The 115,343-nt window shown below is 38.6% G+C and carries 86 protein-coding genes, 3 tRNA genes and 7 pseudogenes (1 of these 96 running past the window's edge); 54 read left to right on the top strand and 42 right to left on the bottom strand.

The genetic code is table 11. The annotated features are described in order from the left end of the window. From ACFIMM_RS01520 to nth, 9 genes and pseudogenes are all read right to left on the bottom strand, one after another. Positions 1-547, bottom strand: the 5' portion of a protein-coding gene (locus tag ACFIMM_RS01520; RefSeq protein WP_273790250.1) for a metal ABC transporter permease. Its footprint begins 359 nt before the window's first position; the window shows 547 of its 906 coding nt (coding positions 1-547); its start codon is at positions 545-547; its stop codon lies beyond the left edge, outside the window. Next, positions 544-1,411, bottom strand: a pseudogene (locus tag ACFIMM_RS01515) (metal ABC transporter permease). The gene ACFIMM_RS01520 and the pseudogene ACFIMM_RS01515 overlap by 4 nt, the downstream one beginning before the upstream one ends. Then, positions 1,408-2,237 (bottom strand): annotated as a pseudogene (locus ACFIMM_RS01510) (manganese/iron ABC transporter ATP-binding protein). Before ACFIMM_RS01510 ends, ACFIMM_RS01515 begins: the two co-directional pseudogenes overlap by 4 nt. Beyond that, entirely contained in the window at positions 2,234-3,142 is a 909-nt protein-coding gene (locus tag ACFIMM_RS01505; RefSeq protein WP_375692585.1) for a metal ABC transporter substrate-binding protein, read from the bottom strand. Before ACFIMM_RS01505 ends, ACFIMM_RS01510 begins: the two are co-directional and overlap by 4 nt. A 290-nt stretch (positions 3,143-3,432) precedes the next feature. After that, the gene (gene pheT, locus ACFIMM_RS01500; RefSeq protein ID WP_375649122.1) at positions 3,433-5,847 is read right to left on the bottom strand and encodes a phenylalanine--tRNA ligase subunit beta; all 2,415 of its coding nucleotides are present in this window, start codon (positions 5,845-5,847) and stop codon (positions 3,433-3,435) included. 32 nt (positions 5,848-5,879) lie between these two features. Further along, positions 5,880-6,962: a phenylalanine--tRNA ligase subunit alpha gene (gene pheS / locus ACFIMM_RS01495; protein ID WP_375612817.1), complete on the bottom strand. Its 1,083-nt coding sequence runs from the start codon at positions 6,960-6,962 to the stop codon at positions 5,880-5,882. A 94-nt stretch (positions 6,963-7,056) separates the two neighbouring features. Then, positions 7,057-7,458, bottom strand: a complete 402-nt coding sequence (gene rplT / locus ACFIMM_RS01490) for a 50S ribosomal protein L20 (RefSeq protein ID WP_012754515.1) — start codon at positions 7,456-7,458, stop codon at positions 7,057-7,059. Positions 7,459-7,491: 33 nt separating this feature from the next. Then, positions 7,492-7,695 carry a 50S ribosomal protein L35 gene (gene rpmI / locus ACFIMM_RS01485; protein ID WP_183193590.1) on the bottom strand — a complete coding sequence of 68 codons (204 nt, stop codon included), beginning with the start codon at positions 7,693-7,695 and terminating at the stop codon, positions 7,492-7,494. 155 nt (positions 7,696-7,850) lie between these two features. Then, the gene (nth, locus tag ACFIMM_RS01480; RefSeq protein WP_375611411.1) at positions 7,851-8,591 is read right to left on the bottom strand and encodes an endonuclease III; all 741 of its coding nucleotides are present in this window, start codon (positions 8,589-8,591) and stop codon (positions 7,851-7,853) included. Between the two features lie 120 nt (positions 8,592-8,711). Between nth and ACFIMM_RS01475 the strand changes: the two genes are divergently transcribed. The 4 genes from ACFIMM_RS01475 (at position 8,712) to ilvD (ending at position 12,231) form a co-directional block, all read left to right on the top strand. Further along, on the top strand, positions 8,712-9,143 hold the full coding sequence (locus ACFIMM_RS01475; protein WP_375612819.1) for an Hsp20 family protein: 432 nt from the start codon (positions 8,712-8,714) through the stop codon (positions 9,141-9,143). Positions 9,144-9,169: 26 nt separating this feature from the next. Beyond that, positions 9,170-9,421, top strand: coding sequence for a DUF1150 domain-containing protein (locus tag ACFIMM_RS01470; RefSeq protein WP_012754519.1), 252 nt, complete (start codon positions 9,170-9,172; stop codon positions 9,419-9,421). A gap of 620 nt (positions 9,422-10,041) precedes the next feature. Next, positions 10,042-10,221 (top strand): hypothetical protein, encoded by a 180-nt coding sequence (locus ACFIMM_RS01465; protein WP_375681106.1) that lies wholly within the window; start codon positions 10,042-10,044, stop codon positions 10,219-10,221. A 171-nt stretch (positions 10,222-10,392) separates the two neighbouring features. Continuing rightward, positions 10,393-12,231: a dihydroxy-acid dehydratase gene (ilvD, locus tag ACFIMM_RS01460; RefSeq protein ID WP_375611414.1), complete on the top strand. Its 1,839-nt coding sequence runs from the start codon at positions 10,393-10,395 to the stop codon at positions 12,229-12,231. Positions 12,232-13,262: 1,031 nt separating this feature from the next. Here ilvD and mutS read toward each other — a convergent pair. Then, a complete protein-coding gene (gene mutS, locus ACFIMM_RS01455; protein ID WP_375680929.1) occupies positions 13,263-16,007 on the bottom strand; it encodes a DNA mismatch repair protein MutS in 2,745 nt (914 codons plus the stop codon). Positions 16,008-16,202: 195 nt separating this feature from the next. Between mutS and ACFIMM_RS01450 the strand changes: the two genes are divergently transcribed. After that, positions 16,203-18,503 (top strand): NADP-dependent malic enzyme, encoded by a 2,301-nt coding sequence (locus ACFIMM_RS01450; RefSeq protein WP_375682586.1) that lies wholly within the window; start codon positions 16,203-16,205, stop codon positions 18,501-18,503. A 67-nt stretch (positions 18,504-18,570) separates the two neighbouring features. Here the strand turns inward: ACFIMM_RS01450 and secB are convergent, their stop codons facing one another. Together secB and ACFIMM_RS01440 are read right to left on the bottom strand one after the other, a co-directional pair. After that, positions 18,571-19,047, bottom strand: coding sequence for a protein-export chaperone SecB (gene secB / locus ACFIMM_RS01445; protein WP_375611417.1), 477 nt, complete (start codon positions 19,045-19,047; stop codon positions 18,571-18,573). A 142-nt stretch (positions 19,048-19,189) separates the two neighbouring features. Then, on the bottom strand, positions 19,190-19,684 hold the full coding sequence (locus tag ACFIMM_RS01440) for an FxsA family protein (RefSeq protein ID WP_375612822.1): 495 nt from the start codon (positions 19,682-19,684) through the stop codon (positions 19,190-19,192). Between the two features lie 174 nt (positions 19,685-19,858). Here ACFIMM_RS01440 and ACFIMM_RS01435 point away from each other — a divergent pair, with 174 nt between their 5' ends. Both ACFIMM_RS01435 and ACFIMM_RS01430 read left to right on the top strand, forming a co-directional pair. Then, positions 19,859-20,551: a Tim44/TimA family putative adaptor protein gene (locus ACFIMM_RS01435; protein ID WP_375612823.1), complete on the top strand. Its 693-nt coding sequence runs from the start codon at positions 19,859-19,861 to the stop codon at positions 20,549-20,551. Between the two features lie 52 nt (positions 20,552-20,603). Continuing rightward, a complete protein-coding gene (locus tag ACFIMM_RS01430; protein ID WP_375611420.1) occupies positions 20,604-21,194 on the top strand; it encodes a Smr/MutS family protein in 591 nt (196 codons plus the stop codon). A 135-nt stretch (positions 21,195-21,329) separates the two neighbouring features. Here the strand turns inward: ACFIMM_RS01430 and ACFIMM_RS01425 are convergent. Further along, a pseudogene (locus tag ACFIMM_RS01425) lies at positions 21,330-21,578 on the bottom strand (Arm DNA-binding domain-containing protein); the annotation flags it as partial. Between the two features lie 528 nt (positions 21,579-22,106). Then, on the bottom strand, positions 22,107-22,646 hold the full coding sequence (locus ACFIMM_RS01420; protein ID WP_375612825.1) for a GcrA family cell cycle regulator: 540 nt from the start codon (positions 22,644-22,646) through the stop codon (positions 22,107-22,109). A gap of 490 nt (positions 22,647-23,136) precedes the next feature. On the opposite strand from ACFIMM_RS01420, the gene ACFIMM_RS01415 reads away from it, so the two are divergent. From ACFIMM_RS01415 to ACFIMM_RS01405, 3 genes are read left to right on the top strand one after another with little or no spacing between them, the layout of a single operon-like run. Further along, positions 23,137-24,351, top strand: coding sequence for an aspartate aminotransferase family protein (locus ACFIMM_RS01415; protein ID WP_375682605.1), 1,215 nt, complete (start codon positions 23,137-23,139; stop codon positions 24,349-24,351). Further along, entirely contained in the window at positions 24,348-25,283 is a 936-nt protein-coding gene (gene argF / locus ACFIMM_RS01410) for an ornithine carbamoyltransferase (protein ID WP_375611422.1), read from the top strand. The genes ACFIMM_RS01415 and argF overlap by 4 nt, the downstream gene beginning before the upstream one ends. 36 nt (positions 25,284-25,319) lie before the next feature. Continuing rightward, positions 25,320-26,321 (top strand): Hsp33 family molecular chaperone, encoded by a 1,002-nt coding sequence (locus ACFIMM_RS01405; RefSeq protein ID WP_375611423.1) that lies wholly within the window; start codon positions 25,320-25,322, stop codon positions 26,319-26,321. Between the two features lie 841 nt (positions 26,322-27,162). Here the strand turns inward: ACFIMM_RS01405 and ACFIMM_RS01400 are convergent. The 5 genes and pseudogenes from ACFIMM_RS01400 to ccmA form a co-directional block, all read right to left on the bottom strand. Then, positions 27,163-27,755: pseudogene (locus ACFIMM_RS01400) on the bottom strand (DsbE family thiol:disulfide interchange protein). Next, a pseudogene (locus ACFIMM_RS01395) lies at positions 27,730-27,980 on the bottom strand (hypothetical protein). Before ACFIMM_RS01395 ends, ACFIMM_RS01400 begins: the two co-directional pseudogenes overlap by 26 nt. Further along, entirely contained in the window at positions 27,968-28,747 is a 780-nt protein-coding gene (locus ACFIMM_RS01390) for a heme ABC transporter permease (protein ID WP_375611426.1), read from the bottom strand. Before ACFIMM_RS01390 ends, ACFIMM_RS01395 begins: the two are co-directional and overlap by 13 nt. Positions 28,748-28,793: 46 nt before the next feature. Next, a complete protein-coding gene (gene ccmB, locus ACFIMM_RS01385) occupies positions 28,794-29,459 on the bottom strand; it encodes a heme exporter protein CcmB (RefSeq protein WP_375611427.1) in 666 nt (221 codons plus the stop codon). A gap of 11 nt (positions 29,460-29,470) precedes the next feature. Continuing rightward, a complete protein-coding gene (gene ccmA, locus ACFIMM_RS01380) occupies positions 29,471-30,082 on the bottom strand; it encodes a heme ABC exporter ATP-binding protein CcmA (RefSeq protein ID WP_375611428.1) in 612 nt (203 codons plus the stop codon). 295 nt (positions 30,083-30,377) lie between these two features. Here ccmA and acnA point away from each other — a divergent pair, with 295 nt between their 5' ends. The 11 genes from acnA (at position 30,378) to gpsA (ending at position 44,927) form a co-directional block, all read left to right on the top strand. After that, on the top strand, positions 30,378-33,065 hold the full coding sequence (acnA, locus tag ACFIMM_RS01375; RefSeq protein ID WP_375682585.1) for an aconitate hydratase AcnA: 2,688 nt from the start codon (positions 30,378-30,380) through the stop codon (positions 33,063-33,065). A 237-nt stretch (positions 33,066-33,302) separates the two neighbouring features. Then, on the top strand, positions 33,303-33,569 hold the full coding sequence (gene rpsT / locus ACFIMM_RS01370; protein ID WP_375612830.1) for a 30S ribosomal protein S20: 267 nt from the start codon (positions 33,303-33,305) through the stop codon (positions 33,567-33,569). Positions 33,570-34,270: 701 nt separating this feature from the next. After that, complete coding sequence (gene dnaA / locus ACFIMM_RS01365) at positions 34,271-35,842, top strand: chromosomal replication initiator protein DnaA (protein WP_375611430.1); 1,572 nt, start codon at positions 34,271-34,273, stop codon at positions 35,840-35,842. A 186-nt stretch (positions 35,843-36,028) separates the two neighbouring features. Next, the gene (gene dnaN / locus ACFIMM_RS01360; RefSeq protein WP_375612831.1) at positions 36,029-37,150 is read left to right on the top strand and encodes a DNA polymerase III subunit beta; all 1,122 of its coding nucleotides are present in this window, start codon (positions 36,029-36,031) and stop codon (positions 37,148-37,150) included. A gap of 20 nt (positions 37,151-37,170) precedes the next feature. Further along, positions 37,171-38,304, top strand: a complete 1,134-nt coding sequence (gene recF, locus ACFIMM_RS01355) for a DNA replication/repair protein RecF (protein ID WP_375611469.1) — start codon at positions 37,171-37,173, stop codon at positions 38,302-38,304. Positions 38,305-38,357: 53 nt separating this feature from the next. Continuing rightward, complete coding sequence (aroQ, locus tag ACFIMM_RS01350) at positions 38,358-38,810, top strand: type II 3-dehydroquinate dehydratase (RefSeq protein ID WP_375692584.1); 453 nt, start codon at positions 38,358-38,360, stop codon at positions 38,808-38,810. A 130-nt stretch (positions 38,811-38,940) separates the two neighbouring features. Continuing rightward, a complete protein-coding gene (cyoA, locus tag ACFIMM_RS01345; RefSeq protein WP_375611432.1) occupies positions 38,941-39,912 on the top strand; it encodes a ubiquinol oxidase subunit II in 972 nt (323 codons plus the stop codon). Between the two features lie 76 nt (positions 39,913-39,988). Beyond that, a complete protein-coding gene (cyoB, locus tag ACFIMM_RS01340) occupies positions 39,989-42,007 on the top strand; it encodes a cytochrome o ubiquinol oxidase subunit I (protein ID WP_375611433.1) in 2,019 nt (672 codons plus the stop codon). After that, positions 42,004-42,672: a cytochrome (ubi)quinol oxidase subunit III gene (locus tag ACFIMM_RS01335; RefSeq protein ID WP_375628427.1), complete on the top strand. Its 669-nt coding sequence runs from the start codon at positions 42,004-42,006 to the stop codon at positions 42,670-42,672. The genes cyoB and ACFIMM_RS01335 overlap by 4 nt, the downstream gene beginning before the upstream one ends. Then, positions 42,672-43,520 carry a cytochrome o ubiquinol oxidase subunit IV gene (cyoD, locus tag ACFIMM_RS01330; RefSeq protein ID WP_375692583.1) on the top strand — a complete coding sequence of 283 codons (849 nt, stop codon included), beginning with the start codon at positions 42,672-42,674 and terminating at the stop codon, positions 43,518-43,520. Before ACFIMM_RS01335 ends, cyoD begins: the two co-directional genes overlap by 1 nt. Positions 43,521-43,919: 399 nt before the next feature. Next, positions 43,920-44,927, top strand: coding sequence for an NAD(P)H-dependent glycerol-3-phosphate dehydrogenase (gene gpsA, locus ACFIMM_RS01325; RefSeq protein WP_375612834.1), 1,008 nt, complete (start codon positions 43,920-43,922; stop codon positions 44,925-44,927). 1,846 nt (positions 44,928-46,773) lie between these two features. Here gpsA and fabI read toward each other — a convergent pair. From fabI to fabA, 3 genes are read right to left on the bottom strand one after another with little or no spacing between them, the layout of a single operon-like run. Further along, positions 46,774-47,592, bottom strand: coding sequence for an enoyl-ACP reductase FabI (gene fabI / locus ACFIMM_RS01320; protein WP_375610038.1), 819 nt, complete (start codon positions 47,590-47,592; stop codon positions 46,774-46,776). Positions 47,593-47,640: 48 nt separating this feature from the next. Continuing rightward, a complete protein-coding gene (fabB, locus tag ACFIMM_RS01315; protein ID WP_375628420.1) occupies positions 47,641-48,861 on the bottom strand; it encodes a beta-ketoacyl-ACP synthase I in 1,221 nt (406 codons plus the stop codon). Positions 48,862-48,918: 57 nt separating this feature from the next. After that, positions 48,919-49,428, bottom strand: coding sequence for a 3-hydroxyacyl-[acyl-carrier-protein] dehydratase FabA (gene fabA / locus ACFIMM_RS01310; RefSeq protein WP_273722474.1), 510 nt, complete (start codon positions 49,426-49,428; stop codon positions 48,919-48,921). Positions 49,429-49,660: 232 nt separating this feature from the next. Here fabA and irrA point away from each other — a divergent pair, with 232 nt between their 5' ends. Continuing rightward, the gene (irrA, locus tag ACFIMM_RS01305) at positions 49,661-50,173 is read left to right on the top strand and encodes an iron response transcriptional regulator IrrA (RefSeq protein WP_375612837.1); all 513 of its coding nucleotides are present in this window, start codon (positions 49,661-49,663) and stop codon (positions 50,171-50,173) included. A 46-nt stretch (positions 50,174-50,219) separates the two neighbouring features. Here irrA and ACFIMM_RS01300 read toward each other — a convergent pair whose 3' ends face one another. From ACFIMM_RS01300 to ACFIMM_RS01285, 4 genes are all read right to left on the bottom strand, one after another. After that, positions 50,220-50,780 (bottom strand): SH3 domain-containing protein, encoded by a 561-nt coding sequence (locus ACFIMM_RS01300; protein WP_375612838.1) that lies wholly within the window; start codon positions 50,778-50,780, stop codon positions 50,220-50,222. Between the two features lie 1,619 nt (positions 50,781-52,399). Further along, complete coding sequence (rpsU, locus tag ACFIMM_RS01295) at positions 52,400-52,633, bottom strand: 30S ribosomal protein S21 (protein ID WP_375692582.1); 234 nt, start codon at positions 52,631-52,633, stop codon at positions 52,400-52,402. 188 nt (positions 52,634-52,821) lie between these two features. Continuing rightward, a complete protein-coding gene (locus ACFIMM_RS01290; protein ID WP_375638168.1) occupies positions 52,822-54,495 on the bottom strand; it encodes a formate--tetrahydrofolate ligase in 1,674 nt (557 codons plus the stop codon). A 756-nt stretch (positions 54,496-55,251) separates the two neighbouring features. Then, a tRNA-Arg gene (locus tag ACFIMM_RS01285) sits at positions 55,252-55,328 on the bottom strand. Between the two features lie 369 nt (positions 55,329-55,697). Between ACFIMM_RS01285 and ACFIMM_RS01280 the strand changes: the two genes are divergently transcribed. The 3 genes from ACFIMM_RS01280 (at position 55,698) to pgi (ending at position 61,822) form a co-directional block, all read left to right on the top strand. Then, positions 55,698-56,837, top strand: a complete 1,140-nt coding sequence (locus ACFIMM_RS01280) for an efflux RND transporter periplasmic adaptor subunit (RefSeq protein ID WP_375628415.1) — start codon at positions 55,698-55,700, stop codon at positions 56,835-56,837. Next, positions 56,834-59,968 carry an efflux RND transporter permease subunit gene (locus ACFIMM_RS01275; protein WP_375628413.1) on the top strand — a complete coding sequence of 1,045 codons (3,135 nt, stop codon included), beginning with the start codon at positions 56,834-56,836 and terminating at the stop codon, positions 59,966-59,968. Before ACFIMM_RS01280 ends, ACFIMM_RS01275 begins: the two co-directional genes overlap by 4 nt. A 189-nt stretch (positions 59,969-60,157) precedes the next feature. Further along, on the top strand, positions 60,158-61,822 hold the full coding sequence (gene pgi, locus ACFIMM_RS01270; protein WP_375628411.1) for a glucose-6-phosphate isomerase: 1,665 nt from the start codon (positions 60,158-60,160) through the stop codon (positions 61,820-61,822). A 317-nt stretch (positions 61,823-62,139) separates the two neighbouring features. Here pgi and ACFIMM_RS01265 read toward each other — a convergent pair. Beyond that, a tRNA-Ser gene (locus ACFIMM_RS01265) sits at positions 62,140-62,229 on the bottom strand. Between the two features lie 285 nt (positions 62,230-62,514). Between ACFIMM_RS01265 and rplU the strand changes: the two genes are divergently transcribed. The 4 genes from rplU to ACFIMM_RS01245 all read left to right on the top strand — a co-directional run bounded on the left by rplU (position 62,515) and on the right by ACFIMM_RS01245 (position 68,424). Continuing rightward, positions 62,515-62,994, top strand: a complete 480-nt coding sequence (rplU, locus tag ACFIMM_RS01260; protein ID WP_375672089.1) for a 50S ribosomal protein L21 — start codon at positions 62,515-62,517, stop codon at positions 62,992-62,994. A gap of 12 nt (positions 62,995-63,006) precedes the next feature. Beyond that, positions 63,007-63,276, top strand: a complete 270-nt coding sequence (rpmA, locus tag ACFIMM_RS01255) for a 50S ribosomal protein L27 (protein ID WP_100130483.1) — start codon at positions 63,007-63,009, stop codon at positions 63,274-63,276. Positions 63,277-64,685: 1,409 nt separating this feature from the next. Then, a complete protein-coding gene (ptsP, locus tag ACFIMM_RS01250) occupies positions 64,686-67,217 on the top strand; it encodes a phosphoenolpyruvate--protein phosphotransferase (protein WP_375629525.1) in 2,532 nt (843 codons plus the stop codon). A gap of 1,117 nt (positions 67,218-68,334) precedes the next feature. After that, a tRNA-Ser gene (locus ACFIMM_RS01245) sits at positions 68,335-68,424 on the top strand. A gap of 249 nt (positions 68,425-68,673) precedes the next feature. Here the strand turns inward: ACFIMM_RS01245 and ACFIMM_RS01240 are convergent. From ACFIMM_RS01240 to lexA, 3 genes are read right to left on the bottom strand one after another with little or no spacing between them, the layout of a single operon-like run. Beyond that, on the bottom strand, positions 68,674-69,732 hold the full coding sequence (locus tag ACFIMM_RS01240; RefSeq protein WP_375629527.1) for a hypothetical protein: 1,059 nt from the start codon (positions 69,730-69,732) through the stop codon (positions 68,674-68,676). After that, positions 69,701-70,927, bottom strand: coding sequence for a hypothetical protein (locus tag ACFIMM_RS01235; RefSeq protein ID WP_375692581.1), 1,227 nt, complete (start codon positions 70,925-70,927; stop codon positions 69,701-69,703). The genes ACFIMM_RS01240 and ACFIMM_RS01235 overlap by 32 nt, the downstream gene beginning before the upstream one ends. 4 nt (positions 70,928-70,931) lie before the next feature. Beyond that, the gene (gene lexA / locus ACFIMM_RS01230) at positions 70,932-72,395 is read right to left on the bottom strand and encodes a transcriptional repressor LexA (RefSeq protein ID WP_375629533.1); all 1,464 of its coding nucleotides are present in this window, start codon (positions 72,393-72,395) and stop codon (positions 70,932-70,934) included. 335 nt (positions 72,396-72,730) lie between these two features. Between lexA and ACFIMM_RS01225 the strand changes: the two genes are divergently transcribed. From ACFIMM_RS01225 to ACFIMM_RS01175, 11 genes and pseudogenes are all read left to right on the top strand, one after another. Continuing rightward, a complete protein-coding gene (locus tag ACFIMM_RS01225; protein ID WP_375646230.1) occupies positions 72,731-72,934 on the top strand; it encodes a hypothetical protein in 204 nt (67 codons plus the stop codon). 10 nt (positions 72,935-72,944) lie between these two features. Continuing rightward, positions 72,945-73,393 (top strand): annotated as a pseudogene (locus ACFIMM_RS01220) (DUF2924 domain-containing protein). Further along, positions 73,390-73,602, top strand: a complete 213-nt coding sequence (locus ACFIMM_RS01215; RefSeq protein WP_375629539.1) for a hypothetical protein — start codon at positions 73,390-73,392, stop codon at positions 73,600-73,602. The pseudogene ACFIMM_RS01220 and the gene ACFIMM_RS01215 overlap by 4 nt, the downstream one beginning before the upstream one ends. Continuing rightward, positions 73,584-73,934 carry a recombinase family protein gene (locus tag ACFIMM_RS01210; protein WP_375682581.1) on the top strand — a complete coding sequence of 117 codons (351 nt, stop codon included), beginning with the start codon at positions 73,584-73,586 and terminating at the stop codon, positions 73,932-73,934. Before ACFIMM_RS01215 ends, ACFIMM_RS01210 begins: the two co-directional genes overlap by 19 nt. Before the next feature lie 77 nt (positions 73,935-74,011). Further along, positions 74,012-74,620: a recombinase zinc beta ribbon domain-containing protein gene (locus ACFIMM_RS01205; protein ID WP_375629545.1), complete on the top strand. Its 609-nt coding sequence runs from the start codon at positions 74,012-74,014 to the stop codon at positions 74,618-74,620. Beyond that, positions 74,620-74,775: a hypothetical protein gene (locus ACFIMM_RS01200; protein WP_375612851.1), complete on the top strand. Its 156-nt coding sequence runs from the start codon at positions 74,620-74,622 to the stop codon at positions 74,773-74,775. The genes ACFIMM_RS01205 and ACFIMM_RS01200 overlap by 1 nt, the downstream gene beginning before the upstream one ends. Then, a complete protein-coding gene (locus ACFIMM_RS01195; protein ID WP_375629547.1) occupies positions 74,760-75,170 on the top strand; it encodes a hypothetical protein in 411 nt (136 codons plus the stop codon). Before ACFIMM_RS01200 ends, ACFIMM_RS01195 begins: the two co-directional genes overlap by 16 nt. A 197-nt stretch (positions 75,171-75,367) precedes the next feature. Beyond that, positions 75,368-75,916 carry an RNA polymerase sigma factor gene (locus tag ACFIMM_RS01190; protein WP_375629550.1) on the top strand — a complete coding sequence of 183 codons (549 nt, stop codon included), beginning with the start codon at positions 75,368-75,370 and terminating at the stop codon, positions 75,914-75,916. A 194-nt stretch (positions 75,917-76,110) separates the two neighbouring features. After that, positions 76,111-76,668: a hypothetical protein gene (locus ACFIMM_RS01185; RefSeq protein WP_375612854.1), complete on the top strand. Its 558-nt coding sequence runs from the start codon at positions 76,111-76,113 to the stop codon at positions 76,666-76,668. An 87-nt stretch (positions 76,669-76,755) separates the two neighbouring features. After that, on the top strand, positions 76,756-76,893 hold the full coding sequence (locus ACFIMM_RS01180) for a hypothetical protein (protein ID WP_375612855.1): 138 nt from the start codon (positions 76,756-76,758) through the stop codon (positions 76,891-76,893). 152 nt (positions 76,894-77,045) lie between these two features. After that, positions 77,046-77,483, top strand: coding sequence for a lysozyme (locus ACFIMM_RS01175; RefSeq protein ID WP_375629552.1), 438 nt, complete (start codon positions 77,046-77,048; stop codon positions 77,481-77,483). Here the strand turns inward: ACFIMM_RS01175 and ACFIMM_RS01170 are convergent. From ACFIMM_RS01170 to ACFIMM_RS01155, 4 genes are read right to left on the bottom strand one after another with little or no spacing between them, the layout of a single operon-like run. Next, positions 77,480-78,853 (bottom strand): DNA methyltransferase, encoded by a 1,374-nt coding sequence (locus tag ACFIMM_RS01170; RefSeq protein ID WP_375612857.1) that lies wholly within the window; start codon positions 78,851-78,853, stop codon positions 77,480-77,482. The two genes, ACFIMM_RS01175 and ACFIMM_RS01170, sit on opposite strands and share 4 nt — an antisense overlap. Continuing rightward, complete coding sequence (locus ACFIMM_RS01165) at positions 78,837-80,744, bottom strand: DNA methyltransferase (RefSeq protein ID WP_375612858.1); 1,908 nt, start codon at positions 80,742-80,744, stop codon at positions 78,837-78,839. The genes ACFIMM_RS01170 and ACFIMM_RS01165 overlap by 17 nt, the downstream gene beginning before the upstream one ends. After that, a complete protein-coding gene (locus tag ACFIMM_RS01160) occupies positions 80,732-83,515 on the bottom strand; it encodes a DEAD/DEAH box helicase family protein (RefSeq protein ID WP_375629556.1) in 2,784 nt (927 codons plus the stop codon). The genes ACFIMM_RS01165 and ACFIMM_RS01160 overlap by 13 nt, the downstream gene beginning before the upstream one ends. After that, positions 83,508-83,720, bottom strand: a complete 213-nt coding sequence (locus ACFIMM_RS01155) for a helix-turn-helix domain-containing protein (RefSeq protein WP_375612860.1) — start codon at positions 83,718-83,720, stop codon at positions 83,508-83,510. The genes ACFIMM_RS01160 and ACFIMM_RS01155 overlap by 8 nt, the downstream gene beginning before the upstream one ends. A 92-nt stretch (positions 83,721-83,812) precedes the next feature. Here ACFIMM_RS01155 and ACFIMM_RS01150 point away from each other — a divergent pair, with 92 nt between their 5' ends. From ACFIMM_RS01150 to ACFIMM_RS01130, 5 genes are read left to right on the top strand one after another with little or no spacing between them, the layout of a single operon-like run. Continuing rightward, positions 83,813-85,180 carry a TM0106 family RecB-like putative nuclease gene (locus ACFIMM_RS01150; protein ID WP_375629559.1) on the top strand — a complete coding sequence of 456 codons (1,368 nt, stop codon included), beginning with the start codon at positions 83,813-83,815 and terminating at the stop codon, positions 85,178-85,180. Then, positions 85,155-86,324, top strand: a complete 1,170-nt coding sequence (locus tag ACFIMM_RS01145) for a ribonuclease H-like domain-containing protein (protein WP_375692580.1) — start codon at positions 85,155-85,157, stop codon at positions 86,322-86,324. The genes ACFIMM_RS01150 and ACFIMM_RS01145 overlap by 26 nt, the downstream gene beginning before the upstream one ends. A gap of 57 nt (positions 86,325-86,381) precedes the next feature. Then, the gene (locus ACFIMM_RS01140) at positions 86,382-86,837 is read left to right on the top strand and encodes a hypothetical protein (RefSeq protein WP_375629564.1); all 456 of its coding nucleotides are present in this window, start codon (positions 86,382-86,384) and stop codon (positions 86,835-86,837) included. Then, a complete protein-coding gene (locus tag ACFIMM_RS01135; protein WP_375612864.1) occupies positions 86,821-87,180 on the top strand; it encodes an AAA domain-containing protein in 360 nt (119 codons plus the stop codon). The genes ACFIMM_RS01140 and ACFIMM_RS01135 overlap by 17 nt, the downstream gene beginning before the upstream one ends. Beyond that, positions 87,173-87,496 carry an HNH endonuclease gene (locus ACFIMM_RS01130; protein ID WP_375612865.1) on the top strand — a complete coding sequence of 108 codons (324 nt, stop codon included), beginning with the start codon at positions 87,173-87,175 and terminating at the stop codon, positions 87,494-87,496. Before ACFIMM_RS01135 ends, ACFIMM_RS01130 begins: the two co-directional genes overlap by 8 nt. A 694-nt stretch (positions 87,497-88,190) precedes the next feature. Here the strand turns inward: ACFIMM_RS01130 and ACFIMM_RS01125 are convergent. The 5 genes from ACFIMM_RS01125 to ACFIMM_RS01105 form a co-directional block, all read right to left on the bottom strand. Then, a complete protein-coding gene (locus tag ACFIMM_RS01125; RefSeq protein WP_375638170.1) occupies positions 88,191-89,417 on the bottom strand; it encodes an MFS transporter in 1,227 nt (408 codons plus the stop codon). 1,446 nt (positions 89,418-90,863) lie between these two features. After that, entirely contained in the window at positions 90,864-91,181 is a 318-nt protein-coding gene (locus ACFIMM_RS01120; RefSeq protein WP_375682604.1) for a YqcI/YcgG family protein, read from the bottom strand. Between the two features lie 167 nt (positions 91,182-91,348). Then, the gene (locus ACFIMM_RS01115; RefSeq protein ID WP_375682580.1) at positions 91,349-92,554 is read right to left on the bottom strand and encodes an ATP-grasp domain-containing protein; all 1,206 of its coding nucleotides are present in this window, start codon (positions 92,552-92,554) and stop codon (positions 91,349-91,351) included. Further along, positions 92,551-92,937, bottom strand: a complete 387-nt coding sequence (locus tag ACFIMM_RS01110) for a hypothetical protein (RefSeq protein ID WP_375682579.1) — start codon at positions 92,935-92,937, stop codon at positions 92,551-92,553. Before ACFIMM_RS01110 ends, ACFIMM_RS01115 begins: the two co-directional genes overlap by 4 nt. Further along, on the bottom strand, positions 92,906-93,625 hold the full coding sequence (locus tag ACFIMM_RS01105; protein WP_375682578.1) for a hypothetical protein: 720 nt from the start codon (positions 93,623-93,625) through the stop codon (positions 92,906-92,908). The genes ACFIMM_RS01110 and ACFIMM_RS01105 overlap by 32 nt, the downstream gene beginning before the upstream one ends. 1,213 nt (positions 93,626-94,838) lie before the next feature. Here ACFIMM_RS01105 and tmk point away from each other — a divergent pair. Then, the gene (tmk, locus tag ACFIMM_RS01100) at positions 94,839-95,486 is read left to right on the top strand and encodes a dTMP kinase (RefSeq protein ID WP_375638173.1); all 648 of its coding nucleotides are present in this window, start codon (positions 94,839-94,841) and stop codon (positions 95,484-95,486) included. Positions 95,487-96,086: 600 nt separating this feature from the next. Next, on the top strand, positions 96,087-97,298 hold the full coding sequence (locus ACFIMM_RS01095) for an MFS transporter (protein WP_375682577.1): 1,212 nt from the start codon (positions 96,087-96,089) through the stop codon (positions 97,296-97,298). Positions 97,299-97,617: 319 nt separating this feature from the next. Here ACFIMM_RS01095 and ACFIMM_RS01090 read toward each other — a convergent pair whose 3' ends face one another. The 3 genes from ACFIMM_RS01090 to ACFIMM_RS01080 form a co-directional block, all read right to left on the bottom strand. Continuing rightward, complete coding sequence (locus ACFIMM_RS01090; RefSeq protein WP_012754562.1) at positions 97,618-97,887, bottom strand: hypothetical protein; 270 nt, start codon at positions 97,885-97,887, stop codon at positions 97,618-97,620. 2 nt (positions 97,888-97,889) lie between these two features. After that, positions 97,890-98,336, bottom strand: a complete 447-nt coding sequence (locus ACFIMM_RS01085; RefSeq protein ID WP_375612874.1) for a hypothetical protein — start codon at positions 98,334-98,336, stop codon at positions 97,890-97,892. 104 nt (positions 98,337-98,440) lie between these two features. Beyond that, a complete protein-coding gene (locus ACFIMM_RS01080; protein ID WP_375612875.1) occupies positions 98,441-98,680 on the bottom strand; it encodes a hypothetical protein in 240 nt (79 codons plus the stop codon). A 148-nt stretch (positions 98,681-98,828) separates the two neighbouring features. Between ACFIMM_RS01080 and ACFIMM_RS01075 the strand changes: the two genes are divergently transcribed. From ACFIMM_RS01075 to ACFIMM_RS01045, 7 genes and pseudogenes are all read left to right on the top strand, one after another. After that, complete coding sequence (locus ACFIMM_RS01075) at positions 98,829-99,335, top strand: helix-turn-helix domain-containing protein (protein WP_375682576.1); 507 nt, start codon at positions 98,829-98,831, stop codon at positions 99,333-99,335. A 1,052-nt stretch (positions 99,336-100,387) separates the two neighbouring features. Continuing rightward, a complete protein-coding gene (locus ACFIMM_RS01070; RefSeq protein ID WP_375692579.1) occupies positions 100,388-106,705 on the top strand; it encodes a Vomp family autotransporter in 6,318 nt (2,105 codons plus the stop codon). 631 nt (positions 106,706-107,336) lie between these two features. Beyond that, positions 107,337-112,061: a YadA-like family protein gene (locus ACFIMM_RS01065; protein ID WP_375682574.1), complete on the top strand. Its 4,725-nt coding sequence runs from the start codon at positions 107,337-107,339 to the stop codon at positions 112,059-112,061. Between the two features lie 612 nt (positions 112,062-112,673). Further along, positions 112,674-112,868, top strand: a complete 195-nt coding sequence (locus ACFIMM_RS01060; protein ID WP_375681851.1) for a hypothetical protein — start codon at positions 112,674-112,676, stop codon at positions 112,866-112,868. 180 nt (positions 112,869-113,048) lie between these two features. Continuing rightward, positions 113,049-113,351: a hypothetical protein gene (locus ACFIMM_RS01055; protein ID WP_375611461.1), complete on the top strand. Its 303-nt coding sequence runs from the start codon at positions 113,049-113,051 to the stop codon at positions 113,349-113,351. Positions 113,352-113,777: 426 nt separating this feature from the next. Then, positions 113,778-114,737 (top strand): hypothetical protein, encoded by a 960-nt coding sequence (locus tag ACFIMM_RS01050; protein ID WP_375692578.1) that lies wholly within the window; start codon positions 113,778-113,780, stop codon positions 114,735-114,737. Next, a pseudogene (locus tag ACFIMM_RS01045) lies at positions 114,688-115,343 on the top strand (hypothetical protein); the annotation flags it as partial. The gene ACFIMM_RS01050 and the pseudogene ACFIMM_RS01045, both read left to right, overlap by 50 nt.

Below are 115,343 nucleotides of genomic sequence, written 5' to 3'. Positions count from 1 at the left end.
GCATAAAGTCGCGCCATTTTGCTGCTAAAATAAAAGTGACAACAGCAGAAATGATTGCCGTCTGCGTTATATCAAGCCAGTTAACACCCAAGAGATTACCAAATAGAATATGATTCAAATCTAAGCTACTATAAATAGACGTGGCTAAAACAAGCCCCAAACCAAACATTGAAGAAAAGACCACACCCATCACCGTGTCCTGTTTGATACGGCTATTGCTCCCTAAAAAACCCGTTAATAGTGCACACACCATTCCTGCAACAAAAGCACCGCAAGTAATCAAAGTCATTGTAATATTCTCTGGACGCATATGCTGAAACCAAGCAAATGGCAAAGAAGTTAAAAATGCGATTACCCATGGTGTTGTCATATAACCAACAACAACACCTGGAAAAACTGCATGAGAAATGGCATCGCCTAACAGCGCCCATCCTTTCAAAATAAGAAAACAGGAAAGCATCGCCATGGGAATAGAAAGAATCATGACAATAAGCATACCCTTAAGCATAAAAGAAAACTGAAACGGAAGCAGTAATTGATCAATCATGATAATATTACACCCTTTTTTGCCGCATTTATGCGTAAGCGCGCAGCAATAAACCCATGTTTAGGAGCAAAAATAAAAGCCAAAACAAATAAAGATGCTTGAAAAAGCACTACAACCCCACCCGTTTGTGCATTCAAAAAATAACTCACATAAACACCCAAGACACTTGTGAAGGTTCCAATTACAACTGCAATAACCAAGATGTTTACGAAACGATCACTTAAAAGATAGGCCGTTGCCCCAGGTGTCACAACAAGACAAATGACTAAGAACGCTCCAACGGTTTGCATCGCAGCAACGGTACAAGCGGCAAGCAATGTGAAAAAGAGAATCTTTAAAAATTTTACGTTTAATCCAATGGCATGCGCATGCGTTTCATCAAATAACGAAACAAGAAGATCTTTCCATTTCAAAAGCAATATAAGCAACGAAACAAAGCCGATAAAAGCCAATTGTAGAATATCTGTTGAACTCACTGCTAAAATATTTCCCAAAACAATCGTATCAATATTAACGGCCATTGGTTTTAATGATTTGAGAAACAACCCAAAGGCAAAAAAGGAAGAAAAAATGAGCCCAATAATGGTATCTTCTTTAAGCTTTGTCCGATGGTTAAAAAAGAGCATTGCTGCTGCTGCAAGACCACCAGAAAAAAAAAGCGCCGAGTGAAAAAGGTAACCCTAAAAGGTAAGCTCCTGCTACACCAGGAACAATCGAATGGGAAAGTGCATCACCAATCAATGACCAACCTTTTAACATCAAAAAAGCCGAAAGAAAGGCACAAACACACCCAACTAACCCAGAAACCCACATTGCATTCACCATATATTGATAGCTCAGTGGCTCAAGCAACCAAGAAATCATGCAACGTGCTCCACTCTTTCAATATCTTCACAAGCTGCAGACTGCTTTCTTCCCATGAAAACATCATTTTTTTTTGCGCTTTGAAGGTCAAAAATATGGTGGTGCAAAGATCCTCCAAAAGTTTTTTCCAGATTTTGCTTTGTAAAGATTTTTTCAGTTAATCCGGAAGCTAACACTGTTCCTTTTATTAAAACCGTATGATCACAAAATTCACGAACAGAACCCAAATTGTGAGTTGAAACCAAGATCACAGCTCCTTCTTTACGAAGATCTTGTAACAAAGCAATGATTTTATCTTCTGTTGTAACGTCAACCCCTGTAAACGGCTCATCTAATAAAATAGCTTTTGCTTTCTGTGCAAGAGCGCGTGCTAGAAAAACACGCTTTTTCTGTCCACCAGAAAGTTCTCCAATTTGGCGCTTGGCAAAAGCCAGCATATCAACACGTTCTAAGGCAATACGAACGGCTTCATAATCTTGTGTACGGGCATAGCGAAAGAAATTCATATGACCGTACCGCCCCATCAATACAACATCTTCAACCAAGACAGGAAAATTCCAATCAACATCTTCACTTTGAGGAACATAAGCAATAAGATTTTTTTCAAAGCTACATCAACGGGCAAATCAAACATGCGAATTTTTCCCTTTGAGGGGCGTACAAACCCCATAATCGCTTTAAATAACGTTGACTTACCGGATCCATTAACACCAACCAATGCCGTAATAGAACCCTTTGGACTTTCAAAATTCACTTCGCGTAAAGCTGTATGTCCATTACGATATGTTACCGTTACTCCTTGGGCAAAAATTCCACATTCCGTCATTGGTTTTTTACTCCCTCTACTAAAGCATTGCTAATACGCCCACTCGTGACACGTAATAAATCAATATAAGTGGGTACCTCACCATTTTTCTCACTTAAAGAATCAACATAAAGAACACCACCGTATTTAGCTCCTGTTTCTCTGGCAACCTGCTTAGCAGGCGCAGGGGAAATAGTGCTTTCAGAAAAAACTGCATGAATATTGTATTTGCGAACCATATCAATAACATGCTTGACCTGCTGTGGTGTTCCTTGTTGGTCAGCATTGATGGGCCATAAATAAAGTTCTTTTAGATCAAAATCACGCGCCAAATAGCTAAAAGCCCCCTCACTGGTCACAAGCCAACGTTTATCTTGCGGTACAGCTTCTAATTCAGCCCTAATTGGATCAATTGTTGCACGAATTTTCTGTTTATAAATTTCAGCATTCTGTTTATAAATTTCAGCATGTTCAGGATCATATTTTACAAAAGCATCGCGAATATTATCAACGTAAATCAAAGCAGAGGTCGGTGACATCCACGCATGAGGATTGGGTTTACCGCTAAAGGGGCCCTCACCAATTTTAATGGGTACAATACCTTTTGAAACAACAACACTTGGAACATCCTTGATATTTTGAAAAAACTTTTCAAACCAAAGCTCTAACTCTAAACCATTCCACAATACAAGGTTAGCTCCCTGAGCACGCATAAGATCGCGTGGGGTGGGTTGGTATTCATGAATTTCCGCACCTGGTTTTGTAATGGATTCAACATCAGCGGCATCACCTGCTACATTGCGTGCCATATCAGCAATGATAGTGAATGTCGTAACAGCTTTAAATTTACCAGCACACAAAGCAAAATTGGGTGTACAAAAAATAACACTTCCAAAAACTATGGTGAAAAACGTTCTTACGTTCATTGATTCTCTCTTTCCTTTATATGCCTTCTTTTTATTGCAAATAATTTGCATTATCATTTAGCAATAGCAGTTATCTTTTACATTTGCAATGAAGGATTAAGAGAAAAAATAACTTTTCAAGATGTTTAAAAACAGTTTTTTCATATTGAAAAAACTGATGATTTAAGCAGCTTGTTTTGGTAATAAAATCCCCTTTCAAGAAGCTCTATAGCTCTTGAGTGCTAAACAAAAAGGGAGTACTCAAACAAGCTCCCACTTCATGTAAAATATCTCATAAAAAATGAGAATACTCAGTAGCGTAAATATGCACCTGTCATTTTGGTAACATTATCCACGATCTTTGAGGCAAGCTTTTCTAAATCTTCATCTGTTAAAGTCCGTTCTATGGGCTGAATAGTTACTTCAATTGCAACAGATTTTTTATCTTCACCAAAGCTTAAATCTTCAAAAATATCAAAAACCTGCACTGAATGAATAAGTTTTTTATCGGCTCCACTTGCCGCCCGAATAATAAGAGAAGAGGCAACAGTTTTATCCGCTATAAAGGCAAAATCACGCCGCACCATTTGAAAAGGTGAGAGTTTCAAAGGAGGACGGCTTTTGGTCGTTTTTTTCTTTGATTCTGGAATTCGATCTAGAAAAATTTCAAAGCCGCATAAAGGGCCACTGACATCTAACTTTTCTAATGTAGCAGGATGAAAAACACCAAAAAAACCAAGAATAATCTTTGATCCAAGTTTTATGACACCTGAACGACCAGGATGATACCAATCCGGTGCTCCAACTTCAATCTGCACTTTCCCAACATCCATATCGCATGCTTCTAAAATAGCTAAAGCATCTGCTTTGGCATCAAAAACATCAACGACGGTTGCATTTCCATTCCAAAAACGCCCAGCCCCTTTAAATTGCTCTGTTCCGCGACGAATTCCACTAACAACACGGTGTTGTTTATCAGGGGTGTCGCCCTCATAAATACTTGAAACTTCAAACAAAGCAAGATCGGAAAAACCACGATCAGCATTTCTTTGTGCCGCCATAATCAAGCCAGGTAAAAGGGAAGGACGCATCATTGACATATCAGCAGCAATAGGATTAACTAATTTAAGCTCTTCTTGACCTCCTCCAAAAGCAAGAGCTTGATTTTCAGAAATAAAAGACCATGTCACCGCTTCTTTCATACCACGTTGCACTAGAGCCAAACGTGTAGCACGTGAACGAATTTGTGCGCATGTTAAAATTTGATCTTTTCCTTCTGCAAAGTTTTCCAAAGGAATAGGTTTAATTTTATCTAACCCATAAATTCTCATAACCTCTTCCACCAAATCGGCTTTACCCATAATATCAGGGCGCCATGATGGTACTTTTACCGTAACGACTTCTCCTTTTCCTTCAACAAAAAATCCAAGTTTTGTTAAAATAGAGATGACTTTTTCAGGTTCTATTTCCAAATTTGTTAAACGTTTAATTTCAGAAAAAGGAAAAGCGATCTGTTTGATTTCTTGTTGCTGATAGCCAACGATCTTCTTTTTAGATACTTCACCACCACAAAGACGTAAGACCAATTCTGTTGCAATCTCAAGTCCTGTTTCTATAAAAGCCGGGTCAACACCTCGTTCAAATCGATAACGTGCATCACTAATAAGACCTAATGCTCTTCCTGTTTGTGCAATGCTTCGCGCATCCCAAAGCGCCGATTCAATAATAATGCGATGTGTTGTTTCATCACAACTCGTTCTTTCACCGCCCATGATACCGGCAATCGAAACAACCCCCTCGTCATCTGCAATGACACAATTCTTAGGGCCCAGATGATAGATTTTTCCGTTCAGTGCTTGAAGCTGCTCTCCTTCACGCGCGCAACGTACACACAAATTACCTTTAATTTTATCTGCATCAAAAACATGGAGCGGACGACCAAGGTCAAAACTGATGTAATTGGTCATATCAACAAGCGCATTAATCGGTCTCAGACCAATTGCATTCAAACGCTGTTGCATCCACTGTGGTGATGCACCATTTTGAACATTGCGCACTTCACGCCAAGCAAAACCTAAACATAATGATGAATCTTGCGAAAAATCTAATGAAACATCGAGAGGTGTTTCAAAGGAAGGATCAAATTTTGACAAGGATAATTCTTTTAATTTTCCCATTCCAGCGGCAGCAAGATCACGTGCAATACCACGAACACCTGTGCAATCGGAACGATTAGGGGTCAAACCAATATCAATAACCGGATCATCTAAACCAGCATAAGCTGCAAATGAACCTCCAATAGGTGCATCTTCTGGAAGTTCAATAATCCCATCATGCTCATTTGATAATTCAAGCTCCGCTTGTGAACACATCATCCCAAAACTTTCAACACCTCGGATTTTTCCTACAGATAATGTTACATCAAGTCCTAGAATATAAGTGCCTGGTAGTGCCAGAACACCAACAAGACCTGCGCGTGCATTTGGTGCTCCACAGACAACTTGAACAGGTGTGGAAGTCCCTGTATCGACTGATAAAATTTGAAGTTTATCTGCATCAGGATGCTTTATTGCTGTTAAAACTTTTGCAATCACAAAACCTTTTAAAGAAGACCGATCATCAACGTAATCAACCTCAAGACCTATAGCGGTTAATTTTTCACAAATTTCATTCAAAGATGCATTTGTTTCTAAGTGATCTTTTAACCAGGACAATGTAAACTTCATTTTAAAACCTCACATGAAAGCGATGACTAAGATCACACATTTCTATTAGGAAAAAAAGCAGGCATATCAAAGCAACGAAAGCCATAATGGTCTAACCAACGCAGGTCAGCATCAAAAAAAGCCCGCAAATCAGGCATACCGTATTTCAACATGGCAATACGATCAATGCCCATGCCCCATGCAAAACCTTGATATTCATCTGGATCTAAACCAACATTTTTCAACACCTGGGGATGCACCATTCCGCATCCTAAAATTTCCAACCAATCCTGCCCTTCTCCGAACTTTACTTCTGAACCAGAACGATCACATTGAATATCTACCTCCATAGATGGTTCGGTAAAAGGGAAAAAAGAGGGACGAAAACGCATTTTTACAGAGGGAACTTCAAAAAATGCTTTACAAAAAGTTTCATGCAGCCACATCATATGTGCAATGGTGGAGGTTTTATCAATGACAAGACCCTCGACCTGATGGAACATGGGAGAATGTGTTGCATCCGAATCCATGCGGTAAGTTTTTCCAGGAATAATGATTCGTATCGGTGCTTTTTGTTTTTCTAGTGTGCGAATTTGTACGGGTGATGTATGGGTTCGCAATAATTTTCGTTCTCCCATTTTATCAACATCAAAAAAGAAGGTATCATGCATTTCACGCGCTGGATGCCCTTCAGGAAAATTCAATGCTGTAAAATTATAATAATCTGTTTCAATATCAGGTCCCTCTGCAAGAGAAAAACCCAACTTTGTATAAATGGCAATAATTTCCTCAATCACTTGTGAAATAGGATGAATGCGTCCCCGTTCTATAGGTGAAGAGCGAACAGGCAAGGTAACATCAACTGTTTCACGAGAAAGACGGGCATCCATTGCCTGTCTTTTCAGAAGATCACGCTTTTGTGCCCATAATTCTAAAATGCGATTTTTTAATCCATTAAGAACTGGTCCAACTTTATGGCGCTCGCCAGCATCCATTTTTCCTAATTCTTTTAATTTTTCAGAGATACTACCTTTTTTACCCAATGCTGCAATACGCACTTCTTCAAGTGCTTGTTCATCACCTGCTGCCTCTAAGGCTAAACAAATTTCTTGTTCCAGACGCTCAATATCATTCATATTTTTGCCTATTTTTTAATAAAGAAAAACCCGCACTCGCAATAGCCAGCACGGGACCTCGAATAAATGAATGCTTTAAGAGAACACGACTGGCTTATTTGACAGCGCCTTCGAAAGCATTAGGTGTCGTATCTTTTAAATATTCTAAAGCTTTTTTTGCCGAAGCAACTAAAGCAGAAAATGCTTCTGCCTCATGGATTGCTATATCTGAAAGAACCTTACGATCAACCTCAATACCGGCTTTTGATAAGCCATCAATAAAACGTCCATAAGTTAAACCTTCTGCGCGAACAGCCGCATTAATTCTCTGAATCCACAAAGCACGGAAAGTACGTTTCCTATTTTTGCGGTCACGATAAGCGTATTGCTTTGAACGATCAACCGCTGCTTTAGCTGCACGAATGGTATTTTTACGACGACCGTAAAAACCTTCAGCCTGTTTAAGAACTTTTTTGTGCTTAGCGTGTGCTGTCACACCTCTTTTCACACGAGCCATATTATAATCTCCTCAAAATCAAAAGCGTAAGGTTTAAATACCATTCGGCAAATAATGCTGAATGACTTTTTTAGCATCTTGTTCACACAAAACCATTGTTCCACGTGCATCGCGAATAAATTTATTCGAACGCTTAATCATGCCGTGGCGCTTACCGGCAGCTGCTACTTTAATTTTGCCTGACGCAGTGATTTTAAACCGCTTTTTAGCGGATGATTTGGTCTTCATCTTGGGCATTTTGCTACTCCGTACATTAATTTATTCAATCAAACATTTTATTCACTCAAGCGGACCAACGCTTGAACAAGCATTTAAACAGCCACGGCATGCCCTGCCGGGCGGCTCTTAAAGACGTTTTCATAAGCTAGTATACACAAAATAGCAAGACCGTATTACAAAAAAATCGGCGCTCCATTGCCGTGAAGCTCAACCAAAGGTGCTGGAATTGCATTTGTTTTGATGGCTGCTTTACATAAATCGGCAATAATGCATTGCGTACATTGTGGTTTACGGGCTTGACAAATATAGCGACCATGTAAAATCAGCCAATGATGCGCATGGCGAATATAATGAACCGGTATAATCTTTAATAATTTTTTCTCAACAATTTCTGGTGTTTTTCCAGGCGCCAAACCAAGACGATTGCTTAAGCGAAAAATATGTGTATCTACTGCCAATGTAGGCTGACCAAAAGCAACATTCAAGACCACATTAGCCGTTTTGCGCCCCACTCCAGGAAGGGCCATGAGTGCTTCACGCGTATCGGGTACTTGACCGCCATAATAATCAATTAAACAGTTGCAAAGCGCATAAACATTACGTGCTTTTGCACGCCAAAGGCCAATTGAACGGATATGATTTGCTATTTCTTCTTCCCCTAATGCAACCATTTTTTCCGGTTGATCAGCAAGGCAAAATAATTCTTTTGTCGCTTTATTAACGCTTACATCTGTCGCTTGAGCCGAAAGCACAACGGCAACTAAAAGTGTAAAAGTATTTATGTAGTTAAGATCACTCTTAGGTGTTGGGCGTTGCACAGAAAAACGGCGAAATATTTCCGCAATTTCATCTTTATTATACAATATACTAGATAAATTTCGCACCTTTGATAATTTTATGTTACTTTGAGGCATTGAACTCTCTTAAATCTTCTCTCTTGAAGTTATCATTCACGCTCGCCATATGAGAGGAGTGCAGCGAACACTTTTATAGAGTTTGGTCAAGTAAAGCCGTTTTAAAGAGGATACTCATGAATGACACATGTGACGCCTTTCTCCAATCCTTTTCTTTTAGGGTTTGAAACCGTAGAAAAAATATTGCAACGTATCGGTAAAGCTGATGAGGCTTACCCAGCCTATAATATTGAACGTTTGCATAAAAGTGATGATGCAAATCATATCCGGATAACTTTGGCTGTTGCTGGATTTAAGATTAACCATCTTAATATTTTACTCGATGATAATCAATTGGTTATTCATGGTAAACAAACAGACAACCAAAATCATCAATATTTATATCGCGGTATAGCTGCGCGACAATTCCAGCGAACCTTTGTTCTCGCGGAAGGGATGCATGTTACAAATGCAGAGTTGAAAAATGGTCTTTTATCAATTAATCTGTATCAACCAAAATTAAAAAAAGAAATAAAACAGATTCCAATTAAAGTCAGTAGTGGTGAGTCATAAAAGTTAAGGCGTAAAGGAACAGTGAAATGGGAGAACACAAACAAAACTTGTCGTTTCAGAACACATCCTACTCTGATGCGGGACAGATTGCCTATTTAAAAAAAGTTTGTACAGATGATCTGGCTAAAAACTTTCCAGATCTTCCACCAATGACCCCAGGCATTACGATATGGGCTCTCTTTGGTGAAACAGGTTATCCTATCATTTTATCCGATGAGCGTTCTATCGCCCTTGCTGGAGCCAATGAGCATGAACTACAAATTGTAACTCTGCACTAGATTACCTTACGAGAAAAAGCTGTACTCTTTATAAATTCTATCTGTTTTTTCGTAAAGGGTGTAATGTGAGTTATAATTAGATTAAGTATTGATTTATATTCATAATTAATTTTTTACAACTGGAATGAGAGTCCCGAATATCATAAGGTTCTCTCATTTGAGATCTTCTTATATTGAAACAATTAAAGTCACTTGCTTGATGTCATAAGCAGGGAGAGCCATGTGGATAAAAACACTTGAAGAAAGGAATAAAAATATCTCTTTTTAATTGTCTCAATTACCAAGGACGTTCACGATATGGGGATAAAAAAATGTATGATGGTGTCATTTTTCTTCTTCATAAGTGTGAAGATGTCCCTTATAGATTTATATTATTCACGGGGGCTGTTATACCATTCATAGGCGCTATCGTGAAATGGGCTCGAGTGCATTGAAAGATGTCTCTTTAAAATGAGTATAAAGGCTATACAAGTGTATTTTGTTTGGTGTGTTTTGTTCTTCCTGAGGGGAGTAGCTCTATTGAAGAGTGTAAAAACAAAAGCATGAGATAATGCGTCATCATTATTTAAAAGATATTTTTATGAATGCGTTTGAAAGGTGTAAAGCTGAATTATAAGGAGATGATAGATTTTTATCACGATTTCTTTATATTCTTTCCAATTCCAGAAATTACGCAAACAGATAGATGCAATATGCTAACCAAATCTGGCATACAAAAATCTGGAACAGTTCGTGTTATACTGAAGCGTTTTGATATTTATCTCAAACGTGGACTTGCACAGGGATTAGATGTTGACTAACAGGTAATAAAAAACAAAGGCTTTATGAAAAAGTTTATGCAGAGCTTTTAATTTTGTGCTTCAAATGCCGCAGTACAAGGTATTTTTCTCTTTTGAATATTAAAGCTCTTGTTTTTATAATGAAGTTACAGCACAACAAGCAAAATGGAATTATTTGAGGGGAAAAAAATAATGCCTTCTTACCGTTCAAGAATATCAACCCACGGGCGTAATATGGCAGGAGCCCGCGGACTTTGGCGTGCAACAGGGATGAAAGATACTGATTTTGGTAAACCCATTATTGCGATTGCGAATTCTTTTACACAATTTGTACCAGGGCATGTTCATTTAAAAGATCTTGGGCAATTAGTCGCACAACAGATAGCAGTTGCCGGTGGTGTTGCGAAAGAATTTAATACCATTGCTGTAGATGATGGAATTGCGATGGGGCACGATGGAATGCTCTATTCGTTGCCCTCACGTGAAATCATTGCTGATTCTGTAGAGTATATGGTTAATGCACACTGTGCAGATGCACTTGTTTGTATTTCTAATTGTGACAAAATTACACCTGGTATGTTAATGGCTGCTTTACGGTTGAATATTCCGACAATCTTTGTTTCAGGCGGTCCTATGGAAGCAGGTAAGATTAAATGGAAGGATCAAGATCTAACGGTTGATTTGGTCGATGCCATGGTTGCAGCAGCTTCAGAACAAAATTCAGAAGAAGAAGTTGCTGAAATGGAGCGTGCTGCTTGTCCTACATGTGGTTCTTGTTCAGGAATGTTTACGGCCAATTCTATGAATTGCTTAACGGAAGCATTGGGGCTTTCTCTTCCCGGAAATGGATCAATGTTAGCAACACATGCAGATCGACGAATGCTTTTTGAAGAAGCTGGAAAACAGATTGTTGCATTGGTTAAACGTTATTATGAAGAAGATGATGAAACAGTTTTGCCGCGCTCTATTGCTTCACGCAAGGCTTTTGAAAATGCAATGACCGTTGATATTGCCATGGGGGGATCAACCAATACAGTACTGCATCTTTTAGCTGCAGCGCAAGAAGGTGAGGTGGATTTTACCATGACGGATATTGATCATCTTTCACGTTGTGTTCCTGTTTTATGTAAGGTTGCTCCTGCTGTTGCAAATGTACATATGGAAGATGTTCATCGCGCTGGTGGTATTATGGGGCTTTTAGGTGAACTGGATGCGGCAGGACTCATTGATACATCAACTTATACGGTTCACGCAAAAACAATGAAAGAAGCTCTTTACCGCTGGGATGTAAAGCAAACTAATGAGCCAACAGTTCATGCATTTTATCGTGCCGCTCCAGGTGGTATTCCAACACAGACAGCTTTTAGTCAATCTTGTCGCTATGAGACCCTTGACCTTGATCGTGAAAAAGGTGTGATTCGCGATAGGGAACACGCATATTCACAAGATGGAGGATTGGCAGTTCTTTATGGGAATCTTGCAAAAGATGGCTGCATTGTAAAAACAGCAGGCGTTGATCAATCAATTTTAACTTTTAAAGGTCCGGCAAGAATTTTTGAAAGCCAAGATTCAGCTGTTTCAGCTATATTAACTGATAAGATTAAAACAGGTGAAATTGTTTTAATCCGTTATGAAGGCCCACGTGGTGGACCTGGAATGCAAGAAATGCTTTATCCAACGAGTTATCTCAAATCTAAAGGATTAGGCAAGGTTTGTGCACTTGTTACAGATGGACGTTTTTCAGGGGGAAGTTCAGGGCTCTCAATAGGACATATTTCACCAGAAGCTGCTGAAGGAGGAGAAATTGCGTTGGTGGAAGAGGGGGATATCATAGAAATTGATATTCCAAATCGTAGAATTCATATGTTGGTGGATGACGTTGAGATGAAGCAGCGCCGTTCTAAGATGGAAGCAAAAGGAAAAGGCGCTTGGCAACCGATTGAGAAGCGTCAGCGTAAAGTTTCAAAGGCTCTCAAAGCCTATGCAGCGATGACCACATCTGCTGCAAAGGGTGCAGTACGTAATATTTGATGAGTTGAATAGAGATAGTGCTCTGATTTTTTGCATCTTTTGCACGATATTCTAAGCTAATTATTTTATGAGTTTATGAACTTATCAGAATATTTCGAGTCATGATGAGTATGATTAAAAAGCTATCAATACAACTAAAAACTGCGGTAGATTGCTTATTTTAGCAGCTATGTAAGACAGATACAGTATAATTACTTTTCATATCATATTCCAATCTTATATGAGATTATGATTTCTTATTACTCATAATTTATGAAAGATATTTATTGTACTGGTGGCATTATCTTGTTGTACCGTAAAAACACTGTCATTTAGAGCTGTGATATACGGCATCTTCCTTAAATATTAAGTGTGTTTTTAGTGTGTGGTGAATATTCTTAGACTTGTTTGTAAAGCTTTGAGTTTAAGAGAAGCACATGATTAGGAAGTCAAGGAAAATCCGTTAGAAGCTGGACTATTTGCAGACTTTATTCGAATGAAAATCCTTATCCATTAAGGTGTGGGAAGGAGTTGAAGGATGTTTATGAAAATAAAGTACAGCTGTGATATATCTGATTATATGTTTCATATGAAAACAGTAAAAGAGCTCTTTATAACTTAAAATGTGAAGAAAATACGAGACCCATTATCTATGAATTTATTATGCAAAATGGGATGGCATTCCAACACCAACAGCTTTAAACTAGAAATGTTGCTATGATAACAATAATATCGATCGTGAAAAAGCATAATTCACTAAATATGGCGTATTTGCAAGGTGGAGGAGATTTCATGACAATCTTTACAAAAAACGACTATCTTGTAAAAATAGTCGATCTTGACCAATTTTTTGTATAAGAGCCAATATTAATCTAAGGGAATATGAAATATAATGCATAGGGTTTTGCCTATAGGCAATTACACTTATCAAAATATATTATGTAGAAAAGCGATGGGAATACGATAAATAACTGTTTATGCTGTGGTATATCAAAAATGGTTACGTTATCTCCTATTAAGAAGGTTTTTTAATAAAAAATAACATCTGTTTTCTATAAAGGGTTACTCTTTTCAAGCTGTTTGAGGTGGTAAATTGCTTCTAAAGCTTGTTTAGGAGAGAGTTCATCGGGATGAATATTTTTTAAAGCTTCGTGAAGTATACAATGTTTGTTTTTTGCTTCATTGACGGGAGATGTTGCTTTAAGAGAAAAGAGTGGTAAATCATCAATGAGTTTATGTCCTTTTCCAGCCATTTCGCCTTGTTCTAATTGATGGAGTACATCTGTTGCTCGTGTAATAACGGCTGGGGGAAGTCCAGCAAGCTTTGCGACTTGTACACCATAGGAACGGTCAGCGGCTCCTGGTGTGACCTCATGAAGAAAAACTACATCACCATCCCAATTTTTGACTTTCATGGTTACATTATGCAGTCTGTCAAGTTTTTCGGTAAGTGCAGTCATTTCATGAAAATGGGTAGCAAGAATAGCACGACAATGGTTAACTTCATGGAGATATTCAACAGCAGCCCAAGCAATAGAAAGTCCATCAAAGGTTGATGTTCCACGTCCTATTTCATCAAGAATAACAAGGGAATGGTGGCTAGCATGATTGAGAATCGTTGCTGTTTCAACCATTTCCATCATAAAGGTTGAGCGCCCTCGTGCAAGATCATCGGAAGCCCCAACGCGACTAAATAGGCGATCAACGACACCAATATGTGCTGAAGTTGCTGGAACGAAGGACCCCATTTGCGCCATAATAGCAATAAGAGCATTTTGCCGCAAAAAAGTTGATTTTCCTCCCATATTAGGCCCTGTCAACAGCCAGATTGCTGCATATTGCTGATTTTCTTGCACAGAGAGATCACAATTATTGGCAATAAAAGGTTCTGCTGCTTGTTTGCGGAGTGCTTGCTCGACGACAGGATGGCGTCCTGCTGTAATGCGAAAGGTAAGTGAAAGATCAATTTTAGGGCGGCAATATCCTTGTTCTTCAGCAAGATATGCTAAAGCGACAGAGACATCTAAAATAGCAAGTGCTTCAGAGGCTTTACGAATAAAATCAACTTGTTTGGTAATTTCATGAACGAGAATATCAAAAATCTCTAGTTCAAGTGTCAATGCGTGATTGGCAGCATGGGCAATACGGCTTTCAAGGTCAGCGAGCTCTGTTGTCGTAAAACGCATAGCGTTTGCCATTGTTTGCCGATGAATAAAACGTGCTTTAGCTTGTGGATTATTTGTAAGGGAAGATGCTTGTGTGCTGGTTACTTCAATGAAATAACCTAGAATATTATTATGCTTTATTTTAAGCGTCTTAATATCTGTTTCTTGGGCATATTGCGCTTGAAGTTCAGCAATGACACGGCGAGATTCATCACGTAAAGCACGCATTTCATCGAGCTCTTTATGATAATTAGAACGAATAAAACCACCATCACGTTTAAGGAGTGGGAGATCATCAGCTAATGCCTGTTCTAAATGAAAGTATAACGCTGTGGGTAATTTTGAGAACACCTGTTGTACATCACTTATTTCTTGAGGCAGAAGCTCATTATCAAGAAGTTGATGCAATTCACGAATGATTTCAAAGCCACGCTGGATTGTCGCCATATCACGGGGACCTCCTCGTCCAAGAGCCAAACGTGAAACGGCGCGGGGCATATCTGGTCCCCCCTTTAAAATAAGCTTTATCGCTTCTGCAAGAGAAGGATTACGTAGAAAAAAATCGATAGAATCCAAACGCGTATCAATAGCTGAAGGAGTTGTGAGGGGAGCAATAAGGCGGTCAATAAGAAGGCGTGATCCTCCTCCTGTTACAGTGCGATCAATAGCTTTTAATAAACTTCCATCCCGTTGACCTGATGTCGTACGAATAAGTTCAAGGCTTAGTCTGGTTGCAGCATCAATAAAAAGAGTTGCACTTTCATTTTGGCGCTCAGGCTGCATGAGGGGAGGGCGATGCGTGATTTGTGTTTTTTCGATATAACGAATAGCAGCTACAATTGCAGAGAGTTCACAGCGTGAATAATCGGCAACGCCTTCAAGAGTTGAGAGTTTAAAATAATTGCAAATATCGCGTTCAGCGGTGAGTGCGTCAAAGAGACAAGCAGGTTGAGGTGAAACGATACGATCAAGAACACTAAAAAGTGACTTGTGAGATTTATCATGAAAAAATGAATCAGAAACAATGATTTCTTGTGGATCCACACGCATAATATCTGCTAAAAGTTTTTCTTGGCGGCTCTCTGTTACACGAAATATGCCTGTTGAGATATCAATCCAAGAAAGAGCAAATTCCTCTCCATCGCTAGTTTTTATACGGGAAAGTGTCATCAAATAATTTGCGCGTGTTGGATCAAGGAGTTTTTCTTCTGTTATTGTTCCAGGTGTTACAAGACGAACAACATCACGCCGAACAACAGATTTTGAGCCACGTTTTTTTGCTTCAGCAGGATCTTCTATTTGTTCACAAACAGCAACTCGGTAACCACAAGCAATCAGTTTTTGTAAATAATCATCTGCAGCATGAACGGGAACACCACACATAGGAATATCTTGTCCTAAATGTTTTCCGCGTGCTGTGAGTGTGATTCCTAAAGCCTGAGCAGCTTCAATCGCATCATTAAAAAATAATTCATAAAAATCCCCCATTCGGTAAAAGAGAAGGGAATCATGATGGACGGCTTTGATTTCTATGTACTGCTCCATCATAGGTGTAAGACGTTCTTGAGAGGAAGCAGATGGGGAGGCAGGCTGTGGAATTAAATTATTTTTATGATTGTTTTTTTTATCCATTTGTACGAGGCCTGTTTCCTTTAAGTGAAGTTTTTACTCTTTTTTGTTTACTTCAATATCTATTTATCTCTAAATTGCAACGCATCATCAGATTTGCTAAGGCAAGAATAGCGATTTCTAATATATGAATCAAATTTAATGACTATACGCATTATCAAGCAAAATTTACACTGTTTTTGGAGAAAATAAAGTGAGATGAAAAAGAGCGAGCAAGATCAGAAAATGTCTCAAACTGTTTACAGTGCGAGCGAAAGAGAAGCTCTAGATTTTCATAGTCGTGGTCGACCAGGAAAGCTTGAGATTGTTGCAACAAAGTCTATGGCAACACAGCATGATTTAGCACTTGCTTATTCACCAGGTGTTGCCGTTCCAGTTAAGGCAATTGCTCAAAATCCAGCGCTAGCTTATGATTATACAGCAAAAGGCAATCTTGTTGCTGTTATTTCAAATGGTACAGCTATTTTAGGGTTAGGCAATTTAGGTGCACTTGCCTCTAAGCCGGTCATGGAAGGCAAAGCAGTGCTGTTTAAGCGTTTTGCGGATATTGATTCCATTGATTTAGAAATTGATATAAATGATACGGAAAGTTTTATCAATTTGGTGCGTCATTTAGAACCTTCTTTTGGTGGAATCAATCTTGAAGACATTAAGGCGCCAGAGTGCTTTATGATTGAAAGCCGCCTACGCGAGGTGATGAATATACCTGTTTTTCACGATGATCAACATGGTACAGCGATTATTGTTGCTGCGGGTGTTCTCAATGCTTTGACTTTAACAGGGCGCGATATGCAAAATACGCGGTTAGTCTGTAATGGTGCTGGTTCTGCTGGGATTGCTTGTATTGAACTGATTAAAGCAATGGGCTTTCGTTCTGAAAATATCATATTATGTGATACAAAGGGTGTGGTCTATGAAGGTCGTAAAGAGGGAATGAATCAGTGGAAATCTGCGCATGCTATTCAAACGGATAAACGTACGCTTATGGAAGCAATGGAAGGAGCAGATATATTTTTCGGGGTTTCTGCTAAAGGTGCTCTTACCCCTGAAATGGTAAAATCCATGGCGCCGCAGCCGATCATTTTTGCTATGGCCAATCCCGATCCAGAAATTACACCGGAAGAGGTTATGCAAGTGCGTCATGATGCTATTGTTGCAACAGGGCGTTCCGATTATCCAAATCAGATTAATAATGTTCTCTGTTTTCCTTATATATTTCGTGGTGCGCTTGATGTGCGTGCAACAGTTATTAATGAAGACATGAAGATTGCTGCGGCAAGGGCTCTTGCTAATTTAGCGCATGAGGAAGTACCTGACAGCGTTGCAGAAGCTTATCGTGGAAAGCGATTAAAATTTGGTCCTAATTATATCATTCCCGTTCCTTTTGATCCGCGTTTGTTCACAGTTGTTTCAATAGCGGTAGCAAAAGCAGCAATGGAAAGCGGTGTTGCACAAAAGAACATAGATGATTTAGAGGCCTATGAGCGTGATTTAAATGCGAGGCGTGATCCTACTTCTTCGATAATGCGTGGGGTTTATAACCATGTTCGTCAAGCGCCAAAACAAATTGTTTTTGCAGAAGGTGAAGAAGAACAAGTTATGCGGGCAGCCGTTTCTTATGTTCATCAAAAATTAGGACAAGCAATTTTGGTTGGTCGGGAAGAGCAAATAAGAGAAGCAGCTGTTATCGCTGGAATTGATTTGGAGCGTGAAGGTATTTCTATTATAAATGCCAAGCTTTCTTGCCGTACAGATGCTTATGCGAATTATCTTTATAAAAAGATGCAGCGTCAAGGCTGGCTGTTGCGTGACTGTCATCGTCGTATCAATAATGATCGCAATTATTTTGCTGCGTGTATGGTGGCACTAGGAGATGCTGATGCAATGGTTACAGGGGTGACACGCAATTATGAAACAGCGTTGATCGATATACGTCGGGCAATTGATGAAAAACCAAAAGAACGATTGATTGGTATTTCAATGGCCATTTGCCGTGGCCGAACTGTGTTTATTGCCGATACAGCTGTTTATGAAAATCCTAATGCTGAAGAATTTGCTGATATAGCGGAACAAACAGCTTCGTTTGTACGTGGATTTGGGTATCAACCACGGGTAGCATTTTTAGCATTTTCTACGTTTGGCTACATGAAAGGGCAGACGACGCAGCAAATTCAGGATGCAATTAATATTTTGCACGAACGCAAGGTTGATTTTGAGTTTGATGGAGAAATAAGCGCTGATGTGGCGCTCAATTCCAAATTGATGCAGCAATATCCATTTATGGGATTAACGGAGCCTGCTAACATTTTGGTTATGCCTGGATATCACGCATCTTCCATTGCAAGCAAAATGTTACAAGAACTCGGTGAAGCAACTATCATTGGTCCTATTTTAATTGGATTGGAAAAATCTGTCCAAATTGTACCGTTTAGTGGGAGCGATACAGATGTTGTCAATATTGCAATGCTTGCGGCTTATCATGCCGCAAAAGTCGTCTAAAGGAAAAAAGCCCCTAATATACCAATAATATATCAAGGGGCTTTTTGATAGCAAAAAAATAAATTTTTTAAGAGGGCTGTATTTGATTGTCTTTTTGCTCTTCAGAAAGACGCTTTTGGAAGAGTGCTGCAAAATCAATAGGATCAATCCACAAAGGTGGAAAACCACCACTTTGAGTAGCATCAGATATAATTTGGCGAGCAAATGGAAATAAAAGACGGGGACATTCAATAAAGACCAGTGGCATAACATGTTCTTGTGGAATGTTTTTAAGGTGGAAAACACCACCGTAAATAAGTTCTACATGAAATAAGGTTTCAGTTTCATCATTGGCTTTGACGGAGAGAGACAAAACGACATCATAATTGTCATCACCAATTGGGTTAGCATTGACGTTAATATTGATATCAATTTGTGGTGATTTTTCACGTGCACGTAATGAACGAGGAGCACCAGGGTTTTCGAATGATAAATCTTTTAAATATTGAGTTAATACAGCAAAAACCGGCTCTCCACCACTGTTATTCATTTCATCTTCGGCCATACGACAAACCTCTTCCATTATAATATGTATATTTATTTTAGATCTAAAGACCAGATTGGTTATCACGCCTTGCAAAAGGTTGCAAGAAATGCGCTCTTTATCTTGAATATTTTTTTAGTTTGTTACAGATTTTTTAGGTATTTCAATGGTTATCATCATTTTTGCGCCATGGAGATTCTGTCGTATCATGAATTGTGTAATCTTCTGCTTTTAGATCAATTATTTTTTCAGAGTCATTTTTTCTTTTAGTATTGGGATTCATTTTGTTTTTTAATGATGCAAAGAAATGCCAAGCAACAGAGCGAATTGGTTTAATAAGAAGTAATATTCCCAAGAGGTCAGTTACAAAGCCGGGAAGAATAAGTAAAATTGCACTAAACATGATGAAAGCATCATTAATAATATTATTCTCTAATGTGCGTCCTTGGATAAGTTCATTTTGTATATTTTTTAAGAGGCTAATCCCTTGAATTCGCAATAAAACAACCCCAACTATGGTTGTGAGAATAACCAAGCTCAAGGTTGCCAAAATACCAATTTCTTGACCAACAAAGATAAAACCAGCAATCTCGATTAAAAGAATGCAAAGAAAGATAACAACAAAAAAACGAGGATTTATAGAATAAAGTTTTATCACATGAAAGTTTCCTTCTAGATGAGTAGGGGGAGAAATTCTTAAGAGAACTCCGTTTAAATACAAAATCTATAAAAATATTTGAATGATAAGATTCCTTATTTTACATATTTATTGATAAATGGTATTGACTGCAATGTTTATTAGAGACTTAAGCTTTGGAGATTGATAGCGCCTATGGAATTTGACGTTATACTTGTCATAGCTCTTGTTGTTATGGTTGTTATTTTTGTGCAACTCCGTAATGTATTAGGGAAACGAATTGGGTTTGAAAAGCCACCCTTTGATCCTTATTCACGACGTTCTAAAAAACAAGTTGAAGCAGAAACGGCTGATAATATTGTTTCGTTCCCTCATCAGAAAAATTCACAAAAAGACGACTTTAGTGAAATTGATAAAATTTCACCGGAGGGGAGTGTTTTGAATAAAAATTTGCGGGAATTTCATAGAATTGATCCTCATTTTTCTCCTCAACTTTTTATAAAAGGTGCACAAATTGCGTATGAAATGATTGTAACAGCTTTTGCCAAAGGTGATCGCAATCAACTTAAAAGCTTGCTTTGTCAGGATGTTTTTGAGAGCTTTTGTATGGCTATTGAGCAACGAGAAAAAAATAAAGAAAGAATAGAATTCACTTTTGTTGGAATTAATAAGGCCGAATTTGTTGCGGCGGCAATACAAGAAAAAGATGAACTTTTAACGATACGTATTGTCAGTGAGATGATTTCTGTTACTTATAATGAACAGGGCGAGCGTATAGACGGTGATCCTGATGCTATTGTAGAAATCAGGGATATTTGGACTTTTGTTCGCAATAGTTTATCGTCAGATCCCAACTGGAAGCTTTTTGCTACAGAAAATGAAAATTAAAATACTTTTTGTTTTTCTTCCATAAGCATTCAATGATTTATGAGAAATTAAAATGTCCTCAAGTAAATGGAGACAAAAAAGAGATTTATTGGCTTCACAAGATCGTCTTTTATGGGAGATGGTTTGTCGTACGATAACACCGCTTCACGGTAAGATGCTCTCTTCTGCTTCAGAAACTATTGCAAATATTAATGATAAAAAACAGCCTGTAACTCAAATCTCCTCATTGTCTCAGGAAAATCAACAACCCTCGACAATTATTAAAAGAGAAAAGAGGTCAGTTACACAAGCACAAAAGATTCATTTCTTTGATCATGTTGCATATCGTAAAATTTCCCAAGGTCGTTGTCCTCTTGAGGCGCGTCTTGATCTCCATGGTTATATGCAGGAAGAAGCTTATTTTTTCTTAAAAAAATTTCTACAGTCCTCTCAGCAGAGAGGATTGCGTTATGTCCTTGTGATTACAGGAAAAGGACGATCCGTTGGGAGCGATGGAGCTTTGTATAGATTTGTTCCGTATTGGTTATCAACACCAGCTTTTCGATATTATGTCCACGCGTTTGAGCAAGCAGCGCGTCAGCATGGCGGAGAAGGTGCGCTTTATGTTTGGTTGCGCCGTTTTGTGTCGGGAGAAGGAAAGTGATGTTATTGTGGTCGCTCTAGATTTTATATTTATTTATACTTATAATTTATTGTTTTTGTATATTTCGTAAGAGCCTTGAATACAATATTCCCTTCTTTATAATTTTTTATAAAAAATTATAAAGATATTATTTTACATTCTACGTATTGCTTCACGCTTTTGTTTATCGCATTCTTTAACGGGGCACATCCCTCACGCAAAACAGAATGACATTGAATTGCATGTATTCACAGGCTTGTTTTAAAGAAACATCTCTCAACGCTCCCAAGCCTATTTTGCGACGGCATCCGTGAAGAGTATAATGATAAATCCATGAAGCACCCCCTATCTTTATACTTAATAAAAGGGCAATCTGGCATCATCGTACACTTTGCCATCTCCCAATGTTGCAACAACCCTTTAAGTCCTTGGCACTTGAAAGCATTTATAAGAGGCATGCCTTTCTTTAAGTGTTTTTAACTCTCCACAGTTCTCATCTCGCTCGTGACGCCCAAACAAAAGATTTTGATTGATTCAATATAAGAGGACTTAAAATGAGAGAGATATAAATGGATCTCATTCAGGTTGCAAAGCGATAAATTATTTTTATAAACCACAGCATTACTCTATTAAATACACGAAGCATAAAAACATGAGAAATTGAGAAACTAGCTTATTCAAAAGATGTCGCTATGGATAGTGTTAAAAGCAGTACAACTAAATTAAAGAAAATTGTGAAAATAAACAGGAATATAACTTTACAACACACAGCTGCGCAATAGCACCAAAAGATACAGTTTCGTTGAATAGTTTCATGAAGAAATTTTTTCATTCATTAAAAGCTCCATTAAATTTCTTTCTCATAATAATTCGATAATTAAAATTTAATAGCGAAGCGCAGAAGGCGTAGAATACGAGATTCAATTGAGGATATTACACTCTTATCCGACGTCTTTCAGATATTGGTTGAAATGCTAGCTTAGCATGAAAGGCACAATAGGGGCTATTTTCATCAGAATCTGCACCACAAAAATGAAAATCTGCTGATAATGGATCGCCAACCGGCCATCTACATGTATTTTCACTCAATTGTAGAAGATTAAGTTGACGTGATATAGGCACAACTACATTGGATTTTGTGGACATATCAACTTCTTTTACATCTTCCACTACAAATTCTGTCTTTAAAGCGGTTTCTTCAATACTTACAGATGATGTGTTTATTGGCGATACCGTGGATGTGTTGCGACGCACACGTGGAGATGATGGGCTGCTACTTCCCACGGGAGTTTTTTGCGCACGCGTGGTGCTTCCTTGTGCTGTCTTACCACGTCCTGGTAACTTTAATCGATGTACTTTGCCGATGACTGCATTTCTGCTGACCCCACCCAATTGAGCAGCAATTTGACTTGCACTTAACCCTTCACTCCAAAGCTTTTTAAGAAGCTCAACGCGTTCACATGTCCAACCCATACCAGCACTCCATTCCGATTACGTCACTAAGATGCTCTCCCCCGTTGCATCTTCAAATGTTTAAATAATGTTTTCATTACGCTGAATGAAAGAACTTTACACTCTACGTGAGCATAAAAAAATCATCCAACCTGTGGATTTACAAATCAAAACACATCATCTTGCTTATTATATTGTAAATTACAATATGCACTCACTCTATGACAAGAGTCTTTACCTCTTAAAGAGTTTATTTAGAATGTTTTCCCCAACTTGCAAATCAATCATAGGTTAAACTTTCACTTTTGTTTAAGGCTTTTTCCCAAAATGCTTATTTGTAGAACCTTCATTGACTTTTTTTCAATTGGTGTAATGATCTATTCTATAGGTGTAATCACTAATCGTAATGAAATGTTGAAAGCACCGTAACGAAATATACCATGCTGTTTTATTTGTAGTGTTGCTTTGTATATATATATATTGAAAAGACTAAAATATAAAGGGAATTATGATGGATGCCGTCTCTATACAACCACTTTATGAATGCTTCGCAAGACGAAATTTGCATTTTGAACAGGGGCATGGTGTATGGCTTATTTCCGATAAAGGAGACCATTATCTTGATTTCACATCTGGCATTGCTGTTAATGCATTAGGATATTCACATCCAAAATTGGTTGATACGCTCAAGATACAAGCTGAAAAACTTTGGCATGTTTCTAATATTTTTCAATCTCCTGAACAAGCATCTTTTGCCACGCGGCTTTGTGCAAATAGTTTTGCGGATAAGGTTTTTTTCTGCAATTCAGGCACTGAAGCATTGGAGTGCGCATTCAAAACGGCACGTCATTATTACTATGCTACTGGTCATTCAGCACGCATTGAAATAATTACTTTTGAAGGGGCATTTCATGGACGTACACTTGCTGCACTTGCTGCGACTGGGCATGAAAAGTATCTTGAAGGCTTTGGACCTAAAGCTGGTGGATTTATTCAAGTACCTTTTTGTGATGAAATCGCTTTGCGTAACGCTATTAATAAAAATACCGCCGCTATTCTTATTGAACCTATTCAAGGAGAAGGAGGAATACGAACGGTTTCTCATGAATATTTAAGGTTTTTGCGTAAAATATGCGATGATAATGGTCTGTTGTTGATTTTGGATGAAGTGCAAACGGGCATGGGACGAACAGGAAAGCTTTTTGCTTATGAATGGAGTGATGTCACGCCTGATATTCTTACCCTCGCAAAAGGACTAGGAGGTGGATTTCCATTGGGCGCTTGCCTTGCAACGGATAAAGTTGCAAAAAGCATGACACTTGGGACACATGGCTCAACCTTTGGAGGAAATCTTCTTGGAATGGCTGTAGGAAATAGTGTTCTTGATGTTTTGTTAGAGCCAAGTTTTCTTAACCATGTTCAGCGTATGGGGGATAAACTAAAAAGTGGACTTTTGCACATTCTCAATATCTATCCTGATATTATCTGCGCAGTTCAGGGGATGGGGCTTATGTTGGGTATTCAGTGTATTGTACCTTCAAATCTTTTCGTTAATGCTTTGGAAAATGAATATCTCTTAAGCGTTGCAGCCAACAACAACGTTGTGCGCTTATTGCCTCCTCTTATCATTAGGGAAGAAGAAATAGATGAAAGTTTACATCGTATTGAAAAAGCAATAGCGTATCTTTCACAAGTAAACAAAGAAAGACAAATATCACACACATGACAAATGCTCTTCGTCATTTCACGGACTTATCCATTTTAACGCCAGCAATAGCACGTGCACTGATCGATTATGCAAAGATCCTTAAAGCATCTTTTAAAGCAGGAAAAGGTTCAAAACCTTTTATAGGTAAAACACTTGCGATGATTTTTGAAAAACCATCCACACGAACCCGTATTTCATTCGATATCAGTATGCGCCAGCTTGGCGGAGATACAATCATGCTCACGGGTTCAGAGATGCAACTTGGTCATAGTGAAACCATAGCTGATACGGCGCGCGTTTTATCCCGTTTTGTGGATATCGTGATATTGCGAACAACGAAACACCAACGTATGCTCGAATTGGCACAATATGCACAAATTCCTGTCATTAATGCCCTTACAGATGATACACATCCTTGCCAAATTCTAGCAGATATCTTAACCTATGAGGAGCATCGGGGGCCAATTGCTAGCAAAATATTTGCGTGGATGGGGGATGGTAATAATGTGCTTCATTCCTTAATTGAAGCTGCAGCTCTTTTTGGTTTTCATTTGCGTATTGCCACACCAAAGGGCAGTGAACCACAGGAACAATTTGTACATTGGGCACGTGAGCGGGGAGCACATCTTATGCTAACCCATGATCCTCAAAAAGCGGCTCAAGATGCTGATTGTATTATGACCGATACATGGGTCTCCATGGGACAAGAATTTCGTGCTCGCAGTCATTCTATTTTTCAGCCTTATCAAGTCAATGAATCTCTCATGAAATTAGCAAAATCTGATGCTCTTTTTATGCATTGTCTTCCTGCTCATCGTGGTGAAGAAGTGGTTGATTCTGTGATTGATGGACCGCACTCCGTTGTTTTCGATGAGGCTGAAAATCGTCTTCATGCTCAAAAAGCAATTCTTTCTTGGTGTTTACAAGATGCGTTTTTCTCTCCACAATAGCCTCCCTACAACAAATTATATAAAAAAGGCAAAGCTATGAGTGAACAAGCTAAAGATGAAGCCTCTCTCAACAACAACTTCTTGCATGAAGATGATAGTGTTATTCCCTTTCAAGTTGAAGAACTTGATATCCGTGGACGTGCCGTACAACTTGGGGAAACTTTAAATTCTATTCTTAACAGACATCAATACCCTGAACCGGTTTCTTATCTTCTAGCAGAAGCTTTACTTTTAACGGTTCTGTTTGGAACTTCTCTAAAACTTACGGGAAAATTTATTTTACAAACTCATTCCGATGGACCAGTTAATATGTTGGTGTGCGATTTTTTGCCTCCTTCAAGTTTACGTGGATACGCTCGTTTTGATAAAGAACAGCTTAAACAAGCCATAGACAATGGTCAAACCTCTTCAGAAACACTTTTAGGAAAAGGCACTTTAGCTTTCACAATTGATCAAGGTCCCCATATGCAACCCTATCAAGGGATAGTTGCATTAGATGGATCAAATTTACAAGAAGCTTCTCGTATTTATTTTGATCAATCAGAACAAATTCCTACCGATATCCGTCTGGCTGTTGCTATATTAATTAATCGTGACCAACAAGGAAAACAGCAGAAAAGCTGGCGAGCTGGAGGTATTTTGATCCAACTTTTACCCCAAGAATCGTCTCATCATAAAATAGATGCCCCTCATCAAAAGCGAGAAGAAACGAAAACTCATACCCAATTGGATAACCAATGGCAGGAAGCTAAAATACTCATGGCAACGATTGAAAGTTCAGAATTAACAGATCCCCAAGTCGGTAGTAAACAGCTCTTGTTCCGTCTTTTTCATGAACAAGGTATTAGAGTTTTTAACCCTTTTTCTCTTGTCGATCAATGTTCTTGTTCACACGAAAAAATTAAAGGAATCCTAGAAGGCTTTTCTATTGATGAACGCAATAAAATGGTTAAAAATAAATATATTTCAGTCACATGTGAATTTTGCTCAAAAACATATTGTTTTACACCGCAAGAATTTTTAGAAGAAAAAACATAATCAAATATTTTTCATAAAAAATGATGATTGCAACAAAAGCCTATTTTATTTGCGTCATAAAAGTTTACGCATAAGCTCATATGAACTTCTAGAATATTTCTTGTCTTAGAGTTTTTTTAGTGTATACGAGTGATCGTTCTGTTGAGATCGGTAATTACGTCATAGAGTGCTTAAAAAAGAGTTCTCTGTAAAATATATTTTCTCCTCTCGAAAAAGCTTCTTTTGTACTTTTTACATCTCAAAAGTTTATTTCTTACAATGAATTCTTTTATAATTTTCATTGATAAATTGAGTATGTACTCATAACTTATCTTCTCTGTTAAATGAGACTTTTTGATTGTAGTCATATTTTCTTACTCGAATTTATCTTATTAAGACTCAATAAAGCTTATTAGTTATAATCATAAGGGAAATTATCGAGAGAATAAGAATGTATAGATTCAATATAGACTTTATGGAGTCTATTACAAACAGATAAGTGTAATGGGAATAAATATAACAATGACGCTGCAAAAGAGCAGATTTATTATTTTATAAAGATGAGAATAGTGGTGAAGTCCCCTCATAACAATGTGTATTTCAGATAAAAAAGCGGAGAAAAAATACTATATGATTTTGAAAACAATAGTTGGTTGCTGTCACTAAGCTAACGATGGTTCTATAGCAATATTGTTTTGTCCAAATAATCAAAAATAAAGCTCCCAAACAGATATTTCTTTACACATGTTTTTGAATCAACAATGGTAATGCTCTTGTAAAATTTTTCTAAGAAGAATGATGGTCCGTATAAATAAAATAGCATACATAGCATGATAAAACGTTATGTTTTTACAAACCTGCATTATTTTTCTTCTGTCATAATCGCTTGTTCAATTTTTGGTAGAATTTTTTTTTGATAAATTTGCCATGTTAAGGGACCAACATGTTTGGCAATAATGATGCTCTCTTTATTCAAGAGAAAGGTTTCTGGAGGTCCATATATTCCCCAATCAATGGCTGTATATCCTGAAACATCAAAGCCAATAAATTTAAAAGGATTACCAAAACTGTTTAAAAAGCGCAGGGCGTTTGTTTTATTGTCTTTGTAATTAATACCAATCAGATCAAAACGTTTATCTTGTGCAATTTGCATAAGAATAGGATGCTCTTCGCGACAGGGCAAACACCAAGAACCCCAAAAATTGACCAATGTGACACGTCCTTTAAACTGTTTTGAATTGAGATAACTTTCTTTATCAAGAAGAGGAAGATAAATATTGGGAGCAGGTTTTTCAGCTAATGCGTTTGGGAGAAGAGAAGAATCTTGAAGGTGTTTTTTATCCATAAAGTTGAAAAAAAACATCATGAGAAGAAGAAAAAGCACAAATGGTCCAAAAAAACAAGCAGAACAGGCAAAGATATATTTTTTTTAAGTTTTGGAGGGATGTTTTTCATTATACTTTTCTTTTTGTGACAGCTCTTTTTTGTTTAGCTGTTGGAGAATTTTTTTTGGTAGAGGGCTTTGCAAAGAATATATCCAATAAGACATAAGAGGGATATTGCAGAAAGCACATAGCTTAAAACAACAATTTGCTCGTGTTTAAGGGTGCTCAGGAAAAAATCAATTTTCTGAGATAGATTTCCTAAAAGTCCGCCGTGGATGCCATTTAGGTCGAGCATGATGAAGCGTCCTGTTGTTGTGCACGACGGGATTTTTTAATCTGAAGTATTCGGATATAATGACGATTGATTTCATTTCGCATAGCCATCAAATAAAGAGCAATAAACATAAAGATGAAACAAAAGAGCATTGTTATAAGGGGCCATAACATAGCATTGTCGATTGTTGATCCTCCAGCACGTAACAATGATGCTGGTTGATGCAATGTATTCCACCAATTAACGGAAAATTTAATAACAGGGATATTAACAAATCCAACAAGTGTAAGAATTGCAGTAGCACGAGCGGCTTTTACTTGGTTGTCAAAAGCACGCCCAAGCAGGATAATGGAGAGATAGATAAAAAGCAGAATTAAAACTGATGTTAATCGTGCATCCCAGACCCACCATGTTCCCCATGTAGGTCGCCCCCAAAGCGCTCCTGTCATGAGAGCCAAGGCGGTAAAAATTGCCCCAATAGGCGCTCCACATTTAAGTGCTACATCAGCAAGATGATATTTCCAAATCAGATTTCCTAAAGCCGCTGCACTCATCGTTACATAGCAGAATGTAGACAACCACGCAAAGGGTACATGAAGGTACATAATCTTAACAGTAATGCCTTGTTGATAGTCATCAGGGGAATGCATCACTAGAATAAGCCCTAAGATAAGGAAACACAATGTTATGCCGGCCAACCAAGGTAAGACGACTCTGCTTATTTTCATGAAAAGGGTGAAACTTGCAGGGAGTAACCTGATTTTATATGTACGAGATAGTTTATTCATAAAATTCATAATAGGCAGAGTTTTGCTATGCGGCAATCATCTTTTATTATTCTGATAAAAGTTTAAGCGTTATCGCAGCAACAAAAGAGCTAAAGAGACTCAAAAGAAGTGAAAAAGCGCTGAGAAGAGCTAGAGAAGTGAGAAAAGAGGTATTTGGGTTTATTGGGGCTGTAGCAGCGGAAACACCAAAAATCATAATTGGAATGATCCACGGCAAGATAATGATAAAAATAAGCAAAGTACTGTGCAACAATGAGGTTGCGAGTGCAGCGCCTATAGCACCAATAAAAATAATAGCTGGTGTTCCGCATAAAAGGGTAAGTATTGTTGTAAAAGTTATTACTACATCTAAATGGAGCATGAGGGCTAAAATAGGTGTGGCAAAAATAAGAGGAAGCATTGTTCCTACCCAATGGGCAAGACATTTTGTAAAGACAATTAGTGTAAAACTTTGTCTTTTTCCTGAAAGGATAAATTGGTCGAGATTACCATCATCGCGATCGATTTGGAAAAGTTTGTTCAGATTGAGGAGTCCTGCAAGAAGGGCTCCAAACCACAATATACCTGGTCCTATTTGTGCAAGAGTTTTGGGATCTGGTCCAATGGCAAAGGGGGTTATGACAACAACAGCGATAAAAAACAATAATCCTGTTAGTGAAGTGGCTTGTAGCGCTAATAATAGTTTAAGATCACGCCAGAACAGTGCTTTCATTTTATTCTCTCCTAGAGAGGTAAAAATTTTTCCAGAGCGATTTTATGGTTTTCTGGAATGCCTATGGAATTATGAGTTGCAGCGATAATCATACCACCTTGATTGAGATGACGCTGGAAAATACGAGCGAGGAGTTTTTGAGCATGGTTATCAAGCCCAGATATTGGTTCATCTAAAATCCAAAGAGGACGATAGGAGAGCAAAAGGCGAGCAATAGCTACGCGTCTTTGTTGTCCAGTTGACAGAGCGTTAAAGGGTAAATGTTCAAGGTTAGAAAGACCAATATCGGCAAGAGCTTCATGCGCAAAACGTAAATGTTGACCGTAAAAATCTGCCCAAAATTGCAAATTATCAATGACAGATAAGAGAGGTTTCATAGCATTTTGAGGACCAAGATAATGACAAGCAGTTGCAACAGGGTATATTTGATCATGGTCTTTAAGTATTATATGACCTTCAGCAGCCTCAAGAAGACCGACAATGATTCGGAGTAATGTAGACTTTCCGATACCATTAGGACCGGTGATTGTCATAAGTTGCTGTGAAAATAAACAAAAAGAAAGACCTTGAAACAGAATTTCCTCGTTTCTGTAAGCGGCTAAATCTTTGCCTGATAACACCATGTGATTGCCTATTTTGTTTTTATTTTCATATTCTTTATTGCATTATAGAATAAAAAACACATTTTTTATGCAATTGTACCTAGAATAGTTCTAGAAATAGTTCTATAAGGGATACCTTACATCAATATCTGGTGTAAAATGGTTTCTGGCGCTGATTTCCGCATTATGCCTAGAGGGTGGAGGGGGAAATGGATGGCGGAGGTAATTGCGTCTGCGCTCAAGCTGCGACCTTGACTCGTAGTTTGTGTTGTTCATTCCTGGAAATTGGGTGGTTATAGTATGAGGGTGGACAGTCATGACTCAAATTGATAGCTTTAATTGTCGTAGAGTATTAAATGTTGGTGGCAAAGAATATACTTATTATAGCTTGATTGAAGCGGAGAAGAACGGACTTGAAGGTGTTTCTCGTTTACCGTTTTCGATGAAAGTTATTCTCGAAAATTTATTGCGATTCGAAGATGGTCGCACAGTTAAAAAAGAGGATATCTTCAATGTTGCTAAGTGGTTAAACGACAAAGGGAGCGCTGGGGCAGAAATTGCTTACCGTCCTGCACGTGTTCTTATGCAGGATTTTACAGGTGTTCCAGCAGTTGTTGATCTTTCTGCAATGCGTGATGCTATGGTTAAACTTGGCGGTAACGCTGAAAAAATTAATCCTCTCATTCCCGTTGATCTCATCATTGATCACTCAGTTATTGTTGATGCTTTTGGCAATTCCATGGCTTTTAAGGAAAACGTTGAGCATGAATATGAACGCAATGGTGAACGCTATCGTTTCCTTAAATGGGGGCAACAAGCCTTTCAAAATTTTCGCGTTGTTCCTCCAGGAACAGGGATTTGTCATCAGGTTAACTTAGAATATTTAGCACAATGTGTATGGATGAAGAATGAAGAGGGCTGTGAGACGATTTATCCTGACACCTGTGTGGGAACTGATTCGCATACGACTATGGTAAATGGTTTAGGGGTTTTAGGTTGGGGTGTTGGTGGTATTGAAGCAGAAGCAGCAATGTTAGGCCAACCTGTTTCTATGTTGTTACCTGAAGTGATTGGTTTTCGTCTAACAGGTAAACTTAAGGAAGGTGTAACAGCCACCGATCTCGTATTAACGGTGACCCAAATGCTACGTCGGAAGGGTGTTGTCGGTAAATTTGTTGAGTTTTTTGGTCCTGGTTTGGAGCATATGACGCTTGCTGATCGGGCAACGATTGGAAATATGGCACCTGAATATGGAGCAACGTGTGGTTTTTTCCCAATTGATAAGGAGACAGTGCGTTATCTCAATATGACAGGGCGTGATGAAAGTCGGATTGCCTTAGTGGAGGCTTACACCAAAGCACAAGGGATGTGGCATGATGAAATGGTGGCTCATCCCATTTTTAGTGATACAATTGAATTAGATATGGGAACCGTTGTCCCTTCTATGGCTGGTCCTAAACGTCCTGAAGGACGTATTGCATTGGAAAATGTTGGGCAGGGTTTTGAGAAGGCATTGGTCGAAGACTATAAGAAGACTTCTGGACAAGATAAGCGTTATCAGGTTGAGGGTGAAGAATATACGCTTGGTCACGGTGATGTGGTGATCGCTGCGATTACGTCGTGTACGAATACATCGAATCCAAGTGTTCTTATTGCAGCGGGTCTTTTGGCACGAAATGCTGTGGCAAAGGGTCTTAAGAGTAAACCATGGGTAAAAACTTCTCTTGCACCTGGTTCACAAGTCGTTGAAGCTTACCTTCAAAATTCGGGTCTGCAAAAAGATTTAGATGCATTAGGATTTAACTTAGTAGGATTTGGGTGCACAACATGTATTGGGAATTCTGGTCCTTTGCATCCAGCTATTTCCAAAACGATTAATGACAATGGTATAATTGCATCTGCGGTTCTTTCAGGAAATCGTAATTTTGAAGGGCGTGTTTCCCCTGATGTGCAAGCGAATTATTTAGCTTCACCACCATTAGTTGTTGCACATGCGCTCATCGGGACGGTGTGTAAAGATTTAACCAAGGAGCCTCTAGGTGAAGATTCAAATGGCCACCCCATTTATTTGAGAGATATTTGGCCAACTTCTCAAGAAATACAGGAGTTTATCGAAAAAAATGTCACGCGGAAGGTTTTTGCCGAAAAGTATGCAGATGTTTTTAAGGGAGATGAAAATTGGCAAAAAGTTCAGATTCCTACGGGTTCTACCTATTCTTGGGATGAGCAATCCACCTATGTACGCAATCCACCTTATTTCGATGATATGCAGAAAACACCTGATATCTTACCAGATATTAAAGATGCACGGATTTTAGGTTTATTTGGTGATAAAATCACGACGGATCATATTTCTCCTGCTGGTTCTATTAAAGCAGCTTCTCCTGCCGGAAAATATTTAATCGATCATGGTGTTAAAGTGGCTGATTTTAATCAGTATGGAACGCGTCGTGGGAATCATGAAGTTATGGTGCGTGGGACCTTTGCCAATATTCGCATTCGTAATTTCATGTTAGGGGAAAATGGTCGAGAAGGAGGTTATACGGTTCATTATCCGTCAGCGGTAGAACAAACCATTTACGATGCAGCAATGGCGTATAAACAAGAAGGTATTCCACTCGTTGTTTTTGCAGGTATTGAATATGGTAATGGATCATCCCGCGATTGGGCTGCCAAGGGGACCAATCTTCTTGGTGTCAAAGCAGTGATTGTGCAGTCTTTTGAAAGGATTCATCGCTCTAATCTTGTTGGTATGGGCATTGTCCCTTTTGTTTTTGAGGAGGGGCTAAGTTGGAAATCTTTAGGCTTAAAGGGAGATGAAAAGGTGACAATTGAAGGGATTCATAACTTGAAACCTCGTCAAAAGACTGTAGCGAAAATTACTTTTTCTGATGGTACGGTAAAAACCGTTCCATTATTATGCCGTGTTGATACTGAAGATGAGCTAGATTATTTGCATCATGGTGGAATTTTGCAATATGTCTTGCGTAAGTTAGCCGTTTAAATTCTTTTGTTTGTTAAGGAATATCTATTATTAAGCTATAAAGTTGCGGATCAAAGAGTTTGGCTTCGTTTTTTTATGGCTATCTTTGAAAATCTAATTGACGTTAGCTTTAGGATTGCGCTATAACCCACACGGTTATAGGCAGCTTTATAGTTTTGCTTGGGTTGGATTTATTTATATTGGTAGAGTTGTTATTGAGATTCATTTTACCAAGGTGTTGAAAGAGAGATTATATTTATGGCGAATACACCTTCTGCTCGAAAAGCGGTGCGCAAGGTTGCGGCGCGCGCACAGGTTAATAAGGCCCGCCGTTCACGCGTTCGTACTTTTATACGTAAGTTTGATGATGCTTTAGCGGGTGGCGATAAGGCATCTGCAGAGATTGCATTTAAGAATTTTGAGCCTGAAATTATGCGTGCAGTTTCTAAAGGGGTTTTTCATAAAAATGCTGCTGCGAGGAAAGTATCGCGTTTAGCTAAACGTTTGAAGGCTCTCAGCGTTTAAGCTTTTTCTCCTTTAATTGAGAACAAAGCCAGTATCCATGAGGATGCTGGCTTTTTGTTTATTATTTCAAAAGTTTCTATTGAAAATAAGAATCGATAATGATTCTCCACTTGAAAAAGGAGAGAAAGTTTATAGAGGGAGGTATGGTTATCCACAAGCTTTGTGGATTTGTACAGAGTCTTTTTTGTCAAGCATTTTATTTTTTTTTTTAAATCTGAAGAGATTCTTTAATTATTGGTAAATTTAGAGAAAAAAAATGAATTGAATCAATATTTTTTTCAGTCCTCATTAATATAAGCATTTTTTTCGGGTTTTTTGATTTTATTTTGACCTCTTGCATTTTACCTCTGCTGTTTTGTATGGTTCTTATGAAGACTAAGAAGCATGAAGGGGTCACATCAGCGCATTATTCTGTATTTTGTTGAATACAAGATGTTTTGATTTAGGCTTTTCGAAACTTTTGTGTTGGAGAGGTTTTCTGACGGTTTTTTAGTTTTCTTAATGGATATGTTTACCATTTTAGAAGGGTGGGTCATATCATGAGTGCAAGTAAATCTTATTGGTCATCTTTGTTAGTAGGGTTGTGATGAGGCTATCCTAGGGGAGGGTGAGTAATCTTATTTGGGGTAGGGCGTTTTGCCTTCGCTAGATTTATTTTAGTTGTTTGGCAGGACAAAATTTTATTTTTATCAGGATGGAAGATGGTGGATAAATTGAACTCTAAAGCTAGTTCCTTTAAAAGGGTTTCGGTAAATATCCTGTCGGCAGAGAACATAATAAAGAATAGGATGACGGAAAGTGATGAGAACGTTTGTAGAAATGCTTCTATAGGGCATTCTATTGTTTCAGAGGAGGAAAGTGCGGCGGCTTTTATACGTGTTATGGCGCAATTAAAGGTGCAGGTTGGTGTTGAGGCTTATACCAGTTGGTTTGGACGTGTGAAGCTTGCTGAATATAGTCATACTCTTGTAAAGCTTTCTGTTCCTACTGCTTTTTTGCGTTCATGGATTAATAATCACTATGGTTCTCTTTTGACTCATTTATGGAAACAAGAGAATTCAGCAATTCTTCGTGTTGAAGTTATTGTTCGTGGTATGGAACGCGTTTCAAGAGATGTCGTTTGTAAAAGAAGTGTTCCTCCTGTTGTGCTAGAGGAGCAGGCGACTTCATCTTTTGTTGAAAGTTGCGCAGAGCATTCAGTTAAGAATTCTCAAACGGGAGTTTTTGGATCTCCACTTGATTCTCGCTATACTTTTGAAAGTTTTGTTGAGGGGGCTTCTAATCGTGTTGCTTTAGCAGCTGCGCGTTCCATTGCAGAGGGGCATAAAAGTGCCTTACGTTTTAATCCTCTTTTTATTCACGCATCTGTTGGCTTAGGAAAAACACATTTGCTTCAAGCGATTGCTGCTTCTGCATTGAAGCGTTTAACGTCTGCGCGCGTTATTTATTTAACTGCTGAATATTTTATGTGGCGTTTTGCAACAGCTATTCGTGATAATGATGCTCTTTCTTTTAAAGAACAGCTTCGTGATATCGACCTTTTGATTATTGATGATATGCAGTTTTTGCAGGGTAAGTCGATACAACACGAGTTTTGCCATTTGCTTAATATGTTGCTTGATAGTGCAAAACAGGTTGTTGTCGCTGCAGATCGTCCACCAGCAGAATTAGAATCGCTTGATCTTCGCGTTCGCTCTCGTCTTCAGGGAGGGGTAGCTCTTGAAATTGAAGCACCAGATTATGAAATGCGTTTGCAAATGTTGCGCCAGCGGTTGAAGGTGGCACAACAAGATGATGGCATGGTATCAATTTCTGATGATATCTTGGAATATATTGCGAAAACGGTTTTAGGGTCGGGGCGTGATATTGAAGGTGCGTTTAATCAGCTCTTGTTTCGTCAATCTTTTGAGTCTGATTTATCTTTAGAGCGGATTGATGAGTTATTAGGTCATTTGACACGTCCTGGTGAACCTAAGCGTATTCGGATTGAAGAAATTCAGCGTACGGTAGCACGCCATTATAATGTTTCTAAACAGGACTTGTTATCTAATCGTCGAACACGTACGGTTGTGAAGCCACGGCAAGTTGCAATGTATTTAGCAAAAGTATTAACTCCTCGCTCGTTGCCAGAAATTGGGCGCCGTTTTGGTGGGCGTGATCATACAACAGTTTTACACGCTGTGCGTAAAATTGAAGATTTGGTTTGTGGTGATCAGACCTTGGCTAAGGAACTTGAGTTGCTTAAGCGGTTGATTGGAGAACAGGCTGTATAGTGTTTATCGTTTCTTTCTTTGGAGAGACTTTAAAGAATTTAATGAAAAGATTTATTTTTTCTTATGCAGGAGTGACTTGCCATTTTAAGAGAGGTTTAATAAACTCTAGCAGGCGATTCTTAAAGAGGGTCTATTCTTTAAGTCTAAAGAATTCTTATAGTTTTTAGTAAATCATACGGGGCTTTTATGCGTATTACAGTTGATCGCAGTCAATTTCTCAAGTCTCTTGGTCGGGTTCACCGAGTGGTAGAGCGCCGTAATACTGTTCCTATTTTATCGAATGTGTTGATTGATGCAGAAAATGGCCGTGTACAGTTAAAAGCAACAGACCTTGATTTAGAGGTTATGGAATCTTTTGCAGTTAATGTTAAACAAGCTGGAGCAACAACTGTTCCGGCACATTTGCTCTATGATATCATTCGAAAACTTCCTGATAGCAATGAAGTTGTATTGTCCGTCGATGAGAATCAAGCAGGTACAATGTCCGTGGTTTCGGGGTGTGCACATTTTCAGCTTCAATGTCTTCCGAAGTCAGACTTTCCAGAGTCACTTCCTGGGCAGTTTGGTTATCGTTTTTCTTTATCGGCATCAGGCTTAAAACATTTACTTGATTGTACACAATTTGCCATTTCTACTGAAGAAACCCGTTATTATCTTAATGGTATTTATTTCCATATTATTAATGATGGTGTTTTGAAATTGCGTTTGGTTGCAACTGATGGTCATCGTTTGGCACAAGTTGAGATGGAAGCTCCTTCGGGAGTTGAGGGAATGCCTGGTGTTATTGTTCCCCGTAAAGCTGTAGGAGAATTGCAAAAACTTCTTTCAGAAGAAAATGATAGCGATGTATGTATAGAGCTTTCGGAGACAAAAATTCGTTTTTCTATAGGCTCTGTGATTTTTACATCAAAATTAATTGATGGAACATTTCCAGATTATCAACGTGTTATCCCTCTTGGAAATGATAAAGAATTAATTGTTAATAGGCAGGACTTTTCTTCTGCAGTTGATCGTGTTTCAACGATTTCAAGTGATCGGGGGCGTGCAGTTAAATTAACGATTGAGCATGGACAGTTAAGGCTTGTTGTTAATAGCCCAGATTCGGGCAGTGCAGAAGATCAATTATCAGTAACTTATGCATCTGAACCGCTTGAGATAGGATTTAATTCACGTTATCTTTTGGATATTGCTGGGCAGCTTTCAAGTGATGAGATGGTTTTTATGTTGGCTGAGGCTGGAGCACCAGCTCTGATTCGTGATAATGATGATGCGGATGTGCTCTATGTACTGATGCCTATTCGCGTTTAGGGGCAGTTGTTTTGCAATGCATGGCCAGTCATGTGCACAAAGTGGCAGTGAGGCAGCTGAAGCTTTTACGTTATCGCAATTATTCTTTTTTCAATATTCATTTTTCTGGTCAGCATGTGGTTTTTACTGGCCATAATGGTGCTGGTAAGACGAATCTTTTAGAGGCGTTATCTTTTCTTTCTCCTGGTCGTGGTTTGCGGCGTGCTGTTTATTCTGACGTTAGTTTTGTAGATGGTGGTGGTGGAGGATTTGTTGTATTTGCGCGTCTTGAATGCGCTCTTTATGGTGAAGTAAAGATTGGTACAGCTTTTGAGGTTAGCGATAACAGTCGAAAGGTCCATATTAATGGTGTGAATGAGTCGAGTGATTGCCTAACAGATTATTGTCATATTAGTGTCCTAACACCGTCTATGGATGGTCTTTTTACAGGTCCTTCACTTGAGCGCCGTAGTTTTTTGGACCGTATGGTTTTGGCGATTGATCCCTTGCATAGGCGCCGCATAGCCGATTATGATAGAGCTATGCGCGCACGTAATCGTTTGTTTTTAGATGGAAATGAAGATTGTGCTTGGTTTGATGCTTTAGAAAAGCAAATGGCAGAATTGGCGACAGCTATTTCTGCGGCGCGTGTTGATGTTATTCGTCTTTTAAATGACATGTTTACACAAATGCCCTCACAGATACCTTTTCCACGAGCTTTTTTACAAATTGATGGTTTTTTAGAAACAGCTCTTAGTGAAATATCAGCAACTGAAGTTGAAGAACAATTTTGTGATCGATTGCGGCATAATCGCGCAATGGATCGTGCTGCTGGTCGAACGTTAGAAGGACCACATCGTGCAGATTTGCAGGTTTTTTATGCTGATAAAAATAGAGCAGCAACATCTTGTTCAACAGGTGAACAAAAAGCGCTGCTAACAGGTTTAGTTTTGTGTCATGCACGTCTAACAGGTATGATGTCGGAAAGATCTCCCATTCTTCTTCTTGATGAAATGGCTGCCCATCTTGATTCGCATCGACGTGCTGCTCTATTTGATATTCTTGATGATTTAGCTGTACAAACATTTATGACAGGAACAGATCGTCTTTTATTTGATGACTTAAAAGGACGCGCAGAATTCTTTGAGATTAAGGATGGCGCTTTATTGCCGTAAAAACATGCTAAATATTTTTTAATAAGTGATAGATCTGAAAGAAAAGGCTTGCTATGTCAGAGATAATAACGATTTTAAATGGTCCTAATTTAAATTTTCTAGGTCAACGTGAGCCAGAAATTTATGGAACTGAAACTCTAGAAGATATTGAAAAAAGATGCAGAGAATGGGCAAAACAAAATGATATCATAATAAATTTTTATCAAAGTAATTGTGAAGGGCAATTAGTGGCATGGATACAAGAAGCAATAGAGGCAAGTTCTGGATTGATCATTAACCCAGCGGCTTACAGTCATACATCTGTTGCACTTCTTGATGCCCTAAAAATGTTTTCAGGGCCGAAAGTAGAAGTTCATTTATCTCATATTTATCAGCGTGAAGCTTTTCGTCACCATTCTTATACATCTGCAGGTGTAGACGCTATCATAACTGGGTGTGGAGGTGATGGATATCGGTTTGCACTTGAGTATATTGCAAAACAATTAAGCAAAACAATTAAATTGTGATAGGTAAAGAGTAAGCATTTAATAAGAGTAATATAGGCATTTAATTCTCTTGATAATTATTTTCAAATCTGTACAATGTGAGGTATATATTTATGACAGTTTTTAGTGCGTATGACGGGGGTAAATAGAGATGAAAAGCTTTGTTAGACAATTAGAAATGCTTGTGATTTTAGGGGGAGCACTGCTTTTGTCTGGTTGTAAAATTGATGTTATGCAGCCATCAGGTTATGTTGCACGTCAACAGCTCATTTTGATCGTTGTTTGTGTGGTGGTGATGCTTTGTATTGTTATCCCAGTTATGGTGAGTGTGGTATTTTTAGCTATAAAATATCGTGCATCGAATATGAAAGCGGACTATTCTCCTGATTGGGCACATTCAAATAAAATTGAAGCATTGATGTGGGGTATTCCAGTTGTAATTGTAATGGTTTTAGGTTCATTAACAGCTTATTATACCTATAAGCTTGAACCTACAAATCCTCTTCCAGTGGAAGTTGTAGGTGAAGGAAAGCCATTACAGATTGATGCTGTTGCTCTTGATTGGAAATGGCTTTTTATTTATCCTGAATACGGTGTTGCATCGATTAATGAGATTTATGCGCCTGAAGGACGTCAAGTTTTATTGCAATTGACGTCAGAGAATTCTGTCAATGCTTTTTGGGTTCCCAAATTGGGTACAGTTCTTTACGCTATGCCGCAGATGAATGCTAAGTTGCATTTGGTCGCTGAAGAGCAAGGAGTATTCAAAGGAGCCTCAGCAAATTATAGTGGTGATGGTTTTTCGGGTATGCGGTTTAAGTGGCATTCTGTGTCTTTGCAGGATTTTGAGGATTGGATTGTAAAAGCTCGGGCTAATGGTCGAGTACTTGATCGTTCATCTTATCGTCAACTTTCTATTGCGCCTCGTATGGGTGATATTGCTGCGAAGGAAAAAGATGCTGAAGTTCGTTATTTTGCACCTGTTGAGAAGCGGCTTTACTATCGTGTTGTGAATCGATGTGTCGATGAAAAGACGGTATGTAATGAAGATTTAATGAAACGTGCTGCTGCTCAGACGCTATGGGGTGCACTATGTTCAGTATTTGATCCTGATGTTATTTAACAGAGTCAATAAAGTAAAGAGCCCTTTTAACAAAGGTTTCTTTTAAACTTGAATTTCATTTGAAATGGGTTGAGAAATGTTTGGAAGACTTACAGATCCTACGGCAGGTGCTTTTCATGCGCTTGCACATGAACCGATCGTTTTGTATACATGTATTGCGATTGTTTTGGTTGGTTTAATTGCTGTTATTGCTCTAACAGTACTTGGGTGGTGGGGGATTCTATGGCGAAATTGGATTACAACGGTTGACCATAAACGCATAGGTATTATGTACATCGTTCTTGGAATTATTATGCTTGTTCGCGGTTTTGCGGACGCACTTATGATGCGAACGCATCAAGCTTTAGCTCTTGGGAGTGAAACAGCAGGTTATTTGCCCCCTGAGCATTTTGATCAAATTTTTTCGGCGCATGGTACGATCATGATTTTTTTCATGGCCACGCCTATTTTATTTGGTCTTTTTAATTATCTTATACCACTTCAAATTGGTGCGCGTGATGTTGCTTTTCCCTTTGCAAATAATCTAGGTTTTTGGATTACGGCTGCAGGGGCGATATTGATTAACATATCCCTAGGTGTTGGGAATTTTGGTCGTGGTGGTTGGTTGATGTATCCACCTTTTACAGAATTGCAAACGAGTCCAGATACAGGGGTAGATTATTATTTATGGTCACTTCAGCTTTCTGGTATTGCAACAACAATGGGATCAGTGAATTTTATTGCAACGATGATTAAAATGCGTGCTCCTGGAATGACAATGATGAGAATGCCTATTTTTTGTTGGAGTGCTTTTGTCAGCAATGTTCTTATTGTAGTCATTTATCCTGTTTTGGCTGTAGCATTTGCACTCTTGGCATGTGATCGTTATTTGAACATGAATTTCTTTACCAATGTTGGTGGCGGAAATCCGATGGTATGGATTAACTATGTTTGGGTTTTTGGTCATCCTGAGGTTTATGTTTTGGTTGTTCCTGCTTTTGGAATTGTTTCTGAAGTTGTATCAACTTTTTCTTCAAAACGCCTCTTTGGTTATACTTCAATGATATGGGCCATGTTGGTTATTTTGATTCTTTCGCTTCTTGTTTGGGGCCATCATTTCTTCACAATGGGTGGGGGTGAAGCTGTAAATACCTTCTTTAGTATTGCTACGATGATTATTGCAGTTCCAACCGGTGTAAAAGTTTTTAATTGGCTGCTTACGATGTATAGAGGTCGGATTCGCTTTGAGCCTCCTATGCTTTGGTGCATGGGTATGATCTTTACATTTGTTGGTGGTGGATTAACAGGTGTTTTATTATCTATTGTTCCTGCTGATTGGCAGTTTCATAATTCGCTCTTTTTGATAGCACATTTCCATCATACAATTATTGGAGGTGTGGTTTTTGCGTACTTAGCGGGGATTGCATTTTGGTTTCCAAAAGTTTTTGGTTATAAACCAAATCGCATACTAGGTATTACATCTTTTTGGTGTTGGTTTATTGGTTTTTACCTTGCCTTTTTCCCCGTTTATGCGCTTGGTTTAATGGGGGCGACGCGTCGTCTTCAGCATTACATGGAACCTAGTTGGCAGCCGATGTTTATTATTGCTGCATTGGGTGCTTGTATTATCTTACTTGGTATCCTTTGTTTTGTGCTACAGGTTGTTTTGGCGATTTGGTACGGTATTAAGCATAAAGGGCACTTACCGGTAACATTAAATGATTCTTGGGGTGATGCACGTACACTTGAATGGTTTACCTCTTCACCGCCTCCTTCTTATAATTTTGCCCTCCTTCCAAAGATACAGTCTGATGATGCTTATTGGAATATGAAGAAAAGTGGTTATCAACGGCCGACAAGTGGATTTACAAAAATTCATATGCCATCGAATACATCGGCTGGAATTATTGCTGGCTTCTTCTCATTAGTTGTTGGTTTTGCGCTTGTTTGGCATATTTGGTGGCTTGTTGCGGTTGGACTGGTTGGTTTTATTGCAACGCTTGTGTGTCATTCATTAACAGGTGATCATCATGGTTACTATATTCCAGCTGAAGAAGTGCAAAAAACTGAAGATGCCTTTACGGCTGTTCTTAAAGAACAAGGAGTGACAGTATGAGTGCTGTAACAATGAATAACGCGAGTACTATAGATGAACTTCACCACGATAGTAGCTCGGTAATGACGTTTGGTTTTTGGGTCTATATTCTTTCAGACTTAATCCTGTTTTCGACACTGTTTTCAAGTTTTGCTGTATTTTCTGCTTCTTATGGTGGTGGTAAAGCGGGCAGTGAGTTTATAGATTTAAAGTTTGTTTTGGTTGAGACTGCTTTCTTGTTGTTTTCGTCCGTCACTTATGGCTTTGCAATGGTACAAGCACATAAAAATAACATCAGTGGTGTGCGTTTATGGATGGCTATTACCTTTGGATTGGGGTGTTGCTTCATTGGTATGGAACTTTACGAATTTCATGAACTTTTGAGTGAGGTTTTTTATTTTGATCCAAATGCTTATGCGGGTATTGATCCTGCAACAGGTTTACAGCTTTTTGGACGGGAAATTCTCTCTGCTTATTGGTCAGCATTTTTTGCTTTGGTTGGCACCCATGGACTTCACGTAAGTGTTGGCCTTCTTTGGATGGTTGTGATGTTTTTTCATCTTCGTCGTAATGGCTTGGATCAGAACAATAAAACACGTTTAGCATGTCTTTCCATTTTTTGGCATTTACTTGATATTGTATGGATTGGTGTTTTCACCATGGTTTATCTATTAGGAGCGTTGTGATGAGCGTGCAAAATGAAACACATGGTCCCAGTACTGGTTCCTATTTGGTTGGTTTTATTCTGGCTGTATTTTTCACTTTGGGTTCTTTTATTCCTGTGATGTATGGAATGATGGAAAGTTGGGCAGTTAGTACAAAGGTTGCGTATCTTATTGGGATGGCGATTATTCAGATTATAGTACAAATTGTTTTCTTTTTGCACTTGAATTCTGGTCCAGACGCCAAGTGGAATTTAAGCGCGTTGTGGTTTGCTGCTATTTGCGTTTTTGTTATTATTGGGGGAACTTGGTGGGCTATTTCTCATTTGAATTATAATATGATGGGTGGTTCAGGACGTGTTATTGAACCGGAAATATCAAGTAGAGATGATTCTTCAGTGTCTGAGCAGTTATCAAACAAAGATATATCCGTAAGAAAACAGCCAGAAAAGATACAGGGCTCAGAGGTTTCGATGGAGCAAGGTGCAAGTACGCAAACTCCTGTAGATCAAGCACCTGGTTCCGAAATGCCTATGGGGCAGGGTCTAGGTACGCAATCTCCTGTAGATCAAGCACCTGTTTCAGAAATGCTTATGGGGCACGGTCTAGGTACACAAACTCCTGTAGATCAAGCACCTGTTTCAGGAATGCCTATGGGGCAGGGTCTAAGTACGCAAACGCCTGTAGATCAAGCACCTAGTTCAGAAATGCCTATGGAGCAGGGTCTAAGTACGCAAACTCCTGTAGATCAATCACCTAGTTCAGAAATGCCTATGGGGCAGGGTCTAAGTACGCAAACTCCTGTAGATCAAGCACCTGGTTCAGAAATGCCCATGGAGCAAGGTCCAAATACGCAGTTTCCTGTGGAGTAGTTGTTAGAAATATCTACGGAGCTGATGCGGCATGTATCAGCTTCGTAGAAGAAATTTGTAGGATATAAAGCAGGAGATAAGTACAAGATATCAGTGGAATGAGTATCATTATTTTGAATATACTTTTAATTTAAAAGAGAAAGTCCGTGGGGTATTTAGCCAATCTTTAATTTTTGAGACAAATAGCTATTTGTAGAATATACAAAAAGTGATGTTTGTAAAATTTACTACAAAGAAAGAGAATGTGCGAAACAAATTTTTATATTGTGTGAGATAAAAAAGCTACGAAGCAGTAATATTTTTAGATTTAAAGAATTTATATTAAAGATAGCATTAAAATTATTTGTAATAATAATATGCAATTGAAATCAAAAATTTAGAGAATAATCAGAAAATTTAATGAAAACCGTTGCAATGACAGTTATAGGTGCTGGTTCTTTTGGTACTGCATTAGCGATAGCTCTTGCCCGTAATGGTCATAATGTTTTACTTTGGGGATATAGTCCTCAACATATCAAAGAATTACAGGAACAACGTTGTAATCAAGTATATTTACCCGATGTTCGATTTCCTGAAAATTTATTACTTGAAGCTTCCCTTGAAACTGCAATAACGGCAAGTCACAATATATTAATCGCTGTTCCAAGCCATGTATTTCATCAAGTTTTGTATAATATTCAGCCTTATTTAGATCAGCATTCACGCGTTATTTGGGCTACAAAAGGTTTAGAACATGGTACTGGACGTTTCTTACAAGAGGTTGCTCGTGAGATTTTAGGTGAAAAAATTCCTTTAGCTGTTTTTTCTGGACCAACTTTTGCTCAAGAACTAGCTATTGGTTGGCCTACTGCAATGACGATAGCAGCTTCTGATGTTGAGTTTGGTAAAGAATTGCAGCAACTTTTTCATTGTGACAAAAGTTTTAGAGTTTATAAAAGTTCAGATATGATTGGTGTTCAATTAGGGGGGGCAGTCAAAAATGTTATTGCTATTGGTGCAGGAATATCAGATGGCATAGGTTTTGGGGCAAATGCACGAATAGCTCTTATCACACGAGGACTAGCTGAAATCAGTCGTTTAGGGGAGGCTATGGGTGCTGAGCTTTCCACATTTATGGGAATGACAGGCTTAGGTGATCTGGTTTTGACATGTACTGATAATCAGTCGCGTAATCGCCGTTTTGGAATACTTCTTGGTAAAGGAATAGATATAAAAGAAGCAGAAAAACAAATTGGTCAGGTTGTGGAAGGATACTTAAATACCAAGGAAGTATATACGTTGGCGCAGCGTATTGGGGTAGAAATGCCCATTGTAGAACAAATTTATCAAATTCTCTATTGTGGTAAAAATATAACTGAAGCGGCAAACACATTACTAAGCCGCGCTCTCAAGGACGAAATTCAATGATATCCTGTTTTTTAATAATTCCAATCGTAAAAAATAGAAACATGCTATGATAGACATATAAAATAGATTTTATTGATGGTTGTATAAGGCAGTCATATTCCAGAAAATTATAGATTCATATCATTCGATTCTTTATGAAACATGGCTGAAATATAAAAGTTTTGGCTTTTGTCTAAGAGCTATCTCTTTGAAGATAAATTGTCGTTTCCACTTATACGTGTTTATGTAATGTAATGAACAAGATATTTTTATTGTCTCTTAAATTCATCTCACAATGATATTTGCAAACAGAATAATACAAGACTCATTAGGTAGAAGCATCTTATTTATGTAACGTATAAGCTAAGAATATCGGGGCAGGGATATTGTGAATCTCTGTTTTTGTAATTCTTTAAAACAAGAAGACAATCTAATTTGGGAAGAAGATGAAATTTTAAAGCTGAAAATCTGTTCCCATTTCTACAATCATTTTTAAATTCAGTTTTACGCTATCTAAAGCAATATCTTTTAAATAATGGAGATTATCTCACACCTTTATTTTTCTCATTTTCTAATGAAAGCATTTTTCTGATGTGTCAGGTAAAATAGAACGTCCAAAAAAACACGATTGCTGTTATATATTCACGTGCTTGTTTTAAAGAGACCTCTCTTAAAAATCCTAAGTCCAATTTGCGACGGTGACTGTGAATAGTGTAACCGATAAAGCTATTGTGCACATCCCCATCTTTATGTTTATGAAGGAGGAAGACGAGCATCATTACACCCCCAAATGTTGTGAGACAGCTCTTGGCACTTGAAGCTGTTCAGTAGAGATATTTAAGCCTTTTATTTTCTCACATGTCAATTCTGTTTTTTATATGCAAGAAATGATTTTTGGAATTATAACTTTGAAAGTCTAAGATTGAAAAAATGTTATTGTACTTGTTTGTGGCTGTCATTTAAACTGAAAAATAATGTGATTATAAAGATAAAAAATTGATTTATATAAATAATTCATTTTATTTTTGTATTGAGTTAATTAAAAATATATGTTTGCTTGTCACAAGCGGGTTAGTATGTGGATAAAAATTATTAAAGATACTTCTAATGAATCATCTCAAGTGTCAAGGGTTGTTTCAATATTAGAACATGGCAAGTAAAATGACGGTGTCGGTTTATCATCTGTATAAACATTAAAATGGTGGTAAAAAAAGGATTTTATGTACTTCACAAGGATTTTTTATATGTTCTACAGGTACCATTGTGAAATGGAATGGCGTGCATTGAGAGATATCTTTAAAAAATGCATGAAGGAGAAACAGCTATAGTGTTTTTGGGTGTTCTATTTTACCTGACACATCAGAGCAATGCTTTCATTAAAGAACAATAGTAAGATTAATGATTGATTTCTTTACGCCTTCATATTCATCCTAAATTAGATTGTATTTGCGTTTCAAGAATAAATCAAACGGTAGGAATATTTTTTTCAATTTGCTACACAAAAGCTGAAACTAAGGGTTTTAATAATTCTCTAATCTCTGTTTCAAACTGCGGTGGCATGAGGGTTGGATATTGATTTATAAGCAATGGCAAAAGCGTATGCTTTAGTAAGGTAAATAACGTCATAAAATACACACTTTATCAACCATGGATTGAAGAAATATTCCGGCTTTTATAAAATATTTTGCGAAACAAGGCATCGTACATCTGGTTTTGTATTGACTTATTCTTACAAACATTTGCACATATTCCTTACGTCATATTATTATAAGTCAATACACTATTATATAGCTGAGAAAGTACTCAATACCCGATTAAAGCACTATGTACATGATTGATTTTCTTTTTTAGTGCAATGAAATAAATTTTATTCTTCTTGGGAATCGTCACTTTTTTTCAGTTCTTCAAGTATTGGCATAGACATGATGTTATAGCCTGAATCAACATAATGGATTTCACCTGTAACACCTGATGATAAGTCAGAGAGTAGATAAAGAGCAGATTTTCCAATTTCATGAATATCTACGGTACGCCGTAATGGGGCATTACGGCGTTGATGTGAAAATATTGCCCGTGCAGCTGCAATACCATTACCTGCTAAAGTTCTAACAGGACCAGCGGAAATCGCATTGACACGAATATTTTGAGGACCAAAGTCCGCTGCTAAATAACGTACCATAGCTTCTAAAGCTGCTTTAGCAACACCCATGATGTTATAATTAGGCACAACTTGCTGTGAAGCACCATAGGTAAGAGTTAAAAGTGTTCCTCCATTGGGCATAAGCTTACCCGCGCGCTGGGCAATTTCAGTAAAGGAATAAGCTGAAATAACCATCGTGCGTTGAAAGTTTTCACGTGTTGTAACATCAACGTAACGCCCTTTTAGCTGAGTTTTATCTGAAAAACCAATGGCATGGACAATAAAATCAATTGTTTTCCATTCTTTTTCAAGTTGCTCAAAGACGTAATCAATATTTTCACTTTTTTCAACGTCACACTCTAGCACTAATTTGCAGCCAAGTTTATCTGCTAGGGGATGAACACGTTTTCCAAAAGCATTTCCTTGATAAGTCAACGCTAATTCCGCTCCTGCTTGTGCGAGCTGACAGGCAATGCCCCAAGCAATTGAATGGTCATTCGCAATTCCCATAATAAGGCCGCGTTTGCCCTCCATCAAACCTTTCATATTATTCTCCGTAAGACCGTACTTTTTTCAATTACTAAGAGCTTTTGTTTATACATAACGTTGGAAAACAAGCGTTGCATTGGTACCGCCAAAGCCAAAAGTATTCGACAATACGGTATTCAGTTGTTGATGATCACGTCGTTCACGAACGATTGGCATATCAGCAAAAGCTGGATCAAGTTCTTCAATATGGGCACTTTCACAAATAAAATTATGATTCATCATTAACAATGTATAGATTGCTTCGTGAACACCTGCTGCTCCCAAGGAATGTCCTGTTAGAGACTTGGTAGCGGAAATGGGGGGGCATTGATCACCTGCTCCAAAGACACGACGGATAGCTTCTATCTCAGGAGGATCACCAACAGGAGTTGCTGTCGCATGGGGATTGATATAATCAATTTTATTATCGACTGTTGCAAGGGCCATGCGCATGCATCGTTCTGCTCCCTCTCCTGATGGGGCAACCATATCATGTCCATCGGATGTCGCACCGTATCCAACGATTTCTCCGTAGATTTTTGCACCACGTGCTTTAGCAAGTTCTAAATCTTCAAGGACTAAAACGCCAGCACCTCCAGCAATGACAAAACCATCACGATTAACATCATAAGCACGTGAAGCTTTGTGAGGAATGTCATTATATCTGCTGGACATAGCGCCCATGGCATCGAATAAAACAGATAGTGTCCAATCCAAATCTTCGCAGCCACCGGCAAAGATGCGCTTCTGTTTACCATATTGTATCATTTCGTAAGCATTACCAATACAATGATTGGAGGTAGCACAAGCTGAAGAGATTGAATAATTGATCCCCTTTATTTTAAAGAAAGTTGCTAATGTTGCAGATGCTGTGGAACTCATCGCTTTAGGGACAACAAAAGGTCCAACACGTTTTGGACCTTTTTGGCGTGTAATGTCAGCAGCTTCTACGATTGAATGTGTTGAAGCACCTCCAGAACCCATAATAATACCCGTGTGTTCGTTCGATACTTCATGCGGTTCTAGACCCGCATCAGCAATTGCTTGATCCATGGCGATGTGATTCCATGCTGTTCCACGCCCATGAAAACGTAGAGCACGTCGATCTACGAGTTCTTCTATATTAATATCGGGCTTGCCATAAACTCTGCTACGAAAGCCTAATTCAGCATATTGAGGTGCGTAAGAAATTCCGGATTTTGCTTCACGTAAACTGGTTAAAACAGCTCCAGGATTATTTCCAATTGCGGAGACAATTCCCATTCCGGTTACAACAACTCGACGCATTCATACCTCCTCGTTCCATACAGAATAGTGAAAAGTTCTTTCTGACGGAAATAACGTTCAATCTTCTTTGAATAAAGCAACGCGTAAATCGTTCGCCTTATAAATAGTCTCTCCATCTGCTTTTAGCCACCCATCAGCTATTCCTAAGACTAAATTTCCACGTCGAATACGCTTAAAATCTATTTCATATTCAAGAATTTTGGTTTGTGGAGTTACCATCCCTGATAACTTTACTTCACCTGTTGATATTGCTCTTCCTTTGCCTGGTTCGCCTAGCCAACCAAGAAAAAAACCTGTTAATTGCCACATACCATCCAGTCCGAGACATCCTGGCATGACGGGATCGCCTATAAAGTGACAATTAAAGAACCACATGTCTGGTGTAATGTCAAATTCGGCGCGAACCATTCCTTTATCGTATTTACCATCAGTTTCACTAATTTGAGTGATTCGATGAATCATTAACATTGGCGGTGCTGGCAATTGCGCATTACCTCTACCAAACATTTCGCCGCGAGCGCAGCTTAGAAGCTCTTCATATGTGTAGCGAGACTTTTGTTCAGCCATTGTTACTCCATTTATTTGCATATATCTTTATTTCTGCGCTTTTCCCAACCTACTTTTAGAGCAAATTTTAAAGAGAGGGAAATGATTTTATATCATTTTTAATGACAAAAGCCTTTTTTTATGTATTCTACATAGGTAATTATTTAAAAATGGAATACAAGATTACACCATACTATTCCCATTTTTTTGTATTTTGATCTTATTTAGCAGGAATATATTTGGGTTTGTAATTATGTCAGTGAGTGCAGACAATTTAGATATGAATGAAGAGCAGCAGTTCACAAAAGAGTGTGGAAAAATTGTGCAATATTATTCCATTTCTATGTTAGAAAAACATTTGCGTCAAAATGGTCTGCGTCCAACACGTCAGCGGTTGGAACTTGCACATATGATTTTTTCTCAAGGAAATCGTCATATTACTGCTGAAGAGCTCTATGAGGAAGCGGTGAGGGCAGGTGTACCTGTATCTTTAGCAACGGTTTATAATACGCTTCATCAATTTACGGAAGCGGGATTATTACGGATTATTGCCGTAGAAGGCTCAAAAACTTGGTTTGATACCAATACCTCTGATCACTACCATTTTTATATAGAAGGCGAAAATCGTATTCTTGATATTCCTTATAATTTGGAAGAAGCTCCCATTATTAGAAATTTGCCTAAGCCACCAGAAGGTATGGAAATTTCACATGTTGATTTAATCGTGCGATTGAAACCAAAAAATCAATCTTGTGATAGGCAGTGAGGATATTCAATGAGGAATAAAAATTAAACTTGTTGAGTTTGAGTATTCACCAACCTTTTACTTTTTCATCAGGATAGATTCCCCATAACTGGGGTTGCTGAAGCCATCCGCGCGTATTATTAATGTTTAGTTCGCACCATTGTCCATCACATTGGCGGATGTTACCAATGACGTTAGGTTCTACTTCCGCCACAAGTTCTGCGTTGTCGGTGGGGTTTTTTCGTAGCATCAGCCTTTTTGTTTTATCTTTTTGCCATGGAATAGTTATAGCAGTTCGCTTTCCCGATAAAAGCGATTGATACACCCATCCCTCATCGCCTTCTGCATCACGAATTTTGCGCCATTGATCATATTCTTGAATGATTTCAATAGGTAAGCCCTTCTTTTTGTAGGTGAAAATGATTGAATAGTTGCTTCCTGGTCCGACGCGTACATTAACGCTGGTGGGTTTAATCGAAGCAAATCGCGGAAGTGGTAAACCACTGGGCCCTAAATTTTGATTAAATGTTTGTGCATGCAACAAATGAGATGAACCCAATACAATGACTATTGCTATTAAGATACATGATATGAGTATTGAAACGCGAAACCAACGAGAATTTTGCACACCGAACTCCTTTATTTCGTCATATATTGGAAATTTAAAATCTGAAAGATAAGACTGGAAACTGATAAAAAGTATGACACATTGCTCGTTAAAGAGATCTAAACGATGAAAAAATTGCTACAAAAATATCAAAATAAGGAAAACAAAAGGTTTGTATTTCTTAGTGCTTATCTTGTTTATGAGGGGGTAGATATAAATAAACATTAGATTTTTATGTAGCTGTAAGCGTGATAAAACAGTAAAGTATATTGGAGCCATAGGCAGTTTTTGTACAGGAAATTAGGGCTAAAGTATTGCATCTCTTTTTTGAGTTTGTTTCTCAAAGTAAAAGTGCATGTATGCATACTATGAACAAAGAGCTGTTCAGAAAGGGATTATTGTGTGGCTTGAAAAGAAGTTTTGAATGAACAAAATAATACGATAAATAAAACATTTAAGCGTAAAAATATGAGCAACATTATAGAGTAGATTGATATATGAAGGGCTAATTTTAACAGGACACTTTTTCGTGATAATTCATTTATAAAATTTTCTACACTCTAATCTTATGCCATGATAATGCTTATCCGTATGGTAGATAAGCTGGCTCCATCGTTCTATTTACCAGCTTTCAATGTTATGCAGTTCCTATTATTCATAGTGTTTATAAGAAGCATTTTTGTTTTTTCTTAAATAGCTTTTATTCTATTTGCATACGAATCCCGCTTATGATGTACAAGAAAATAATCTTGATTGATTCAATATGAGAAAGTGTTGAGAAACTTTACGTTATTCAGAATTATTACTTAATATGAAAAACGATTACTTATAATAATAAATCTCCGCGTTAAAAACTTTAACTCGTTATTTAAATTTTAAAAACATTTCCATCAAAAATGGTAATAAAAGGCACATTCATCCATATTAAAATACAGTGTTTTCTCTGTTTATTGTCAATTTTCTTTTTCTCTAACTCAGTATAGAAGAAAGTTGAATGAAATAGAAAGGCTTATTCGATACACTGATGAGGGTAATTACATAAGTGATGAATAGAAGAAATTTATCAAGAAAAAAGAATCTATAGTGCAGTGGTTGAAATTCGTCATCCTTTAGAGAGATAGAATCAAGAGATATAAAAAGTTATGGAATTATATCGTTTCGTTACATAACTGAAGGGAAAGAGGATTATGAATTTGATATTATATTTTACACACAATCGCATATTGCGATAGTTATTTTTGTTTTGTAATCAGACCTAGGATGATCGAAAGATGTAGAATATTTAATGACAAAAAAGAAGTTCATCATGAAATTTGTACATAAGAAGCAGTGATGTAAGAGATATCCAGAAGGAGAAAATTATAGCGAAAAGTGATAATAAAACACACCGCACTCAATTTACATAGGAAAAAGTCGCTTAAATATCTCAAGTGTAGTTTGTTATCTATTTTTAAAATATAAGAGTGAAATAAAAACCACCTCTATGATAGAAACCTTATTATTTTCAAATAACTAACATATTAGATAACATTGTACATAAAAACCTACCCAAGCAATTCATCGCAATTGCCTATGAAGATAAAATTTTCTAGTAGCTTACTATCTATTGCTTATGCAATTATATAATATCATAAAGTATATTACTTTACCGCAACAGTTCGTCCGTTACTAACAAAACCTTCTCTTTGTGCACGCTTACGAGCAAGCTTGCGTGTACGACGAATAGCTTCAGCTTTTTCACGAGCACGCTTCTCAGATGGCTTCTCATAATAACTACGCATTTTCATTTCACGGAAGATACCTTCACGCTGCATCTTTTTTTTAAACGCACGGAGCGCTTGGTCAACATTATTATCACGAACGAGTACTTGCACTATCTATCCTGCTTTTTTCAGTGTCATAAATGATAGGAAAAAACCTACGTCCTTTTAAAGGCATATCCAAAAGGACAAGCACTTATATCATATAAATGAGACATTTGTCTATATCGCTTTTTAAAATTCTATTTTTTTTACAATAAAAACGCTTTTTATAATGAATGATAGAATTTACGGTTATAAATTTATGAAAGTCCTTGTATTTGATCATTTTCGTCAAGATGAATTTTTTCAGCCGTGGGATAATGGGGTAGTCCCGGCATGGTCATAACATCTCCACAAATGACAACAATAAAGCCGGCTCCCGCACAGAGACGAACTTCTCGTATGGGAATTTCAAAATCAACAGGAGCTCCGTATTGCGTGGGATCAGAAGAAAAAGAATAAGGTGTTTTTGCCATACAAATAGGGTAGACGCCAAAACCTTCTTTTTCCCAAGTTTCAAGTTGTTTGAGAATAGGGGCTGAGATGATGGCGCCACGTCCACCGTATAGCTTTGTTATAATACAATTAATTTTTTGAACGAGTGGAATATCATCTTGATAGAGAACTTTAAAATCAGAATCGTGCTTTTCAATCAAGGTAACGAGTTCTTGTGCAAGTTCTATAGCGCCTTTTCCACCTTGTTCCCAATGCTTACAGATAATAGCTTTGTGTCCAGTTGTTGCAACTATTTTTTGTAATGTTTTTATTTCAGCATCGCTATCGCTGTCAAAATGATTGATAGCCACAACACAAGGAATACCGTAGTGCTTCATATTTTTTATGTGTCGTAAAAGATTGGCAGCTCCTTTTTCTAAAGCGGTGATATTTTCTTCTGTCAGGTTATTTTTATCCAGACCACCATTCATTTTTAATGCACGAATAGTTGCGACGATCACTGTAGCATTTGGTACAATACCTGCTTGCCTACATTTGATATTGAAGAACTTTTCTGCTCCAAGATCTGCTCCAAACCCTGCTTCTGTGACAACATAATCAGCAAGTTTTAAAGCAGTTTTTGTTGCTATAACTGAATTGCAACCATGAGCAATGTTGGCAAAAGGTCCTCCATGAACGAGAACAGGATTATTTTCAATTGTCTGTACGAGATTGGGTTGTATAGCATCTTTGAGAAGAACTGCCATTGCACCTTCCGCATTGAGATCAGCAACGGTGATGGGCGTTTTATCATAACGATAAGCAACAATAATTTTTTTGAGTCTTTGTGTAAGGTTTTCTAAATTTTCAGAGAGACAAAGAAGCGCCATAATTTCTGATGCAACAGTAATATCAAAACCTGTTTGACGTGGAAAACCATTTGTTATGCCCCCCAATGAAATGACAATATCGCGCAATACACGGTCATTCATATCAAGAACGCGCTTCCAAACAATGCGACGTGGATCAATGTTTAGAGTATTTCCCCAATAAAGATGATTATCTATCATTGCGGCAAGAAGATTATGAGCAGATGTAATAGCATGAAAATCACCGGTAAAATGTAAATTAAGGTCATCCATTGGAATGACTTGCGCATAACCACCACCAGCAGCACCACCTTTTACACCAAAACAGGGACCTAAAGATGGTTCTCTCAAGGTAGCTATTGTTTTTTTACCAATAAGATTAAGAGCATCACTTAGTCCAACTGTTGTTGTTGTTTTGCCTTCTCCGGCAGGTGTGGGATTGATAGCTGTGACAAGGATAAGTTTACCATCTGGATTTTTATTAAGCGATTTTATGTATTCAGAAGAAATTTTAGCTTTATCATGACCATAGGGAATGAGATTTTCATGTGAAATACCAATTTTTTGTGCAATTTCAATAATATGTTGCTTTTTAGCAGTGCGAGCAATTTCAATATCAGTTTTAGGCATGGAAAAATTCTTTAAATTCAGCTTTTATTAATGTTTGAGATCTGTACTCCATGGATTAATTAGAAAAATTCATAGAGAACAGAAAAATATTAAGATATCATAGAAATCGATGATATGCCATGCAAGAGATAATGCTAAAGAAGCACAAGAAGAGTTTTATTGTTTTTTAGGAAAAAGAATCTTTTTGCTTTTAAGCAGTAAAAATACGTTTAATTCAATTAAAAATATTGCGAAAAGAAGCTTTGGTTTGCAACAAATGCTGATGACATTAATGGATACCATAAGTGTTTCATAGTAGTACGTTTGAGAAGTAGTTTATTTATTCTTTCTAACAACACACTGAAAAAGTTTCACATGGTGGTAAACCGGAATTTATGGCGACACATCTGAAGTCCCTCTTAAGATGGGACTGCTAGGAATAAAATATCCAGAAACATCCAGTTATGGAACAATTAGAAATAAGCACGTAAAAAATTACCTAACTGAGTAGAGAGTATAATCCGGAAGAGACCAAAAACAAGCGCATAGATTGAAAAAAGAAAACAACAACATACGCTACTCATGCAATCGCTACGATTATAAGCTAATAAAAGCAACTTAGAGCTGAATTGAAGGACTCGTAACATCTTATTCTAGCAAAATGGCTAAAGAAACGACTCACAACAGAATGAAATAACAAAATACAAAGATAGGTAAAAATAAATCACAAAATAAAGAATTTAAAAAGTCTGACTTTATAAGTAAGATATTGATAGATGGCGCACCCGAAGAGATTCGAACTCCTGACCCCCAGATTCGTAGTCTGGTGCTCTATCCAGCTGAGCTACGGGTGCATACATTTCAATTTTTTACATTGTCTAAGACAAAAGGGTTCCTAATCGTTTCATTAAAGAAATGCAAGTGAAACTTGAGTCGTCATAAAAAAAATCTCTCTTTTTTTATGATATATTTTAAAAAAGGATATAATATATTATGGCTTCAGTTGGTTTTGATATGAACATTTTTTTGTCATGACTATACAAAGCAATATGAACGATAGTTAACTTGACGTTTTAATCTATGAAAGATAGTCAAGCAGAGATGAGATGTGTTTTTTGCGGTGGGGGTAAGATATATACACCCGCTGTTGGGTTTTTGTGTAAAACGCCGATATTACTGTTGAAAACTATTTCAGATGAACATGACACAGCAAGGGCGGATGTATGGCGTTATTAAAAAAGAGCTTTCCATTAGTGTTTTTAATCGTTGTTTTAACGGTTACTTATTGGGCTGGAAAAAAGAGTGCAGACCAACCCATTTCTATGGTGGATAAAACAAGAGTATCGGATAAAGCTTCAAATGAAAAAATGGGAAGGCCACCGGTAAATGTTGTCGTTGATCTTGTAAAAGTTCAAGATCTTTATGAACAACTTAACGTTCTTGGGAGTGGAAAAGCTCTTGCAGAAGTCGAGCTTACCCCTTTATCCTCAGGTGTTATTGATAAGCTTTTTGTATCAGCGGGTACAAAAGTACAAGCTGATGATGTGATTGCAAAGCTTGATTCTAAAAAAGAAGAAATAGCGGCTGCAAAAGCAAAAGTGCAACGTGATAACAATGCGTTGACGCTTTCGCGTATTCTTAAATTACGCGCCAGCAATACGGCAACGGAAGTTCAAGAAATTATGGCACGCTTAGAGTTGGATAACGCAAATTTAGTTTTGCGTAATGCTGAATTAGATCTCGATCGGCGAACAATTCGAGCACCGATTCCTGGAGTTGTTGGTATTTTGCCCGTTGATGCGGGGAATAACGTGACCCTTAATACTGTAATAGGCCGTATTGAGAATAGAGAACGTATTTTGGTCGATATATGGGCCCCTGAACGATATGTGTCGCGCATCCATAAAGGAGATGAGGTAACGGCAACGTTAATCGCGCAGCCAGATAGATCTTTTGTTGGTCATATTTATGCGATTGATAATATCGTTGATCCAGAAAGTCGCACACTTCATGTTCAGGTTGAAATCAATAATGAAAAAGATACGCTCATGTCTGGTATGTCCTTTTCTGTTTCCTTGCAGTTTCATGGTGGTTCTTTTCCTGTCGTTAATCCTCTTGCAGTTCAATGGAATAGTAAAGGGTCATTCGTTTGGCGTGTGAGAGAAGGAAAAGTAGAGGCTATACCCGTATCAATTATTCAGCATAAAGCCGATCATGTTTTCGTGAAAGCTCCCCTAGAAAATGGTGATCAAGTTGTCATTCAAGGGGTGCAAATGCTTTATCCAGGAAGTAAGGTAACTATTGATGATCCAAAGTCTCATCAACAGCAATTATCAGTAGGTTATGGAACGGATATACAATGAGCCAAGAATTGAGCACAAAACAGCCTATGTCAAAGGTGGAGCAAGGTGGTCTCATTACCTTATTTATTCGCAGACCGGTTTTTACTCTTGTTTTGAATGCTATGATCATCATTGCAGGATTTGCAGCATGGTTAAATGTTGATGTAAGAGAATTACCCGATGTTGATACTCCTGTAACAACGATTGTGACGATGTTTTCTGGTGCATCGGCAGAAACAATTGATCGTGAAGTTACAAAAGTTATAGAAGATGCTGTTTCTCGTGTTTCAGGTGTTAAGACGATTTCTTCAACGTCTTCTTTTGGACGCTCCCGTGTGAAGATTAACTTTAATGTCGGTGTTGATTTGAATGTTGCAGCATCTGATATTCGTGATGCTCTCTCTCGTGTTACCTATTCTTTACCGAAAGATGCGGATTCGCCTTTGATTATTAAAGCAGATTCGAATGCTGCTGCCATGATGTATTTGGTTGTGACGTCACCAACAATGAGTGTTGATGATTTAACCACGATTGTAAACGATCAGATTGTTGATGCTATTTCTGCTGTTGATGGTGTTGGTGATGTACAGGTCGATAGTGCTCGCACAAAGATTTTTCAGATTGATATAGATCAAGCAAAACTTGCAAGTTATGGATTAACTGTAGCAGATATTTCACGTGTTCTTGCTGATATGACAACAGATGTGCCAGTAGGGTCATTACGCAATTCTAAGCAAACTTTAGTTGTACGTGCTACTGCACGTTTAACAACACCAGAATCTTTTGAACAAGTTGTTTTAAAGCCTCATGTGCATCTTGGTGATGTTGCGCATGTTACTTTATCGCCGGATATAGAAACAGTTATTCTTCGTATCAATGGAAAGACAGGTATTGGATTAGGTATCGTGCGTAAAGCACAATCCAACACTCTTAATATTTCTGAAGGTGTGAGAGCCGTTGTTGATAATCTCAAAAGTATTGTTCCTTCTTCTGTAAATATAGACGTTATTAATGACGATGCAATTTTTATTAAAAGCGCTCTTCATGAGGTTGAAGTTGCGTTGGTCATTGCTATTTTGAGCGTTATCTTGGTCATTTTTCTTTTTCTCAGAGACATTCGTGTAACGCTGATACCTGCTTTATCTCTTCCTGTCGCTTTGATTGGTACCATTGCGGCTATTTATCTTGTAGGGTTTTCATTGAATATTCTCACATTTTTAGGACTTGTTTTAGCAACAGGGCTTGTTGTGGATGATGCCATTGTTGTTCTTGAGAATATTGTTCGGTGGCGCAATATGGGATTAGGTTCCAGAGCAGCAGCGGTGATAGGAACACGTGAAGTGTTTTTTGCTGTTTTAGCAACAACATTGACATTAGTGGCTGTGTTTGTTCCTATTTCCTTTCTTCCTGGGCAAGTTGGAGGTCTTTTTAGAGAATTTGGTTTTGTTTTGGCAATTTCTATTTTGCTTTCTTCAGTTGTTGCCTTAACGCTTTGTCCAATGTTGGCTTCGCGTTTTCTCAAAGAACATATTGAGGAAAAAGAGGAAAAGTCCCATCATTTTGCTTTTTTATATAAATTAGGTAATTTTTTTCATAAGGCATATACTTACAGTTTGCATAAGTGTTTAGAAAAGCCTTGGGCTGTTGTTTTTGCTTCACTTATTTTTGCGGGTCTTTGTGTTGGAGGCTATACGAAGCTACAACAGGAATTAACGCCAGCAGAAGACAGAGCTGTGATCTTTTTGGTTATTAATGGACCACAAGGTATTTCAACACAATATTTGAACGAGCAAATAGAGCAAATTGAAGCAAGTCTACAGCCATTACGTGATGCAGGGGAGATTGCTAACAGTTACTCTATTGCGGGTGCTGGCGGTTCACCCAATACTGCTTTTTTGATTTTATTGCTTTCATCTTGGGATAAACGTTTACGGAGTCAGCAAGAAATCGTGAAAGATATTAATGCAAAGGTTAAACAGTTTCCCGCAGTTTTTGTGTTTGCTGCGCAGGGAAATTCTCTAGGTGTGAGCGGAACTGGGCAAGGGTTGCAATTTGCAATTCTTGGCAATGATTATGCAATATTACAACCCATTGCTGATAAGCTGGTAAGTGCTTTACAAGATGATCCGCGTTTTATTCGCCCACGCCTTACTGTTGATGCAACACAACCGCAATTTTTTATTGAAATCAATCGAAAAAAAGCCTCCGATTTAGGGATTGATATCACCAATTTGGGCGATACATTACAAACAATGTTGGATGGTAAAAAGATTGGTTCCATTAACGTGGATGATCATTCTTACGATGTTAAATTGATATCGCGTACAAATTCTATGAAGAGTCCTAGCGATTTAGAAAATATTTTTTTAAAAACCAAAGACAATCGATATGTTCCTTTATCGGTTATTGCGCGTTTACATGAAAAAGCTATTGCTCCTCAATTAAAACGGGAAAAACGCATGAGTGCTGTTATTTTAAGCGCAAATCTTACTCCAGATATCGCTTTAGGGGAAGCTTACCAAACTGTACAGAAAATTGCTTCTCCTTTGTTATCAAAAGGAACCTATTTGGTTCCCTTAGGGGAAGCCGAAACGCTTAATGAAACATCTTCCAATTTTATGATTGTTTTTGGCATTGCCTTTTTGATTATTTTATTGATTTTGGCTGCTCAGTTTGAAAGCTTTATTTCAGGATTCATTATTATGGCCACTGTCCCATTAGGGATTGGTTGTGCTGTAATTGCTATGCTATTAAGTGGTGTAAGTCTTAATATTTACAGCCAAATTGGATTAATTTTGTTAATTGGTGTTATGGCAAAAAATGGTATTCTCATTGTTGAATTTGCAGATCAATTACGCGATCAGGGAAGAAGCGTGCGTGAAGCCGTAGAAGAAGCAGCAAACATTCGCCTTCGTCCAGTTTGTATGACAATGATTTGTGCCATTTTAGGAGGTATTCCTTTGGTTTTGGCCAAAGGTGCTGGCGCAGAAGCTCGTATAGCCTTAGGTTGGGTTATCGTTGGTGGCTTAGGTTTAGCAACTATTTTTACGCTTTATGTCACACCGGTTGTTTATCTTTTTTTAGGGCGTTTTATAAGACCAAAAGCAGAAGAAGATTTACGTTTAACAAAAGAACTCAATCAAGTTAAATGATGTATATGATAGAAAAGATTTGAAAGTTTATTCTTGTAAAAATATCATTTTCGGATCTTATCCTTTTATTTTGTATATTCCTTCATTTTTATGTGAGCAGTGAAAATAGCGAGCAATAAAGGAGGTGTTTTCTGCTTTGTTATTGTTTGGGCATAGATTTCATTATCAATAACCGTATAGGATAAGCTTATGGGAGATAGCTTTTCGATTCGAAATGAAATGGCTTTTGAAGCCACATTAAAAGCTTTAAGAAACCATGCCGCAAAGGATGGGGTCTATGATATTCGTCGGCATTTTGTAGAAGATGAACAGCGTTTTTCCCATTTTTCCCTCAGACTTGATGATCTTCTTTTCGATTTTTCAAAATGTGGTGTGACATTTAAAACATTGCAACTTCTAGATGATTTAGCGGTCGCAGCAGATGTGTTAGGCCGGCGTGATGCAATGTTTTCTGGTAAGGCGATTAATACAACTGAAAAACGCTCAGTTCTTCATATTGCATTACGTTTACCTGCTGATGAAATTTTCATGTTGGATGGTCATAATCTTATTCGCGATATTCAAGACGTCCTTGAAGATATGGAAAGATTTTCTGAAAAGGTGCGTGATGGAAGCTATAAGGGAAGCAGTGGCGAGAGAATAAGTGATATTGTCAATATTGGTATTGGTGGTTCTGATCTTGGTCCTGCAATGGTCACATATGCTTTAAAACCTTATCATGATGGTCCACAGTGTCATTTTGTTTCGAATGCTGACAGTGCCCATATTTCTGATACTCTCTCTATTTTGAATCCAGCAACAACGCTGTTTGTCATTGCTTCTAAAACTTTTACAACGGCTGAAACAATGGTCAATGCTCAAGTTGCACGTCAGTGGATTTGTTCACATTTAGGAGAAGAAGCCGTTTGTACGCATTTTGTTGCTGTTTCAAGTGCGCTTGATAAAGTGGCAGAATTTGGCATAGATTCCACAAGAGTTTTTAAATTTTGGAATTGGGTTGGAGGACGTTATTCAATTTGGTCAGCCATTGGACTTGTTGTTATGTTTGCAATAGGTGGTGGAAATTTTCGCCAATTTCTCAATGGTGCTTTGCAAATGGATCAACATTTTAAAACTATGCCTTTGCATAAAAATATTCCTATTCGTTTTGCTCTTTTAGGATTCTGGCATCGTGTTATTTGTGGTTATTCATCACGTTCGATCATTCCTTATGCACAGCGTTTAATACATTTTCCAGCTTATTTACAACAGCTTGATATGGAATCAAATGGTAAACAAGTCTCGCTGGATGGAAAACCATTAAGTTTTTCAAGTGGTTCAATTGTTTGGGGGGATTCAGGAACAAATAGTCAACATGCTTTTTTTCAGCTTCTGCATCAAGGAACAGATATTATTCCTGTAGAATTTATTTTATTTATAAAAGGGCATGAGAAAAAATTACATTCTATGTATGAGATGTTGCTAGCAAACGGTTTAGCACAATCAAAAGCCTTGATGAAGGGGCGTAGTCTTGAAGATGCTCGGCATATCTTGATAAAAAATGGAGTTGATGAGGGTGAAGCAGACCATTTAGCACGTCATAGAAGTTTTAAAGGAAACCGTCCCAGCATTACGCTGGTTCAAGATTCATTAACACCTTTTGCACTCGGTCGTCTTATTGCGCTTTATGAACATCGCACTTTTGTTGAAGGGATTTTAATGAATATTAATTCATTTGATCAATGGGGTGTTGAACTTGGTAAAGAATTAGCAAACGAGTTACTACCAATTCTTCGTGGAGAAAGTAAAGCGGATAATCGTGATAGTTCAACATTAGGGTTGCTAGCACATATTCAAGCAAGACGTGCAAAATAATATAATTTTACAGTAGGTTTTGTACTAACTAAGCAAAAGTAGAAGGAGGAGAAATATGAGATAATTCTTTAATTTTACTATGCCTTCTCTTATTATCTGGATTAGATTTATGTAACAGAAAATCAAAAAAGTGCAAAAATTGTAAAAATGAGAATTTATTCGCAAAAACGATAAAGACCTTTGAGAGGTCTTTGAAGACCCTTTGAGCCCCCCCTTAAAATCCTTCGAAAAAAATAAATTGGTACAAAACCTGCTGACAAGCTACAACCGGAAAGCTACGATTAAAGACAGTTTTAATAATATCGCTTTATAAACTGTGGCGGAGAGAGAGGGATTTGAACCCCCGATAGAGTTGCCCCTATGCCGCATTTCGAGTGCGGTGCTTTCAACCACTCAGCCATCTCTCCATAATAAAGTGAAACAAAAATCGGCACTATTTGAGTGTATAAGGGGTAGATAACCTTCAATTGTTTTTGGTACAACCTTTTTTTCTTTTTTATGGGACTTTATTGACAGAGAATAGAAATTCCTTCATATATACAAAATATAAGCGTGGGGAAATCTGCGCATATTTGTGTTGAAGAAGGTTTTATCCTTCTTTGGGATCTATTACGACTGATAAAAAGCAGCCTATTTTCCCTTATTTCAAGGCAGAAATTAAATAAGAGCTGGAGTGAACGGAAGGATAAAAAATGTTCGCAGTCATTAAAACTGGTGGTAAGCAATACCGCATTGTTGCTAATCAAGTGGTAAAAGTTGAAAAAGTTAGTGGAAATGCGGGTGATGTTGTTGAATTCAATGACATATTAATGGTTGGGCAAGAAGGTAATGCGGTTATTGGTACCCCTGTCGTTGCTGATGCATTGGTGACAGCTGAGATTTTAGAACAGGCACGTGGGTGCAAGGTTATCGCATTTAAGAAGCGCCGTCGTCAAAATTCTAAACGCACGCGTGGCCATCGTCAAGAATTTACGAGGCTTCGTGTTTTAGAAATTTTAATGGGTGGTTCAAAACCTAAAAAAGTTGCTGCGAAACCGATAAAAGAAGAAGAAACTACACCACAAGAAACAAAAGCTGCTGCTTCTGTTGAGAAGACGGCTAAAAAAACGGTTGAAAAAAAGACTGCGCCGCAGAAGAAAGCGTCTGTAGCATCAAAGAGTAAGAAAGATTAAAGGAGAGCGTCTATGGCACATAAAAAAGCTGGTGGTTCCTCGCGTAATGGTCGTGATTCAGAATCGAAACGTCTAGGCGTTAAAAAATTTGGTGGTGAAACCGTTATTGCCGGAAATATTATTATTCGCCAGCGTGGTACACGTTGGCATCCTGGTAACAATGTTGGTATTGGAAAAGATCATACGCTTTTTGCATTATCAAATGGAAAGGTTTCTTTTCAACGCAAAGCGGGTAATCGTTCCTATGTTTCAGTCATTCCTATGCTGGAGGCAGCAGAGTAATCTGTAACACTCTCTAGCAATCAACAGGATTTCATTGAATTATAGTTGTGGTTTTATAAGTATTAAAAGGGAAAGATAGAGTCTTATCTTTCCCTTTTTGCGTTGGTACTATAATAAATGTAGAAGATATACGAAAAAGGTACAATTGAGGAAATGGCTTTTCTCAATGAGGGAAAGAGTTTGTGCGATGTTATGTTAGTATTTAGTCCTGAACATATTGATATTATGATAGAATTTGTTGATAAATTTCTGTATAATAATAGTGAGAGAGACTTTCTTTTTATGCATGAAGAAGTGTCTAGTGATTTCTTATAAGAGAAGCAGTTTGTTTTCAGAAAATTATGAGAAATTTAATGAGAGCATTCTTTATGTAATCATTTTGATAAAGATGGGTCTTTTTATCGGCATTGTGGTATTGATGAGTTGTCATACTGTTTTTAGGTGGTAGTGTGGATAGGTGTGGCTATTCATTTAAAAAGACATAGGGATAAAAAATCCATAAGAAGGCAGCCAAAACGACTTTGAAAGTGACGTGCATTAAGGAATTTTCGGTAAATCAAGAGTGAAATTATATTTTTAAGGAGGACGGTGTTTAAAGATATAAAAATAACCAACGTGCAATCAGCGCCCTTCAAGAATATTTTTTCTGATTTCACTATTATTGTGTATTGTTGAAAGTAAATAAGCATAAGAGCTAGGGTTAAGGCAATCATTGCGTTTCATTTTTTACTTTATTTATCTTATTTGTAGAGTTTTTCTTTATTTTAGTAATTGATGATGGTGCTTGGGGGGGGGATGTTCGTACTTTGCAAATGTGCGACAGAGGGTATTGTGTATTTGCGATATTGATTGAAGTAAAGGTGTAGCTTAAAATATATAAATATTATATATCGAGGGTTTGATATCATAAGATGGGCAGCACGGAATTTTAAAGATGATAAGTTGCATGGAGCAATTTGTAATTATGTAATGAATTTATAAAGAGGGATAATAGGTTAAATAAACTTTGAGGAATCAATCAAAATATTAGCTGAAGTTACGGATGATTGGGAAGGATGCTTTCTTGTAGGAAAAATAATGAAAAGTTATGTTGAATAACTTAGGATAATGAGAGCGTTTCGAAAACATAGTTTTTCAGGTGATTGGTTCTGTAGAAAATGGGGTTTTGTCTTTGTAAAGTAAAAGAGTAAGAGGTAGATTTGCTTATAATGGTTTTAAGCACTTCGCTAGATAATAATATCCAATTGTTTTATCGGTTATATTGAGGTATTTAAGCACCTCACTTAGCTATATTCCGTAAAATATAAATAAAGCTGTGGTGGTATTTATAGCTTGTATTTTGGGAAATGCAGCTTTGAAAAGGAATGTGTCAGAGATATTGGTGTTCAAATGTGAGGCAATTTGAATTCATGATGAGATATGAGAAAGCAGAAGCAATGAATGTAGATTTTGCTGATGGTGAAATCTTGTCTATAAGATCTGTACAACTTGCAGCTGCTTTTGATCATAAAAATGATGCAATTTATGCTGCTGCTGAATTGCTTGTGCAGGTTGGTGCAGTTGATAAGTGTTATCTGGCAAGCATGCTTGCACGTGAAGAAACAACCAATACTTGGCTTGGAAATGGTATAGCCATTCCTCATGGTATGGCTGAAAATCGTGATTTAATTATCAAGGATGCTGTTGCTGTTATACAGGTTCCTGCTGGTGTTGAGTGGCAGGATGGCAAGAAAGCATATTTGGTTATTGCCATTGCAGCGTGTCCAGATCGCTATAGAGAAATTTGTAAAAAATTGACGTCTCTTTTATTTGATAAAAAACAGCTTGAAGTACTTGCAACAACTATGGACAAACAACAAATTGTTACAACTTTGTTTGACCAAAATATGAAGATAGAAAAAACTTTTATTGGTGACCTTTCTGTGTGTCAGGAATGGACTTTAGATTATCCAAGTGGTCTTCATGCACGACCAGCTTCTCTTTGGGTTGATTTTGCGAAAAAGGCTCAAAGTTCCATCAGAGTTCGCCATGGTCAATATACCGTTGAAATGAAAAATTTGGTTGGTTTATTGCAATTAGGAGCAAAAAACGGTGATGTTCTGATTTTTTCTACAGATGCTGCAGAAGGAGCACAACTTCTCAATGATGCCATTGCTATTGCAAAAAAAGTGAGTATTAGTGAAAAATGTCTGATGAGAGCAATGGAATCTCAAACAAAGGCTTTTCATGGTTGGTATCCACGCTCTATGCAAAAAGGCATTTCTGGTGTTGGAGCGAGTTCAGGATTAGCATTTGGTAAGATTTTTGTTTTAAGGCAAAATGATATTTCCATAATAGATCAGCCAATTGATTTTGCAGCTGGTGCAGCATGTCTTGAAAATGCTCTTACAAAAACAAAACATAAAATGGCATCTGTGATTTCTGATATTACAGTGCGTATGGGAGCAGATTCTGCTGCGATTTTTTCTGCGCAAATGGTTTTGCTTGAAGATGAAAATTTAATAGCTCAAGCTTGTCGTTTTATAGCGGAAGGTCATGGTGTCGCTTGGTCTTGGGATAGAGCGGTTCGTCAATTTTCAGATATGTTTTTTAAGGTAGATAATCCTTTGTTAGCAGCACGTGCTGTTAATTTAGTTGATGTTGGTCGACGTGTTTTAGGTGAAATCAATCCATCCTATAGATCGTTCTTTTTAAATGATATTCCACATGGTGTAATTCTGGTTACAAATGACCTTTCTCCTTCTGATGTAGCACAACTTGATTGTACAAGGGTAAAAGGATTAGCAACAGCATGGGGAGGTCCATTATCTCATACAGCTATTTTGGCGCGTACTCTTGGTATTCCAATGGTTGTTGCTGCAGGTGATGATATTTTAGCAATTCAGTCTGATATTCAGGCTATTATTGATGGCGATAACGGGTTTATTTACCTTAATCCTACGCTTGAAGACGTTGAAGATGCTCAAAGGCATATTGATACTGTTGCGCAAAAACGTGTCAGTGAAATAAGTGCGTGTAGATTACCAGCGCAAACGATAGATGGTCAAAGAATTCGTATTATGGCTAATGTCAACTACGCAAATCAGGTTCCTGTTGCGCTTGATTTAGGGGCTGAAGGTGTTGGACTCATGCGCACGGAATTTTTGTTTTTAGAGAATCCATATATTCCGGATGAAGAGCTACAATTTAATATATATCGGGCGATGATTACAGCTGTAGGAGATAAGCCATTAATTATTCGTGCACTTGATATTGGTGGAGATAAACAGATTACGCATTTACATTTATCTAAAGAGGACAATCCTTTTTTAGGTGTTCGAGGAACGCGGCTTTTGTTACGTCGACGTGATCTTTTGGTGCCTCAATTACGTGCTTTATATCGAGCGGCAAAAGAGGGTGGAGATCTATGGATTGTGTTTCCGATGGTCATGTCTGTTTCAGAGATTGTCGCTATAAAAAAGATTGCAGAGGAAATCCGCAACGATGTTGATGCACCAAAATTAAAACTTGGTATTATGATCGAAGTTCCAGCAGCGGCCATTATGGCAGATGTATTAAGCGCCCATGTTGATTTTTTTTCAATTGGAACCAATGACCTAACACAGTATACAATGGCTGTTGATCGGCAAAATCCGTACCTTGTGTCTGAAGCTGATAGCCTTGATCCAGCAGTTTTGCGTATGATTTATCAGACTATTCAGGGAGCTGCACAACATAAGTGTTGGGTTAGTGTATGTGGTGGTATGGCTGGAGATCCTTTTGGTGCAATGATTTTGACTGGATTGGGAATTAATGAGCTTTCTATGATATCTTGCGATATTTCTCCAGTAAAGGCGTGTTTACAGACTCATAGTTTTGAAGATATGAAAATTTTAGCACAAAAAGCATTACAATGTGAAACTGCACGAGCTGTACGTGCTCTAAGCAAGGATATAAGGTAATAAAGAACATTAAGGGGAAAGAACGAGCTCATTTTGCAGAGTAATCAGATCTTTAGTGCTGTAAAACATTAATACAGTATATGAATTTATAATGGTAATTTATCGTTTTACATAATGAGAACCCTGAATATTGTAGGTTTTTTTCGTTTTAAATTTCTCTATATTTAATTAATAAAAATTACCCTTTTATACATTACAAGGAGGAGTAATGTATGGATAAAAACACTCTAAGAAAGAATAAATTCCTTTTATGCATTCTCTCAAATAGCAATAGATATTGTAACATTAGGCGACAAAAAGAAAATAGTATTTTTAGAGTATTCTGTTTTGTTATGAGACCATATCCCACTTAAAGAATGCGATAATCAAAAGTATGAAGTAATACGTAATTTTTTTTAAATAATGGAGACTACTTTAGATATTTTGAAAACTGTAACGCTGAATTTAAAAATATATGGTAAAAATGAAAACAGGTTTGCATTTTTATGATTTTGTATTTGATCAAAATGAGACTATTTTTTCATTTTAGAAAATAAAATATATTCATACATATTAAATTAAAAATGCAAAGTTTTTTTCTGAATTTTATTTTCTTTAGTATCAACTAAATATAGAAGTGTGAAATTGAATAGAGGATTTAGAATAGGGCTTATTATGTAATCCTATGAAAGAGAAAACTGATACCATCACACTATTTTACAGCTCTCAATGTTGCAAAAATTCGTGCTATTTAAGAAAATGCATAAGAGCCGCTTATCCTCTCTTAAAATGTTCTTCCCCCACATACCATCCCTTCCTATGACGTATAAGTAAGTGATTTTAATTATTTGATTGTGTAAAACTATGGGCTGTATGCTAATTTTAAGAGAAGTATTTTTTTGTGAAGCAGAAAGTGCGTAAATGAGCATGAAAGTTTATAACTGGTGACAATCTTTTTATTCTCATTATTGTATTCTACAAACCTATCCACGAAAAAAGTTTTTTCTTAAAAAGAAGGGATGTGCTTGTTATTCAACAGATAAAAGCTCTTACTTTAATAAATGAATTTGTTTTTTGGGTTTTGAATGTATAGTTTAGACTTGCACGTTATTTCTTTCTGGGTATAGTGCGAACTTCTGGAGAGGTGGCCGAGTGGTTGAAGGCGCACGCCTGGAACGCGTGTATATGGGAAACCATATCGAGGGTTCGAATCCCTCTCTCTCCGCCATTAACCTAAAACGAACTTTCATATGCCTTATATGGCATAGCCTCAAAAGCCCAGCATTTGCGGGCTTTTTCGCTATTTGCAATTGACTTCCTCTCTATAAAAACACCCCGTTTTTCTCTAATTTTTCTCCTATATATGCCCCTTTCCTGAAAAACACCGTACTTGGAAAAACGAAGTACGGAGCTTTTAGTCATGGGAAATCAAGGGTTTGGCAATTGACCAGTTCGCAGCAGTCTATGCCTAGCATTGTCAACCAGTGAGCTGACGCAGGACATTATCATCTGCGCGAATGATGAAGCGGGCTTTATAGCACTTCTCTTTACGCGACCATCGAAGCGGGTTTTCAGAAAGGCCGAAGGTCTGTTTGAGTTTGTTTGCTAATTCCTGCTTCTGCTTTTTTAGCTTATCATCTGCATCGCTATCCTGCCACGAGAGGCTTCCCCCGGTTTTTGCAAGAACCAATAGGAGTGTCCACTGGTTCGTTCTTTTTCCAGATCTCTGATCTTTCATCTTCAGATGCTCAGGTTCCAGACGTTTCTGAGTTTGTCCGCATGTCACTGACAACATCTCTGTTGCGGTAAATTCGAACACAAACTGCTCCCATGTTGCGCCTGCTGGTGTCGGGAATTGGTACTCAGATCCCGGTTTAGCTGATTTCGGCAACACCGTTTCCAACCAATTGGAGATGATGGTTTGAGCGCTGTCTCTCGCCGTGACCTTGCCTGCAGCATCAACGACGAGCACATCATTTATGCCGATGAGCTTGGATTTATGCCTGATGCTTGCGTCAGAGCTGGCAGTGCTGATAAGACTGCTGGTGGAGGCAATTAACAGAAACGTCTGATCAGCCATGCAAAGCTGATTGACAATTTTATCCAACTGCGAGGATGTCTGGCCCAAAAAGCAATAGACAGGAAAGCTATGCTCGGCTTGTGGATTGAGCACACCAAATTTCCAAAGAGCCGTTTGGCCCGTGATCTTTTCATTTTCCTCAGTAAAACCAATGGCCTCAGCAATTTTGGTCGCCAGCTTTTTATGATCTATGCGATACAGCGCCAGTTCTGATTTTTTGAGCGTGCGTCGGTCGCACTGCTTGGTATCTGATGTGCAGATGCCAACAATATCGCTAGACCCATGTTGCACGACATTCATGTAGCACCCAGCTCGGCCATTACAGGGAATGGCAGATGCCTGCTCATTGGTGATGGCAAGCAATTCTTCTGGAAAGTCTAGCCATTCAGCTTTTACACCCTTGCCACCAGAAAGCTCTGTGAGTTTACGCCATGGCGGCGATTGATACGGCGTCATGACTCTCCTGATGTGCTACGGGTTGTTTGCTGTCTTCTTCCTCTTTCTGCTCATTTACAAAGCCACGTTTCCGCAGCCATGTTTCAATCAGGTGAGAATCTTCCTTGCGATCAAAGTTGGCCATATTCGGTGTTCGCACCTTGACCATGCGTGGACGTTTGGCATTTTCAAATTTCACCGAAAAACTGGCTGAGACTAGTCTGCCAAAGTTCGGGAATTCACGATCTCTTGAGGCTAAGGACGCAAACACATCATTTGAGCGTAGCGTCTGCTTGTCATTATACGGTCCAAGAAACTGGTGCTGGATTTCTGCCAGCTTTATATCTTCCAGTCCATCAATATCGGCACAAGCCAAAGCATCAACGCCGTTATCGATCAGTGGCTGCAATGTATATTTTTCTGCGCCGGGGAAATATTCAGCCTGACCGAAGAGATGTTGGCTGAACAAATCTAAATACATGGTGCGCTCTTTCTTGGCACCGGACTTATTAAAGACGGCTAGTTCATTATTGGCACGATCATAGACAATCACGTCATGAAACTCTGGGCGGTAAAAAATGGTCTTGGATTGTCCAGATTCAATCTTGCCCTCACGCTTAAACGGCATGCCATGACGGATCAGGAAGTATGTCTTGTCTTCGTCCTCTGCGCTGACAGGCAAAATTCGACAGTCAGTGCCGCGTTTATTTTTCAAAAACCAAGCGTCCATATCAGCTTCCAGCGTTCGCATGGTTTCTGATTTTGGAAGAGTAAACGTATCAGGGGACTTTTGATCAGACTGGAAATACATGAATGATTTTGGCTTGAGGATCATCGCCTCTGCGTGAGGACGCTTTAAAAGCTCGGGATCGTGCAGCCATAATGCTAAGGCCAAATCAGCTGCTGTTGAATCTTCATGCGTGTCAATATTATTGGCTTCAGCCTGTTCACTCAACTCTTCAAAATGTTCACCATCGGACATTTCTTGAATGAAAAACAAGGCTTCAACGAATTCAATGTCCATATCCTCTGATGGATTCATCAGAACTTGGCAGAGCGTTTCAAAATCCAGCTCATTATCTTCATTCAGTTCAAAGCTGAACCCGCGTCCGGTCAGGTAGCTTTCATACCTTTTAAGAAAAGTAATCAGATTATCTTGTTCGATGTGTTTCAAAACATCAGGTTGGGCAAAACGTCGTAAATTATAGGTGCTCATGTAGTTATCCTCCTTGGGGTTCGTCTAGGAGGGCCTCGGTGTCAACACCCGAGCAGACGTGTAAGACCTTCCCAATTATTTTAAGTTCATCCTGTTGTCCTATGATGATGGGTTTTCGTTTCTGATTTTCAGGGCGCAGCTCAATATGCTCCCCTTCAATACTCAGCCGCTTTACAGTGGCCTCTTCGCCAACCATGGCCACCACAATATCGCTGTTTTCAGCAATAGATTGCTGGCGCACAACAACGTAATCTCCCTCGAAAATATCAGCATCGATCATGCTGTCGCCGTGCACTTTGAGCGCAAAGCACTTCCCGCGTAGAACATTATTCGGCACCATGACCTGACCAATCTTGTTTTCAAGAGCAAGAATCGGTTGGCCAGCCGCAATCATCCCCAAAACAGGAACAGCCGTCAAGTTGGTCTTATCCGGTGTTTGTGCATGGAGGATTTCGATGGACCGCGCTTTTCGCGCCTGTCTGCGAATATAGCCTTTATCTTCCAGTCGCTTGAGCCCTTCAAACACACTGGGTGCTTTCACCCCCAATTCCACAGCAAGCTCTTGTACCGTGGGCGACATCTCCATGGCACGTTTCAGGCGCTCAATGGCCTGTAATAAACTCTGTTGTGCTTGTGTTAATCTATCCATCTTACACTCAGTTATGGTTAAGCCCTTGCTCGCCTCTTGTGAGCAAAATGCGTTTCCAGAAGACTTCTCTTTCCAGTATTTTTTCATCGGGGGGGGGGTGCTAAGCCGCTGCTCAAGCAACGCAAAACGGAAATGAGAACGGCAGTAATCAATTCCCGCTTTGTTTATCATATCATGAATGCCTTTGTTTCCCCCATGACCCGTTTCAATGTAACACTTCCATCGTGACCATATGCCTTGATCACCATAAGCAGAGCCGATGTAGCGTTTTCCCGTATGCGTATCGGTAATCGGGTAAATACCCTTAACGCATTCTAGTGCTGTTTTCCAATCTGGCCTGTCATTCTTGATCAAGACTTCGAGCTCTTCAAATGATAAGTCTATTTTATCGTATCCGCAGAATGCTCTACCGGAATATGGCTCACGCAAAATCTCTTGCACTTCAAACTTATGGTAATGTGGCTCCATATTGGTCCTAGTCGTGCGGTTGCGATAAGATGATCGGATTTTCAGACGCCCAATAAACTCTTTGCCCAAATCAGTAAGCTCAACCTCATAGCGGTCTGCATGTTTCTCCAATACTCTGAACACACCACCGAACAGCCAGATGTCGGTTTCGTAGTGAAATTGCATGAGTGAGAAAATAAGCGGCCTGTTAAAATCATTGCGGCCCGGCCAGTATTCCTGCCAGCCTTGCCATTCTTCTTTGCTTCTTCCCCATACTTCTAGCGGCTGCGAGTGCTGGTTGTATCTCGCAAAGTGAATTTTATAGTCGGCCAAATTTTCAATCGGCCATATATCTTTGAGCAAAATTGACATTTTCAAACTTCAACTATATCTTAATTAACAACCTAATATAAATTAGGCTTATGATTTTCACAAGCCTAATTTGATTCAATGCATAGCATTGACTGAACCGACAGTTTTCAAGTCATTTCAGTAAGTAACTCCTTGAACGACGCAATAATTCTCAAGGAGGTTCGCCATGTCTTCACTTTCTCCAAACCTAATAAATGAACGAGATTGCCGCAATGAGGTAGTGCATTTGCTGACACTTGGCATCCTGCGTCGCAAGATACGCCTGAACCGTCAGTTCGAGCCAACACATCCCTCTAATTCATTGGACTTCAGGTTTTTTCCAAGCATTCATGTCCATGACGAAGAACCAAAAAACCAAGGAGTTCCTGATGAGTCATGAAAACAAAGAGCTCACCGAACGGGAGCGATTACAAATCAAGCTGGGCCAACTTCCTGCCGGACTTGTGTCCGATGCAGATCGGCAAAAGGAAGTCGCCCATATTGTCGGCTTGGGCTGGCAACGCCTCCGCTTGAAGCAAAAGAAAAAAGCAGAATCGTAGGAAGTGAAGAATGGATAAAACACTTCTGGCGCGTGTGGCGGCGCTCCCAAATATGCCGTTATCCGACTTAAAGGCTTTATGGCGGGATGTGTATCAGGACGAACCACCCGGTGGCCATAAAAGCCACATTGTCCGCAGACTGGCTTATCGCCTGCAGGAGCTTGCTTACGGCGTTGATCCACAGATTGAGAACCGGATCGAACAGCAGGCCAATGATTTATTCGGCTCTGGCAAAAAAGCCAAGCCGAAACGCAAGACACAATATCAGCGGCCCATCCCCGGTATCAAACTGGTGCGGGAATATAAGGGCATCAGGTCACCATTTTAGAGGAAGGTTATGAATATGCAGGCTGCCTATACAAAAGCCTGTCCAAGGTTGCACTGGCCATTACAGGCAGCAGCTGGTCTGGACCTGCCTTCTTCGGATTAAACAACAAAGCACAAAGAGACAAACATTGAGCACAACCACACCGAAAAAACGCTGCGCGATTTATACGCGCAAATCCACCGAGGAAGGCTTAGACATGGGGTTCAACAGCCTTGATGCTCAGCGAGAAGCTTGTGAATCCTACATCGCCTCACAAAAGCATGAAGGCTCTGGTTCCAGCTTCCCGATAATTACGATGATGGCCGCTTTACAGGCGGCAATATGGATCGCCCAGCTTTAAAACGCCTTATGGACGACATCAAAAGCAGCCTGATTGATACAGTTGTCGTGTACAAGGTTGACCGCTTGTCACGCTCCTTGGCTAATTTTGCCAAACTGATTGATCTGTTTGACGAGCACAAAGTGTCCTTCGTTTCCGTTACTCAGCAATTCAACACCACCACATCAATGGGCCGATTGACGCTGAACATCCTGTTCAGCTTTGCCCAATTTGAACGTGAAGTGATCGGCGAACGTATCCGCGATAAATTGGCAGCCTCCAAACGCAAAGGCATGTGGATGGGGGTGTCACACCTATGGGCTATGTGGTCAAAAACCGTGAGCTTGTATTGAGCCCGATGAGGCTGAGGGTATCCGCAAAATATTCGATCTATTTTTGATGACCAGAGTCGCCCACGGAAATGGCAAAGATGTTGCCGCGCATGGGGGTATTAAGCAAAAAGCGCACAACCAAAAACGGACGTGTTATCGGTGGTAAAGCACTGGATAAAGACGGCCTTTATAAGATTCTGCAAAACCCCATCTATATCGGAAAAATCAAACATAAAGATAAAATCTACGAAGGCCGCCATCCAGCCATCATCGATATAGACACGTGGAATAAAGTCCGCGCCACCATGAAAGAAAATACCATCAACCGAGGCGCAATCACGCGGAAGAAAACCAAGGCCATTTTGATGGGGCTTTTGAAGTGCGGTGAATGCGAATGTGGATTGGTGGCAAGTCATACCCGTAAAAAAGGTGGCAGGCTTTATCGCTATTACACCTGTGAACATTACCGCAAAGGTATCAACCCGGATTGCAAGGTTCGCAATGTCAGCGCCAATGAAACGGAGGCATTGATATTGAATCAGCTTCAAGCTGTTTTTGCCTCGCCGGAGATGATCATGGAAACGTGGCGCGAAGCACAAAAAGAGGATGAGACCATCACGGAGCATGAGGTTTACAGCAACCTGAATGACATCGTCCCGATCTGGCAAGAACTTTATCCTGCTGAAAACAACGCATCCTTGAGTTGATGATTGAAAAAGTCATCGTCAATTATGAATTTGTCGATATCCGGATCAGGGCTGCAGGCATGGATAGTTTGGCTCGGGAATTGGACGAGCAAGACAAGCGGCTGCAAGGCATTTCAACAAAAAAACTGGAGGAGAAAGCATGGATAAATGCGTAAATATGATGGCGAACAACAGCATTTCAATCCGGGTGCCAATGCGGATCAAGAAATATGGTGGCAAGAAAATGATTATTTTGCCCGAAGGCTACCAAATGACCCCGCCACAAGAAGCACCCAAGCAAGACGAAACATTCGTAACGGCCTTTGCCAAAGCCTATTACTGGCAAAACCTGCTTGATACGGGGCGCTATAAATCCATTGATGACATGTCACGCCAACGCCAGATCAACACCTCTTATATGTCGCGGATACTGCGCCTCAATCAACTTGCTCCCCAGATCAAAAAGGCCATCTTGGATGGCACGCAGCCGCGCCAGTTAAGCCTGCAGGATATACAAACCCCATTTCCCGATATTTGGGATGAGCAATTAAAGCATTTTGGATTTGCCTAATCTCCCTTCGGTGAAATTTCACCGACCACCCTGAAATTTTTTTCAAAAAAATTTACACCCACCAAAGCCCCGGCATGCGGGGCTTTTTTGTTTTTGCGCCTTGAGTAACGCACCGATTTTCAGGGTCTCCAGTGAGTTTTCGCCAGTCCCAGTTGACCCGCCCGCGTGGCGGCTAACCGCAACTGGAGACGAAAACCATGAGCAAAAACAACTATGAAGGCATCTATCCTTATGTCGTAAACCAAGTCCGTTATCACGCACGCAGCCTGATGCGGCACTCCGCCATTCATGGCGTAGAAGTCGAGGACCTCGAGCAAGAGTTGATGCTGGATTATTTATTCCGCAAGCAGGCTTATGTTCCTGAAAAAGCAAAATGGTCGACCTTTGTTGACCGCATCCTCAACCACAAATGTGCCAGCCTCATTGAGGCCGCCCGCGCCCAAAAACGTGGGTTCGGCATCAGTGATTTTTCACTTGATGCGTGGCTTGAGGATAAGGACGGCGACGACAACGCTCTGCCTGACCCTGCAACCGAAGACCTGACCAACCGCGACCTTCAAATTGACCTTGAACAAGCTGTTCAGCAGATGCCGCCGCATCTGGTGTTTCTGCTGGTTGATCTGCGAACGCTCAGCATCAGTGAAATCTCACGCAAAACCAAAACCCTACGCTCAACCCTCTACGGGACGCTGTCCGAACTTCGCGGATCGCTGAAGGAGCGTGGCTTTGCGGAATATCTGCACTGAGCCGCCGACAGTTTTTGAGCCCTCTCGGTAAGTAACTCCTTGAAGGCAAGAAAACATGCCGGGTTCTCGCGGAAATACAAGACCTGAAGCAGGAAATACCGCGACCGCTTTGCTCTTTGGGCGGCGTCAGAACCCGGCAGCCGAAACGACATGACCAAAGAGCAAATTTTAACCTACGAAATCAAGGAGGTTTCATGTTTAAACCATCGTTACAAAAGCTGATTAAAGACAGCCTTTACGCCAAATATGTTTCGGCATTTATTCAAATCCCGGCACTTGGTGTCATAGAAGAAGACACCACCAAACCTATCCATGAGGCCACTCTGGATGATCTGGCCTTTGCCGCACAGGCTTTGGATAAAGAACAAAGCGCCATTTACAAGCACCTGTCTGTCATCCGTGAGCTTTATACGGAAGCGCAACGTCAAGGCCATACGCAGCGTCTTGAAGAAATACAGGTGCAGGCCGATGTGGCAGAAAGCAAAGCGCTCTATGCTCATGCCAGCCAGCCCAGTGGGGTGAAATGGGTTGAGGCTCTGCGTGCATCTGTTCGCCCGATTATCACCTATGCGTTTTTCATTCTGTTCGCCACCGTCAAAACCGCTGCACTGTTCAAGTTATTGGATCAGGGTGTCGGAATTACCGACGGACTGATCGCCCTGTGGGATGCTGAAACACAGGCATTATTTGCCGCTGTCATGTCCTTCTGGTTTGATCAACGTGCCTTAGCCAAGTTCCGCTCAAATCCTTGAAAAACAAGATCTTATTCACTTGATAAGCGCCAGGAATGAAGCGTTACTGTAAGTGTAAAAAGTAATTGAAAATAGGGAGATAACACCATGAGCAAACTATTTTACAAGGCCGTGATTGAAGATGTTCAAAATGAGAAGTGTACCGATGCAGAGCTCGAAGCACTGCTCGATGCTTTTGAATACACGGCCAAGAAAATGGCCACCACACTGGCCCGTAAAGCTTAGTACGCACTGGAAGATTACGCCACGGCCAAGCAATACGGCATTGACCGCTTTACGCTGATGATTGAGCGCAAAGAAGTCCTCGGGCAAGAGCAATGGCATGGCGTTTTTGAATATGGGAGCAAGAACCTTAAAGTTATAGGAACACTGGAAAAATGAGACATATCACACAAAACGAATTGGACCTGATCAAACGGTTCGAGGGCTTCTCTCGAACCGTTTATTTTTGCCCGGCTGGCTATCCCACAATCGGTTATGTCCATGTTGTGAAAAACGACGAGGACTTTTCGGCAGGCATTGATGAAACACAGGCTGAAGAACTCTTGCGCCAAGATGCCCAGATCGCAGAGCGTGCCGTTCTGCGCCTAATCAATGTGCCGCTGACAGATGGCCAATTCGATGCGCTAGTGTCATTCACCTACAATCTTGGCGGCGGAGCACTCCAGCGTTCAACACTGCGCCGTAAAATCAATCGTGAGGAATACGCCGAAGTACCAGAACAGTTCATGCGCTGGGTTTGGGCGGGCAGACGTAAGCTCAAAGGGCTAGTTCGGCGTAGGTATGCCGAATGCTTGCTTTATCAAATACACTAGAGTGGTTTTTCTAGTACAATTATTGTTTCTCTAAGCAGCTCTTTGAGTCTTGGGTTCATTTTCAGCTGCTGGCCAGATGTGCTAGCTCCTCGGCAAACAATCATTTCCCTTACTTTGAAACCTGTATCTTCTGCTATCTTAGCTAGGAGTGTATCTGTGGGTATGGGTATTCCTACATAAGCACTTTGGTCGACAACGATGTGCATAAATCCGCCTTTTAATAAAACATCGTAGCAGTTTTCAATAATTGTTCGCATATCATAAAAATATGATCGAAGCATACCCGGCACGAGACGTGTACGACTGTCACGCTTGCCAGTCATTCTCTCTTTTTCAGGAATCTTTTTTTCGATTTCAACACACAGCGTATCAACTAAATCAATATCAGTTGTTTTTTCAGCAGACTTTTTAATTCTATAGTTTCGTACAAGCCTTTCCCTGTATTTGCCAAGTTTGCTTAGTAGAGAATATTCTCCAAAAACAATTTCCAGCTTATATGATTCAAAATAATCGAATGAATTTGCATAGGGCGGAGAAAATATAATAGAGCCAGCGTGATCGCCAGATATAGCACTTAAACTCAACTTTCTTGCATCAAATTCTACGCCACGTGCTAAACTGTCCTCATTGTGTGGGTTCTCTTCATAATCAATCAGTATTAGTTGCAGCTGGTCCAAGAAACGCTTTTTAACGTCGCCTACAGGTGAAGGTCTTGTTGCCAGCCCATTACCATCACGTTTTCGATTAGAACAGTCCTCCAAAATTGCTAATAAACAAAAATTCAAAATGTTGAATATGCGTTTATTTGATTCTTCGTGAATGCGACGCTTTATTTTAACAAGTTCAGTAAAGTTGCCTTGATCAAAATATTTACTAATTTGAACCTCATACTCGTTGTATTCATATTTTTCATGGTCAGTACATTTATTCCAATTATTTATTATCTTATGAAGTTTCTGCAGTTCACCTGTAGATAAAGCGTAAGATTTGACTTCTGTAGATAATATTGCGAAAGGATTAACGTCTAGGCCGACAGACGAAATGCCTAGCTCTGACGCTGCTACAGAGGTTGAACCTGAGCCGCACATGGGATCAAGAACAATACCGCCAGAAACGTTTGGGTATCTGGATAAAATTTCTTTAACAAGATCTCCTGCATAACCTTCGCGGTATCTAACCCACCTGTGGTATGGCTGTAATTTTGAAACAGAAGTGTTAACTAGTTTTTTAAAGAAAGATTCTTCATTTGAAACATTATATTTTTCTTCTAGATATTCTAAAGATTTACAGAGTTCTGTAGACGAAAATGTATCTTCCAAATCCGACCATATCAAACGTGGTTGATTTTCTGATTTAGCAAGCTGCAACATCCGCTAAGCCCTCCGTTTCTTGATTAGTTCTTAGATCTATCCGCGCATAGGCTTTTTCTAGCGACATCGAACTAAATTCGTTTTCGATATCCTCAATATTTGCTCCATCTTTAATCTGACGTATTAGGCAAAGGGCCGAGTTAGCATAAAGCTCAACTAAAAATTCCCCGAATGACACACTGCAGTCTTTTTCTTGAAGCTTTAACATCGTATCATTGAGACATTCATTGAAACTGCCATTATAGTCTTTCTCATTAGGCAGACTTTTCTTGCTGAATGTATAAATAAAATCACCCTGTGGAGTTCCATCGTGACGGAGGTGCGCCGTATCTCGATAAGCATGAATGGCTTCTTGGTAAAAAATCCCTTCCGGTTCAATATGAAATCCTGCATCCAAGGTTGCTTTGATAACGGCATACCATGCTCTAATATCTTTATTGTTAAAGGTGTAAACCAAGCAACCGTCTGATTTTAATACTCTGTTACATTTTTGAAAAACGCCGAGTAAAAGTTCATAGTAATCGGAAAAATCTTTCTGGTAGGTTTTATCTTTTGTTTTTCTGTGAACAACGGCTTCAGAGGCAAGCTTATGCTCTGGAAATGGAAACTTAGTTCTGCCTTCTAACCAGACCTGCCAAAAAGCACACAATTCACCATATTGGACATTACTTCCATATGGTGGATCAGTTATAATCATGTCGACAGAACCATCTGGGATATCGACCTGTTTTGAATCCACGCATTGCACCATGAAGTCCGCAGAGCCCTTTTCAAGGTCTGAGAAGTTCAGAGTATTTTTCTTTGAATTAAATCTAGAATCTCGATCTTTTAGGCCAGACTTGATCGCCTTTAATCTATTGTCAAAATATTCAAATGGATTGGCTTCAATAAATTGATTTGGTATCCAAAACGCATGCTTTGCCCACGCAACAGGTCTTCCATCCATCCAAGATGAAGTTGAGAAGTTCATGTTGTTGGTGTACCTGATTAATGAACTCAATATAAATATTAAAAAATCATACTCGGGATCACTCATATCTTTTTGAATTTTAAGCTTCTTGGCCATTTCAAAAAAGCTCGCCGAAATCAAAAGGTTTCTTGGGGTGAAAAAATCCGTAAATTTCACAAAGCCTTTTCTATGAAGACAATCTTCCTGTTGTCGGTCCCATTCAGCCGGAATTTCAAAATCAGGAAAATGAAGTCCTAAACTAGTTTTTAATTTCTCTAGGTTTTCGCTATATTGTTTATGTTTCTCAATATCGTCTCTAGACGGTTCCTTTGCATCATGTGCTCCGCATTTCTTGCATCGATATCTTAAGCTAATTATTTCACTGGAAATTCTGGGAGCGTCTGCTGCTTTAATATTTGAGCTGCAATGGTCGCAGACATATATGCCATTCTTTGGTTTTCCAGCATCGTTAAGCGCTTTATTGTCATTACGAAAGGACGTGTTTTTGCTACAATGTGGACACTTTATTAAATATGCATGCTCTATCCAACGAACATGTGCCTTGTCGTTTTTACAGTCTCCGCATTCTGTTGTAAAAGAATCTTCAAAATGACCTTTAACCATTTTCTTAAGGTCAAGTGCATAAGAAAGAATTTTAGCGGCATCAACGTCACAAATTTGGCAATACTGGATGAAAGAGGCTACCGGATTAACATCGGTCGAAACAATTTTTCGATTAAGAGTTAACCCTTCAATTAAGGTGACGCCCCCTCCACCAAATGGATCAAAAATTATTTGACCTTCCTTCGTATAAAAGTCGATGAGTTCACGAAATACATTGTGAGGTCTTCTCGCGAAATATTTATGCATTTTATAAATCGGAGTGTGACCAAGTGACTTTAAATGTTTGCTAAAATATTTTTTCTGATTTATTTCACCCATAGCGTATCTCCATAATCTTTATGTATGTGTTTTTCTGACTCCGCAAGGAGTGACGCTAGGAACACTTCTTTTTCCTTTATTATCAAGAAGATATTTTTATTTGAGGTAAAGCACTCATCAAAGATTTCTAAGTGCCGCATAAGGTACCGATACTGGTTTCCAGCTGTAGTACGATCTGTCCATACATTATTGTACGAAAAAGCCTTTTCATATCTTGAATTTAAGTCTTTAAGTATCTCATTTTTATTTGCTTCGTTTGTAAGCAAAATATTAGGGTATGCAGCTTCTATTTCCTTGGCAACCGATATTGCAAGTTCTAAATCAGGCTTTCCATCATTGAATTGAATTGAAAATAAGCTGTACAAAAACTGGATGTAGTTCAGGCTCTTTATTTCAAGCATGAAGCTAATCGCCTCCCTATATGGAAAGAGAATACCGTCTTTATGTTCTTCCCTGTACAAAAGAAACTGGTTTCTAAGAGCGTCTAAAAAGCTTATATGGCCTTGCTTGTACAAAAGGCCTAGTTTACTTAATTGGTATTTGTTTCTCTCTACTTCATGAAGGAAGCCGACCCTTTTACAGTGAGATACATTGTTATTGTTTATTCTGATCTCTTTTGACGTGTATATTGCATCAGGGTTATCAGTGATAATTTCAAATGTAGGAGTTATTAAGCTTTCTTCTAATTTTATTGGTGTATAGTCACAAAGTGTCTTAAAAATACGTGTGAAGTCGCCTTTTCTTTCATTTTTTCCAAGTTTACTACCGACACCTATGCTACCCGTTGGGTTTTTGTTTACGTTTGCAATTCGTAGCAAAAGCGCATCTTCAAAGTCCGAAGTGTTCAATTCCGTTGGCAGATTTATAACTACTTTTCCCGGAACAGAACTACTACCTTTTATTCGACCTTTTGCAGCAGACAAATTGATTGAATCGATCCATTCTGCAAGAGCTTCATCTTGATCTCGCATAGCTTGAATGAGATTAAATAAAGCTTCAAATCCAGCTCCAGAAAGTACATCTTCACCTTCTTGATCGAGTAACACAGGAACGATTATATACGAAAGCCTGCCTGTTTCTCCAAATTTCTGTCTTACAGCACGACCGACAGCCTGCACAATGTCAATCATTGAACCTTTAGGGTCAGCAAAGAAGACAGCATCAATTAGAGGAATATCTATTCCTTCAGTCAAGCAACGAACATTTGTGATCACGCCCAGTTCTGAGTCTTCAAAATTTTGTATTATCTCAGCACGATCTTGAGCAGTCATGGCTCCGTTGATGTGTGCAATAGCAGTCTTTTTATCACCAAAAGAGCTCTCAGCAGACAAGCGATTTGCAAAATCACGAGATTCAGAAATCTTGGAGTGAAATGATATAACCTTTGTTAATCCAAGATCTTGTATGGATTTCTTTAGCAAAGCTATTTTATAAATATTTTGAACAGTTTCTGTATGACTATCATCATCAGTCACATAAACATTGTTTTTTATAAGTTGATTATATTCAGAACTGCTAATTCCCGTAAATACAATGCGATAATCTGAGATAATATTTTTCTCTATTGCTTCACCAAAAGTAAGCCGGTGAAAAACATCACCATAGATACTTTTATCATTCATAGAAAAAACAGAGAGATTATGTTCTTCGAGTTTTGAGCTTAGTTTTGGTCTAACGAGGCGCTCTGTAGCGGTAAGAAAAAGTTTTTTCTTTGTTTTAATGGCAGCATCGTCAAGAGCAATATTAAACTGAGAGTTTGAAACTCCCGCAGTTCTGTGCGCTTCGTCATAAAAAGCGATATCGAATGAAAAGCTGTTTTCATTCTCGGATAGCGCATTCTTTATTACTTCCGCAGACTGATATGTACTAAAAATAAACTTCTTTTTATTAGAAGGCTGGGCAATAAAATTACGTACAGCTTCTGCTGAGGTAGTCACAGGTATATCAATATCGCCTATATCAATGTTATTGCTATCAACTTCTGCATCAACTGTTTGATCACTGCAAACGCACAAATACTGAAATGGCGATGAAGACTCAGCGGACCACTCCTCGAGTGCTTGCCTAACAAGTTGCAGGCTTGGGGCAAAAAATATTACGTTGTCAGCTTGAAGATGCTCAAGGGTCCACAGTGCGATGAGAGTCTTTCCTATTCCACAAGCCGCAATGAGCTTTCCTCGATCACTTGATGAAAATCCAGAAATAATGTCTTGAAGTATCTCAGATTGATATGGTCGAGGACTCTTCTTATCTCTTTCAATTTGAATATTTTGAGAAATGGCAGACTGATATAAAGAAGAAAAGAAGTCTTCGTCCAAAGAGGTAAATCGGTCAACTAATGCACTTAGATGCCCGGTTTTTTTATGAGCTACATTCGGCAGAATGTGAGTGTTAGAAATAATCAACCTGTAATCAGCGTACTCTGCTTCAGCCCAAAATGTTGAAAGTTCGCGTGATGTAAGTGCTGCTCGCCCAGACCGGAACTTGGCTTGCCAAGCGATATAGTCTCCTGCGTTGTTGATAAAAACTCCATCTACGCCATAGTCTGTTTTCTCCAGACGAAGCTTATCAACAACATGCTTTGGAAACGGACGGTTATCAACAATTGGGCAATATATCTCTTTAATCTGATGTAAGTCAGATAAGAACTTCAAATAAAAATAACAGAAATATTCAAACGCATCGCCTTTAGCTTTGTTGTCACCAATAGCCTCAAGCGTTCTCTCAAGAGAATTCCAATCGCTGTATTTTGTCTTAAAAATATCAATCATCTTTGTTGGTTCTTTTTTCTTTTGATTGTTCGTTAACGCCTTCTTCTATCCACTTTTCGAGCTGCTCTCGTTTGAAACGCCAAGCTCCACCAACTTTGAACGCGGGTATCTTCCTGTCTGACAGGAGTTTATAGACGTGCCGTTCTGTTACTTTTAAGTAACGGGCCACTTCCTCAACTGTCAGAATATCGTGCTCGTCAGACATGCCTTCTCACTTATAATTTGGTCATTAAGATGTAAAATATTCTAAAATGTTCATAAGCACAAGGACAATGATAAAAAATGGCAGGGATGTAAGTGCAGCAATACGGTAACGATCAGATTCTCTACTCACCATCGGACTTGGTCACCTTTTTGGGGTGTCACCATGCGAGCTTCCTTGATGTGAAGGCGCTAAGCGAGAGCATGGATAAGGCCGAAGCCAGCACTACAGCTCAGCTACTGCAGCAAAAAGGCTTGGAACATGAGGCGGTGTATCTCCAGCAGCTTAAAGACGAAGGTAAATCCGTCGTTGAAATCCCTAAAGACTGCAATCTGCAAGATCGTGCCCAGCTAACACTGGAGGCCATGCAGTCCGGTGCGGATGTCATTTATCAGGTCGTTTTCTTTGTGCCGCCTTGGCGGGGTGATGCTGACTTTCTGATTAAGTGCGATACGTCGTCAGACTTAGGGGATTTCAGCTATGAGGTGCTGGATACCAAACTGGCGCGAACGGCTGAGTCCAAGCATATCATGCAGCTTTGCGTCTATTCTGAGCTGCTGACTGACCTGCAAGGATTGCGCCCGGCTGATATGCATCTGTTTCTGGGCGACCATGAAAAACACAGCTTCCGCGTGGCTGACTTTTTCTATTACTACACCCGCGCCAAAGGCCGCTTTGAAAGCTATCTGCAAAACCTGCCTGCGGACTCATATCCTGAGCCTTGTGGCCATTGCAATTTCTGCCCGTGGCGTGATGGCTGCAAAGCGCAGTGGGAGCAAGATGACCATTTAAGCCTTGTAGCCAACATTCAGCGCTCACAGATGGACAAGCTACGGAAGGCTGGTATCCGCACCGTTGCAGAGCTTGCCGCCACTGCACCTGACACCAAAATCCCTGATTTGAGCCGTGATGTATTTTTACGCCTGCGCTCCCAAGCTGTCCTGCAACACCACAAAGCCACCACTGGCGAGAATAAATGCGAGATCATTCCGTTTCCTCCGGGCAAGGGCTTTACTCGTATGCCAGTGCCGGATAATGGTGACCTGTTCTTTGATATGAAAGGCGATCCGCTTTACCCGAATGGCTTGGAGTATTTGTTTGGGGTGTATTATTTCAAAGATGGCAAGGAGCTGTTCCTTCCGTTCTGGGCGCATGACCATGAAGAAGAAAAAGAGACCTTTAAGCGCTTCATGGGCTTTCTGGCTGATCATCTTGCTAAACACCCACATGCCCATATCTATCATTACAACCACTATGAAACCACAGCCCTGAAACGATTGGCCTGCCGTTATGCGGTCTGCGAAGAGCCGCTGGATAATCTGCTTCGCAACCAGAAATTCATTGATCTGTATCTGGTGATGCGTGAAAGCATCCGCACCTCTGAACCCGGCTATTCCATCAAAAACATGGAAACCTTCTATATGGACAAGCGTGCCAATGCTGTGGCGACCCGCCGCCGATAGCATCATCGTCTACAACGAATGGCGTGAAACAGGTGCTGATGAATTGCTGCAAGAGATTTCTGATTATAACGAGGTGGATTGCGTTTCCACGCATTTGCTGCGTGATTGGCTGCTGACACTTAAGCCGGAAGATGCGCCGTGGTTTAAGGGCCTTCCGGAATATGCCGAGGAAGAAAAGCTACAGCGCAAGGACTGGGAAATCGAATATGAGGATTACCAAACCCGCCTTGGCGTGATCGAGGATAACCCACCGCCGATCAATGAGCGGCTATCGCATCTACTGGAGTTTCATAATCGGGAAGCCAAGCCGCAATGGTGGAGCAGCTTTGAACGGCAGAACAAATTTGAAGATGAGCTGGTTGACGATACGGAGTGCCTTGGTGGCCTGCGGCAAGTTGGCAGCCCCGAGCCTGAAAAGCGTTCCCTGATATACAGCTATCGCTTTCCTTCACAGGAATACAAGCTGAAGGTCGGCGCTCAGGCCGTTGATATTGCTGTCATGGAAAATGCAGGCATGATTGTTGAAATCGATGAAGATGCCTGCATTGTCAAAATCAAGCGCGGGGTCAGCAAAGAACCATTGCCGGAAAGCCTATCAATTGGCCCACCGGGACCGATTGACAGCAAGATCATCCGCTCCGCTATTTACCGCTATGCCGACCATGTGCTGGAAGCGCCAGAAGGCACTCATGCCGCGACAGAACTACTGGCGCGAAATGTACCACGCATTCAGGGCAAGCAGTCGGGCGAAGCGGTTATCACCTCTGATGATCTGCAAGGCGATGCGCTGGAAGCCATCGCGGCATTAGATAACAGCTATCTCTTTATCCAAGGTCCACCGGGCGCAGGTAAGACTTATACCAGCAGCCATATCATTGTGGACCTGATCAAACGCGGCAAGAAAATCGGCGTTACCTCCAACTCGCACAAGGCCATTCACAACTTGCTGGAAAAAGTGGAAAGCGTTGCCGCTGAAAAAGGCGGGAACTTCCATGGCATCAAAAGAACCAGCAGCGGTAATGATGAAACCGTTTTTGATGGGCAATTCATCCGCTCAGAAACCAAGATCGAGAATATGAGCCTTGGCACTGATCTGTTTGCGGATACCGCATGGACATTTGCCAGCCCGTACTTTGATGGTTAGCTGGATTACCTGTTTATTGATGAGGCCAGATAAGTTGCGACCGCCAATGTGGTGGCGATGGCCACGGCGACCAAGAATATCATTCTGGTAGGAGATCAAATGCAGCTTGGTCAGCCTATCCAAGGCACTCATCCGGGCGAGGCTGGATTGTCAGTGCTGGAATTCTTGTTGGGCAATTATTCCACTATTCTGGCTGAGCGCGGCATCTTCCTTGGCCAGACACGCCATATGCGTCCAAGCATCTGCCAGTTTATTTCTGATGCCTTTTATGATGGTCGCCTGACTGCTCATGAAAGCACTGCTGAGCGCGGCCTGAATCTGCAAGGCGTTGATCTGCCCAATGCAGGGATTGTCATGATCCTGGCAGAGCATGAAGGCTGCTCACAAAAAAGCGTTGAGGAAGGCGAGATCATCAAAATCAAATATGATGCCTTGCTTGGCCAAGAGTTTACCGACCGTAATGGCATCCGCCCGATCCACCGAGGACGATATTCTTGTGGTCACGCCATATAATGTGCAGGTCAATTATCTGCGCTCCATCCTGCTGGACAATGCTAAGATCGGCACCGTTGATAAGTTCCAAGGCCAAGAAGCGCCGATCGTGCTGATTTCTATGGTGACATCCAGCGCCGAAGATCTGCTGCGCAACATTGAGTTTCTCTACAGCAAGAACCGTTTGAATGTTGCCGTGTCACGCGCACAGTGTTTGGCGGTCGTGATCGCTAATCCAAAATTGCTGGAAATCCCATGCGACTCTGTAGAGCAGATGAAACTGGTCAACACATTCTGCTGGCTGGATGAGTATGCAGCCTCTGGAGATACGCAACAAATTCCGAGGAGAAGTAACCTTGGCTAATAACTGGAACATTCCTGATTGGTTGGAAAAAGAAGTGCGGGATCGTGATAAGATTTGCGTCTATTGCAGGTCAGAATTTACGCCAGTAAACGTTTCCAGAAAAACGGCGGCAAGTTGGGAGCATATCATTAATGACGCATCCATAATCACACGGGAAAATATAGCGCTCTGTTGTTGTGGATGTAATTCAAGCAAGGGACAAAAGCCTTTGCTTGAATGGCTTAATTCTAAATATTGCTCTGACAGAAATATATCTAAAGATTCTGTTGCTCCGATTATTAAGACAGCAATAGCTACAGCACGTTGCGGTGAATAACTGGCTTAATCACCGTATATTTTGCGGCGATTATCCGTTTCCAATGAAGGCAAGGCAGGATTCGAACCCTCGGTATAGTACCGTAGTAATCTGCATTAAAGGGTTCATGCTACCCAGTATTTGAAATGCAAACCCTCAGTACCGTAGCAACAAAAACCTTGATTTTGTTATCTTTCAGGACGATTATTGTTGCAACTCAATGGTAGGTGTAGAGGATTCGAACCCAAAGGGGGTCAATACCCCGCCATTAATTTAAAACGAACTTTCATATGCTTGATATGACATAGTTTAAAAAGCTCAGCATTTGCAGGATTTTTTGCTGTTGCAATTGACCAGTTCGCGCCAATCTATACCTGTCATTATGTACAACTAGAAATTGTTGTTGAATTTCCATGAATTTTACACTTTTTAAGCTCCTCTCCTCTCGATCTTGAGATAACCTGATCTAGCATAAACGATCTCTTCAAATATCATTAAAGGATTTTTACCATTATCACCAACTTAAAGCTTTAGAATCAATGGTGATCATAGAGCTATTTGCAATTTCGTTTATTAACGGGCTAAATTCGTTTTATCTACACCAGAGGTAACAAAAACTTCAGTTTTTCTTGTGCAATGTGCTCATTTAAAATTAATATCATGAATATTTATCTATTACTATAATCAGAATAAAGGTTGGCGTAATAATTGAATATCATTCATGCAACGCTTTTTTATGGCTAAGGCCTTTTAGGTAAATGGATAGCCCCTGTAAAATAAATAAAGGTGCGCAAAAGCCTATAAATACACACAGGACGTATAATATAGAAAATGAAAAAAATTTTCCTGCATATAAAAGTACAATAGAGAATAAAGCTGTTATGATGCGTACACTGGCATCGCCTGCCAAAATCACCTCGGCTAAATTTTCACTAGGTGTGATAGCTTGTCCAATTGTTATTCCCGATATCCTAAAATAAAATTGCCCAATACCTAATAAAAATCCCATAATATAAAGGGAATATTGAGTAAAATTTAAATATAAAACAAAAGAGATTGCGATCACGGCAAAAGCCGGTGCCCCCCATACAAAAAAACGAATTAAAGATGGAAATTTCCGTAAATAATAAGATGAGATAAGACCATTGATCACAAAACCCAGTGCTGACAAAGCAAAAATAGAATTTTGAATAGCTGTAAATTTTATATTATCTGATGTTATAGAAGCAAGAACAAGTGGCAATAAAACAATAGGCCCCGTATAGAGAGAATTATTCAAAATACGATTAATCGTTAAAAACCGCAACGCAGAAATCCGCCAAAGGCATCTAAAACCAATTCCATAAGCCTTTTGAGATGGCGTTTTTAATAGCTCTTTTACTCTGTTTAGGTGTTGTATAGACTTTATACGAAACCATAAGCTGGCATTCAAAAGATAGATAAATACAATAAAGGCTATGGCTATTTTGTGCCCCAAATGCGCAATTATAAAATATATAAGCAACGGGGATATAATAACAAAAAACTGACAGCAACTAGTATAAAATGCAAAAATTCCAGCTTTTTGTTTGGGAGCTGGAACCAGCAGATTCAAGGCACTATTGTTATTTGGATTATCAGCCCCCATCAGTAGAGCGAGTAAGAAAAACACAAATAAAATAAGCATTGAGTTGTTTATGAATAATAAGAAAGACAATAAACAAGCGCAAATAATTTGGCTATAAAACCCAATTATAAAGCCTTGATAGTGCACCAACACATTTCCCAAACATAAGCCAGCAATTCCAATTGCGATTAAATTAACGACATTTAAAGCAGCAGATGCTTCTCCAGTTGTATCTTGGAATTGTAATAAAGAAAGGCCGATAGATAATACACCACTCGTACAGAAACTTGTCAAACTTCCAATCAAAATCATAAGAAAGACGGAATTACGCAACATTTTTTATGATCCCAGACAGAGCACTAAACCATTTTGTGATTTCCTCTGTTGTCAAATGTAGCTCGGTACTTAATCCGAATTTTTCATAAAAGTTTAGTTCAAATGCGTTATAGGCACTTATTTTTTGAAAGTCATCTGTCAGCATGAATTCTATACTTGGTAACGTTGTACCTATAGATTGAGATAAATAATAGGAAATTACTTTCCAATACATATAGGTACGCTCTCTTGCCAAATAATTTTCCAAGGCATATTTCAAGTGACAACCACTTAAAATATATTTCGGACAATGGTGCAACGGATAATAAATACAAATAGCACCGGCTTCATGTCCGAGACAAGAAGAGATATTAATATTTTTATCATTTCATAATATTATAAAAACGCTCAGTGAGCAGATCTTCCAAATTTAGTCTAGTCACAACAAGATTGGTTGCTAATTTTTGAGCAACATGAGACCAAGCCAATCTTACTACTAAAGTTCCAATAACCTTTAAGTCAGATTCTGGATAAGCTTTTTTTTAATTTTCCACCCATATGTCTCTGTGACATATAATAATTGGCTCATCTCGTCTGAATGAACAAGATGTAATTCTAAACCAATATTATCACAAAGTTTTGAGCTCTTGAATTCTCCATATCCTAACCTGGTATTCTTAAATCATAATAGAAACTAAAGAATTTTTAAGTATTCCAACTTTTATTAAACTTTGTAACAATCTATTGGAATCTCCCCTTCACTGACTTCGACAATTATTTTCTCACCACTATAAGAACAAAAAATTATCTTTGAATTTGCTTACTTTTAGAAAAAAAATGAGCAACACTCTTCCTTAACTAAAAGAAACACGCTCTATACCTTTTTCTTTATGATTATCAAAAAACTATCCCGTTATAATTTAACCATCCATTATTAGGATAAATATTCTGCGTTTAGCCTAATAAACTGTTATAATCAATGTTTCTCTCTGTTCTAAAAGTCAGCGCTTTTCATTCTAGAGATACTCATAATTGCTGTAAAATCTTTCCCCAAAAGGCTTCCCTAAACATTGCTATTAACACGATCATCCTGAGAAGTTTTATACATACACACTGCATTCTATGTATTTTTTGGAAAATCCCTTTGAATCTCTATCGAGCCTTGTTTTGGCAGTATCATTTTTAATATATCATAAATATTTTTATTTAATTTAATTTTAGAAAACTTAGTCATTATCGTGTTTCATTAGATGATATGAGAAAGGTAGGGATTCAATAGTGTTGTCTTGCAGAAAATATTGCGTCCATTCTCTATTTTGGAGTTTGCTATATTTTCTTAAAATAAGGAGATTTTGTGATAATATAAAAAGGTTCAGTCCTTTTTCCTACAACGAGAATACATTTTGTTCTGTAGAGAGAAGACTTAGAAAAAACACTTAAGCTGGAAAGTTAACATAAATAGAGAACTTACTTAATTCTGTTTATATGGGATGGGGTATTGCAAACTATAAACGTAGGCTCCCCATGAAAGCAGAACTCCCATAGAGGATTGTCCATATTTTTTGGTATATGCTTAGGCCATTCTCGGTCATCAAGCATTCGCAAATCTTTAAGTATAGACCAGAATTTTTCTCTATAAAATTCGATACTTTGTATGGGGGCAGGCTCCTCGAATGCAACAAAAGATGTGTTCTTTCCAAAACTTTTATAGTTATCGCAATAAGTTATCATGTCTTCCATCATATTTTTTGAAGTCAGCTTGTTGTAGAACTCAAATCTAAGCATATTTTTTGAGTATCCATTTACACCGAATAGGCAGGGAAAAGGTCTAATTGTGTTATTCATGGTTGCATCGAATTCTTTAAAAACGATCTGCTTCCATTTTTAATATTTGTCTATATTTTCAATTATTTGCGCTGCTGAATCCATGTTTTCCTCCCAATTGTTGTATTTTATAGGAAATTGCTACGTATGATCCTCTCCAAAGCTGATAATTCATCATCATTGTGTCCCCAAATTGCTATAATAGCTGGGCAGGTATTTAAATCGATGGTTAGGGGGAGGGGCTCGTTTTCTTTAAAAAAAAGCGTAAAATGAATCACATTTTCCCAAGAATGAAGCTTTTGCCGCCATACGTTAACATCTTTTATAATATGACCGTCGATCTCGTTGATAAGGAAGATAATACGCCCTTTTTTCTTAAAGCGACTTGGGGTTTGCGAAAACACGCCTGCAATAAGGTTAACGGAGCTTTCAAGTAAACCATCTTCATAGCAATGCGCGAACAAGGTGGGTGCAATTCCTCCGTGGAGGCGGGCTCCTACTTCGATCATCACTGGACCACGAGCTGTTTGCATGATTTCCACGTGCGCAGGTCCATATTCAATCCCCAGCGCGCGAATGCATTGTTTTGCATAAGAGATAAGAGAGGCATAAGAGGGATCTTGAGAATCAAGCACATCAAGCGTTTCATAAACAAAAGTACTTCCATTATGAATACCTTTTTTATATCGTGACAAACTACATATTTTTATAGCCTCTCCCTTTACAACGGCATCGACGATGTATTCCTCTCCCTCCAATCTTTCTTGGAGCAAATAGGCCTCGTTAGGTGCGCCAAAAATATTTTTTTTCTTCCAGTCGATTTCAGAGGCCCACGTTACTACTTCCTCAAGATTAGAGAAAAACAAAACACCATCACTCCCTGCAGAATCATTTGGCTTTACCACATAGCCGCTGTGGCTTTCAAAACCATCGAGAGTACAATCGTTTTTTGTAAGAATCTTTGATCGGATGTAAGATAAACCATTTTCACAAAGACGTTTTTGCATCGCTGCTTTTTTCCGTCGCCAATCGGTAGTCAAGGGGTTATTCCCAAGACAACCATAATAAGCCGCCAATTGCTCTGCACAATAGATACCTCTTTCGGCACCCGCTATTACAGCCTCTATCGTGCCGATAGGAAAGCGTTTCTTTATCTCATCTACACTATGAAGCTTCGCTTCTGCCATGCCCTTTCCCTGATAAGAAAGCATAAAGTGTGAAAAAGGAGCTTGTTGAGAGACAACACCATAACAAGCATAGCCTAATTTTTGCAAAGCAGGGCCATAGAGGGCACCCGTGGAGAAAGGGTCGACAATAAGAATAGGTTTTCTCATACTTTGTTCCGCTGTGATAAAAGGAAAAGAACATAAATAAAGATTATTAGCCCTATAAGGGGCAGAAGATAAACAGCTGCTTGAGGACCCATAAGGGCAGAGCTTGTAAGAAGACCAAGAATGACATAACCTGCCGACTGGGAGAGAGTATAAAGCATGCCGCTATAGCTTCCCACCAGCTCTGCTTGAGCCTCTGTTTTGGTCGCTTCAATCGTATGTTTGCGGGCATTAATTCGCATGGTATTCATTGAAAAGCCAATAAAAAAGCAAAAGACCACAGCCAAATAGGGCGATTGTGTGGTGCTAAAAATAAGATCAGCTACGCTCAACATAAGGGCTGGGAGAATAAATTCAAAACGAGGGATTTTGATAAAAGCAGCCAAAAAAGCGCCCATGCCCGCAACCGCACTGCAAAGCCCATAGTATTTCAGAGCCAAAATTTTTCACACTCTGAAAAAGAATGGTTGCCAGCGTATTATAAGCGCAAATATGAAAGCCAATAAGTCCTATGCAGACGCATAAAAGTTTAAGCTCACGGGAGAGTCCATCCGCTTGCGGTGTAGGTGCTGGCTTCTTACCAGTTGCAAGTGCTGTGGTATCTGTAGCGTTGTATTCATCGCAAAATATAATATATCCGGCTATAAGGCTTATAATGATGTCAAACACACAAAGTGTCACAATCAAACCATTATAACCGATTTCAGCCGCTGCCCCTCGAGGGCTGGTCGCTTCTAAGAGATAACCACTTAGTGCTGCTCCCAAAAATGCGCCAATTTGCACCACTGTTTGCATAATGCGGGAAGCCTTTTGGGCGCTAATATAACCACTAAGTGCTAGTTTAGTATTATAAGTCTCGAGTGTGCTTAAGGTAATCAAAGAGAGATAGCCGATAGAGATAGAGACAGCGATAAAACCAAAGGGGGAATCAGCGTAATGGAAAAGAGCAATCAATAAAAAAAGGCTATAGATAATGATCCGCCTTTTGTATAAATCGACCAACCGCAATGAGGCTTTAATGCGCACAAGACCGCTTTTTTTCAAAAGATAGGGCATAAGGGTGCCCAAAGCCATGGTTACGCCCAGGAAAACCGATGAGGATGTTATGCGATAAGCATTCCAAAGATTACTTAAAAATAAACCATATCAGAAAGATACAGCAGGACAACAAGCCCATAAAACCGAAACATCAGTTGTTTGTGCACATTATCCCCCCATGTTAAATACACATGCTATAAATTATACATTTTTACAAAAAGCTAATATATATGTTGTTAGGCATGTCAAGTTTTTTCGATAGAAGCATGATACAGATTTGAACGATAACGTTTCTCATAGCGATAGCTAATTTTGGAGAAACTGAGAGCGGAGGCGGTTGGTATTTTTACTGTATCTCTTGTGAGTTGCTTTTCCAATGAGGAGTTTCTTCGCTAAATGACCAGTATAGCTATGTTCTTGGGAGGGCTGTGTTTGCACTCTTAAGATTTCCTCCATTTATACTCAAGGTTTAGGTTTTTCTATTGACCGTTGTTAGATGTTGTTGTGACAATAAACTTCGTTATCTATCAGAAACATTTATGGCATTAGCGCTAAGGTATTGTATTAAAGCCTTTACATAGTAGTCTTTTTATAGGGAGAAGGTATTATTGGTTCAGTTTTAGGAGGCTTTATTACGGCTGATTTGGGCGTCGTCGTTGTTTGAGGTCTTATTATAATATTCTTAGTTTCAGTTTATGAATATACCGAAAAATATAGTGAAACATTTGATTCAAACGCTTTTGCTAGGCATATTTCAATATCTCAGCGATGTTTTCCAAGAATTGCTCTGCTGCTTTTTGACGGGATCGGATATCAAATGCTTATAGCGAGGGCAGTGGTTTGAGAAAAGATAGAGTTGATTTCATTATCTTCCTATGGAGCGCAATCTAGTAGCAGCTCTTAAGGGACAATAATATACTGAGATCGAACTCATTTCTATACACTTACACGACGCTATAGGAGTAATCCTCAGAAACTCTACTAGAATTCGTCAAAAAATGACAGGTTATGGAGTGTGAACAAAAAAATATATTTTTTACAAATACTTAATCTCATTTTAAGTTGTCTAAAATATAACATTATCTTAAAACTAAGTCTATATACCGCCATTTATCATAAAGTTAATAAGTTATACAAAATGCGGGAGTATTGTGTTTTTCTGTTTAGAGACGAGTTAAAAAACACCTTATTAAACATTAAGAGATTTCAGATATAAAACAATTTAACTTATGGAAAGTATATAGACAAAATGTATCTTGATAAAAAAGTTTATAACTCCATGTGGTCTTCAAAGAAATTTTCTGGTTCTTTTATTGTCTTATGCGGGTTTGATGGGAGTGGTAAGACAACACAAACAAAAGAAATTGCACGCCATTACTCAACAGAAAAACATATAATACAAACTTTTCAACCCAGTTATTGGTATAGAAATAATCCAGAAATTAGAGATTACTTAGATAATGGAAAAGCAATTGATCCGTTGCTTTTAGCACTCTTATCAGCGACAGATAGACGCAAATATACGCTTGAAATTATTGAACCTTCCTTAACGTCATCGCAAAATTTATTAATTAGCGATCGATATGTTTATTCTAGTCTTGCTTATTTTTATGCTCGAGAGCTTTCTGTTGAAAGTGTCGTTAAATTAAATCAATCTATTCCAAGACCTCATATTACATTTTATCTTCATTTACCGCCCATTACTATACTGGAACGGTTGCAGAAAAGGGATAGTTTAAACTTAAAATATGAAGAAAAACTCTCTTTTATTGAAAAAATTTACAAAGTATACAAAGTTTTATCGGAAATAGATGAGCGGTTTATAACAATTGATGGAACTACTCCTGTTTCTTTAATTCATCATCAAATACGACATCATATAGATAAGTTTTTTTGATTATGAATAAAATCATTTATTAATCAATTTATCCACGATAAATCCTCCTTTATGTATTCTTACTCTAAATCTGAAACTTTAGAGATGTGATTGCAATAATTTAACTGCTCAGGAAAAATATCACGTTATATATTTTAATTAGAAAACTAACTGTAATGGGCTTGTTTTAAAAGATTTAGAGAAGGGGAGTAGAAAAATTAGCAATATTTATTGTGAGGATAATAGTATGTTTATTCTTTTAGAGACGAAGTGTGGTGATAGAAGAACGACATGGAGGAATATACTCGAGCATATTTTAGTGCACAGAATAATAAGGACAATAATGTGAGTGAAGCTTCCATACCGTAAAATTGTTTCACATATGTATAAAGGTGTAGCTTCTGAATAAAACGCACATAAAATATTAATTTTGTTTTTGTCCATAAATGTTCCGTTTTCATAGAAGAATTAATCATAAAACAGCACAAAGATTGTAAAAGCCTCAAAAAAGAAATTTTGCTTTCTTAAATTTAATGATCTAAAATAAAAATTGTAAGAATGCCTGTTTTTAAACAGGATGTATCATGCATATCGACTGGTATTCATTTTAGAGGATAATTTATGTTCACTTCAAATTTGAAGGAACGCATTGCTTTATTTGAAAATAGAACTTTTCTCTATTTTACTTTGAGCGGCTTATTTGCTACATTTGGAAGTGGACTAAATTATATTACATTGTCATGGCTCGCTTACAATCAGACGGGCTCAATCCGTGGTATAGCGTTGATGATGCTTTTTCTTTGGACGCCTGGCATTATTTTTGCGCCTATTTTTGGCATATTGGCAGATAAATATAACCGTAAAACGCAGATTATTATTTCAAATCTTGTGAGAGGTTTGGTAATCGTGGGCTGGGTAATGCTTTGGCATTTTGGTATAGAAATTGAATTGATGGTCTTATCTGCTCTTTTGGGTATTTTTATTCCTTTTTATATGCCATCAGCTATTTCTTTAATTCAAAGTATTGTGCTGAAGGAACAGCTCATCAATGCAAATGCAACCATCGATATGGTTTATGAACTTGGCACTATCGTAGGTATGGGCTTAAGTGGATTTATACTGTCCTATGCAGGAACAAAAGGAACTCTTCTAATAGGTGGTATATCCTTTATCATTGCTGGTTTATTTAATTTTGCAATGAAGGTACCTAAAAACCGAAGATCTAAAAAACAAAACCAGCAAAATTGGTGGGAAAATTATACAGCATCCCTTCATTATTTTAAACAGAATCCAGCTCTTGTTGTACCTTATATAAGCCAGATGATTATTATGACTCTTTTGATGACCGTTCCTGTTATTCTCGTTCCTTATATACAAGAGGTTTTACATGCGGATAACAGGACCTTTGCAATATTTGAGGTGCTTTATTCTATGGGTGTATTGACAGGTGCGTTTTTTTCACCACTTCTTTGTAAAGTTTTATCCATAAGGAAAACATTAGCCATTTTATTAGCTTTTATGGCTATTGGCCTTGCTATTCTATCTGTTAATACACACAATTTTGTTGTTTTTCCTGTTTACTTTATGATTGGATTTGGACTTTCGAGTTGGGCTCTTTCGATTTCTTTATCACAACTCTCTTGTGATCCTGAATACCAAGGAAGATTGCAGGCAAGTTTTAATGGTATCTCTGGATGCTTGATCCTCGGAGTCTATCTCATTATGGCAAGCGATAACAGTAGCATATCACCTCAATCGATATATTTTTTTCAAAGCATTGTTGCGTTTGTTGGAATACTCATAGTGCTGTTTTATAAACATGAAAAACAATAAATTACATTTAAGTGTGGACAACATACGCTATTTTATAAATATTTACGCTGCAGTACATTTCACATTTTGCTTTTAAAGGAGAGTTGAGAAAATGTAAAAGTTGGTGCTTAATGAACAAAGCATAAATTGATGTATGCTAGAGAATACTCTCTATTTTTTGATAATGATCTAAAAGAATTGATGCGTTTCTTTAATTCATCTCACTGTTGTTAAGAAGACGAAAACGTAACACTTTAAATCTTCTTGAAAGTTTTTTGTCTAAGCGTAGCAGAAAGTAAAGCGATGAGGTAATATCGTATCATATGGGGAGAGTATTGTATTATTTTTGTTTTTCAAAATCCATATGAAAAATTGTATCAATTTCATCTTCATTGGAATGAGTATTTCTACGACGATGCAAGGTTTGCACAATCTCTTTTTTTAAAACAGCATCTGTTTCACTTAAACGGTGAATACTGAGTTCCAATTCAAGAGATAACGCCAAATCCACGCACAGTTTAAGCTCTTCTCCAATGTCGAAACCGCGTTGATAGTCGTCATAAAGACCAACCAGTGTATCAGATAATTCTTTATCGCATAAAGAGGTCATGCTTAATTCCTCAACGTTGCGGGTTTCCATGCAGCTTTTTTAAGTATCACTCCACTATCATCACTTAAAATTGCCATGTATACGAACCTCATGGTTTTGTCAATTTTCTGCAAAATACGCGCTTTTAAATCAAAGCCTATTAAAGATTTTATTACTCCAAGATTTTGAAGCGCCCAATTGTAAATATGGATGGCAATGTGTTTACTATAGAATTTATAGCATTTAAAATACATTGCCAAAAGGCTTTTAATATGCGTAGAGGAAGAGTATTCTGACGATAAACCAAACACCCTGAAATCTCTATTGCCAGTTACAGCTAAATCAGTGCTATTAATATATAAAATAAGCAAACAGGGTTTGTAAACGTCTAACTTTTTAATAACGAGTGATAATCTCATTTTTTGTAGAATACCAATTATTTTGCCTATTTTATATTGATTTTTAGACATTGATAAACTTTTTACCTTATAAAAACCTATGGGAAATGCATTAGCATATTTTTGTAATAAGATTTCAGTGGTATATTACACAGCATGAAATGAAGAGAATCGTATTAGGCTTTTTGCTTTTGAAAGAATATGACTGCAACTTTTGAGAAAGCAGTTGGCAAGAATTGGCTTGGCATGCAAACTGATAGAGTTGGCAGGGGCGCATTTAGTTTTTTCATTGGCCTGTGTCCAAATGTTTTTGACTCTGGAAAATAGCCTCTGATAGGCTTGAGTTTTTCCAAGGTTATATTACAGGGGCGCAGCTCAGAAAAATACCACGGCGATTGCATTTTTGTAATTGTCATAATTTTCGCTCCTGCTTGAATGGATGCTGTAACATCCGTTTTTGTGGGGTTATGTATGTGATAACTGCTCTTCTTAAGGGGCAGTAATGATAGATGTAAATCAATATAATTATTTAGTCAGCAATTATATTGATTTTGGAGTGTTTTTTTGGCTCGTCCGGAAGCAAAACCTAAAACTGAGTTGGCAAAACGTTTTCGTGAAGTGCGTCACGCTCTTGGTTTTACAGAGCGTAAGCAGTTTGCTGAACATCTTGGTATCACTGCTGGCTCTATAGGAACTTATGAAACTGGTATAAGTGAGCCTACAGCCTCTGCACTCTCCAAATATCAAGAAATTTGTGGTGTTTCATTAGATTGGCTAGTAACAGGCAATGGTGATATGTTTTCAGATATGGCAAAGGCGAAAGCAGCTGGTTTTAAACCGCAGGCGATTCCTGCTGGGCTGATGAAAAAGCTTGGACATTTAGTTTATACGACCTATCATGATGCAAAAATAACACTTTCTCCTGAAGATGTTGCGGAATTAGCAGCAGAGCTTTATGGAAGATTGCAAGAGCTTATTCAAAACCTCAATGATATAGAAGAAATCGAAGCCACTTTGCCGCTTTTAAAATTACATTTAAGACGTAAAATCGAAACTGAAAAACACCTCTAGAAATTTCATAAGATATGAACGAACAGCCTTTTAAAAAATAAAACTTTTTTGATCTTCTGCTATATAACCAAGTTTGGAATGTGAAAATCTCACAATTTTTGAGTCTTTTATTCAACCTGAATAATAATAAATTATCATTATAAATCAATACATTGCTCTAATACAGATAAAAAGAATGACGAGTAGTGATACAAACAAAATTTCTACAAAAAGAAGCTAATATAGTGCCATTCCTGAAATATTTGTTGGTTGAAGAAAAGATACGGACAATAGTGAAAATACAGTGGGTTCTGTGAGAGGAAAGAGTTTAGAAAACAGCTTCTTTTCGGTTTGTGATATTAAAAAATTTATACAACAGTGAAAATACAATGACGATGTTTTGTTCCTATAGAAGGGTAACAGATATATAAGAGAGAAGAACGAAAGACTATTTATAGATGCGCTTTTGTCTTTTTATGAAGATGATAAGATGAGCACGTTAAAACTTTTTACAGAGCGTGCATCATTATATTTAAGACAGATTTCTTTCAAAGAGATGTATAATATATTGAAACAGTTTACCTCGCAACAAAAAGTGAGATTATCATGATAATCGTCATTATTACATTATGCTATAAGTTAAAAAATCATAAATTTGTGCTTATAAGAACAGCTAATTTATTGAGAAGTATTTTTATAAATTTATAAAAAATAATTTTTACACTCTTGCCATTCTTCTGATGCGCTTTATTTGAAAAGTAGAATTGCTCTTTAGTGAAACTATTTTTGTTAAGAGATAAATCGCAGTATTTTTGAATGGAGATAACAGTATATTTTCAAAGTTTTGTGTTTTTATTTATTTTTTAGCTTGAATCCCTCTAGCTAAAAGGGTTGGGGACTTTTCTAGATTCGATGTTGTTGCAGAGATTTTAGGTCGATGCCGGATAAGTATCGGTATCGTAGGGGGGAGTTTTGTCTTGATTTATTGGTTTTTGAAGTGCGCAAACTAAGGGTTTTGCCATGTGTGTTTTCGCGCGTTGTGATGATGTTGAACTCTGTAGGAGGAGATTCTTATGAAAAAACAATATTCCACACCAAATTTAATTAAAGTTGTCTCTCTTAGTACGGTAATGGCCACACTCTTATCGAGTGTTTCTCCTGTTTTTGCGGCGAATCTTGCGATAGTAGGAGGGACGAGTCAAAGTACACCTGGTACTGGTGTTGTATATCCACACGGTAGTCATGGGAGTGTTGTTTTTGCTGGTGATGATGACTACTGTGGTGCAGACAATGTTATTGGTCGTGGCGGCAAGCAACAAGAGAGAGTTGGTGAAAGTCAACGAATAACCGCAGAGCAACAATATGAGAGATTTATTGGTGAGAAAGTTTTTGGAGGTCGTAGTCCTTACGGCACGACCACTGAAAAGGTTACTTGGCAAGCCGCTGGGATTCTAACCAACAATGCTACTTATATGGGAACAAACACTGGTGGTATCGTTAATGCTATGCCTGAGGCTTATGGTGTTTATTCTTTTGCAACGGGTTGTGGATCTGCAGCGACGGGTAATTATTCAACCGTATTTGGTGCAGGTGCGACAGCAAAGGCAGGGGGTGCACAAGCTTTTGGTGTTTCCGCACTTGCAAGTGGTATAGCAAGTGTTGCTATGGGTGTAGGCTCAGAAGCATCGGGCAAATCTTCAGTTTCTATTGGAGGGCTTGCAACTGCATTAGGTACAAATAGCATTGCTTTAGGTACAAAGGTAAAGGCAGAAAAGAGTTATACGATTGCTATAGGTACAGATGCTGAAGCTAAAGCTTCAGGTGCTATTGCAATAGGGGGCAGGCGCTCTGACAGAACCGAAGAAAATGATCCTAACAGAAAAGTAATCGCGAATGCTGAAAATGCGATTGCTATAGGTACGCAAGCTTATGCTGAAAAGGAAGATTCGGTTGCCATTGGTGTAAATTCGCAAGTGCTTGTTAGAGATGGTGTTGCTGTAGGTGGTGGGGCTATCTCTGATAGAGAGAAGGGGGTTGCTGGTTATGATCCTGCAACAGGTAAAGGGACAACAAAAACCAGTATAGCATGGAAGAGCACCACAGGCGCTTTTAGCGTTGGTGAAGTTGGCGGTCGTGGTAATGGTACGTTAACACGACAAATTACAGGGGTTGCAGCTGGAAGTGAAGATACTGATGCGGTAAACGTGGCGCAACTAAAAGCTATGAAAGATATCATAGCAGGGGGAGGGGGGTGGAAACTTTCTGCTAACGATACCGATCCGACAGATGTGAATTCAGGCAATACTGTAGATTTTTCAGTGAAAAGTGAAAAAGAAGCGGGAAAAGACAACTTAAAGATTGCAAAAAACACTGCAGATAATAAGCATAAAATTGAATTTACTTTAAATGATCATCTTAAATTGACGCAAGTCACCACAGGCCAAAGCACGATGAGTGATGATGGCTTTTTTGTTAACGGTGAAAGCGGTTCACGCATGACTGTAGACGGCTTTTTTATTAATGGTAATGATGGTCCAAGCATGACTATTGATGGTATTGATGCAGCCAAGCAAAAGATCACAAACGTAGCAGATGGGTCTGAACCTAACGATGCAGTGAATTATAAACAGTTGCAAGAGGTGAAAAACGCGAACAAAACGAGTTGGCAGCTTGCTGTTAACGGTGGAAATGCTACGGCTATTGGTCCAAATGGTACAGTAAATTTTCAGTCAGTTGACAATAAAGGTACAAAAAATATCAAGATCGAAAAAGATAATGATCACAATGTCACATTTGATCTAGCTGATGATATTCAGGTAATGACTGTCACAGCAGGAGACAGCATTATGGATGCTGCTGGCTTTAGATTTGACGGTGATGAGGGGCCGAGCATAACTGTTAATGGCATTCATGCTGGTAATAAAACGATTAAAGGGGTAGCGGCAGGGGAAGAAGATACTGATGCTGTAAATTATAAGCAGTTGACGGAGGTAAGAACACTTGCTGAAGCAGGCTGGAAACTTTCTGTTGATGGGAACAATGCTACAGATGTTAAAGCTGGGAGTACAGTAGATCTTGTTGCGGATGCGGGTGAGGACGGAAGCAAAAATATAAAGATTGCAAAAGACAGTAATAAAGTTACATTTTCTTTGAATGATAACCTTAAGCTTACGAGTGTCACGACAGGCAACAGCATTATGAGTGATGAGGGCTTTAAGTTTATTGATGGTAATGGACCAAGCATAACTTTGAATGGTATTAATGCTGGTGATAAAAAAATTACAGGAGTAGCTAAGGCAGAAGGCAATACTGATGCTGTAAATTATGAACAGCTGAAAGAGGTAAGGACACTTGCAGAAAATGGCTGGAAACTTTCTGTTGATGGTAACAATGCTACAGATGTTAAAGCTGGGAGTACAGTAGATTTTGTTGCTGGTGAAAATGAAGATGGTAGCAAAAATATAAAAATTGCAAAAGACAGTAATAAAGTTACATTTTCTTTGAATGATACTCTTAAGCTCACGAGTGTCACGACAGGCAACAGCATTATGAGCAACGATGGCTTTAAGTTTGTTGATGGTGGTCCAAGCATAACTATGAAAGGTATTGATGCTGGTGGCAAAAAGATTACAAAAGTGAAAGCTGGTACTGATGATACTGATGCAGTAAATTATAAACAGCTGAAAGACTTTACAGCGGGGATGGAAACGGGCTGGAAACTTGCTGTTGAAGATGAAGAAGCTACAGATGTTGAAGCAGGAAGTACAGTAAAGTTTGTTGCAGTTAAGCATAAAGACGATGATAATAATGAGAGTGAGAACACAAATATAAAAATTACCAAAGGTGATAACAATGAAGTAAAGTTTGATTTAAGCGAATATATTAAAGTTGGTCGTGTAGAAACAGGGGACAGCAGAATGAGTAATGCCGGTTTCATGATCAAAGATGGCCCAAGAATGACCAAGGGTGGTATTCATGCCGCCAATACAAAAATTACAGGAGTCGCAGATGGTAGCAATGAGCATGATGCTGTTAATCTTTCACAATTATATAAAATGAAGTTTGAGATAGAAGACAATAGTCTTGTTAAATGGAGTAAAAGTAACAAAAATATTACCATTGGTGCTGAAAAAGAAGGTATCGAAATCAATATTGCGAACTCTGAAGGCAAGGATCGAATTATTTCTGGCGTTGCAGTTGGAAAAGTCAGTTCCGATTCAACAGAAGCAATAAATGGCCATCAACTGTTTAATTATATTACTAATATAGTGGATTTTTTTGGTGGTGAGGAGACAGATATACTTAATGGTATCAAACCAACTTTTATGGTTCAGAATACAAAACACGACAATGTAACGGATGCTTTCGCTGCTGTTGATACTTCTATCACAGATATTTATAGTCAGATTAATAATGTAACAGAAAATAGTCTTGTTAAATGGAAAGAAGATCAGAAGCTTATCACTATTGGTGCTGAAAAAGGCGGTACGAAAATTGATATTACAGGTACTGAGGGAGAGCGAACCATTGCAGGTGTAAAAAATGGTGAAATTTCCAAAGACTCCATGGAAGCTGTAAATGGTAGTCAAATTAATACAATCTCTGGAGATATTGCAAAATTCTTTGGTGGTGGTACTTCATTTGAAAATGGTGTGTTTGTTGGACCACAGTATAATTTATCTACCGTTTCTGCAGATGGTAAGGTAGAACAGAAAACCTTTGAAAATGTTGGTGATGCTTTGACTGGGCTTGATGCGAATGTCAAAAATGTGAATAGTCGTTTAACACATGTAGTCAATAATTTTACTGAGGAAATTCAGGGTCTCTCTAAAGATGCTTTATTGTGGAGCAGTTCTGAGAGTGCATTTGTTGCACTTCATGAAAAAGATGGACAGAAGACAGATAGTAAGATTAAGTTCCTTGCGGATGGCGATATTTCAGGAGATTCAACAGATGCAATAAATGGTTCTCAACTTTATAAGATGGGCGATAAGATTGCGAATTATTTTGGCGGTGGTGCTCGCTATGAGAATGGAGAGTGGATAGATCCTACTTTCAAAGTTTCTCAGCGTAATGAGGATGGCACTATTGTTGAGAAAAAGCATCATAATGTCGCTGATGCTTTTGAAGGTGTCAATAATTCTATTACGGATATCTATAATCAGATTAACAATGTAACAGAAAATAGCCTTGTAAAGCAGGAGGGAGAAGATGGTCTTATTACTGTGGGTAAAGCAACTGGTGGTACTGAAATCAGCCTTGTAAATAAAGATAATCAAGAAAGAACACTTTCTGGTGTGAAAGATGGAGAACTTTCTCAAACATCAACGCAAGCGGTAAATGGTTCACAGCTTTTTGCTACGGATAAGAAGATTACAACTGTTACTGACAATCTTAAAACAGTCGCTCAAAATACATCGAAATATTTTGGGGGTAGTACAGATGTACTGAATGGTGTAGAACCAGCTTTCCTTATTCAGGGGAAGACCTATCATAATGTTACGGAAGCGTTTACAGGTGTTAATACTTCTATCACACATATTGATAATAAGATTTCCGAAGTGGTAAAAAATAGTCTTGTTAAGCAAGATGGAGGTGCATCAGGTATTATTACTATTGGTAAGGATACCGCTGGTACTGAGATCAATATTGCAGGTGTTGGTGGTTCAGGACGTAAAATTTCTGGCGTGCGGGAGGCAGAAAATGGTGATGAAGCTGTTAACAAAGACCAACTTGATAAAAGCATAAATAAGATTTCTAAAGATATTGAGACAGTAACTGCTGCTGCGGTTCTCTATGATAAGAATGACGATAATAGTGTTAATTATGGTAGTGTAACTTTGGGCGGCGATAAGAACAACGGACCAGTTGCTCTTCATAACGTAAAAGATGGTAGCATTTCTGAAAATTCCAACGATGCAATCAATGGTAGTCAGATTAATAAAATATCAGCAGATATTGCAAAGTTTTTTGGTGGTGGTGCAAAGTTCATTAACGGTGCTTTTGAAGGGCTGAAATATACTTTATCCGCTATTGTAGGTGGTGAAGTAGGGAAGGCTAATTTTTACAATGTTGGTGATGCTTTAACAGGTCTTGATAAAAATGTTCAAGATGTGAATCAACGCTTAACGAATGTATCCAATGAGTTTAACCAGAAAATTGAAGATTTCTCTAAAGATGCTTTACTGTGGGATGATGAGGAAGAAGCATTCGTTGCACGTCATGAAAAAGATGGCAAGAAAACAAACAGCAAATTGAAGTATCTTTTAGATGGTGAGATTGCTCAAGGTTCAACAGATGCCATTACGGGCAACCAACTTTATTCCATGAATAACCAACTTGCGAATTATTTCGGTGGCGGTGCCAAATATGAGAATGGCAAATGGACAGATCCTACTTTTAAGATTGTTCAAGTCAATGCTGATGGTACGACTGTTGAGACAGAGCATCATAATGTCGCTGATGCTTTTGGTGACGTCAATAAAAATATGTCAAATATTAATAACCGTATTGATGATGTCATCAACAAGGTCGATTCAGATGCTTTAAAGTGGAATGATAAAGAAAAAGCCTATGATGCTGGTCGCGATGGAAAGCCGAATAAAATTATCAATGTAGCTGATGGTAAAGTTGAAAAAGGCTCGAAAGATGCCGTCAATGGTGGGCAACTTTGGGAAACCAATGAACGTGTCACTGGTGTCGAAAAAGATGTGAAACATCTTACCAACAGAGTTGATACCATTTCCAATACGATTGCTGATATTGGTGATACAGTTATCAATATTGATGCCAAAGTTGATAACATCAATAATAGAGTTGACGGCATTGAAGAGGATGCTGTTCGTTATGATAGAGATGAAAACGGCAAAAAAACCAATAAAATCACATTAGCGGGGGGGGATGCCAGTGAACCTGTTCTGATTGATAATGTAGCTGATGGTAAAATTGAAAAAGGCTCGAAAGAGGCTGTAAATGGTGGTCAACTTCATGATTATACTAAAGAACAGATGAAGATTATTCTTGATGAATCCAAGCAGTATACAGATCAACGGGTTAATAATATTGTGATTGATGCGATTGATGATGCTGTTGATCGGGCTAAGCAATATACAGATATGAAGTTTGATGTTTTAAACTATAGTATTGAGAGTGTGAAAAAAGAGGCAAGACAAGCAGCAGCTATTGGTCTTGCAGTGTCTAACTTACGCTACAATGATACACCTGGAAAATTAAGCGTTGGATTTGGTACTGGTTTATGGCGTAGTCAGTCTGCATTTGCCTTTGGTGCAGGTTACACCTCAGAAAATGGAAAATACCGCTCTAACATATCCGCAACAACTTCTGGAGGTCACTGGGGTGTAGGTGCGGGATTCAATATGACATTGAATTGATAATAAACAAAATACATAAAAATTCCTTTTCACCCCTGTCTCATGAGGCAGGGGTGAATTGTTGTTACGTATGTAAAAAAATATATATAAATTGATAAGCGCTAACGATAAATACAGGTTTAAAAAACAGAAAAACCGGACGCTTTCAACAAAATGAACCTCTTATTTCAAAATAAGATAATGAGTTTTTTCATAAATTATAAGTTTATTATTTTCTTCTTTAATTTTTAAATCTGAAAAATCTGTAGCACTCTACAGATAAAAAAACCTTTTGCTCTCTACAAATCTATTAAAAAGCTTTCTACTAAGACAAAAATCTCCATTCAAATGTATTTCAACTTTACTGGAAGAAGCTATAAAACAATATGCTAAATTAACTCTACCCCTTGCAAAAAACAACCAATAAGTTTAAAGGTTAAAAAAACCAATCACCACAAAAAAATTTACTTTCTTAGGAAATGTAAAAGAGCAAAACGCATTAACCATAAAACCTAAAACACAACTTCTCTATCTTTTCAGTCAGGTACTAAATTTTTGAATACGTTTAGAAAAACCAATTTTAGGGGACCTAATAGCGTTTAAATGTGTCTTTTTTGTGTTTATAGTTATTTCTTTCATTGGGGAGTTCATTATGAAAAAATTATATACAAAATTAGCAGGGAGCAATTTAAAATTTTCTCGTTTTCCTTTTATTAAAGTCCTATCCTTGACTTCAATAGCGGCACTTTTAGCCAGTATTTCCCCTGTTTTTTCGAATGATTTGGATTCTTCTAGTTCATCACAGGAAAATTATTTAACAGCGCTGAATGTTGCTTTGACATCCAAGGTAAGTGCTGCTGATGACTATGAAAATTTTTTAACCAAAACTCTTACTGGTGTAAGTGATTATAATCCTATAGTGAATGTTTTGGCAGAAACCAGCGATTCGATACGTTCAATTGATATGAATGCTGGAAGTAAAAAAATAACAAGAGCAGCTTTAACTCCAGGAGTTGTAAAGGGAGATCAGATAACTAGCAGTCAGGATTTGGGTAATTCTCTTATTTATGGTGAACGAGCTCAGGGAGAAGCGCATGATGCTATTGTTTTCGGGCAGGTAGCGCAGACGAAGGCTGACCAAGGGATTGCTATCGGCTTAACTGCTTTAGCTGGTAGTAGTAGAAATACTAAAAATAGCATTGCAATCGGCTCTTCTCTAACCGATAGTTCTGATGAAAAAGAGAGAACAGTTTCATTTGGTGATTATAGTAAGGGTATAACCAGACAAATTACAGGCGTAGCAGCTGGTTCTAATGTTACCGATGCAGTGAACCTTAGACAGTTGCAGGACTTAGAACAAGTTGTAAGACAAAACGGTTGGAAATTCTCTGTTGGAGATAAAAATGCTACAACCGTTTTTATGGATAGCGCGGTAGATTTTTCCGCAGGAAGTAGCAACCTAAATATTACAAAGGGCGAAGATAACAATAAAGTAAAATTTGATCTGGCTCAAGACATTATGTTAACAAGCTTAAAAGCAGGTACAAATACCTTCGATGCCACGGGCTTAGTGATTACTGATGGTCCGAAAATAACCACCGGTGGTATTGATGCTGGAAATAAAAAGGTAATGGGCGTTACATCTGGTGATCTTAGTGCAGATTCACAAGAGGCGGTAAATGGTAGTCAGTTGAATGTTGTAGCTACCCATATAGCTGGATATTTAGGCGGTGGTGTTAAATTTACGAATGGTCAATGGGATAATCCAGAGTTCAAAATTAAAACTTTAAATCCTGAGACGAATGAGATGGAAGAAGAAAGTTTTCCAAATGTAGCCAAAGCCTTTGAGGGTGTGGGTAAGTCTTATGTAAATCTTCACAATGAGATTAAAAAAGCTGCCGATGATAGTGTCTTTAAATGGCACGCCGAAACGGAGAGCATTACAATTGCTGCCAGTGAGGGAAAAGGTGGGCAAGAAAGTATTGCTATAGGTAAGCTTTCAAGTGCAACTGCTAACAATGGTATTGCATTAGGTGGTTCTGCAAATGTATCTGGTGAAAATAGTATTGCATTAGGTGGTTTTGCAAATGCATCTGGTGAAAATAGTATTGCATTAGGTGGACTTTCAGCTGCAACAGCTAAAAATAGTATGGCATTAGGTTCAAATGTACAAGTACTTCCTGAGGGTGGTGTTGCTGTGGGTTATAAATCTGTTTCTCGTAACTCAGTGTCCGCAGTTGGCTATGATCCTTCCATAGGGAGCCAGTCAACGGATGATGGTGTGATATGGAAGAGCACTCAAGGAGCTTTTAGTGTTGGTGATACTCCGAATAAGATAACACGACAGCTTACAGGTGTGGCAGCGGGTTATGCAGACACTGATGCCGTCAACATTGCACAGCTGAAAAAATTAAGAGAATTTGTAGCACAAGGGTGGACACTTTCTCTTAATGATAAGGCTGTTTCAAACTTTCAGCCGGGTGATATATTAAATTTGGTTTCTGGAAGCAAAAACTTTGAGATTAAAAATAGTGATACAACAGACAATAAAGACAAAAAAATAACATTTGATTTGGCACAAGATGTCACATTGAACAGTGTAAAATTAAAAGACATCACTTTAGATAAAACGGGCTTAACTATTGAAAATGGTCCCAAAGTAATAGCGGATGGTATTGATGCTGCAGGTAAAAAAATAACAGGTCTTGCAGGTGGAGATCTTAGCACAAATTCGACAGATGCCGTTAATGGTGGTCAGCTTCATACAATTACTGGGGATTTATCAAAAATTTTAGGTGGAGATGTATCCTTTGATGGAAAAAACTTTAAAGTACCAGGGTATAAATTATCGAATATTGATGAAAAAGGTGTTGTAACAGATAAACCGCATACCGATGTTGGTTCTGCCTTTAAAGGACTTGATGACAATATCAAGAATGTGAATGCTCGCATTAAGGAAGTCTCAGAAGGAGTTGCACAAGATTCTTTATCTTGGAGCGATGCTGACAAAGCTTTTGTTGCCCAGCATGGGGAAGGTGATGACAGAAAGGCAAGTAAAATCACATCGCTTGCTGTAGGAGATATTACGAAAGAATCGATGGATGCCGTAAATGGTTCTCAACTTTATTCACTGGGCGATAAGGTTGCAAAATATTTTTCTGATGACGCTGAATATAAGGATGGGGAATTGAAAGTTCCTGATTTTAAGCTCAAAATTATCAATGATGATGGCACTGAAGCTGAATCAAGCTATAAGAATGTATCAGATGCATTTTCAGGTGTGGGTAAACTTTTCACAAAGGTTCAAACTGCGATCAGCGATGTAATCAGTAATTTGCTTGTTACGAAAAATGAAGATGTTATCAACATTGGTAAAGGAGTAGAAGGTAGTGAAATCAATATCGCAAACAAGGGTGGTAAGGATCGAACTCTTTCTGGTGTAAAGGCAGCAGAAAAAGCCAATGAAGCTGTGAACAAAGAACAATTTGATAAAGGTTTGAAGGATCTTTCTGATACCCTTCTGTCGGATAGTTCTTCTGTTGTTCTTTACGATAAAACAACAGATAATCAAACTGATTATACAAATGTAACTTTTGGGAAAGGGAAGGATGCTACACCTGTTGCGCTCCATAATGTAGCCGCCGGATCGATTGCGGAAAACTCAACGGATGTTATCAATGGAGGACAAGTTCACATTCTTTCAATGGATATAGCAAAATTGTTGGGTGGAGATGCTGAATTTAAGGATGGTGCTTTTAAAGGGCCAACTTATAATTTATCTAGTATTGATAAAGGTGGTGAAGTAACAGATAAACCGCATACCGATGTTGGTTCTGCCTTTAAAGGGCTTGATGAGAATATCAAGAATGTGAACGCTCGCATTAAGGAGGTCTCAGAGGGAGTTGCACAAGATTCTTTATCTTGGAGCGATGGTGACAAAGCTTTTGTCGCTCTGCATGGGAAAGGTGAGGACAGAAAAGCAAGCAAGATCACATCACTTGCGGCTGGCTCTATAGTATCAGGCTCGAGTGATGCGGTTAATGGTGGACAGATTTATGATCTGAATCAGTCGCTAGCAAAGTATTTTGGTGGTGATGCTAAGTATGATGGTGATGGCTGGGTCCTTCCAGGTTTCAAGATAATGACTTTCCAAGAAGATGGAAGCTTTGTAGAGGAGGATTATGATAGCATTGCAGCCGCGTTTGCCGGTGTAAATAAGGTTTTCAAGAATCTTCATAATGAGATTTCAGACAACATTGAGCAAAATGCGTTGTTGTGGAGTGATGATGCAGGTGCGTTTGTAGCACAGCATGAGGAAGAAGGTAAAAAGGAAAACAGCAAGATCACGTTCCTTGCGAAAGGAAAGATATCAGAAGATTCGACTGATGCGATTAATGGTGGTCAGATTTATACTCTTCAACAGACATTTGCCTCATATTTTGGTGGAGGAGCTGGTTATGATAAGGAAGGAAACTGGCAAGGACCAAAATTCACCGTTCAGGTCTTTAATAAGGATGGTACGAAAGGTGATAAAGAGGAGCGTAATAATGTCTCTGAAGCATTTGATGTTGTTAATGACAGCATGAGCACTATCAACGATCGTATAAAAGAAGTTGAAAAAGGTACCTCTTCGAATAGTCTGAATTGGAATGAAGAAAAAGGAAGCTATGATGCATCTCATGTTGATGCTCAGGGTGTTAAGAGTCCAAGTAAGATTATCAATGTAGAGGATGGCAAGGTAGACAGAGATTCAAAAGAAGCTGTGAATGGAGGACAGCTTTGGGAAACTCAGCAAATGATTACAGATCAGGTCAAGGATATTGAAAATAAAGTTACGGAGGGATCTGTACAATACGATAAAGATAAAAAAACGGGCAAAAAGACCAATAAAGTTAGCTTAGTTGGTGGAGATGAAAGTTCTCCAGTATTAATAGCCAATGTAGCCGATGGAAAGATTGAAAAGGATTCGAAAGAAGCGATTAATGGCGGTCAATTAAAAGATAAGATGGATTTTGTGCTTGAAAATGCCAATAAGTATACGGATGAGCAAGTTTCTCATCTTGTAAAAGATGGAGTTAGTGAGGCTAATTCGTATACGGATATGAAGTTTTCGACATTAAGTTATGCTGTTGAGGATGTTCGAAAAGAGGCAAGACAAGCAGCAGCTGTTGGTTTAGCAGTAGCTGGTTTACGCTATAGTGATATTCCTGGAAAATTAACAATCGCATTTGGTAGTGGTTTATGGCGTAGTCAATCTGCTTTTGCTTTTGGTGCAGGTTATACTTCAGAGAACGGTGATATTGGTTCCAACTTGTCAATTACCACTTCTGGAGGTCACTGGGGTATAAGTACAGGGGTTAATGTGATACTCAACTAATAAACGACTAAATCCATAAAATTGATTTGCCTTTTTCTTAATTGAAGAAAAGGGCAAATTTTTTACTTTCTTCCAGAGTTCTCTAAAGCTATTCTAAATGTATAAAACACCCGTAATTATATAAAATCCGAATATAAAAAGCCTATGACAACTTTTTTTGAGAATAAAAGACCTTAATGGTAAAGATTTAAAAAATTGATTGCTATTATTTTGATTTATTAAAATGCTTCAAGAAATGTAAATACGAATATACCCTTTATTAAAAGAAGACAGTTTTAGCTTTTATTTTCGTATAGTTTTAAACGTATGCTTTATAATGCAACGATCTACAGATATGCAACGTACTCCAAACACAAGTATTGCTTTAGGGTAGTGGAGCGCAAACGGAAAAAGAATGAAGCGTTTCTGTAGGCAATATGGCTTACGCTTTAGAGAAAAGCAGTATCGCAATAGGTAGTGAATATAATAAGAAGAGCGAACACGGGGAAAATGATTATACTCTTTCGAAGAGTGATTATTCAACAGTAGTAGCAGCTGTTTCTAAAGCTTTAGAATATGGTTCGATTGCTCTTGGTCATCCGTACATAAGCATTTGCTCAAGAAGCTATTTCTATGGGCTTCTATTCAAAAGCAAAAGGGGTTGGAAGTATCGCTTTAGGTTCCTATTCTAAAGTGATGGTTGATGGGGGGCTATCGGGAACAGCTCTGTGTCTGGTAGGACTGCTGGCGTTTTTGGGGATACGTCTGTTCTGCAAGGACTGGCTAAAAACACCTAATCTCAATGGAAAAGTACGAAAGTTTCAGTAAATATTGGTGTTCCTAGTAAGAACATAACGCGACAAATTATAGGCGTAGCAGCTGATAGCAAATCTGCCGATGCGGTGAACCTGAGACAGTTGCAAGATTTAGAAGAAGTCGTAAGAAAAAAAGAGTGGAAACAGTCTATTTCTGGTGAGGCAGCTAAAGATATGGGTGCTAGATAGTACAATGAATTTTTCATCGGGAGGAAGTAACTTCAGGGTTAAAAGAGATAAGGACGATGAAAATAAGCTCATATTTGGTTTGGCTAATGATATAGCATTGAAAAGCATAACATTAGGAGAGAAAAGAAAAGTCGATGCAACAGGCTTAGTAATTACTGATGTCCCGCAAATAACCACCGGTAATATTAATGCGGCAAGTAAAAAAGTAACAAATGTTGCAGAAGGAACTAGCAATACTGATGCAGTGAATTTTTCACAACTGAAGGGAATAAAAGAACAAGTAGCAGTGAGTATTTTTGTAAAATAGGATACAGCAACGAGACACATTACCATTAGTAAGGATATAGATGGGGCATTTTAGTAAAAAGCTTTCATAAATCCTCTAATGAAATAAAAAATCTTATTCACGAAAAATAAACTGATGCCTAAGCGGATGATCAATAGGCACAAAAATTATACCTTTTTCAAAGAGATCAAAGCTAAAAACGACACACAACCTTTGATAGAAAAACGAAATCCATTCTAATATTAAGTATTTTTTTACCTTCCTCAAATTGACTTTCACGAACCTACCCCTAATTACCCTCTAAAGGCGTTGCAGAAACAACAGCTTACGTCTTAATTTTATTTATGTCCTAAAACACGCTGTAAAAGCAGGAACACGCAAGGGAAATAAGAAAGCTCTAGAACACACCTTTTTTGTGTTTTTAATCTATTGTTATGAGGGGGTATTATGAAAAAATATTCAACACCAAATTTGATTAAAGCTGTTTCATTGGGAACAGTTATAGCGACGCTCTTGTCGAGTGTTTCTCCTGTGGTTGCTGCAAATCTTGCGATAACAAGTGATAAAGTTCAAAGTACAAGTGGTCCTAGCGTGTCTTATCAATACGCTAGCCATGGCAGTATTGTATTAGCTGGCGATAAGGATTACTGTGGTGTGTTTAATGTTGTTGATCGTGGTGGAAGCAATCAAGGTACTGATAACCAAATCACTGCAGAGGAACTATATGAAAGAGTTTCTATGAATAAAGAGATTAATGGCAAGCGTCCTTTTAACTGGGCGAAGGTTCAGCTTAATTGGGTTGATGATGGTCTGACCGGTAAGGGGGGATATATGGGAAAAGCAACCGGTGGTCTTTCAAATGTTCTGCCTGAAGCTTATGGTGTGTATTCTTTTGCAACTGGGTGTGGATCTTCCGCAACGGGGCATTATTCAACAGCATTTGGAGCGGCTGCAACTGCAAAGTTTGGGGGATCACAAGCTTTTGGTATTGCTGCACTTGCAGGTGGACAAGCAAGTATTGCTATAGGGGTTGCGTCTGAAGCAGTAGCAAGCAATACGATTGCTATTGGTGGGCGTGCAAAAGCAAAAGGCGTTGATAGTATTGCATTCGGTAACAAATCACTTGCAGGTGGACAACAAGCAATTGCTATAGGTTATGGTGCTCAAGCTCAAACAGATCTTTCGATAGCGATTGGTTCAGATGCAAGAGCGACTGAGCATAAGGGTGTTGCTCTTGGGAGCGAGTCTGTGGCTGATGTTGCTGCTGGCGCTATCGGGTATAATTCTTTAACTAAAGGCCCTTCAGATTCTGACGACATGATATGGGCGAGTACGCTAGGTGCAGTGAGTGTTGGTGATGCTAAATCAAAAAAAAACGCGCCAGATTGTAGGAGTGGCAGCTGGTAGTGGCGACACTGATGCCGTTAATGTTGCACAGTTAAAATCATTACAAAAATACGTAGACCAAGGTTGGACACTATCTGTTGGAGGTAAAAATGCTAAAGCTGTTGGTGTACAAGATACTGTAGATTTGTCGGCTGCAAGTGACAACCTTAAGATTACAAAAGGTGGGGAAAACAATAATGTAACATTTGATCTAGCTAATAATATTACAGTGGAACGAGTTACCGCTGGGAGAAGCTCTATCAGTGATGATGGCATTTTGTTTGCTGATGGGGCTAAAATAACTGTGGATGGTATTGATGCTGGCAATAAGCAGATTACAGGAGTGGCAGCTGGGGAAGAACCTGATGATGCAGTGAATTTTGCGCAGTTGGAGCAGGTTAATCGGGACGTTGCAAGTGTAAGTCAAAATACATCACAATATTTTGGTGGTGGTGCAGATGTATCTAATGGTAAAGCACCAACTTACACAATTCAGGGTAATTCTCATAATGATGTTGGTTCTGCTTTTAATGCTGTTGATACTTCTATCACGAATATCCAAAATCAGATTGCGAATGCGACAAAAAATAGTCTCGTTAAGCAGGAAGGAGATGCAGGTACTATTAC

The organism is Bartonella sp. AP258QHHD (assembly GCF_042196145.1).
Classification (GTDB): Bacteria; Pseudomonadota; Alphaproteobacteria; order Rhizobiales; family Rhizobiaceae; genus Bartonella.
This window is presented reverse-complemented; position numbering and strand designations above follow the sequence as displayed.

Coding starts and splice junctions, on each gene's coding strand:
- ACFIMM_RS01505 (WP_375692585.1), bottom strand. CDS start 3,142: ATGAACGTAAGAACGTTTTTCACCATAGTTTTTGGAAGTGTTATTTTT.
- pheT (WP_375649122.1), bottom strand. CDS start 5,847: ATGAAGTTTACATTGTCCTGGTTAAAAGATCACTTAGAAACAAATGCA.
- pheS (WP_375612817.1), bottom strand. CDS start 6,962: ATGAATGATATTGAGCGTCTGGAACAAGAAATTTGTTTAGCCTTAGAG.
- rplT (WP_012754515.1), bottom strand. CDS start 7,458: ATGGCTCGTGTGAAAAGAGGTGTGACAGCACACGCTAAGCACAAAAAA.
- rpmI (WP_183193590.1), bottom strand. CDS start 7,695: ATGCCCAAGATGAAGACCAAATCATCCGCTAAAAAGCGGTTTAAAATC.
- nth (WP_375611411.1), bottom strand. CDS start 8,591: ATGCCTCAAAGTAACATAAAATTATCAAAGGTGCGAAATTTATCTAGT.
- ACFIMM_RS01475 (WP_375612819.1), top strand. CDS start 8,712: ATGACACATGTGACGCCTTTCTCCAATCCTTTTCTTTTAGGGTTTGAA.
- ACFIMM_RS01470 (WP_012754519.1), top strand. CDS start 9,170: ATGGGAGAACACAAACAAAACTTGTCGTTTCAGAACACATCCTACTCT.
- ACFIMM_RS01465 (WP_375681106.1), top strand. CDS start 10,042: ATGATAGATTTTTATCACGATTTCTTTATATTCTTTCCAATTCCAGAA.
- ilvD (WP_375611414.1), top strand. CDS start 10,393: ATGCCTTCTTACCGTTCAAGAATATCAACCCACGGGCGTAATATGGCA.
- mutS (WP_375680929.1), bottom strand. CDS start 16,007: ATGGATAAAAAAAACAATCATAAAAATAATTTAATTCCACAGCCTGCC.
- ACFIMM_RS01450 (WP_375682586.1), top strand. CDS start 16,203: ATGAAAAAGAGCGAGCAAGATCAGAAAATGTCTCAAACTGTTTACAGT.
- secB (WP_375611417.1), bottom strand. CDS start 19,047: ATGGCCGAAGATGAAATGAATAACAGTGGTGGAGAGCCGGTTTTTGCT.
- ACFIMM_RS01435 (WP_375612823.1), top strand. CDS start 19,859: ATGGAATTTGACGTTATACTTGTCATAGCTCTTGTTGTTATGGTTGTT.
- ACFIMM_RS01430 (WP_375611420.1), top strand. CDS start 20,604: ATGTCCTCAAGTAAATGGAGACAAAAAAGAGATTTATTGGCTTCACAA.
- ACFIMM_RS01420 (WP_375612825.1), bottom strand. CDS start 22,646: ATGGGTTGGACATGTGAACGCGTTGAGCTTCTTAAAAAGCTTTGGAGT.
- ACFIMM_RS01415 (WP_375682605.1), top strand. CDS start 23,137: ATGGATGCCGTCTCTATACAACCACTTTATGAATGCTTCGCAAGACGA.
- argF (WP_375611422.1), top strand. CDS start 24,348: ATGACAAATGCTCTTCGTCATTTCACGGACTTATCCATTTTAACGCCA.
- ACFIMM_RS01405 (WP_375611423.1), top strand. CDS start 25,320: ATGAGTGAACAAGCTAAAGATGAAGCCTCTCTCAACAACAACTTCTTG.
- ACFIMM_RS01390 (WP_375611426.1), bottom strand. CDS start 28,747: ATGAATAAACTATCTCGTACATATAAAATCAGGTTACTCCCTGCAAGT.
- ccmB (WP_375611427.1), bottom strand. CDS start 29,459: ATGAAAGCACTGTTCTGGCGTGATCTTAAACTATTATTAGCGCTACAA.
- ccmA (WP_375611428.1), bottom strand. CDS start 30,082: ATGGTGTTATCAGGCAAAGATTTAGCCGCTTACAGAAACGAGGAAATT.
- acnA (WP_375682585.1), top strand. CDS start 30,378: ATGACTCAAATTGATAGCTTTAATTGTCGTAGAGTATTAAATGTTGGT.
- rpsT (WP_375612830.1), top strand. CDS start 33,303: ATGGCGAATACACCTTCTGCTCGAAAAGCGGTGCGCAAGGTTGCGGCG.
- dnaA (WP_375611430.1), top strand. CDS start 34,271: ATGGTGGATAAATTGAACTCTAAAGCTAGTTCCTTTAAAAGGGTTTCG.
- dnaN (WP_375612831.1), top strand. CDS start 36,029: ATGCGTATTACAGTTGATCGCAGTCAATTTCTCAAGTCTCTTGGTCGG.
- recF (WP_375611469.1), top strand. CDS start 37,171: ATGGCCAGTCATGTGCACAAAGTGGCAGTGAGGCAGCTGAAGCTTTTA.
- aroQ (WP_375692584.1), top strand. CDS start 38,358: ATGTCAGAGATAATAACGATTTTAAATGGTCCTAATTTAAATTTTCTA.
- cyoA (WP_375611432.1), top strand. CDS start 38,941: ATGAAAAGCTTTGTTAGACAATTAGAAATGCTTGTGATTTTAGGGGGA.
- cyoB (WP_375611433.1), top strand. CDS start 39,989: ATGTTTGGAAGACTTACAGATCCTACGGCAGGTGCTTTTCATGCGCTT.
- ACFIMM_RS01335 (WP_375628427.1), top strand. CDS start 42,004: ATGAGTGCTGTAACAATGAATAACGCGAGTACTATAGATGAACTTCAC.
- cyoD (WP_375692583.1), top strand. CDS start 42,672: ATGAGCGTGCAAAATGAAACACATGGTCCCAGTACTGGTTCCTATTTG.
- gpsA (WP_375612834.1), top strand. CDS start 43,920: ATGAAAACCGTTGCAATGACAGTTATAGGTGCTGGTTCTTTTGGTACT.
- fabI (WP_375610038.1), bottom strand. CDS start 47,592: ATGAAAGGTTTGATGGAGGGCAAACGCGGCCTTATTATGGGAATTGCG.
- fabB (WP_375628420.1), bottom strand. CDS start 48,861: ATGCGTCGAGTTGTTGTAACCGGAATGGGAATTGTCTCCGCAATTGGA.
- fabA (WP_273722474.1), bottom strand. CDS start 49,428: ATGGCTGAACAAAAGTCTCGCTACACATATGAAGAGCTTCTAAGCTGC.
- irrA (WP_375612837.1), top strand. CDS start 49,661: ATGTCAGTGAGTGCAGACAATTTAGATATGAATGAAGAGCAGCAGTTC.
- ACFIMM_RS01290 (WP_375638168.1), bottom strand. CDS start 54,495: ATGCCTAAAACTGATATTGAAATTGCTCGCACTGCTAAAAAGCAACAT.
- ACFIMM_RS01280 (WP_375628415.1), top strand. CDS start 55,698: ATGGCGTTATTAAAAAAGAGCTTTCCATTAGTGTTTTTAATCGTTGTT.
- ACFIMM_RS01275 (WP_375628413.1), top strand. CDS start 56,834: ATGAGCCAAGAATTGAGCACAAAACAGCCTATGTCAAAGGTGGAGCAA.
- pgi (WP_375628411.1), top strand. CDS start 60,158: ATGGGAGATAGCTTTTCGATTCGAAATGAAATGGCTTTTGAAGCCACA.
- rplU (WP_375672089.1), top strand. CDS start 62,515: ATGTTCGCAGTCATTAAAACTGGTGGTAAGCAATACCGCATTGTTGCT.
- rpmA (WP_100130483.1), top strand. CDS start 63,007: ATGGCACATAAAAAAGCTGGTGGTTCCTCGCGTAATGGTCGTGATTCA.
- ptsP (WP_375629525.1), top strand. CDS start 64,686: ATGATGAGATATGAGAAAGCAGAAGCAATGAATGTAGATTTTGCTGAT.
- ACFIMM_RS01240 (WP_375629527.1), bottom strand. CDS start 69,732: ATGACGCCGTATCAATCGCCGCCATGGCGTAAACTCACAGAGCTTTCT.
- ACFIMM_RS01235 (WP_375692581.1), bottom strand. CDS start 70,927: ATGAGCACCTATAATTTACGACGTTTTGCCCAACCTGATGTTTTGAAA.
- lexA (WP_375629533.1), bottom strand. CDS start 72,395: ATGTCAATTTTGCTCAAAGATATATGGCCGATTGAAAATTTGGCCGAC.
- ACFIMM_RS01225 (WP_375646230.1), top strand. CDS start 72,731: ATGACGAAGAACCAAAAAACCAAGGAGTTCCTGATGAGTCATGAAAAC.
- ACFIMM_RS01210 (WP_375682581.1), top strand. CDS start 73,584: ATGGATCGCCCAGCTTTAAAACGCCTTATGGACGACATCAAAAGCAGC.
- ACFIMM_RS01205 (WP_375629545.1), top strand. CDS start 74,012: ATGTTGCCGCGCATGGGGGTATTAAGCAAAAAGCGCACAACCAAAAAC.
- ACFIMM_RS01200 (WP_375612851.1), top strand. CDS start 74,620: ATGATTGAAAAAGTCATCGTCAATTATGAATTTGTCGATATCCGGATC.
- ACFIMM_RS01195 (WP_375629547.1), top strand. CDS start 74,760: ATGGATAAATGCGTAAATATGATGGCGAACAACAGCATTTCAATCCGG.
- ACFIMM_RS01190 (WP_375629550.1), top strand. CDS start 75,368: ATGAGCAAAAACAACTATGAAGGCATCTATCCTTATGTCGTAAACCAA.
- ACFIMM_RS01185 (WP_375612854.1), top strand. CDS start 76,111: ATGTTTAAACCATCGTTACAAAAGCTGATTAAAGACAGCCTTTACGCC.
- ACFIMM_RS01180 (WP_375612855.1), top strand. CDS start 76,756: ATGAGCAAACTATTTTACAAGGCCGTGATTGAAGATGTTCAAAATGAG.
- ACFIMM_RS01175 (WP_375629552.1), top strand. CDS start 77,046: ATGAGACATATCACACAAAACGAATTGGACCTGATCAAACGGTTCGAG.
- ACFIMM_RS01170 (WP_375612857.1), bottom strand. CDS start 78,853: ATGTTGCAGCTTGCTAAATCAGAAAATCAACCACGTTTGATATGGTCG.
- ACFIMM_RS01165 (WP_375612858.1), bottom strand. CDS start 80,744: ATGGGTGAAATAAATCAGAAAAAATATTTTAGCAAACATTTAAAGTCA.
- ACFIMM_RS01160 (WP_375629556.1), bottom strand. CDS start 83,515: ATGATTGATATTTTTAAGACAAAATACAGCGATTGGAATTCTCTTGAG.
- ACFIMM_RS01155 (WP_375612860.1), bottom strand. CDS start 83,720: ATGTCTGACGAGCACGATATTCTGACAGTTGAGGAAGTGGCCCGTTAC.
- ACFIMM_RS01145 (WP_375692580.1), top strand. CDS start 85,155: ATGCTGTGGCGACCCGCCGCCGATAGCATCATCGTCTACAACGAATGG.
- ACFIMM_RS01140 (WP_375629564.1), top strand. CDS start 86,382: ATGGCCACGGCGACCAAGAATATCATTCTGGTAGGAGATCAAATGCAG.
- ACFIMM_RS01125 (WP_375638170.1), bottom strand. CDS start 89,417: ATGTTGCGTAATTCCGTCTTTCTTATGATTTTGATTGGAAGTTTGACA.
- ACFIMM_RS01120 (WP_375682604.1), bottom strand. CDS start 91,181: ATGCTTAGATTTGAGTTCTACAACAAGCTGACTTCAAAAAATATGATG.
- ACFIMM_RS01115 (WP_375682580.1), bottom strand. CDS start 92,554: ATGAGAAAACCTATTCTTATTGTCGACCCTTTCTCCACGGGTGCCCTC.
- ACFIMM_RS01105 (WP_375682578.1), bottom strand. CDS start 93,625: ATGGCTTTGGGCACCCTTATGCCCTATCTTTTGAAAAAAAGCGGTCTT.
- tmk (WP_375638173.1), top strand. CDS start 94,839: ATGTATCTTGATAAAAAAGTTTATAACTCCATGTGGTCTTCAAAGAAA.
- ACFIMM_RS01095 (WP_375682577.1), top strand. CDS start 96,087: ATGTTCACTTCAAATTTGAAGGAACGCATTGCTTTATTTGAAAATAGA.
- ACFIMM_RS01090 (WP_012754562.1), bottom strand. CDS start 97,887: ATGACCTCTTTATGCGATAAAGAATTATCTGATACACTGGTTGGTCTT.
- ACFIMM_RS01085 (WP_375612874.1), bottom strand. CDS start 98,336: ATGTCTAAAAATCAATATAAAATAGGCAAAATAATTGGTATTCTACAA.
- ACFIMM_RS01080 (WP_375612875.1), bottom strand. CDS start 98,680: ATGACAATTACAAAAATGCAATCGCCGTGGTATTTTTCTGAGCTGCGC.
- ACFIMM_RS01070 (WP_375692579.1), top strand. CDS start 100,388: ATGAAAAAACAATATTCCACACCAAATTTAATTAAAGTTGTCTCTCTT.
- ACFIMM_RS01065 (WP_375682574.1), top strand. CDS start 107,337: ATGAAAAAATTATATACAAAATTAGCAGGGAGCAATTTAAAATTTTCT.
- ACFIMM_RS01060 (WP_375681851.1), top strand. CDS start 112,674: ATGGGCTTCTATTCAAAAGCAAAAGGGGTTGGAAGTATCGCTTTAGGT.
- ACFIMM_RS01055 (WP_375611461.1), top strand. CDS start 113,049: ATGAATTTTTCATCGGGAGGAAGTAACTTCAGGGTTAAAAGAGATAAG.
- ACFIMM_RS01050 (WP_375692578.1), top strand. CDS start 113,778: ATGAAAAAATATTCAACACCAAATTTGATTAAAGCTGTTTCATTGGGA.